The following is a 112,044-nucleotide window of genomic DNA, read 5'->3' on the forward strand; positions in this document are numbered from 1 at the left end:
GCGCCGCCGGACGGGCGCGGCGCAGGATGACGTTGACACGGGCGACAAGTTCGCGCGGGCTGAACGGTTTGGTGACATAGTCGTCGCCACCCATTTCGAGCCCGAGGATGCGGTCGATCTCCTCGTCGCGCGCGGACAGGAACAACACCGGTACGTCTGATGTGTGACGCAGCCGCCGGCAGACCTCCAGCCCGTCCATCTCCGGCATGCCGATGTCGAGCACGACAAGGTCGGGTGTGCTTCGTTCGATTGCCTGCAGGGCGGCGGCGCCATCGGAGACGGCAGCCGTTTTCATGCCGGCCTTTTCCAGCGCGAAGCAGATCACTTCGCGGATATGCGGGTCGTCGTCGGCGACGAGGATGTGATGCGGCATGGATTAGCGATCCGGCACGGGTTCTGCGACGCTGGGAACAATAGGCCGCCTGTTGTCGAGATAGCGAAGCAGGCGCCAGTCGCGGAAGCTCCAGCTTCGCCAGTTTTCCTGCAGGCCGCGATACCAGCCTTCATCGACACCGCGCAACCTTGCCAGTTCGGCGACGGCACCGGCATTGGCCGTCCCGCGCTGACGATCGAAGAAGCGATCGAGCGCCGGAAACGCGTCCGGCCCGAGCGAGCGGAGATACCAGGCGTCGAGCGGGATGCCCTGGCCGCTCATTTCGAGGGAATGGTCGACATTGTAGGTGGCGATCATGGCTGCGAAGTTGATGAAACAGCAGACATAAAGCGTCAGGGATAACGTCAGAAGATTGGCGGAGAGCAGCCATTCACTGGATTTTCCGAGCGCGATACGGGCGATGATCAGCGCAAGGCCGGCCGCCACCAGTCCCATCCAGACGAAAGTGGCGACGCGCCAGTAGGTCAGCGCATAGATGCCGACATAGAGGTCGAGCCGCAGGATCGACGAGACGACCAGCATGATGTTCTGCGCCACCCAGGCATAGACCAGCCGACGGATGAGCGGGTCGGCCGATGTTTCGCTGCCAGGCCTCAGCGCCGCAAGGACAAAACCGGCGGCCAGCAGCGCGGTGGCGATCAAGAGATAGGCGCCGCGATGCGCGTAGGCGGCGTAGCTCAAACCATCGGGAAGCGCGACCCCGCCCCACAGATAGGTGGCGTCGAGCCCGCTCTGCAGCGCAAACAGAATGTTGAAGACGATCAACGCGCGCAGGATGGCGGCCTTGCCGAAGACGATGTCCTCGACGGCGTGCCTGTCGGCCGCTGGCTGGGCATCGGCAGGATGGTGATTTGGCCTGGCGATGCGGCGCTGAAAGCGCGGCAGGCGTGGCCGCAGAAAGGCCCAGACGCCGGCAAGCACGAATAGCCAGAAGGCAATCCGCGTCAGCTGGATCAGGTCGAGCAGCTTGAAGACGTCGATCAACGACAGCCAGTATTCGATGACCGGATTGGCAGTGCCGAACAAAGCGACGAAGACCGCGCCCAGCGTCAGCGGCATTACCCAGACCGCGATTGCCGCCAGCCTTATGCGATGTCCGCCGAACCGCCGCGCCGCTCTTCGCCATTGGAGAAAATCGCCGAGGAACCGGACCGGTGCCGCCAGTCCGAACAGCACGATCTGGCCGGCAATTCGCGCCATGCCGTGCCACGGGCGGCCGCGCAGCGAAAGCGCGAAGGCCACCAGCGCGCCAAGGGCGACCGAGACGGACAAGGGACTGACAGTCTCGGCGAGCGGCAACAGCGCGACAAGCAAGGTGGCCGACTTGAGCCACACCTTGCCGTCGTTGAAGGCGGCGGGATGCACGGCAACCATCGCGGCGGCAATCAGGATGGCGAACAGCGGAACCGTGATGCCGGCGGGCTGGCCGTAGAACAGGAAATCGGCGACCGCGACCAGCAGCACGGCGACGCCGAAGCGGCTGCGATAGCTTGGCGCGGCGCGGAAGAGAGAGGTCATGGCCTGATCTTCCTGATGGCGTCCCATCGCCATGGCGGCGGACTCTTGCGGACAAATGGGATGGGAGTTGCAGCGGGGTTGGCGCGTTGCGGGTCGATCAGCCACCAGCCTTCGCTGCGCAGCCGGTAAGGCAGACGGGGTTTTGCTTGCTTGTGCATGCTGCCTGTCTCGCAGGCCTGCAGGAAAGCGATGCGGCGGATCGGAGGAGGTTTTCCGCAGGCGCGTGCAGTTTTCGTGCAGGGCTGGCGGCTTGCCTCGCCCGACCACACACGGCATAGATCTGACATGACCGAAACCTACCGACCGCGCCGCTCCGTGCTCTATGTCCCGGCCTCCAACGACAAGGCGCTGGCCAAGATCGCGCAGCTTGCCTGCGACGCCGTCATCATCGACCTCGAGGACGCCGTCGCCCCCGCCGACAAGATCGCCGCGCGCGAAAAACTGGCCGGCATTTTCGCCAACCGCCCTGATGCCAATGGCCGGCGCCGCGAGATGGTGGTACGCGTCAATGCGCTGTCCAGCGAATGGGGCACTGACGATCTTGCGGCCGTGGCCAAGGCGGAGCCGGACGGCATCCTGCTGCCGAAGGTCCACACGCCGCGTGACGTGCTCGAAGTCGGCGATGTGCTGGACGATAATTCTGCCCCGGACAGCGTGAAACTATGGGCGATGATCGAGACGCCCAAGGCCATGCTCAACATCGGCGCCATCGCCGAACTCGGCCGCGACCCCGCCTCGCGCCTGGATTGTTTCATCGCCGGAACGAATGACCTGATCAAGGATACCGGCGTGCTGGCGACGCCGGATCGCGCCTATCTGCTGCCATGGCTGATGCAGATGCTGCTGGCGGCACGCGCCGGCGGGATCGACATGCTCGATGGGGTGTTCAACGAGTTCCGCGACCCGGATGCGTTCGCGCGTGAGTGCACGCAGGCCGCCGCCATGGGCTTCGACGGCAAGACGCTGATCCATCCATCGCAGGTCGAGGCGGCCAACCGTGCCTTCGCTCCGTCGGCGCAGGCGCTGGCCGAGGCGCGCGCGGTGAAGGATGCCTTCGCGCTTGCGCAAAACAGTGGCAAGGGGGTCATCGCGCTGAATGGCAGGATGGTCGAGCGGTTGCACTTGGCGCAGGCCGAAAAACTTCTGGCGAAAGCGGCCGCCATCGGCGCATGATATTCGCCGATTTGGAGATACACGACAGGAATTGGACGATGAAACTCTACCGCTTTCTCACCGCCCCGGACGACGCCAGCTTTTGCCATAAGGTGACGGCGGCGCTGAACAAGGGCTGGCACCTGTTCGGCTCGCCGACCTACGCCTACGACAAGAAGACCAAGACCATGCGCTGCGGCCAGGCCGTGGTGAAGGATGTCGATGGCCAGGAATACGGGCCGGATACGAAGCTCAGCGACTGGTAGCCGCTGGCAAGGAGAGCATCAGGCGGCCTCGACAATATCAAGACGCACGGTAAGTCCGGCCAGCGCGGCAAGATTGATCAACGTGTCCAGACTGAAATTCGTGATCCTGCCCCGCAGGAGGTCGCTAAGGCGTGGCTGGGTAATCCCAAGCCGGTTGGCTGCTTCGGCCTGGGTAACGTCCCAACTCCGCACCCGCTGTTCGATAGCGATCAGCAAGTTGGAGCGCATGGTCATGTTGGCGGACTCGGCCGGAGTCTCCTCCAGTGCGTCCCACACGTTTTCAAAACTCTGACGGTCCATCGTCCTTACCTCCACTAGATTTGTCTGAACCGGGATGCGGCAAGATCCAAGTTTCGTTTCACTGTCTGTTGCGTCTTCTTCTGGAAGGCGTGCAGCACATAGACAGCGTCGCCTATGCTCGCGACGTAAAGCACCCGGAACGCGCCGGTGGCGTCGCGGACGCGGATTCCCGCACACCTGGGCCGACCGTCGTCATCGGCTTCCAGTCGCTTGGCTCTAGTCCGAGCTGCACCTTATGCAGCTGAACGCCCGTTTCCTTGCGTGCCGCCTCTGGAAAATCCCGGAGCTGGGCAAGAGAATCTCCGAGAAACTCTAAGCGCTTTGTTACTGGCATTGGTGGATTTATATCAAAACTTGTATAATTGCGCAAGGCGGTGATCCGGCCAATCGATGACCATAGCGGCGGCTCACCGACCATGCTGAGACCAACATGGTTAGGGATATCGACTGAGAAGGGAAGCGCGGTAACCTCTCTCTTCGTCATCTAGGGCGAAGCAAGAAGCGAAGCGGCATAGAGCAGGAAGACGAAGGTACGGGCTATTCAGCCGCCTCTTCGATCTTCTCCATATCTTCGTCCGACAGGCCGAAATGGTGGCCGATCTCGTGGACCAGTACGTGGGTGACGATGTCGCCCAGCGTTTCCTCGTTTTCGGCCCAGTAGTCGAGCATGGCGCGGCGGTAGAGCGTGATGCGGTTCGGGCCTTCGCCTGTCTGCGGGTTCCAGCGTTCGGCGATACCGCGCCCCTCGAACAGGCCGAGCAGGTCGAACGGGGTTTCCAGCGACAGGTCGTCCATGATCTCGTCGGTCGGGAATTCGGCGATCTGGATGACGATCTCGCCGGTCAGCTTGCGAAAATCCTCCGGCAGGTGGGCGTAGGCCTCCAGGGCAAGGAACTCCAATTCCTCCATCGAGGGCGCAAGTTCACCATGCCAGGTGCGGGTCTTATAGATGCGGGCCATGCTTTGTCCTTTGATCCCGGCATATAGGCGTTCGCGCTGGTCGAGGCAAATGACGCCTGTACGTCGGTGTCGCGCAGGAAGAGGAATAAATTCCTTGATGACTCTGCTTGACTCTTCCGATCCCCTCTGGAATCTATAGGAACATAACAGGAACAATTGTGAGTGAAAGCTGACCGTCATGGCGATGACCGCCGTGGCGCGGGAGACTGTTTTTGCCCTGCGCCGCCAGATCGCGAAGATCGAGGGAACACTGCCCGAGCGCCTGCAGGCGCCGGCTGGCGCGCCCCTTGATGCTGACACCGGCAGCGATCTGACGATCGTCCGGCGCGGGCTTGCCGCGGCCTTGCCGGATGCTTTCCTGCCCATCGGCATCGAGCGGCTCGATGCCGCGCTCAGCGGCGGCCTGCCGAAAGCCGCCCTGACCGAAATCCATGGCCTGGAAACCCGCGATGCGGGCGCCGTCGCCGGTTTCGCCCTGTCGATCGTCAGCCTGATCCTCAACCAGGCGCAGGGGCTGCCCATCCTGTGGATCGGGACATCGGAAATTTTCCATGAGGCCGGCTTTCCCTTTGCCAGGGGGCTGCATGCCTCGTTCGGCATCGAGCCCCAGCAATTGCTGTTTTCCGAGGCGCCCAGGCTTGTCGATGCGCTGTGGATCGCCGAGGAGGCGGCCCGCATGACCGCGCTTGCAGCCGTCATCCTGGAGATCCGCGGCAATCCGCAGCGGCTGGACCTGACCGCGACACGCCGCCTGCATGCGCGGGCGCAAGGTGCCGGCCGGCCGGTGTTCCTGCTGCGACAAGCGGCCGAGCCCGAACCGACGGCGGCGCCTGTTCGTCTGATTGTCGCTTCGGCGCCGGCCGTGCCGCGCGAAACAGTCGCCGGGCCGCTCGCCGGCTCGATCGGCCACCCGGCCTTCACCATCAGCATCGGCAAGAGCCGCACGGCCCTGCCTGGACAATTCACACTGGAGTGGAACCCCGATGAACGCAGATTCGATGAAAGAAGGGGCGAGGAAAGAAGCAGGGCAAGCAACGAATGGGCAGAGAATCCTGTCCCTGTGGTTTCCCTATCTCGCGACCGAAAGGATCCTGCGGCAGCGTCTGGGGAAATCCTGGCGTTCCCGGCCGCCGGATCATCCGCAGCCATCTCATCCACCGCTCGTGATCAGCCATCGCCAGGGCAACGCGCAGCGCATCGCGGCCCTCGACGCGCGGGCTGAGGCGCTGCACCTGAAGCGCGACATGGGGATTGCCGATGCGCGCGCCATGCATCCGTCGATCGACATCGTCGAAGCCGATCCGGAGGCCGACCGGCGCCTGCTCGAGGGCCTTGCCGACTGGTGCGACCGCTACACGCCGCTGGTGGCGCTGGACGGCATTGACGGCCTGTTCCTCGACGTCACCGGCTGCACCCATCTGTTCGGCGGCGAACGCGCCATGCTGGACGAAATCCTGTCGCGCTTCTTCCAGCAGGGTTTCGACGTCCGCGCCGGGCTTGCCGGCACGCCCGGGGCGGCCTGGGCGGCGGCCCGCTTTTGCGGCGACCGCATCGTTCCATCAGGCGAGGAGGAAGCCCTGCTCGCGCCCTTGCCGCTGGCCGCCCTTCGCATAGCGCCGGAAACCCGTACCAGCCTGGAAAGTGTGGGGCTGCGCACGGCGGGTGCCGTCATGGCGGCACCGCGCGCGCCGCTCGCCCGCCGCTTCGGCGCTTTGCTGCTCCAGCGCCTCGACCAGGCGCTTGGCCGTCTCGACGAGGCGATCTCACCGCGTCTTCCCGTCGCGCCGCTTTCGGTCGAGCGTCATCTCGCCGAGCCCGTCACGCTGACGGAGGAGATAGAGCGGCTGGTGGGCATGCTGGCGACGACCTTGAAGACCGACCTCGAACGCCGTGGCGAAGGCGCAAGGAGCCTGGCGCTGCTGCTTTTTCGCGTCGACGGCGCCGTCAGCCGCATCGCGCTCGGCACCTCGCGGCCGATGCGCGAACCCTTGCTGATCCGGAAATTGTTCCATGAAAGGCTGGCGGCACTCGAGCAGCATATCGATGCCGGCTTTGGCTTCGACCTGGTGCGCCTCTCGGTGCTGGCCGTCGCCGCTTTCGACATGCAGCAGGCCGATCTGACCGGCGAAGCGGCCGATGACGGCGCCGGCATCGCCCTGTTCGCCGACCGTATCCGCGCCCGCCTCGGCGAGGGCGCGGTTCTTCAGCCGGTTCCCGTGGAAAGCCACCTGCCGGAACGCGCCGTCGCCGTCATTCCCTTCACCGAAGCCCCGCGCCGGACCACACCACCCAAGAAGCCGGACAGGATGCAGGCGCCGATGACCATCTTCCCGCCGGAACGACCGATCCGGCTGTTCCGTTCGCCCGAGCCCATCGAAGTGCCGGCCACCGAAATGCCGGAGGGACCGCCGCTGCATTTTCGTTGGCGCCGCGCGCTTTACCGTGTGACGCGCGCCGAAGGGCCGGAGCGCATCGCCGCCGAATGGTGGCGCGAGGCGCCGGGCGATGCGGCGGCGTCGACACGTGATTATTTCCGCATCGAGGATGCCGGTGGCCGCCGCTACTGGCTCTACCGGCAAGGCCTTTACGGCGGCGTCTCGCAAACCCCGCCGCGCTGGTTCATGCATGGGGTCTTCGCATGAACGCGCTGACCGTCATTCCTTATGCCGAGTTCGGCATCCAGTCGAATTTCTCCTTCCTGCGCGGCGCCTCCAAGCCCGAGGAGCTGGTGGTCGCGGCCAAGCTCATGGGCTTCTCCGCGATCGGGCTCGCCGACCGCAACAGCGTCGCCGGCGTGGTGCGCGCCTGGCAGCAGGCCAAGGTGGAAAAGCTTGCCTACCATCCCGGCTGCCGGCTGGTTTTTGGCGACGGCACGCCGGACATTCTCGCCTATCCCAGGGACCGTGCGGGCTGGGGCCATCTGTGCCGCATGCTCACCCAGGCCAATCTGCGTGACGAGACCGAAAAGGGCGCCACCCTGCTCCGGCGCGACGACCTGCTCGAATGGGGGGACCGGATGTCGCTGGCGGTCCTGCCCGATCTGGCGGCCGGCGCGCAAGACAGTCTGGCTTTGCTCCGTGAACTCAGGGATCGCTTCGGCAGGATCCTGCGGCTCGGCGTCTCACCCTGTTATGCCGGCCATGATCGCTTCCGGATCGAGCAGGCGGCGGCGTTCGCCGAGAGCACCGGCATCCCGCTGATGGCGACCAACGATGTGCTCTACCACACGGCCGAACGGCGCCCGCTGCAGGACGTCCTGACCGCGATCCGCCTCAATGTTCCGGTCGCCGAGGTGGGGCTGGAACTGACCGCCAATGCCGAACGCCATCTGAAGCCGCCGCTGGAAATGGCGCGCCTGTTCCGCCGGTATCCGCAAGCGCTGGCGGAGACGCTGCGGTTTGCGCGAGAGCTGACCTTCTCGCTCGGCGATCTTCAGTACAATTATCCCGACGAGCCGACGGAATCGGGTCTCGGGCCGCAGGCGGAGCTGGAGCGACTGGCTCGGGAAGGTGCGGCCCGGCGCTTTCCCGGCGGTATCCCCGCCAGCGTGATAAAACGAATCCAGGAAGAGCTCGCCCTGATCGAGCGGCTGAATTACGCCCGTTATTTCCTGACCGTCCATGACATCATCAAATTCGCCCGAGGCGAAGGCATTCTCTGCCAGGGCCGCGGCTCCGCGGCCAATTCGATCATCTGCTTCTGCATTGGCATTACCGAGGTCGGGCCGGACAAGATCGACACGCTCTTCGAGCGTTTCATTTCCGAGGAACGCAACGAGCCACCAGATATCGACGTCGACTTCGAGCATGAACGGCGCGAAGAGGTGATGCAGTACATCTATACGAAATACAGCTCCAAACGCACGGCACTCGCCGCCGCCGTCATCAGCTATCGCGGCCGTTCGGCGCTGCGCGAAGTGTCGAAAGCGATGGGCCTTTCGGAGGATGTCAGGGCGTCTCTCTCCGGCTCGATCTGGGGTTGGTCGACCTCGGAACTCGGCGAGAAGGAAGCCAGGGCCGGCGGCCTCGACCGCAGGGATCCGGTGTCACGGCATGTGATGGAACGCGCCAACGAGATCATGGGCTTTCCCCGCCACCTCTCCCAGCATGTCGGCGGCTTCGTCATCACCAGGGACCGGCTCGACGAGATCGTCCCCATCGTCAAGACGGCGATGGACGAGCGCAAGATGGTCGAATGGGACAAGGACGATCTCGATTCGGTGAAAATCCTCAAGGTGGATATCCTGGCGCTCGGCATGCTGACCTGCCTGCAGCGCGCTTTCACTTTGCTCGAGACCCATTACGGCGTGAGAGACGATTATGGCATGCCATTGACCCTGGATACGATCGCCAAGGAGGATTCCCGTGTCTACGACATGATCTGCCGTGCCGATACGCTCGGCGTCTTCCAGATCGAATCGCGTGCTCAGATGTCGATGCTACCGCGTCTCAAGCCGCGCGAATTCTACGACCTCGTCATCGAGGTGGCGATCGTACGGCCGGGCCCGATCCAGGGCGACATGGTGCACCCCTATCTGCGCCGGCGGCAAGGCAAGGAAAAACCCGAATATCCCAAGGCGGAGCTGAAAGAGATTCTCGGCAAGACGCTGGGCGTGCCGCTGTTCCAGGAGCAGGCGATGAAGATCGCCATCGTCGCCGGCGGCTTCAAACCGGGCAAGGCCGATGAACTGCGCCGTGCCATGGCCACCTTCAAGCGCACCGGCACGATCGGCAATTATCGCCAGCAGATGATCGACGGCATGACAGGACGAGGCTACGAAAAGGACTTCGCCGAGCGCTGTTTCAAGCAGATCGAGGGCTTTGGCGAGTATGGCTTTCCCGAAAGCCACGCCGCCTCCTTCGCCCTGCTCGTCTATGCCTCCTGCTGGTTCAAGACCTTCTACCCGGACGTGTTCTGCGCCGCGATCCTGAATTCGCAGCCGATGGGCTTCTATCAGCCGGCGCAGCTGGTGCGTGACGCCCGCGACCATGGCGTCGACATCCGCGAGGTCGACGTCAATTTCTCCGTCTGGGACTGCACTTTGGAAAAGGCGCTTTTCGACCCGGCCCGCATCCTGCCGCGTCATGCCGAAATGCGCGGTGTCATCGAGACTCAGCATGCGGTGCGGCTCGGCTTCCGGCAGATCAAGGGACTTTCCAAGGAACGCATGGAGGTTTTCGTCGAGCGGCGCGGCGCCGGCTACTCGACGGTCCGGGATGTCTGGCTGCGCTCCGGCCTCAATGTCGACGAGATCGAGAAATTGGCGCAGGCCGACGCCTTTCGTTCCATCGGCCTCGACCGCCGCGCGGCACTATGGGAGGTCCGCGCGCTTGACGGCAAGAGTGCCGCCGAGAAGCTGCCGCTGTTCGACCAGCCGGCGCTCAGCCTGCGCGAGCTGGAGCCCGAGACGAAGCTGCCGAAAATGCCGCTCGGCGAGCATGTCATCCATGACTACCGCTCGCTCGGCCTGTCGCTGAAGGCGCATCCGGTCGCCTTCCTGCGCGAGCGGCTCGACCGCGCCGGCATCACTCCCAATGCCAGCCTGCCTTCCGTGCGCGACGGCAGGCGGGTCTCCGTTGCCGGGCTGGTGCTGGTGCGCCAGCGCCCCGGCAAGGGCAACGCGATCTTTCTCACGCTGGAAGACGACAAGGCCGTCGCCAACGTCATCTTCTGGGAAAGGACCTTCACCCGTTTCCGGCCCATCGTCATGGGTGCCCGGTTTGTGAAGGTCACCGGAAAACTGCAGTCGGAATCAGGTGTCGTCCATATCGTCGCCGAGAAGATCGAGGACCTGACGCCCTGGCTGACCGTGCTGCTGGAGAAGGTCGGTGCGGCCGCACTGCCGGCCGCCGATCCTTCGGACCGCTCCGGCCAACCCGCAATTCGGCCCGCGATGCTGAAAGACGAACGGGATCTCGCAACGCTGTCGGAAGAGGCGGAGAGGGTCATGCCCAAAGGGCGTAATTTTCAGTAGGCCCGACCACCTTCGTCATCCACGGGCGAGCAGGAGCGAAGCTCCGTCGCGGCGACCCGAGGACGACAAACGTGATGGGTTGCTCAGCCGTAGATCTGCTTGTGGATCTGGTAGAGCATTTCCGAACGGTCGGCGCGCATGTCGGCCAGATCGCGGCTGGAGAAGCTGTCGATTTCGGCGATGAGGCGATTGTAGTGCTTGCGCTTGGCGATGCTGGTGCGAGCGCGGGTCACGAGGTCGTTGAAGATCATAGCAAGGTTCCTTCTGTGCCGCATTCGGCGCGGCCGTTTCTTCCTCCCTTGATCGGTACGGATCATGACATAGGAATGGTGCGTTGCAAAAAGAAGATGTTGCAATGCACCATTGCAGCCAGCGCATAGCCGGTTAATGGCTTCCTAAGCTCCCGCACGACGCGCGGCCCGGGCCGGCAGGCGAGCCGCCTCCCATTTTGTCTTACAAATTAGCGTTACCCCGTCTTGCCAGATCGATTGCGGGCTGGCTTGATCCAATGTCACCTGATGCCTGGAGGAAACATGGCGGCCGCAGATTATTATGAAGTTCTCGATCCGCGTTTCGGGCGCCTGTTCAACGGCAACGCGCAGGTGGAGAAGCTGTTCACCGGCTGCCGGTGGGCGGAAGGGCCGGCCTGGTTCGCCGCCGGCCGCTATGTCGTCTGGTCGGACATTCCGAACAACCGCATGATGCGCTACGACGAGACGGACGGCAGCGTCAGTGTCTTCCGTCAGCCCTCCGGCAATTCCAACGGCAACACCGTCGACCGGCAAGGCCGGCTGGTCACCTGCGAGCATTCGGGCCGGCGTGTCAGCCGCACCGAGCATGACGGCTCGATCACCACCATCGCCGCCAAATGGAAGGGCAAGCCGCTGAACTCGCCCAACGACGCGGTGGTGAAGTCCGACGGCTCGATCTGGTTCACCGATCCGACCTACGGCATCGACACCGACTATGAGGGCGACAAAGCCGAGAGTGAAATCGGCGCCTGCCATGTCTACCGGGTCGATCCCGACACGGGCGATATCGAGGCTGTCATCACCGACATGGTCAGGCCGAACGGCCTTGCCTTCTCGCTCGACGAAAGCCTGCTCTATGTCGTCGACACCGGCCGCACGCATGGCGCCGAGAACCCGGCGCATATGCGGGTGTTCAACGTCGGCAAGCACGGCAAGAAGGTTTCCGGAGGCAAGGTGTTCGCCGACTGCACGGCCGGACTGTTCGACGGCTTCCGGCTCGATGCCGATGGGCGCATCTGGACGAGTGCCGCCGACGGCATCCATTGCTACGATCCCGACGGCACGCTGATCGGCAAGGTCAAGGTGCCGGAGGTGACCGCCAATTGCGTTTTCGGCGGCGCCAAGCTGAACTGTCTCTACATCGCAGGCACCACCTCGCTTTATTCGGTGCGGCTGATGGTGAATGGGGCCAAGACCTATTGAGCCTGCTGGAAACGCTTCTCTGGCGTCCCTTATTGGCCGTTTTGCGGGTAGCCACAGCGCCCGCTTCGCCGCGGCTTCCGGAGCCACCATCCTGCGGTTCGCCGGAGCGGAGTTCGAAGCCGCCTGTCGGCGGTATCAGACACAATTCAAGGGGAGGGCGTCATGCCATTCGTCAACATCCGCATCGTCAAGGAAGTGATCGCCGCCGATCCGGCCGGCAAGAAGGCTGACATCGCCAGGAAAGTCACGGCGGCCATCATGGACGCCACCGGGCTTAGCAACGACGATGTCTGGGTGGTCTTCGAGGAAGTCAACGCCCGCGACTGGTATGTCGGCAAGACCGACGTGGAGACGTTGAGAGGCAAGAAATAATCCCAAGGCGCGATGAGCGCCGTAAATCCTGGGCTCTGCTCAGGAAGGTGAAGGTGCGGCGGCCGTATCCGCGCCTGCCGTGCGTCCGCCGACCGTACCTTCACCCGGCCGGCGCTTCGCCCAGCTCTCCAGCCAGTCGCGGCTTTGCATCTCGATCAGCCGCGATGCGGTTCGCTCGAATTCGAACACCTCGACGCCGCGCTTGGCCACATAAAGCGCGTGCGGTGGCGCCTCGGCGCTCACCACCAGCCGCGTATGATGGTCGTAAAGCGTGTCGATCAACAGGATGAAGCGTTTGGCCTCGTTGCGCTTGCCTTCGCCCAGTACCGGCACACGGTCGATGAAAACAGTCGAAAACCGCCCGGCGATCGCCAGGTAATCGCGCGCGCCGAGCGGCTTTTCGCAGAGGTCGGCGAAGGTGAAACGCGCAGCGTCACCAGCGGCGGCCGGCACCACCACCTTGCGTCCCTTCAGCGTCAGCGAGGTCTCGGCCGTCGGCGCACCGCGCGTCATCGACTGCCAGGCCTCGTCGAGCGCCTGGTCGGCCGCCGCATCGGCCGGTGTGACATAGACCGGCGTGCGTGCGAGCTTTTCCAGCCGGTAATCCTTGTCGCTGTCCAGCGACAGCACCTGCGCGTGGCGTTCCAGTATGGCGATGAACGGTAGGAAAAGCTGGCGGTTCAACCCGTCACGGTAAAGGTCTTGCGGCGCCACGTTCGAGGTGGCGACCAGCACGACCCCGTTGGCAAACAGTGCCGAGAACAGCCTGGACAGGATCATGGCGTCGGCGATGTCGGTGACCGAGAACTCGTCGAAACACAGCACCCAGGCCTGCTCGGCGAGCGCCTTGGCCACCGGCGGGATCGGATCGTCTTCCCTGACCGTGCCTTCCTTGCGCGCCTGCCGGTGTTTCTGGATACGGTCCTGCACATCGGCCATGAAGTCGTTGAAATGCACACGGCGCTTGCGCCTGACTGGCAGGAGCTCGAAGAACATGTCCATCAGCATGGTCTTGCCGCGGCCGACGCCGCCATGGATGTAGAGGCCCTTGACCGCTTCATGCGTCTCGCGCTTGCGCGCAAACAGCCAGCCCAGTGCACTGGACTTGTGCGCCAGCCGCTTGGCCGAGATCTCGACGGTCAGCCGGTCGAGCGCGGCGGCGATCGCTTCCTGCGCAGCATCGCGCTCGATCGCGCCTGATACCACCAGATGGTCGTAGCGCTGCCGGACGGTCGGATGGGTCTGAAGGCCGTCACGCAGATGCATCGATCACGTCATTGTTCAGAGCAGGATGCCCAGAGAAAGGGTGTGCCGAGATCGAGGTCACGCCGCCGGCATCACCTGAATATCGGCATCTCCTACCTCGTAAGCGAGATCGGTTGCCCGTTGGAAGTCTGGCCGTCGAATTTCGAGCCGCCCGACGAATAGAGCCGCGCCAGCGAACCGCCATTCTCGTCATAAAGCGTCAGCTGCTTGCCGGCGACGTTCCACGACTTGATGCCGTCGATCGGCGCCGGGCAATGCAGCGGCCCGGCGCGGAAACCGGCGCCGAACTTGGTCTGCGGCGTCGCCACCTTGCAGCTCTGGCCGGAGACGCTGACGTTCCAGACACCGGCGACGGCCGCCGCGCTGAGATCGGCGGCACCCGCGGGCGCCGCGCCGTCCGGCGGCAGCGAAGCAACCTGCGTGTTGGCCGGCGCGGTGGGGAACCGCGACGGGTCGGTGGTGCCGGGTGAGGCCGGCGGCGGCAGCTGGTTGGAACTCACCTGGCCGGCGGGGGCTGGCTGCAGCGGCGCCGGTTGCTGGTCGTCCATCGACGAGAAGCGTGAGGTTGAGCAGCCGCTCGCAACGAGTGCCGCCAGGGATACGGCCACCAGGCCGCCTTTCGAAAAATTCATTACAACCTCCGTCGGATCCGGCTGGGGGGAAACCGTCCGCGCAATCTCACCTCCACCAAGATGGAGAAGGTGGCGAAATTTCAACCCGATATGGTTAAAATAGGGTTTGTGGGATGAATTGTTGCAAATTTATCGCACTCACCCGGCGAGCGGCGCACTCGGCACGAACACATATCCGTCCGGTCCGACGATATAGCACTCGCGCAGACCATGCGGCTTGTCGATCGCGCCGGCCAGCACGATGTGGCCATGCTCCAGCGCCGCCGCCTCGATCGCGTCGGGCTCCGCGCCATAGAGACGCAGTTCGATGCCGGCACCGCGCGTCTCCGTACCCGCGATGGAGCCCGTCATGGGATTGTCGAGATACGAATGGTCCGCATGCAGCATGAACACCGATCCCAGAAGCTCGAGCGCGGCGAAATCCTCGTCGGCATAGACGATGCGGGCGCCAAGCACGTCACCGCAGAAGGCTTCCATCGCCGCCATGTCCGATACCAGCAGATTGACGCCGATGCCGCGCGGCAGCGAGCGGCCGAAATCCTCGGCCTTCATCCAGGGTGTCTTGGTCCGCTTCATCGCCATGGCGTCTTCCTCCTGATGCCGCGATCCTAGCCGAGACCGCCTTGCCGCCCTTGGCCTTCGGCCGGCAAACGCTTGCGCCAGCCGCGTCAGGGCTTATGTCTATGGCCAATTCCAGGAAAGGTGTGTGGCGATTTCCCCGGGAAAACGCGCAGCACTTTCCCCCTGGGAATTGCGTGAAAACAAAGAGTTCACCGAAACCCGCCGGAGCGCAGACCTTGGCCGCCAGAAAGAAAGCCGCCAACCGCTACTACAGCGGCCCGCCCAGCGACCATTTCGACGGCAGCCTGTTCTTCAATCCCGGCGGCCGGATGCCCGGCCCCTTCAAGGATCTGCTGAAATGGCAGTTCAGCGGCCAGCGCTCGAAATGGCCGGCTGCCAGCCCGAGCCCCTTTGCGCAGGCAAAGCCGGCGGCGGCGGTCGAAGGCGCCGATCTGGTCGTGACCATGGTCGGCCATTCGACCTTGCTGATCCAGACAGCCGGGCTGAACATCCTTACCGATCCGGTCTGGTCGGAGCGCACATCGCCGTTCTCCTTTGCCGGACCCAGGCGCGTCAATCCGCCGGGTATCGCCCTTGGCGATCTACCGGCGATCGACCTCGTGCTGGTCAGCCACAACCACTATGACCATCTCGACCTTGCCACGCTGAGGCAGTTGCAGGAGAAGCACGATCCGCTGGTGGTGACGCCGCTCGGCAACGATGCCATCATCGCCGCCGCGGTGCCCGGGACGCGGCTTTCCGCGCATGACTGGGGCGACAGGGTCGATGTCTCCGACGGCACCGCTATCCACGTCGAGCCCGCGCATCACTGGTCGGCGCGCGGGGCGCGCGACCGGCGCATGGCGCTGTGGGCCGGCTTCGTCATCGAGACGCCGGGCGGAAAAGTCTATTTCGCCGGTGATACCGGCTTCCACGGCGGCATCAACTACCGGCTGATGGCGGAGAGGCATGGCGGCTTCCGCTTCGCCATCCTGCCGATCGGCGCCTACGAGCCGCGCTGGTTCATGGCGCCGCAGCACCAGAACCCCGAGGAAGCGGTCCAGGGCATGTCGTTGTGCAACGCAGCCTTCGCCGCCGGCTGCCATTGGGGCACGTTCCAGCTCACCGACGAGCCGTTCGACGAACCGGTGCGGAAGCTGGCCGAGGCGCTGGACGGCCGAGGCATCCCACAGGAGCGCTTTCGCGCCTTGCGGCCCGGCGAGATCTGGGAAGTGCCCCGGATATGATCGCCTCGATGGCTGGAATGACCGTTTACGCTGCCATGGTTTTCGCTGATGGTCATCCGCGGACAGGATAGGGGAATCAGATGAAGTCAATCATGGCAGGTCTTTTGGCGCTGGCGGTCTCTGTGCCGGCGGCTTTCGCGGGCGAGATCAGCGATCGGGCGGCCGAGGCCGAGAAGCTGCTCCAGTCGGGTGATGGCGCCGGTGCGCTGGAGAAATTCAGCAGCGCCCAGGAAGCGCTCTGGCAAGCGATGCCGCTTGGCGTCCTGAACGTAAAGCAAGTCGACACGGCCTCCGGCTTCGGTATCTACAGCGAGCGCGCCAACCACATCTACAAGCCCGGCGAGAAAATCGTGCTGTACATGGAGCCGGTCGGCTATGGCTACGGCAAGGACGGCCTCGGCAACAGCATGATCGCGCTCTCTGTCGACATCACCGTCGTGTCCGCAGCCGGCGAAACGCTCGGCACAATGGAAAAAGTCGGCCGTGTTCAGATCGCCTCTCGCTCGCACAATCGCGAACTGTTCTTCAAACTCGACCTCTCCCTCGACGGCCTGCCGGCCGGCAAATACCGGTGCGACTTCGTCATGCATGACGAGAACTCGAGCAAGACGGCCCCCTTCAGCACGGATATCGAGATCGCCGGCTGAGGCGATGCCGGGAAAACCACCGATGTCCGATGGAGACGGCACCGGCGGGGACGAAATCCGCGTCGGGCGTAATGTCTTCATCAATCAGAACTGCACTTTCTACGACCTCGGCTGCCTCGACATCGCCGACGCTATCTCCCGGCCTCGGGAACCCAAGCACGACAGCCGCGTTTTTCAACCGGTTTCAATGTGTCCGGCTTGCGAGGCGTTCCCATGCTCAAATGGATCATCATTCTCCTGATCATCGCCGCCGCGGCGAGCCTGCTCGGCATGCCGGCGCTGGCGGGCGCGGCCGCCACTGGCGCGCGCATTCTCATCGGCATCGTGCTCATCATCTTCCTGTTGATCTTGCTTGGGGTCTTTGCGGTGACGTAAGTCCCGCACCTTCGCCGTGAAAGCGGCTGCGCACTGGTAATTCCTGCCCGTTTCCGCCATATAGCGCCGAACGGACATGGAAATTTCGGAGCAATGGCAGGCACGGCCCCTTTCGCCAAGATGAACGGCATCGGCAACGAGATCATCGTTGCCGACATGCGTGGCCGTGCGGATCGGGTGACGGCCGCGGCTGCCATCGCGCTCAACGCCGACGCGGCGACGCGGTTCGACCAGATCATGGCGATCCACGACGCCAGGACGCCGGGCACCGCCTATTTCGTCGACATCCTGAATTCCGACGGGTCGGGCGCGCAGGCCTGCGGCAACGGCATGCGCTGTGTCGTCCAGGCGCTGGCCGCCGAGACCGGCGAGAAGACCTTCACCTTCGAAACCGTGGCCGGGATCTTGAATGCCCGCGAACACGCGGACGGCTCGATCTCGGTCGACATGGGCACGCCGCGTTTCGGCTGGCGCGACATCCCCCTGGCCGAGGAGTTCCGTGACACCCGCATGATCGAATTGCAGGTCGGCCCCATCGACGCGCCGGTGCTGCATTCGCCTTCGGCCGTCTCGATGGGCAACCCGCACGCCATCTTCTGGGTCGACGCCGATGTCTGGACCTATGAACTCGACCGTTTCGGCCCGCTGCTCGAAAACCATCCGATCTTTCCCGAGCGCGCCAACATAACCATCGCGCAGGTGACCTCGCCCGACTCGATGATCATCCGCACCTGGGAGCGTGGCGCCGGGCTCACCAAGGCCTGCGGCTCCGCCTCGTGCGCGGCTGTCGTTGCCGCCGCGCGCACCAGGCGCACGGGCCGCAGCGTCAATCTTTTGACCCCCGGCGGCGGTACGCTGCATGTCGAGTGGCGCGAGGACGATCACGTCATCCTGACCGGCGCGGCCGAGTGGGAATTTTCCGGCAGCTTCGATCCGTCGACCGGACAATGGGCCCGCGACACCGAAAGCGCGGCGTGATGTCCGCCCTTGCCAAGGACGTCGACGTGGCGAAGGAGGCCGGCCGCATCGACGTGGTGACTTTCGGCTGCCGTCTCAACACCTATGAGTCCGAAGTGATGCGGCGCGAGGCCGAAAATGCCGGCCTCGGCGCGCTGGATGGCGGCGCCGTCATCTTCAACACCTGCGCCGTCACCGGCGAAGCGGTGCGCCAGGCCAGGCAGGCGATCCGCAAGGCGCGCCGCGACAACCCGGCCGCGCGCATCATCGTCACCGGCTGCGCCGCGCAGACCGAGCCCGAAAAATTCGCCGCCATGGACGAGGTCGATCTCGTGCTTGGCAATGAAGAGAAGCTGAAGGCCAATTCCTATCGCGCGCTGCCCGATTTTGGCGTCAACGACACCGAGAAGGCGCGCGTCAACGACATCTTTTCGGTGCGTGAGACCGCCGGCCACATGGTCGATGCCATCGAGGGCCGGGCCCGCGCGTTCGTGCAGGTGCAGAATGGCTGCGACCATCGCTGCACCTTCTGCATCATCCCCTATGGCCGCGGCAATTCGCGCTCGGTGCCGATGGGCGCCGTGGTCGAGCAGGTCAAGCGGCTAGCGGGCAACGGCTATGCCGAGATCGTGCTGACGGGTGTCGACATGACGTCTTTCGGCGCCGACCTGCCAGGCGCGCCGAAGCTCGGCAAGCTGGTGAAGACCATCCTGCGTCAGGTGCCCGATGTAAAGCGGCTCAGGCTGTCCTCCATCGATTCGATCGAGGCTGACGACGACTTGCTCGATGCGCTCGCCACAGAAGCCAGGCTGATGCCGCATCTGCATCTGTCGCTGCAGTCGGGCGACGACATGATCCTGAAGCGCATGAAGCGCCGCCATCTGCGCGATCAGTCGATCCGCTTTTGCGAGGATGTGCGCAAACTGCGGCCCGGCATTGTTTTCGGCGCCGACATTATCGCGGGTTTCCCGACCGAGACAGAAGCCATGTTCGAGAATTCGCTGGAGATCGTCGAGGAGTGCGGCCTGACCCATCTCCACGTCTTCCCGTTTTCGCCGCGCGAGGGCACACCCGCCGCGCGCATGCCGCAGGTCCGCCGCGAGTTGGTCAAGCAGCGCGCCGCCCGGCTGCGCGCCGCCGGCGAAGCGGCCTACCAGCGCCATCTGTCCTCGCTCGCCGGCAGCCGTCAGTCGGTCCTGATCGAGCGCGACGGCCTTGGCCGCACCGAAGGGTTCACGCTTGCCGCACTCGGCACTGGCGCGCCGGGAGAGATCGTCGAGGCTGGTATAACCGGCCACGACGGGATCAGGCTGATAGCCGCCCCCCTTGCCGCCCGCGCCGCCTGAGAACACAAAAGCATGGCTGGTTTTTTCAAGAAGATATTTTCGTTCGGCAAGAAGGAGGTGGTCGAGGAGCGCATCGACGAGACCGCCCCGCTGCCGCCGATCAAATGGGACCAGCTCGACGCGCTGAAGCCGGCGGCCGAGCAGGCCGTGCCGGAGTTTTTGAAGCGCGAGGAGCCTGTGACGGAAGCCGTGCCGGCGACCGTGTCTGCTCCGGTCGAGGCCGCGCCCGGGCCGCAGCCCGAGGAACCCACACCCGAGGAACCCACACCCGAACCTGCGCCGACCATTCCGCCCGCGCCGGAGCCGACGGTTCCGTCAGAACCGGAGCGGCAGCCGGAGCCTGCGCCGGAAGAGAAACCGGCACCCGCGCCCGAGACACCTGAACCGCCCGCGCCCGAAGAGGTCCCGCCGCCGCCGGTTGCTCCGGAGCCCACGCCCGAACCCCAGCCGCAGGAGATCCCGCCGGCGCCATCGGAGCCGGAGATCGTTCCCTCGCGTCCGGAGAGGCGACCGGAACCCGCGCCCGTCGAAGTGCCGACGCCGCCAGTCGAAGTGCCGGCCGAGATACCCGCACCGGTCGAGGTGCCGCCGGCGTCGCCGGCTGAAGTGCCTCCGTCGGCGGCCGCCGTCGAGCAGCCTTCAAGGGCCGGCGCTGCCCCTCATCCGCCTGCCGGCACCTCCCCGTATAGGGACGAGGCGAAGGAAGGGGCTTCAGCACCGTCCTTGCCCGGTTTGCGGGGAGAGCATGAAGGAAAGCGCGGACCTGCCGTCGAAGCGGCGCTCGAAGCGCCACCAGCTGAAATCGCCCCTCCCATTCGCCAACCTGCACCGGTCGAGACGCAGCCGGTCGTTGCCGAGGTCGCGCCCGAGCCTCAATCGGTCCCGCGGCCCACCCCGGAGCCAAGACCCGTTCCCGGCAAGGTGACGGTCGCCAGGAAGGTCGAGCAGAAGGCCGAGCCACAGAAGGCGCCGGAACCGGCGCCGAGGCAATCCTGGTTCCAGCGCATGCGGGACGGCCTAGCCCGGTCCTCGCGCGAACTGACCGGCAACATCGCCGGCGTCTTCACCAAGCGCAAGCTGGACGAGGAGACGCTGCAGGACCTGGAGGACGTGCTGATCCGCGCCGATCTGGGCGTCGAAACGGCGCTGCGCGTCACCGATTCACTGGCCTCCAGCCGCTACGGCAAGGATGTTTCCGATACCGAAGTGCGCGCCGTCATGGCGGCCGAGGTGGAGAAGGTGCTCGCGCCGGTCGCGAAACCACTCGAGCTTGACCTCTCGCACAAGCCGCATGTCATCCTGGTGGTCGGCGTCAACGGCACCGGCAAGACCACGACCATCGGCAAGCTAGCCGCCAAGCTGACCGATGGCGGCCTGTCGGTGATGCTGGCCGCCGGCGATACGTTCCGCGCCGCCGCGATCGAACAGCTGAAGATCTGGGGCGAACGAACGAAATCGCCCGTCATTGCCTCGAAGCTCGGCGCCGACGCCGCCGGTCTCGCCTACGATGCCTTCGAGCGGGCAAAGGAAGCCGGCTCCGACGTGCTGATCATCGACACCGCCGGCCGGCTGCAGAACAAGACCGAACTGATGGCGGAGTTGGAAAAGATCGTCCGCGTGCTGGGCAAGCTCGATCCCGAAGCGCCGCACACCGTGCTGCAGACGGTCGACGCCACGACCGGCCAGAACGCGCTCAACCAGGTCGAGATCTTCCGCAATATCGCCGGCGTCAACGGCCTGGTGATGACCAAGCTGGACGGCACGGCGCGGGGCGGTATTCTGGTGGCGATCGCGGCAAAACATAAATTGCCGGTCTATTTCATCGGCGTCGGCGAACAGGTCGACGACCTCGAACCGTTTTCCGCAAGCGAATTCGCCAGGGCGATCGCTGGAGTGGCTTGAACAAGGCACGATGCCGGAAGTGAGGCTTCCGGACTGGATCGTGCGTTAGAAGGAAACCATGAACCCACCCATTCTCGAACGCGATCCGTCCGACCCGCAGAAAGAGAAGAAGGAAGGCATCAATCCCGTGCTCAAGCTGGCGCTGGAGCTCGGGCCGCTGCTCGTCTTCTTCTTCGCCAATGCGCGCGGCGAGTGGCTGACTCAGAAATTGCCCGTGCTGGCTGAATTCGGCGGCCCGATCTTCGTCGCCACAGGCCTGTTCATGGCCGCGACCGCCATCGCGCTGATCGCCTCATGGCTGCTCACCCGCACCTTGCCGATCATGCCGATGGTGTCGGGGGTCGTCGTTTTCATCTTCGGCGCGCTGACGCTTTATCTGCAGGACGATATCTTCATCAAGATGAAGCCGACCATCGTCAACACGCTGTTCGGCGGCGTGCTGCTTGGCGGCCTGTATTTCGGCCGCTCGCTGCTCGGCTATGTCTTCGAGTCCGCATTCAAGCTCGATGCCGAAGGCTGGCGCAAGCTCACCTTCCGCTGGGGCCTGTTCTTCCTGTTCCTGGCCCTCGTCAACGAAGTCGTCTGGCGGAATTTTTCCACCGACGCCTGGGTTACGTTCAAGGTCTGGGGCATCATGCCGATCACGCTTCTTTTCACCTTCAGCCAGATGCCGCTGATCCTGCGCCACTCGCTGGACGACAAGGCCGGCGGCGAAGAGAAAGTCGGCAAATAAGGCTGTAAAGGGGAGAGCCATGGAATTCGTCACCACCCAGGACGAGCTGCGGACGATCTACAAGACGCCGCGCCCGACCGATGGCTCGATCCGCAAGGAATTGAAGGCGCTGGACGCCCATTGCCGCTCCTTCATCGGCAAGAGCCCATTCGTGCTGATCGGCTCGTCCGATGGCGAAGGCAATGCCGACGTGACCCCGAAAGGCGACAAGCCCGGCTTCGCCGCCATTCTCGACGAGAACACCATCGCCATCCCCGACCGGCCCGGCAACAACCGGCTGGATACGCTGGAAAACATCATCCGCAATCCCTCGGTCGGGCTGCTCTTCCTCATACCAGGCATGAACGAGACGCTGCGCGTCAATGGCGATGCCCGCATCACCGTCGATGCCACCTTGCGCGAGCGCCTTGCGGTCGACGGCAAGGAGCCGCAAAGCGTCATCGTGATCGTGGTCAAGGCCGCTTACATGCATTGCGCCAAGGCTTTCATGCGCTCCGATTTGTGGAAGCCCGACAGCTGGCATGATCGCGCCACGCTGCCGACGCTCGGCCAGATCCTGCGCGACCAGTTGGCACTGGCCGATTCGGCCGAGGCGACCGACCGCTGGCTCGACGGCGAGTACAAACAGACGATGTGGTAGGGTTGTCGGCCCCCGATTCGTCTGAACTGGTCCGCCTTGCTCAACCTCATTGCGATATCCGGCAGCCTGCGGGCGGCCTCCACCAATTCGGCCCTGGTCGCGGCACTGGCGCTGAACACGCCAGCGGGCTGTCGCGTCACCGTCTATGACGGGCTTGGCCGACTGCCGATCTTCAATCCCGACGACGAGGGCGAGCGGACGCCGCGCGAGGCCTCCGATCTGATCGAGGCCGTCACCGGCGCGGACGGTGTCATCGTCTCCTGTCCCGAATATGCCCATGGCGTGCCTGGCGGCCTTAAGAATGCGCTCGACTGGCTGGTCTCGCGTGACGCCGCCGTCGGCAAGCCGGCGATGCTGGCGCACGCCTCGCCACGCTCGCTCTACGCCCGCACGGCGCTGGCGGAGATCATGCGCACCATGTCGTTCGCGCTTTGCGAAGAAGCCATGCTCGAGGTTTCGCTCCTCGGCAAGAAGCCGGCGGAGGTTGAAAGTATCCTGCGAGAGCCGGCAAACGTGTGGGCAATTCGCGATGGCCTGTCAGCCTTCGCGGCCTTCATCCGCTCGCGCCAAATTTGAGCGGACTCGCGCCAAATTGAGCGGACGCCATCGTGTCGTCGTCCTGGAAGGACCGGAGGCGTTGGCCAATCGCTACAGCCGATAGACGTACATCACAAAGGTCTCCGCCTCGCCATGCGCCTCCTTGCGCCCCTCATAAAGTGCGCGGGCGGGCAGATTGTCCGGCTCGGTGCCGACCCAGGCCTCTTCGCAGCCATGCTCGCGGCCGAGCGCGAACATGGCGTCGAGCATTCTGCGCGCGATGCCCTGCTGCTGGAAGGCTGGCGAGACGCCGACCTCGTCGACGTAGAGTTCCGGCGCCTTGTCCGGATGGCGGTGCATGACCGCCGCGCATTGGCCGACGACAACGTCCTCAGCCAGGGCCACGATCATGAAATGGCCCGATTGCGCGAGATAGCTTGCCAGGCGATCGGGCCGCACCGGCTCGTCGAACACGTCGTCGGCAATCCGCATCACAAGGGCGTCATCTCCGGGATAAAGCCTTCTGATCTCAATCGGCATTGTGTAAATTCTCCCAAGTCGGCTTACAAATTTTGACGTTTACGTACATCCCGAAGACACTAACCGATTGAAAATGCAGGGGTCGAAATAATCGTTTGAATTTATTCCGCACCAGAGTTATTGGGTGCGGGAAATTCGCGGTTCCCCGCAGCAGTCCGGCCTCTTCCTCGACGCCGTGTTGGCGCGTCACAGACAAAGGGAAATCATCCTCACATGGCACGCAACAAGATAGCGCTTATCGGCTCTGGCATGATCGGCGGCACGCTCGCCCACATGATCGGCCTCAAGGATCTCGGCGACGTGGTCCTGTTCGATATCGCCGAGGGTATCCCGCAAGGCAAGGGGCTCGATATCGCGCAGTCGTCGCCGGTCGATGGTTTCGATTCCCGGCTGACCGGCGTCAACGACTATGCCGGCATCGAGGGCGCCGATGTCTGCATCGTCACCGCCGGCGTGCCGCGCAAACCGGGCATGAGCCGCGACGACCTGCTGGGCATCAACCTGAAGGTCATGGAGCAGGTCGGCGCAGGGCTGAAGAAGTACGCGCCGAAGGCCTTCGTCATCTGCATTACCAATCCGCTCGACGCCATGGTGTGGGCGCTGCAGAAGTTTTCGGGCTTGCCCAAGACCCATGTCGTCGGCATGGCCGGCGTGCTCGACAGCGCGCGCTTCCGCTACTTCCTGGCCGAGGAATTCAAGGTTTCGGTCGAGGACGTCACCGCCTTCGTGCTCGGCGGCCACGGCGATTCTATGGTGCCGATGATCCGCTATTCCACGGTGTCGGGCATTCCGCTTCCCGACCTGATCAAGATGGGCTGGACCTCCAAGGAAAAGCTCGACCAGATCGTGCAGCGCACCCGTGACGGCGGCGCCGAGATCGTCGGCCTCCTGAAGACCGGCTCGGCCTATTACGCGCCGGCGGCCTCGGCGATCCAGATGGCCGAATCCTATCTCAAGGACAAGAAGCGCGTGCTGCCTTGCGCGGCACACCTCTCCGGCCAGTATGGCGTCAAGGGTACCTATGTCGGCGTGCCCGTGGTGATCGGCGCCGGCGGTGTCGAGCGCGTCATCGAGATCGACCTTAACAAGGCCGAGCAGAAGATGTTCGAGGCATCGGTGGCGACCGTGCAGGGCCTGACCGAGGCCTGCGTCAAGATCGCGCCGCAGCTCGCCTCGAAATAACCCGCCCAAACGTCACCCCGGCAAAACGACCTGGAGATAGTTCCCGATGAACATCCATGAATATCAAGGCAAGGCGCTGCTGAAGAGCTTTGGCGCGCCGGTGGCCGAAGGCGTGCCGGTTTTCAAGGCAAGCGAGGCGGAAGCCGCTGCACAGGCGCTGCCCGGCCCACTCTATGTGGTGAAGAGCCAGATCCATGCCGGCGGCCGCGGCAAAGGCAAATTCAAGGAACTCGGCGCCGACGCCAAGGGCGGTGTGCGGCTGGCGAAGTCCGTCGCCGAGGTGGTCGCCAACGCCAACGAGATGCTCGGCCATACGCTGGTGACCAAGCAGACCGGCCCGGCCGGCAAGCAGGTCAACCGCCTCTATATCGAGGACGGCGCCGACATCGAGCGCGAGCTCTATCTCTCCATCCTGGTCGACCGCTCGGTCGGCCGCATCGCCTTTGTCGTCTCGACCGAGGGCGGCATGGACATCGAGGGCGTCGCGCACGACACGCCGGAAAAGATCATCACCGTCGCCATCGATCCGGAAAAGGGCGTTACGGCTGAGGACGTCAAGGCGCTCAACGATGCGCTGAAGCTCGACGGCGACGCGGCCAGGGACGGCGGCACGCTGTTCCCGATCCTCTACAAGGCCTTCGTCGAGAAGGACATGAGTCTGCTCGAGGTCAACCCGCTGATCGTCATGAAGGATGGGCATCTGCGCGTGCTCGACGCGAAGGTGTCGTTCGACAACAACGCGCTGTTTCGCCACCCAGATGTGCTCGAACTGCGCGACACGTCAGAAGAGGACGAGAAGGAGATCGAGGCGTCGAAATACGACCTCGCCTATGTCGCGCTCGATGGCAATATCGGCTGCATGGTCAACGGCGCCGGCCTTGCCATGGCGACGATGGACATCATCAAGCTCTACGGCGCCGAACCCGCCAACTTCCTCGATGTCGGCGGCGGCGCTTCCAAGGAGAAGGTGACGGCCGCGTTCAAGATCATCACCAGGGATCCGGCGGTCAAGGGCATCCTGATCAATATCTTCGGCGGCATCATGAAGTGCGACATCATCGCCGAGGGTGTGATTGCCGCGGTCAAGGAAGTCGGGCTCAAGGTGCCGCTGGTCGTGCGCCTGGAAGGCACCAATGCCGAGCTTGGCAAGAAGATCATCAACGACAGCGGCCTGAACGTCGTCTCGGCCGACGATCTCGACGACGCGGCCAAGAAGATCGTGGCGGCGGTGAAGGGCTGAGCCGGTGCCTCCACGCAAGATAAACCTGGTCGAGGCGGCGGATCGGACCATCACTGAGGTCTTCGATCCGCATATCGCCGGCGACGTGAATGACAGCCAGGCCAAGGTCGCCAAGTTCGGCGAGGTCTTCGACTGGCATGCGCATGACAATGAAGACGAAGCCTTCCTCGTGCTGCGCGGCAGGATCGCCATTGATTTTCGCGACGGGCCGATCGAGCTCGGCGAGGGCGACTTCATCGTCGTACCGCGCGGCGTCGAGCATCGGCCGCGTTCGCTGACATCAGAGCCGGTGGTGCTGATGTTCGAACCGGCGACGACACTCAACACCGGCAATGCCAAGAGCGATCTGACGGTCGCCGATCTGAAGCGGCTCTGACCGATGAACGCCTCGCCCTTCTCTTCGCTCTCGGCCGATCACCAGCTCCTGCAGGCTTTGGTCGGTGCTTGGCGCGGCGAGGAGGAGGTCGCGGATACGCAGTGGGCCGATGGCGGCATGGCGACGAGCGAAGTGACAGCGGAAGCGCAGTTCGGCGGTCTGTTCGTGGTGCAGCGCTATAAGCAGCGCCGCGATGGCACGGTCTCCTTCGGCGCGCACAATGTATTCGGCTTCGACCAGCAGAACAGCGTCGTCACCATGCACCAGTTCGATTCGATGGGCTTTGTGCCGTCCTCGCCCGCCACGGGCACATGGAACGGCAGCGAATTGGTACTGGAGCGATCGTCGCCGCGCGGCTTTGCGAGGGTGACGTATGTTTTCGACGATGCCGACACCTACCGCATGCGATTGCATTTCAAACCTGCCGGCAGCGATGGCTGGCAAGACATGGTGAGCGGCGTCTACCGGCGCGTCTCGCCTTCCTCGATCAACGGTTTTTAAAAAGGGCGGCCATGTCCATTCTCGTCGACAAGAATACCAAGGTGCTGGTGCAGGGCCTGACCGGCAAGACCGGTACGTTCCATACCGAGCAGGCGCTGGCCTATCACGGGACAAAGATGGTCGGCGGCATCCATCCCAAGAAGGGCGGCGAGACCTGGACAGGCTCGAAAGGCGAGAGCCTGCCGATCTTCGCCACTGTCGCCGAAGGCAAGGAAAAGACAGGCGCCAACGCCTCCGTCATCTACGTGCCGCCGGCGGGCGCCGCGGAAGCCGTCATCGAGGCGATCGAGGCGGAGATCCCGCTGATCGTCTGCATCACGGAAGGCATTCCGGTGATGGACATGATCAAGGTCAAGGCGCGGCTCGATCGCTCGGCCTCGCGGCTGATCGGACCGAACTGCCCGGGCGTGCTTACCCCCGACGAATGCAAGATCGGCATCATGCCCGGGAACATCTTCCGCAAGGGCTCGGTCGGCGTTGTTTCGCGCTCGGGAACACTTACCTATGAGGCTGTGTTCCAGACCACCAATGTCGGCCTCGGCCAGACCACTGCCGTCGGCATCGGCGGCGACCCCGTCAAGGGCACCGAGTTCATCGACATGCTCGAGATGTTCCTGGCCGATGATGAGACCAAGTCGATCATCATGATCGGCGAGATCGGCGGTTCGGCCGAGGAAGACGCCGCGCAGTTTCTCAAGGACGAAGCCAAGCGTGGTCGCAAGAAGCCGATGGCCGGCTTCATCGCCGGGCGCACGGCGCCGGCCGGACGCACCATGGGCCATGCGGGCGCGGTCATCTCCGGCGGCAAGGGCGGCGCGGAAGACAAGATCGCGGCGATGGAATCGGCCGGGATAAAAGTTTCGCCGTCGCCAGCGCGGCTGGGCACGACGCTGGTCGAGGCGATCAAGGGTTAAGCCAGTAGTGAGTAGCAGGTAGTCAGTAGTGAAGAAGGGAAGAACGGGTGAGTAGCAGCTGAGCGGAAAATTCCATTTTCCACTCACTACCGGCTACTCACTATTCCCTCGAAAGGAGACGGAGCCAGGCTCCGCTGAAACGACATGGCAAGACAAGATCAGGCCAACGACCAATTTTCGCTCACCTCTTTCCTCTATGGCGGCAATGCCGATTACATCGACGCGCTCTACGCGGCGTATGAGGACGATCCCGGCTCGGTCAATCCCGAGTGGCAGGAGTTCTTCGCCGGGCTGAAGGACGATGCCAGCGATGTGCGCAGGAACGCCAAGGGCGCTTCATGGGCGAAACCTTCCTGGCCGCTGCAGGCCAATGGCGAGCTGGTGTCGGCGCTGGACGGCAATTGGGGCATCGTCGAAAAGCACCTGGAAAAGAAGGTCAAGGACAAGGCCGTCACCAACGGTGTCGTGCTGTCTGACGCCGATGTGCACCAGGCGACACGCGATTCGGTGCGCGCCATCATGATGATCCGCGCCTTCCGCATGCGCGGCCATCTGCACGCCAATCTCGATCCGCTCGGCATCAACACGCTCGAGGATTACAACGAACTGTCGCCGGAAAATTACGGCTTCACCGAAGCCGACTACGACCGGCCGATCTTCCTCGACAATGTGCTGGGGCTCGAATTCGGCAGCATCCGGCAGATGCTGGAGATCCTCACCCGCACCTATTGTTCGACGCTCGGCGTCGAGTTCATGCATATTTCCGATCCCGAGGAAAAGGCCTGGATCCAGGCGCGCATCGAGGGCGCCGACAAGGAGATCTCGTTCACCGCCACCGGCAAGAAGGCGATCCTGCAGAAGCTGGTCGAGGCGGAAGGCTTCGAGCAGTTCATCGACGTCAAGTACAAGGGCACCAAGCGCTTCGGTCTCGACGGCGGTGAATCGCTGATCCCGGCGCTGGAGCAGATCGTCAAGCGCGGCGGCCAGCTCGGCATGAAGGAGATCGTGCTCGGCATGGCCCATCGCGGCCGCCTCAATGTGCTTTCCCAGGTGATGGCCAAGCCGCACCGCGCCATCTTCCACGAATTCAAGGGCGGCTCGGCGGCCCCCGACGAGGTCGAGGGCTCGGGCGACGTGAAGTACCATCTCGGTGCCTCTTCGGACCGCGAGTTCGACGGCAACAAGGTTCACCTTTCGCTGACGGCGAACCCTTCGCATCTGGAGATCGTCGATCCCGTGGTGATGGGCAAGGCGCGCGCCAAGCAGGATTCCCTGTTCGGCCGCGGCCGCGAGGAGATCGTGCCGCTGGAAGAGCGGGCCAAGGTGCTGCCGCTCTTGCTGCATGGCGACGCCGCCTTCGCCGGCCAGGGCGTGATCGCCGAGATCCTCGGCCTATCGGGCCTGCGTGGCCACCGCGTCGCCGGCACGCTGCACTTCATCATCAACAACCAGATCGGCTTCACCACCAATCCGCGCTTCTCGCGCTCATCGCCCTATCCGTCCGATGTCGCCAAGATGATCGAGGCACCGATCTTTCACGTCAATGGCGACGATCCGGAGGCTGTGGTGCACGCCACCAAGGTGGCGATCGAATTCCGCATGAAGTTCCACAAGCCGGTGGTCGTGGACATGTTCTGCTACCGCCGCTTCGGCCACAATGAGGGCGACGAACCGGCCTTCACGCAGCCGCTCATGTACAGCAACATTCGCGCCCACAAGACGACGGTGCAGATCTATGGCGATCGCCTGATCGCCGAAGGGCACATCACCCAGGCCGAGCTCGATCAGATGAAGGCCGACTGGCGCGCGCATCTGGAAGCCGAATGGGAAGTCGGCCAGCACTACAAGCCCAACAAGGCCGACTGGCTCGACGGCGCCTGGTCAGGCCTGCGCACGGCCGACAACCAGGACGAGACAAGGCGCGGCAAGACAGCGGTACCGGTCAAGACGCTGAAGGAAATCGGCAAGAAGCTGACCGAGGTGCCGAAGGGCTTCGAAGCGCACAAGACGATCATCCGCTTCCTCGAAAACCGGCGCCAGGCGATCGAGTCCGGCGAAGGCATCGACTGGTCGACCGCCGAGGCGCTGGCCTTCGGCGCGATCCTGCTCGACGGCAATCCGATCCGGCTGTCCGGACAGGATTCCGAGCGCGGCACCTTCTCGCAGCGCCATTCCGTGCTTTACGACCAGCGCGACGAGACCCGCTACATCCCGCTCAACAATCTGTCGGCGGCGCAGGCCGGTTACGAAGTCATCAACTCGATGCTGTCGGAAGAAGCGGTGCTGGGCTTCGAATATGGCTACAGCCTGGCCGAGCCGAAGGCGCTGACGCTGTGGGAGGCGCAGTTCGGCGACTTCGCCAACGGCGCCCAGGTGGTGTTCGACCAGTTCATCTCGTCGGGCGAACGCAAGTGGCTCAGAATGTCGGGCCTCGTCTGCCTGCTGCCGCATGGCTATGAAGGCCAGGGCCCGGAACATTCTTCCGCCCGGCTGGAGCGCTTCCTGCAGCTTTGCGCCGAAGACAATATGCAAGTCGCCAACTGCACGACGCCGGCCAACTACTTCCACATCTTGCGCCGGCAGCTGAAGCGCGACTTCCGCAAGCCGCTGATCCTGATGACGCCGAAGTCGCTGCTGCGCCACAAGCGGGCGGTGTCGACGCTGCCGGAAATCTCGGGCGAAAGCTCGTTTCACCGGCTGCTGTGGGACGACGCCCAGCTGTTGCCCAACCAGGCGATCAAGCTGACCAAGGATTCCAAGATCCGCCGCGTCGTGCTGTGCTCGGGCAAGGTCTATTACGACCTCTATGAGGAGCGCGAGAAGCGCGGCATCAACGACATCTACTTGCTGCGCGTCGAACAGCTCTATCCGTTCCCGGCCAAGGCGCTGATCACCGAGCTGTCACGCTTCCGCAACGCCGAGATGGTGTGGTGCCAGGAGGAGCCCAAGAACATGGGTGCCTGGTCGTTCATCGATCCGTATCTGGAATGGGTGCTGGCGCATATCGACGCCAAGCATCAGCGGGTGCGCTACACCGGCCGTCCGGCGGCCGCGTCGCCGGCGACCGGGCTGATGTCGAAGCATCTCGCCCAGCTCGCCGCCTTGCTCGAAGACGCGCTCGGCGAATAAGCAGAACAGAACCGAAAGAACGGACAGGCACAATGGCTACCGAAATCCGCGTTCCCACACTCGGCGAATCCGTCACCGAAGCGACCGTCGGCAAATGGTTCAAGAAGGTCGGCGATGCCATTGCCGCCGACGAACCGCTGGTCGAGCTCGAAACCGACAAGGTGACGATAGAGGTGCCCGCCGCCGCCGCCGGGACGCTCGGTGAAATCACGGTTGGGGAAGGCGAGACGGTCGGCGTCGGCGCCCTGCTCGGGTCGATTTCGGCCGGTGGCGCGGCTGCTCCCGCGACCAAGCCGCAAGCGGTCGCGCAGGCGTCCAGCCCCGACGCGGCATCCACCACCAAGCAGGCCGCGGCCGAGACCGCCAAGGTTGCCGGCGATGCCGGACCGGTCGAGCCGCGCACCATGCCGCCGGCGCCGGCGGCGGCAAAATTGATCGCCGAGAACAATCTGTCGGTCGACCAGCTCTCCGGCTCGGGCAAGCGCGGCCAAGTGCTGAAGGGCGACGTGCTGGATGCCATCTCCAAGGGTGCGCCGTCGCAGCCGGCCGAGACGCCAAAGGCAGCGCCGGCACCGATCGCGGTTCGGGCGCCGTCGTCGGGTGATGATGCATCGCGCGAGGAGCGCGTGCGCATGACCAAGCTGCGCCAGACCATCGCGCGCCGCCTGAAGGAGGCGCAGTCGACCGCCGCCATGCTGACCACCTTCAACGAAGTCGACATGTCGGCGGTGATGGCGCTCAGGACGAAGTACAAGGACGTTTTCGAGAAGAAGCACGGCGTGAAGCTCGGCTTCATGGGCTTCTTCACCAAGGCGGTCACCCACGCGCTGAAGGAAATCCCCTCGGTCAATGCCGAGATCGACGGCACCGACATCATCTTCAAGAACTATGCCCATATCGGTGTCGCGGTCGGCACCGAAAAGGGCCTCGTGGTTCCGGTCGTGCGCGATGCCGACCAGATGTCGATCGCCGAGATCGAGAAGGACATCGGCCGGCTGGGCATCGCCGCGCGCGACGGCAAGCTGTCGGTCGCCGACATGCAGGGCGGCACCTTCACCATCTCCAATGGTGGCGTCTACGGGTCGCTGATGTCGACGCCGATCCTCAATGCGCCGCAGTCGGGCATTCTGGGCATGCACAAGATCCAGGACCGGCCGGTCGTGGTCGGCGGCCAGATCGTGATCCGGCCGATGATGTATCTGGCGCTCAGCTACGATCACCGCATCGTCGACGGCAAGGAAGCCGTTACCTTCCTGGTGCGGGTCAAGGAAAGCCTGGAGGATCCGGAACGGCTGGTGCTCGATCTGTGAGGCGGTCGGATGGCGGCTTGCGGCAAAGAGCGGCCAATGATGGCGCGTTTGCTTGGAGCCACCAAACCGGTTGTGCTGATGATCGGTATCGTGATGGCTACCGCAGCCGCCCAAGCCGCCTGCCCGATCGAACTCGCCGTCTATGGGGATAGCCAGAGCGGCAGCGAGATCGATTTTACCCCGACCGGCACATCGGCTGTTGTCACCAATACGTTCCGGCTGATCCTCGACAACAATGTGGTGCTGAACGGCATCGTCATGTGGACCGCGGATGTTGCGCGGCCGAACGGCGCGCTAATGTATAAGTGCCCGGAAGGCGACGTGACCGGCGAGGAGCTCGCCGCCTGCACGCTGTGGAACGGCGTCATCTATACGTCCGACGACAAGGGCACTGTCGGGCTTTTGCCGGCCGAGGCCGTCGAGGCGCCGAAAACGCTGATCCTGCCCGATCTCGGGCCGGTGCTTAGGCAATCCCGAGCGTATGGCGGCGGAGGATTTTCGAAAGTGCCGTCGGATGTGTTCGCGATGAAAGGATGCCAGGAATGAGCGCGGCGCAAAAAGTGCTGCTGGTCACCGGCGGCAGCCGCGGCATCGGCGCCGCCATCTGCCGGCTGGGGTTGGAGGCGGGCTATCGCGTCGCGGTCAATTACGCCTCCAACAAGGCCGCCGCCGATGCGCTGGTCGCCGAAATCAAGGACGGCGGCGGCGAAGCCGTTGCCGTCAGGGGCGATGTCGGCAAGGAAACCGATATCGTGGCCATGTTCGGCGCCGTCGACCGCGCCTTTGGCCGGCTCGACGCCTTCGTCAACAATGCCGGCATCGTCGACGTCAAGGCGCGCGTCGACGAGATGGATGTCGCGCGGCTGGAACGCATGATGCGCATCAATGTCGTCGGCTCGTTCCTGTGCGCCCGCGAGGCGGTGAAGCGCATGTCGACGCGGCATGGCGGGTCGGGCGGTGCGATCGTCAACATCTCGTCGGCGGCGGCGACGCTGGGCTCGCCGGGCGAATATGTCGACTATGCCGCCTCCAAGGGCGCCATCGACACCTTCACCATCGGGCTTGCCCGCGAGGTGGCGCTGGAAGGCATCCGTGTCAATGCGGTGCGGCCGGGCATCATCGACACCGACATCCACGCCTCCGGAGGCCAGCCGGACCGGATAGAACGGTTCCGCGATCTGCTGCCGATGAAAAGGGCGGGCACGGCGGATGAAGTCGCCGGTGCGGTCCTCTATCTTTTATCCGATGCCGCGTCCTATACGACGGGCGCGATCCTGAATGTCAGCGGCGGCCGCTGAACCCCAAGCAAAAGGGAAACAAACATGGCTTATGACGTGGTTATCATCGGCTCGGGACCCGGCGGCTATGTCTGCGCCATCAAGGCGGCACAGCTTGGGCTGAAGGTCGCGGTGGTCGAGAAGAACGCGACCTTCGGCGGCACCTGCCTCAACATCGGCTGCATCCCGTCCAAGGCGCTGCTTTATGCCTCGGAAATGTTCGCCGAGGCCGGCCATTCCTTCGACACGCTCGGCGTCGAAATTCCGGCACCCAGGCTGAACCTGAAGAAAATGATGGCGCACAAGGACGCGACGGTGTCGTCCAACGTCAATGGCGTCGCCTTCCTGTTCAAGAAGAACAAGATCGATGCCTTCCGCGGCACCGGCAAGGTGGTTGCCGCAGGCAAGGTCTCGGTGACCGGCGAGGATGGCAAGGTCGACGAGATCGAGACCAAGAACATCGTCATCGCCACCGGGTCCGACGTCGCCGGCATTCCCGGCGTCAAGGTCGACTTCGACGAAAAGATCATCGTGTCCTCGACCGGCGCGCTGTCGCTGGAGAAGGCGCCTGGCCATTTGGTGGTGGTGGGCGGCGGTGTCATCGGCCTCGAACTCGGCTCGGTCTGGGCACGGCTTGGCGCCAAGGTCACTGTGGTCGAGTTCCTCGACACCATTTTGGGCGGCATGGACGGCGAGGTGTCGAAACAGTTCCAGCGGCTGCTCTCCAAGCAGGGCTTCGAATTCAAGCTCGGCGCCAAGGTGACCGGCGTCGCCACGGCCAAGAAGGGCGCGACCGTTACCTTCGAGCCGGTCAAGGGGGGTGCTGCCGAAACCATTGAGGCCGATGCCGTGCTGATCTCGACGGGACGCCGCGCCTTTTCGGACAGCCTCGGGCTGAAGGAAGCCGGCGTCGAGGTCGACGAGCGCGGCCGGGTCAAGACCGACGGGCATCTCAGGACCAATGTTCCCGGGATCTACGCCATCGGCGACGTCATCGCCGGTCCGATGCTGGCGCACAAGGCCGAGGACGAGGGCGTGGCGGTGGCCGAGACCATCGCCGGCCAGGCCGGCCATGTGAACTATGACGTCATTCCGAGCGTCGTCTACACCAGTCCGGAGATCGCCTCGGTCGGCAGGACCGAGGAAGAGCTGAAGAAGGCCGGCATCGACTACAAGGTCGGCAAATTCCCCTTCACGGCCAACGGCCGCGCGCGCGCCATGCTGCATACCGACGGTTTCGTGAAGATCCTGGCCGACAAGCAGAGCGACCGCGTGCTCGGCGTCCATATCGTCGGCTTCGGCGCCGGCGAGATGATCCATGAGGCGGCGGTACTGATGGAGTTCGGCGGCTCGTCGGAAGATCTGGCCCGCACCTGCCACGCCCATCCGACGATGTCGGAAGCGGTGAAGGAAGCGGCGCTGGCCACCTTCTTCAAGCCGATCCACATCTAAGGGTGCCCAACGCTTCGTCGTCCTATGGCGGAGCAAGGAGCGAAGCGACGCGGCGTAGACCGGCCGAGGTCGCGGCATGGATCCTCGGGTCAAGCCCGAGGATGACGAACGGGCGGATTGGCTTGGCGCCAAGGCCCCCAACGGTCATCACCCAAAACAAAACGGCCCGCCTTTCAGCAGGCCGTTCGTCTTGATATCGAGCCCCTTACTGGGCCGGCGCTGGTGCCGGGGCGGGCGCTGGTGCGGGCGCTGGCGCTGGTGCTGGTGCAGGAGCCGGGGCGGGCGCAGGAGCAGGTTCGGCTGGCTTGGCCGGTTCGGCGGGCTTCATCGGTTCAGCCGGTGCGGGCGCCGGAGCCGGTGTGCTGGCCGCTGGCGGCTCGGCGGGTGCCGGGTGCTCGCCACCACTTCTTCCGAAAACATAATACGCGACAATCGCCAGGATAACGACGACCAGTGCAATCAGCCAGGGGCTGCCGCCACCGCCGCTCGGCCGAGGGGCATTGGTGGTCGAATTGTACGGATCGTTTGGGTTTGGTGTGTTCGCCATAAATGTGTCCTCCGGGAAAATGAAAAAGGTCAATCAACATCCATCAACGCGCAACCGTTGAATGGGTTTCACGCTAGCGGAGGAAAACGCCGTAAACGCGGCGTTTGCGTGCCTCCGCTGCCATCCGACTCAATTGACGGCGGTGACAGTATAGCCGGCTTTGCGGAAATCCTCGACCAGTCCCTCTGGACCGGGAAGGTGCAGCGCGCCGACCGCCATGAAGGCGTTGCCCTTGGCCAGGATCGGCCCGGCATGATCGACCATTACCTTGTTGCGGCTGGTGATCATGGTTTCCTCGAAGGCGGCGTAGCCCGCGGGGTCGTCCTGCTCCTCGGGCATGGCGGCGCGGAACAGCGGCCAGAACATCCCGGTGTCGCCACGCTGGTAAAGCACGATCATGGTTTCGTTGATATCGTTGACCTTGTCGCCCAGCTTCAGCGTGTCGACCAGACCTTTCATGTGAAAGGCGAGCGGCAGCGAGGCCATGGCGCGCAGCTGGCTCTCGGCCGTTTCCAACCCTTCCACCGGCTTGCCGGCCGCCTTGGCGCTCTCGGCCAGCTTGACGTCGAGCACCGGCGCGCCGCCGGACTGGCGGGCGAGTTCGCAAGCCGGAAGCGCCATCATGGCCGACAGCATCCACGGCTTCATTTTTGCGACCGTCGCCGGCGGGATGCCGCGCGCATCGAGCGCGGCGTTCATGGCCGCCGCTTCGTCCGGCGACAGCAGTGACGAAAGCGTCGTGGAGTCGGTGAACATCATCAGGTCCGGCTCCTTCAGCATCGCCGCCATCATCTTCTGCTTGTCGAGCACGTCGGTGGTCTCGATGATGAGGGTGCCGGCAGCATCGAAGGCCTTCTGCGCATAGGCCGGCAGCGTGGTGACGCGCGGATCGGTCATGTGCATGGTGCCGAACAGGTAGGATGGCTGTTCGCCCGGTTTTTCCAGCTTCCACAGCAGTCCCTTGCCGTTCAGCGTGGCAGCCGCCTCGGCCTCGATTTTGCCGTAGGTGGCGGGGTTGTTCTTCTGCAAGGCCGACAGCATGTCGGCGCCGGTACAGGTCGGGATTTCCGCGTGCGCCCTGCCGGCGGCGAACAGCAGGACAGCAAGGAAGGATAGGAAAAACAGCACGTTGAGCGCGACAAGCAGTTTCAGCGAGACGGAAGCCGCACGGTCGGCGATGGCAATGACACGTTTCATGGTCCCATTCCTAGGACTGAAAAGCGGCAAAACCGTTAATCGGGGTTATGAAATTATCCTAACCGCCCATTCTTCGTCATCCACGGGCGGAGCAAGGAGCATAACGACGCGGCGCAGACCCCTGGAGCTGCTCCGCAGCCCAAGGGATCCATGCCGCGACTTCAGAGCACCGCCCACGGTGCAGAATTCAGCTCCGCTGCATTCCACGGCTGATGTCACGGCATGGATCCCAGGGTCTCCGCGACGGAGCTTCGCTCCTGCTTCGCCCTAGGATGACGAAGTTGGGAAGGCTTCGGCCAATCGCGAATGTTTATAATGGGCCACCGATACTGCATGGCTTTACCGACGTTCATGCCCTGGGATGGGCCGATTCGTAGATTTCCAGCAGCCTTGCGGTGTCGACGCCGGTGTAAATCTGCGTCGTCGACAGGCTGGCGTGGCCCAGGAGTTCCTGGATGGTGCGCAGATCGCCGCCTCGGCCGAGCAGATGGGTGGCGAAGGAATGGCGCAAGGCATGTGGAGTCGCCGTGTCCGGCAGGTTCAGCGCCGAACGCAGCTTCGCCATGTCACGCTGGATAATGGCCGGGTTGAGCGGGCCACCGCGCGCGCCGCGAAACAGCAGACCCTTCGGATCGAGGTGATAGGGGCAGAGCCGGCGGTATTCGGCGATCGCCCTGAGCGCCACCGGCAACACCGGTACCAGCCGTGTCTTGCCGCCCTTGCCGGTGACGCGCAGCACGGTGTCGGCTTCCGACGCCAGATCAGCGGCATTGAGGCCAAGCGCTTCCGAAATGCGCAGGCCCGAGCCGTAAAGCAGCGTCAGCACGGCGGCGTTGCGGGCGGCGATCCAGGGTTCTTCCGCCAGTTGGCCTTCCACCGATACGACATGTTTGGCATCGCTCGCCGTCAAAGGTTTGGGCAGGGATTTGGGTTGTCGCGGCGCGCGCAAGGCCGCGGCACCCGCCGCATTGGCGAGGCCGCGCCACTCGAGGAACCGCAGCAGCGAGCGGATGCCGGCCAGGCCACGGCCAAGCGTGCGTGCGCCGGCGCCGGCATTGCGGCGGGCGGCGAGGAAGCCGCGCAGGTCGGCCGGGCGCAGATCGGCGATATCGGAAATGCCGGGTGGTCCGCCGATATGGCCGGTGAGGAAATGCAGGAACTGGCGTGAATCGCGCTCATAGGCTTCCACTGTCTCGGGTGACAGGCGACGTTCACGCGCGAGCATCTTCAGCCAGCTTTCGCGCGCGGCCTGGAGATCGGCCTTTGCCGGTATGAGGAATTCCTGCATCGGGTCTGTTCCGGTTCGCCGTCATTTTCCGGCAGCCGGGTTAGGAAGCGGTGAAGAGCCCGTTGTTGAAATGACGGCGAGGCGGCGCTAGAGCAGGGACAAAGGATTTTCGCCCATGAGCAAGCCGCAGAACCCCGTCCAGATGGCCGTAATCGGCGCCGCGCACGGCATCAAGGGCGAACTCAGGGTGAAAACCTTCACCGGCGAGCCAATGGCGCTGGCGGATTATGGGCCGCTCTACGCCAGGGATGGACGAGCCTTCCAGATAACCGACATAAGGCCCGCCAACACCGTTGTCGTGGTGCGCTTCAAGGGCGTCAGCGACCGCAATGCGGCCGAGGCGCTCGCCGGCACGGAGCTGTTCGTCGACCGTTCGATGCTGCCCGATGATGGCGAGGAGGACGAATTCTACCATGCCGACCTGATCGGGCTGGAAATCCGGGATGATACCGGCGCCGCCATCGGCAAGGTCGTCGCGGTGCACAATTTCGGGGGCGGCGACATCCTCGATGTGACGCTCGCCGGGCGCAAGGGCGTGCTGATCCCGTTCACGCAAGCCGCCGTGCCTGCCGTGTCGATCGCCGAGGGCTTTGTCCGCGTCGATCCGGTGGCGGCTGGACTGGTCGAGGACGAGGACGCGGACGCGCCGCGCGAGGAGGATTTCGACCCGAAGGGCCGGCCGCGCGGACCGCGCGACGCCGGAGGCAACCGGTGAGTTTTGCCGCGTCGGTGCTGACGCTCTATCCCGAGATGTTTCCGGGCGCGCTTGGCCTGTCGCTGGCCGGGCGGGCACTGGAGGCGGGGACATGGTCTCTGGAGGCGATACAGATACGCGACTTCGCCACCGACCGGCATCGCACCGTCGACGACACGCCGGCCGGCGGCGGCGCCGGCATGGTGATGCGTGCCGATGTCCTGGCGAAGGCAATCGACCATGCTTCGCCGCCGGGCGATGAGCGTCCAAGGCTGCTGATGAGCCCTCGCGGAAGACCGCTGACGCAGACGCGCGTGCGGGAGCTCGCCGCCGGGCCGGGTGCCGTCATCGTGTGCGGCCGCTTCGAAGGCGTCGACCAGCGGGTGATCGATGCACGGGGACTAGAGGAAGTCTCGATCGGCGATTTCATCCTGTCCGGCGGCGAGCCGGCGGCCCTAGTGCTGCTCGACGCCGTGGTGCGGCTGTTGCCCGGGGTGATGGGCAATGCGGTCTCCGGGGAAGAAGAGAGTTTCGAAAACGGCCTGCTCGAACATCCGCACTACACGCGACCGCAGGAATTCGAGGGCCGGGAGATTCCCGAAGTGCTGATCTCCGGCAATCACAAGAAGATCGCCGCCTGGCGCCGCGCGCAGTCGGAGACGCTGACGAAAGAGCGGCGACCCGATCTGTTCGGCGATCAGCCTTTGCCGAAATAGTAAAAAGCCAGAAACAGGCCGACGGCGATGACGAAGCCGCGCACCACGTTCTGCGGTACGCGCTTGGCGATCCAGACACCGGCATAGCCGCCGAGCGCCCCGCCTGGGATCATGACGATCGCCTCCGGCCAGGCGACGACGCCGCCCGAGACGAAGACGACGATGGCGACAGCCGCGATGACCACGGCCAGCATGTTCTTCAGCGCGTTCAGGCGGTGGTAGTCGCCGGCTTGAGTCAGGCCGAGGGTGGCCAGCATCATCACGCCCATGCCGGCGCCGAAGAAGCCGCCATAGATGGCGGTGACGAATTGCGCCAGGGAGCCGGCGAGTGAGCCGACAGCCGCTTCGTGTCCGGGTTTCGGCGCCGGCTTCAGCCAGGGCCCGGCGGCAAACAGTGCCGTCGCGCCCAAAAGCAGCCACGGCACCAGGACGCGAAAGGACGGATTGTCGAGCGCCAGCAGGATCAGGGCGCCGGCTAGCGCGCCGACGGCCGAGATCAGGCAGAGCAGCAGCGCGCCGCGCCAGAAGTGCCTGATGTCGGCCCAGTAAGCGAGGGTCGAGGTGATGTAGCCGGGGAACTGCGTCACCGAGGAGGTGGCGTTGGCCACGATCGGGGGGACGCCGACCAGTGTCATGGCGCCGAAGGTGATGAAGGTGCCGCCGCCGGCAACCGCGTTGGCGGCGCCTGACAGAAAGCCCGCCAGGAAGAGCAGGATGGCGTCGAAAACAGACATGGATGGCCGCCGTGAAGAAGTGTGCTATTCTGGCTTAGGAAGCTTGGTGGACAGACGCAACCCGGCACGGCAGGATTAAGATGGTGCCATGCCGGGAGCCATGCCGGCAAAAAATGCATGGGCAAGGCGTGACAAAGCGCCGAAATAGCTGTATGTGCCCGCCCGTACCGGCAAGAACAAATCTGCCGGACCCGTCAACAATGACGGTGTAGTCGCCCCTGCCCGATGTCTGGGAGACAAATGTCTTGGAGACAAAGGACATAGCCGAGCGGTCAATGGAACTGCAAGGCGAGCGTAGGGCGCTCTGACTGTCGGAAGAACAAGAAGTGGATTTTTAGATGGATCTCATCCGTCAGCTCGAGGCCGAACAGGCCGCCAAGATCGAAGCCAAGCGCAAGCTTCCCGAATTCCAGCCCGGCGACACCGTGCGCGTCCAGGTCCGCGTGACCGAAGGCACCCGCACCCGCGTCCAGGCTTATGAGGGCGTCGTCATCGCCCGCGCCGGTTCCGGCTTCCAGGAAAATTTCACCGTCCGCAAGATCTCCTACGGCGAAGGCGTCGAGCGCGTGTTCCCCGTCTACTCGCCGATGGTCGAAGGCGTCGAGATCGTGCGCCGCGGCAAGGTGCGTCGCGCCAAGCTCTATTACCTGCGCGATCGTCGCGGCAAGTCGGCCCGTATTTCGGAAAACACCGGCGTGCGCGCCCGCAAGCTCAATGATGAGGAGCGCGACGCGCTGAACGCCGAGAAGGCGCGCATCGAGGCCGAGAAGGTCGCAGCCGCCCAGGCGCTGGCCGCCGAGACGGCCGCCAAGGAAGCCGCCGAGAAGAAGGCAGCCGCCGAGGCTGAAGCAGCAGCCAAGGCTGCCGCCGAAGCGACCCCGGCCGAATAAGAGTTTGACGAAGGAATTTGAAAAAGGCGGCTTCGGCCGCCTTTTTTTCGTTTCACCGAACTGTGAACGGGTTCAGCCTCGGAGATCGGGATCGGCAATTGACGTCCAATCGTTTTGTGTACTAACTAATCGTGCACAATCTAATTGGAGAATGGAAGATGGCACTCTACATCACGCAGGCCCACGTGACGGGCGGTCGCGCCGGCCATGGCGAAACCAGCGATGGCCTGCTCAAGGTCGATCTGGCAATGCCCAAGGAGCTCGGCGGACCAGGTGGCGCGACCAATCCCGAACAGCTTTTCGCCATCGGCTATGCCGCCTGCTTCGAAAGCGCGATCCGCTTCGTGGCGCGCAAGCAGAAGCTGCCGCTCGAGGATGCAGCGGTAGCGGCCACCGTCAGCCTGCTCCCCAATGGCGAAGGCTTCAAGCTCGGCGTCGCGTTGGCAGCGGAGACGAAAGGCCTTGATCAGGCGGCGGCTGAAGCGCTTGTATCGGCGGCGCATCAGATTTGCCCCTATTCGAATGCCATCAGGGGCAATGTCGAGGTGGCGCTTTCGGTAAAGGTGGCATGACGACAAAAGTCGAAACGAAAGCCAGAGAAGCCCCGGCGGAGGCCGCCCGGGCGCACCCGGTGCCACGGCTCGATCAACAGCTCTGTTTCGCGCTCTATTCGGCGAGCGGATTGATGACCAAGCTTTACCGACCGTTGCTCGATCCGCTCGGCCTGACCTATCCGCAATATCTGGTGATGCTGGCGCTGTGGGAACGCGCGCCGAGCACGGTGGGCGACCTTGGCGAAGCGCTCGGCCTGGATTCAGCGACGCTGACCCCGCTGCTCAAGCGAATGGAAGCGGGCGGCCTCGTCACCCGCCGGCGCGATGCCGACGACGAGCGCCGGGTGCTGGTCGAGCCGACGGCCAAGGGCCAGGCGCTGCGCGCGAACATGAAGGATGTGCAGGCGGCGCTCGATTGCGGCATGCCGCTGGAGCGGGCTGAGCTCAAAACCCTTCACGGCACGCTCACCCGCCTTGTCGCGGGATTGCGCGAAGCCGCGACCGAGCAAGATTGATCGAGGCAAGGACTGTCCTCAAAAACCGCCTCCCGGACGCACTGGAATCCACGTTAACGCGCAAGGTCGCGGTGGACCCGTCTTGCAAGGCGCTTGCGGAAAGCTAAAGTCGGCGCCGGATTTCTCTGCCGCGCAAGCATCGCGCGGCCAATCATTTCGGGGAGTGTGTCATGACCAAATCGAAATTGCTGCTGGCCGGCCTGTTGGCCCTGGTCCTGGCGCCCGTTGCCGCCTTCGCGCAGGCGCTGCCCGATCTCGGCGGCAGACAAGTGGTGGTGGTGACTGAAAACGCCTATCCGCCGCTGCAGTTCATCGACGCCAAGACGGGAAAACAGATCGGCTGGGAATATGACGCGATGAACGAGATCGCCAAGCGGCTCAATTTCAAGGTCGAGTACCAGAACACCTCCTGGGATGCGATGATCCAGGCGGTTTCCGACAACCAGTACAACATCGGCATGACCGGCATCACCATCAAGGACGACCGCAAGCAGAAGGTGGATTTCTCCGACCCCTATATGCGCTCGGAACAGTTCATGCTGGTGCGCGGCGATGAAAGCCGCTTCACCGACGCCAAGACCTTCGGCGCCTTCAAGGACGGACTGATCGGCGCACAGGCCGGCACCACGCCTTTCTACACCGCCGTCTACAGTGTGCTCGACGGCAATGAGCAGAACCCGCGCATCAAACTGTTCGAGACGTTTGGCGCCACCGTCCAGGCACTGAAGTCCGGCGACGTCGATGTCGTGCTGACCGACGGCACCGCCGGCAAGGGTTATGTCGATGCTTCGGAGGGCAAGCTGAAGCTGATCGGCGGCCCGCTCGGCACCGAGGATTTCGGCTTCATCTTCCCCAAGGGCTCCGACCTCGTGAAGCCGGTCAACGCCGCGATCGCAGCGCTGAAGGCGGATGGCACCTTCGATGCGCTGAACAAGAAGTGGTTCCTTGATTACAAGATGGGGCAGTGAGCCAATCTTGTTGAGGGCGTGGTCTGATGGGCAGGGATTTGCGTTGGCGCGTCCCTCTCGCAGTTCTTGCGTCGCCGACCTCTGCTAATGGCAGCCCCCACCATTTCCAAACCCGACTTCCCCTGGTGGCTCGCCGTTGCCGGTGTCCTTGCGCTGGCGGCCGCCCTCGCCATCGCCGCCAGCGATCTCTATGCGCAGGTCTTCGCCACTGTCGCCAAGGGCATCGGCATCACCATCTTCGTCACCGTGATCGCCTTTGTCCTGGCGTCGGTGATCGGCCTCGGCATCGCTTTGATGGGACTGTCGGGTTCGGCCTGGCTGCGGCAGATCGCGCGCTTCTATGTCGAGATCATTCGCGGCGTGCCGATCCTGGTGCTGCTGTTCTGGATAGCCTTTGCCGGCGCGCCGGCCTTCGTCGCGGCCTGGAACGGGCTGACCGCGCCATTGCAGAATGCCGGCGTCCTCGGCGAATTGCTGGTGCGTGACGTGTCGTTGCTGTGGCGTGCCATCATGGCGCTGACCATCGGCTATTCGGCCTTCATCTCCGAGGTTTTTCGCGCCGGCATCCAGTCGGTCGAGAAAGGACAGATCGAGGCAGCGAAGGCTTTGGGGCTGAGCCGTGCGCAGCGCTTCCGGCTGGTCGTGTTCCCACAGGCGATCCGCACCATCCTGCCGCCGCTCGGCAATGATTTCGTCGCCCTGGTCAAGGATTCCTCGCTGGTCTCGGTGCTCGGCGTCGCCGACATCACGCAGATGGGCAAAGTGTATGCCGCCGGCTCGTTCCGCTTCTTCGAGACCTATTCGATAACAGCCTATATCTATCTCATCCTCACCGTCGGCCTGTCGCTGGCGCTCAGGGCGCTGGAGCGGCGTTTGCGCCGCCAGCACGAGGAATAGTTTTTGGGCCGGGACAGCGTTACGCTCGGCTGCTTGCCGGAGGAGGAGCTGCCCGTGAACATCGACAAGGCCAATGCGGCGCTGGATTCGGTCTATACGGCCGATACGCCCGAAACGCTGGCGCGGGCCTATGCCGCATGGGCCGCGACCTATGATGACGAAACCGCCTCGCTCGGGTATCTCCTGCCGTTCCTGATCACCGCCTGGGTGACCCGCCACGTGCCTGTGGGAGAAGGGCCGCTGCTCGACGCCGGCTGCGGCACGGGCCTGTCGGGACCGTCGCTGAAGGCGCTCGGCTACAGCGACATTGCCGGACTCGACCTATCGGACGACATGCTCAAGATCGCCGGCAGCCGCAACGCCTACAGCGAGCTGAAGCAGGCAATGCTGGGCGGCCCGCTGCCATGGCCGGACGGGCATTTCCGCGCCTTCTTCTCCACCGGTGTGTTCACCATCAGCCACGCGCCGGCCGCCGGCCTGCACGAACTGGTGCGGATCACGAAAAAGGGCGGCCACGCCATCTTCACGGTGCGCGACCAGGTGTTTGAGAGTGGCGGTTTTCAGGCTGTGTTCGATGAGTTGGAACAGGCAGCGAAATGGCGGGCGGTTGAGGCAAGCCCGTGGTTTCGCTGTTACGCCATCGCTGAGCCCGACGCGCTGGTGAAGACTTTTGTGTTCGAGGTGATGTAAGCCGAGGGAAGAAGTGCTGGGGACACGCCGCAATTGCCGAAAAGCCAAAACATTGCTATCTAGCCCGCCATGGAAAAGCTTTTCAGCGATCCGGCCTACAAGGGGTTCGTGCTGCAGGACAGAAAACGCCTGCCGTCGCGCTTTTCCGCGCGCGTGTCCGGCGCCCTGACCAGCCGACTTCCCTGATCCCTGCCGGCCGGCCGCGGGCTTGCGGCATCAGCTCTTTCCCATTCTCATATCGACGGATTTACGCACATGAGCGCACCGCGCACCCTCTACGACAAGATTTTCGACGACCATGTCGTCGACCGCCAGGACGACGGCACCTGCCTGCTCTACATCGACCGCCACCTCGTCCATGAGGTGACCAGCCCGCAGGCCTTCGAAGGCCTGCGCATGAGCGGCCGGAAAGTCCGTCACCCGGAAAAGACGCTGGCCGTGGTCGACCACAACGTCTCGACCTCGCCCGAGCGCAAGTTCGGCATCAAGAACGAGGAAAGCCGCATCCAGGTCGAAGCGCTGGCCAGGAACGCCAGGGATTTCGGCGTCGAATATTATTCCGAGAACGATATCCGCCAGGGCATCGTTCACATCATCGGCCCCGAGCAGGGCTTTACCTTGCCCGGCATGACCATCGTCTGCGGCGACAGCCACACCTCCACCCATGGTGCTTTCGGCGCGCTGGCGCACGGCATAGGCACCTCCGAAGTCGAGCATGTGCTGGCGACGCAAACGCTGATCCAGCGCAAGGCCAAGAACATGCTGGTGCGCGTCGACGGCCAGCTGCCGGAAGGGGTCACCGCCAAGGACATCATCCTTGCCATCATCGGCGAGATCGGCACCGCCGGCGGCACCGGCTATGTCATCGAATATGCCGGCGAGGCGATCCGTGCGCTGTCGATGGAAGGCCGCATGACGATCTGCAACATGTCGATCGAGGGCGGCGCGCGCGCCGGCCTGATCGCGGCCGACGAGACCACCTTCGCCTATGTCAAGGACAAGCCGCGCGCGCCGAAGGGCGCTGCCTGGGACGCGGCACTCGAATACTGGAAGACGCTGCGGACCGACGAAGGCGCGCATTTCGACAAGGTGATCGTGCTCGACGCGGCCAAGCTGCCGCCGATCGTCTCCTGGGGCTCCTCGCCCGAGGATGTCGTCTCCGTGCAGGGCATCGTGCCGAACCCGGAAGACATCACCGACGAGAACAAGCGCACCTCCAAGCTGCGCGCGCTCGACTATATGGGCCTGACGCCGGGGACGAAGATCACCGACATCACGCTCGACCGCGTCTTCATCGGCTCCTGCACCAACGGCCGTATCGAGGATCTGCGCGCCGTTGCCAAGGTGGTCGAGGGCAAGACAGTCAGCCCGCATGTCGATGCCATGATCGTGCCGGGCTCCGGCCTGGTCAAGGAGCAGGCCGAAGCCGAGGGGCTGGACAAGATCTTCCGCGCCGCCGGGTTCGACTGGCGCGAGCCGGGCTGTTCGATGTGCCTGGCCATGAACGACGACCGGCTGAAGCCGCATGAGCGCTGCGCCTCGACCTCGAACCGCAATTTCGAAGGCCGCCAGGGCTTCAAGGGCCGCACCCACCTGGTGTCGCCGGCCATGGCGGCGGCGGCGGCGATTGCCGGCCACTTCGTCGACATTCGCGACTGGAAATAAACCACGCGGGAGTTGACCCGAGCCTTTGCGGGGCTCGGGTCAAGCCTTCCTGTCGCGCCGGATGAGTTCGTGGAATTCCTCGCGGCGCCCAGGTTCGTCCGCCGCGACCACGAGCGCCAGCTGCTCCTCGTCGAAGAGCTTGAACCACTCGTCCCATTCGACAAGCTCATAGCCGCCGGCGTTGACGGGCCGTTCCGGCTGGTCCTGGTCCTGATAGGCGTGCTGGCCGAACACCAGCCTTAGCATGGGCTGCGTCCCAGCCTCTGGCGATATGTCGACGATCGCGGGAAAGCCGGCACGCCCGGCAGCCCATGAACGGATTGCATCGTGGTCGGTCAATGTGATCGTGTCGGCCATGGCCTGCTCCTGGATTGTGAATTCAGGAACGCTTCCGACAGCACCGGGTTCCCGCAAACATACGGCGCCGACAGCCCAGGCTTAACGGCTTGTTTGGGCTTGCCCTCTAAGGTCTTCCGTGACGTCAGCAGAGGGGAAGTCACGGTCCTTTGGACACCGGCCTGTTCATAGCGTTGCTCAATCCGACGATCGCGCTGGCGCTCGGCGCGGCCTTCCTCATGCTGTGGTTCCATCAGCGCCATCGCCCCTATCTGGCGGTGCTGGCGCTCAGCTACTGCGTCTCGGCGCCCGGCTTCCTGTTCCAGTATTTCACCTTGCCCATCGGCGTGACGCTGACCAAGCTGGTGTCGAACATCTGCTTCACCATCGCCGCCTGCTGCCTGTCCGGCGCCATCATCGCCCGCTACGGCCGGAAGGTGCCCGGTGTGGGGATCGCCGTGCTGGCGGGCGGCGGCCTTGCGGCATTCGCGTGGTTTCTGTTCGTCACCCCGGATCTCACCTGGCGCATCCTGTCGATGAATTTCGGTTTCGGAGGCGTCAGCCTGCTCGTCGCCGCCGAACTGCGCCCGGTGCGCAACAACGGCCCGACAGAAAAGATCCTGTTCGTGCTGTCGCTGCTGTCCAGCGTCAATTTCTTCGTGCGCACCCTGGTGGTCGTCATCGCGCACGGGCCCTTCGCCGGCTATGACGGCTTCTACGGCTCGTCCTACTGGACGACGGCGCTGCTGTCGCACGCGCTGCTGTCGCTGCTGATCGCGCTTTGCCTCTTCACCGCCGCCGCGCTCGACGTGATGAAGGCGCTGAAGACGGAAACCCACACCGATCCGCTTTCGGGGCTGCTCAACCGCCGAGGGTTCGAGGAGCGCGCCGCCACGCTGCTGCAGCGTTGCGCCATGGCCAAATTCCCGGTGGCGCTGGTGCTGGCCGACCTCGACCATTTCAAGGCGCTCAACGATATGCACGGGCATGCCGCCGGCGACCGCGTGATCGCGGATTTCGCCGGGAAGCTGCGCTCGGCCACGGGAGCACGAGGTGCCGCGGGGCGTATCGGCGGCGAGGAATTCGCCGTGCTTTTGCCGCTGACCGATCTCGCCGCGGCGCGGCTGTTCGCCGAGGCGGTGCGCACACTCTATTCGGCCGGCGGCGTCGACGGGCTTCCCGCCGGCACCAAGGTCACCGCCAGCTTCGGCGTGGCGGCCCGCAGCGGCGAGGAGACGCTGGAACCGTTGATGCGACGGGCCGACGAGGCGCTTTACAAGGCCAAGAAAAACGGTCGCGACAGCGTGCGCCTCTCCTACGAGCGACCGGAGACGGTGTTCGTGCCTGAGCCGCTCAGGGCCAGCTGACCGCCGCGTCCGCGCTTCGCGTTAACGTCTTTTTCGCCCGTCGGTGTTTAGCTGTCGGAGGGGTTTGAGGATAGATGAGCGGCGCCAACTTCATCCTGTTGATCAATCTGGCGGTTGCCGGCCTGCTGGCGGCATCCTTCATGGCTGTCTCGTTCCATGATGCCGGCCGCGCGCCGGCGCGCTGGATGGCGTCAGCTTATGTCCTGGGCGTGGTCTATTCGGCGATCGAATTCAGCATTCCGGCCTTCAACGATGCACGGCTTCCTGTGGTTACCGCCTTTGCCGTTTTCCTCGGCGCCACCATTGCCTTCAACGGCGGACTTGCCCGCAAATATGGCGTGGCGCCGCCATGGACGCCGATGCTGTTCTTCCTGGCCGCAACCACCATCGCGGTCTATTTCGTGCAGGATCTGCCGCGCCAGTCGCTCACCCGCATCATGGCCTACCAGCTTCCCTACGCCGCCATGCAGTTCGTTGGCCTTGGCATCGTCTGGGCGTCTAGGCAAAGCCGCGGTCGCCTCGATCTGATCCTGATGGCGGTGCTGGCGGCCAGCGGCTTGCAGTTTGCCTCAAAGCCGTTCATCGCGCATGCGCTCGGCGGCTGGGGCGCCAATCCGCAGGCCTATCTGCAAAGCAGCTACGCGCTGGTGTCGCAATCGCTGGGCACTGTCTTTGCCCTGGCACTGGCGCTGTTGACGCTGGGCATTCTCGTTCGCGATGTGCTTGCCGAAGTGACGTCGAAGTCGGAGGTGGACACGCTGTCGGGCCTGCTCAACCGTGGCGGCTTCACGCGTCATGCGGAGCTGGCCGTACACGACGCCACGCGCCTGGGCGTGCCGGTGGCGATGGTCATTGCCGATCTCGATCATTTCAAGTCCGTCAACGACAGCTTCGGCCATGCGTCCGGCGACCGGGTGATCGAGGCCTTTGCCGGCCTGCTGCGAGAAGCGGCCGAGGACCATCACGTGGTTGGCCGCATCGGCGGCGAGGAGTTCGCCGTTATCCTGACAGGCGCCAACCTTGCAGCCGCCCGGCTGTTCGCGGAAGGCACCCGCCACGCGTTCGGCGCATTGCCCATCAGCGGGTTGCCGGCCGACAGCCGCTGCACGTCGAGCTTCGGCATTGCCGAGCTCCACGTGAGCGAGGGGTTTTCCGACCTGATGCGGCGCGCGGATGAAGCGCTCTACCTGGCAAAGAATGCCGGGCGCGACTGCGTGCGTGTCTCCACCGGGCCAGCCGATGGGCTGGCCGTGTTCAAAATCGGCCAGGCCCGCATCAACGGCAGGGGCTAAGCTCCGGCATTTCGCCGTCGGACAGGCCGTACATATAGGAGCGGCCCTTGACGAACACCGGCGGGCGATAGCAGTCGCCTTCACCCGATATATCGTCGGATTCGTTCTGGTAGATCACCTTGGGCTGGCCGGCGCTGGTGTAGTCGGACAATTGCCTGGCCAGCTTGCCTTCGCCGACGATGATGCGCTTGTAGCCGGCTGCGCTGTCGATGACGAGATTGCCGAACGAATCGGCGTAGACGCGGTCATGATGGCGCAAGCCGGCTTCGGCCGGCGCGGCCACCGTGACGGCAAGCGCTGCCAGCGTGAGGGCCGCGAGGCTTGTCCGCACTGATTTGGCGAGCACTGATTTGGCGAGCACTGATTTAGCCCGCACTGATCTAGAACGCATGTCGCTCTCCCTTTGTCGGCGCGAGAGAGATCGCGCCCCGATCTGGTCCGAATCGGAAATTAACCCTTTCTTAACCTTTGTTAAGGGGAGGAGCGGCCCGACGGCCGTTTCTTAATGAACATGGTTAATTTCGCGGTCGCCGCCGATGTCCCCAAGGATCGACATGGCCGGTCTAATCCGGGGTGAACTTGATCTTGGCGCGCCGCGTGGCTAGCGTGCCCGGCCATGAGGGGGCAGCACATGATGTTTGACCGAACGCTTCGGATGTCGTTCGCTATTCCGCTGCTTCTCGCGGCCGGCGCCTGTGTGCCGGAGGACGGCGCGCCCAAGGCCGCCAACACAGCGACACCCGTGGTGGCGCCTGCTGCTCCCGTCCAGCAACAGTCCGCGCGACCGGCGACCAAGATCACCACCGACCTCACCGCCCCACGCCTCACCACAGGCACGGCCACCTACAGATGCGGCAATGGCGGCATGATCACCATTCAGAATCTCGGCACGTCGCTGCGCGTGGTCGGCCAGGAAGGCGCCACCGAGGAGTTCGCGGCGTCACCGGCAAACCAGAGCAGCCGCTACCAGGGGGTCACGCATGACGCAATCGTGATCGACGGACGCGAGGCGCTGGTGATGAAGAAGGGCTCGACGCCGCAGACCTGCACCCGGTGAGCCAAATCTCGACACGGCCGCGCCCCTGGCGAGACATGCTGCACTGCAGCGATATCGAGCCGGCTTCGGCTGTTCGCCCGCTAATCGATTGAAGCCGTATCCGGGCTTTTAGTCAGACTAAATTACGTTTTCGGAACGGTTTTCTGGCTTTGACGCGGTGCAAAAAGAGCATTAGAAACCGGCTGTCCGAAGTCGCAACCGGAAGCGGCATTGCCGCATTTCCACCTGAGGCGGCAGACGCCGAACTGGGGCAGCCATGAGCAAATCACCAGCCACCCAAGCCAGACGCGAAAGGCCGCTTTCGCCGCACCTGAGCGTGTACCGGCCGCCGATCACCATGACGATGTCGATCATCCATCGCATCACCGGGGGCGCGCTTTACTTCGGCACGCTGCTGGTTGCCGTCTGGCTGATGGCGGCGGCATCCTCGCAGCCGGCTTTCGATTGGGTGAACTGGGCCTTCGGCACCTGGCTCGGGCGGCTGATCCTGTTCGGCTATAGCTGGGCGCTGATGCATCACATGCTGGGCGGTGTCCGCCATCTGATCTGGGACACCGGCGCCGGGCTTGAAAAACACACAGCCTCGAAGATCGCCTGGGCGACGCTTGCCGGCTCGGTTCTGCTCACGCTGCTGATCTGGGTCGCCGGCACCATGGCGCGGGGAGCTTTGTGATGAGTGCGAAGAACACCGACATGCGCACCCCGCTGGCCAGGGTGCGCGGCCTGGGCTCTGCCCGCGAAGGCACCGGGCATTTCTGGCGCCAGCGATTGACGGCGATCGCCAACATCCCGCTGATCCTGTTTTTCACCGGGTTCCTGATCGCGCTCAACGGCGCCGGCTATGCACAGGTGCGGGCTGCGCTCGCCAACCCGTTCGTGGCGCTGGTGATGGCCCTGGTGCTCATCTCGCCGCTCTATCATATGCGGATCGGCATGCAGGTGATCATCGAGGACTATGTGCATGGCGAAGGCATGAAGCTGACGCTGATCGCCCTCAACACATTCTTCACCATAGCAGTCGGCGTCGCTTCGCTGTTCGCCCTGCTGAAACTGGCATTCGGAGGCTGAAGTCTTGGCCCAGGACACGAAATCAGCCAACGCGGCAGGCTACACCTTTGTCGATCACAAGTTCGACGTGGTCGTCGTCGGCGCCGGCGGCGCCGGGCTGCGCGCCACGCTTGGCATGGCCGAACAGGGCCTGCGCACCGCCTGCATCACCAAGGTGTTCCCGACCCGCTCGCACACGGTTGCCGCGCAAGGCGGCATCGCCGCGTCGCTGTCCAACATGGGCCCGGATTCCTGGCAGTGGCACATGTACGACACCGTCAAGGGCTCGGACTGGCTGGGCGATGTCGACGCCATGGAATATCTGGTGCGCGAAGCCCCGGCGGCCGTTTACGAACTCGAACATTACGGCGTGCCGTTCTCGCGCACCGAAGAGGGCAAGATCTACCAGCGGCCGTTCGGCGGCCACATGATGAACTATGGCGACGGGCCGCCGGTGCAGCGCACCTGTGCGGCCGCCGACCGCACCGGCCATGCCATCCTGCACACGCTCTACGGCCAGTCGCTGAAGAACAACGCGCAGTTCTTCATCGAGTATTTCGCGCTCGATCTGATCATGGAACCGGACGGCACCTGCACCGGCGTCGTGGCGTGGAATCTGGACGACGGCACCATCCACCGCTTCTCGGCCAAGATGGTGGTGCTGGCGACCGGCGGCTATGGGCGCGCCTATTTTTCGGCGACCTCGGCACACACCTGCACCGGCGACGGTGGCGGCATGGCGGCGCGGGCGGGGTTCCCGTTGCAGGACATGGAGTTCGTGCAGTTTCACCCGACCGGTATCTATGGCGCCGGCTGCCTGATTACCGAGGGCGCGCGCGGCGAGGGCGGCTATCTCGTCAACTCCGAGGGCGAACGCTTCATGGAGCGCTACGCACCGTCGGCCAAGGACCTCGCCTCGCGCGATGTCGTCTCGCGCTGCATGACGCTGGAAATTCGCGAAGGCCGCGGCGTCGGCAAGGCCAAGGACCACATCTTCCTGCACCTCGATCATCTCGATCCGGCGGTCTTGCACGAAAGGCTTCCAGGCATTTCGGAGTCGGCGAAAATCTTCGCCGGCGTCGACCTGACCAAGGAGCCAATCCCGGTGCTGCCGACGGTGCACTACAATATGGGCGGCGTGCCGACCAATTATTGGGGCGAGGTGCTCAATCCAACCGCGGACAACCCCGACCGGGTCTCGCCCGGCCTGATGGCGGTCGGCGAGGCCGGTTGCGCTTCCGTGCACGGCGCCAACCGGCTTGGCTCGAACTCGCTGATTGACCTGGTGGTGTTCGGCCGCGCCGCGGCGATCCGCGCCGGCCAGGTCATCGACCGCAAGGCGGCGATCCCGTCGCCCAACCAGGCTTCGGTCGACAAGATCATGGATCGCTTCGACCGGCTCCGCCACGCCAACGGCTCGACGCCGACGGCTGTCCTTCGTGAAAAGATGCAAAAGGCGATGCAGGAAGATGCCGCCGTGTTCCGCACGCAGGAATCGCTCGAAAACGGCTGCAAGCGTATTTCGGAAATCTGGACCGAGCTCAAGGATGTCAAAGTCTTCGACCGCTCGATGATCTGGAACTCGGACCTGGTCGAGACTCTGGAACTGGAAAACCTGATGGCCAACGCCATCACCACCGTCTACGGCGCCGAGGCGCGCAAGGAGAGCCGAGGCGCGCATGCTCGGGAAGATTTTTCCGCCCGCGACGACGCCAACTGGCGCAAGCATACGCTCGCCCATCTCAGCGAGGACGGCGCGGTGACGCTGACCTATAGGCCGGTGCACACCGAGCCGCTTTTGGCCGAAAAGGACGGCGGCATCAGTCTGGCCAAGATAGCGCCGAAGGCCAGGGTGTACTGAGGATGGCGACGGCGGCGGGATATTCCGGTACGTCCCTTCCGGTCAAGCTCGGCCTGAAGGATGGGATGATTGCCGCCTTCATCGCCCTGCCGCCGGAACTCGCGGACCTCGCCGAGGCCGTCGATTTCGCCGAGGCCGACCGGCTGGCCGAATGGTCCGACATTTCGGGCGTGGTGCTGAAATACGACGCCGTCCACGCCTTCGCCAGACGGCGCGCCGAGATCGAGGATCGCCTCGGCGCACTCGAGGCGGCGATCAAGCGCGACGGCATGGTCTGGGTCTCCTGGCCAAAGAAGGCCTCGAAAGTGGCCACCGACGTCACCGAGGGCGTTGTCCGTGCTGAAGCGCTCAAGCTCGACCTTGTCGACGTCAAGGTCGCCGCCGTGAACGAAATTTGGTCCGGGCTGAAGCTCGTCATCCGAAAGGACCTGAGGTAATGGTCGAACTCACGCTCCCAAAGAACTCGAAGGTCCAGCAGGGCAAGACCTGGCCGAAGCCGGAGGGTGCCACCAATCTCAGGGAATACCGCATCTATCGCTGGTCGCCGGACGACGACGAGAACCCGCGCATGGACACCTACTTCGTCGATATGGACGATTGCGGGCCGATGGTGCTCGACGCGCTGCTGTGGATCAAGAACAAGATCGACCCGACGCTGACCTTGCGCCGCTCCTGCCGCGAAGGCATTTGCGGTTCCTGCGCCATGAACATCGGCGGCTCGAACACGCTCGCCTGCACCAAGGGCTGCGAAGACATATCGGGGGCGATCAAGATCTATCCGCTTCCGCATATGCCCGTGATCAAGGACCTGGTGCCCGATCTTACCAATTTCTACGCCCAGCACGCCTCCATCGAGCCATGGCTGAAGACGGTGTCGCCAACGCCGGCCAAGGAATGGCTGCAGAGCCATGAGGACCGCGAAAAGCTCGACGGGCTTTACGAGTGCATATTGTGCGCCTGCTGCTCGACCTCGTGCCCGAGCTACTGGTGGAACGGCGACCGCTATCTCGGCCCGGCGACGCTGCTGCAGGCCTATCGCTGGCTGATCGACAGCCGCGACGAGGCCAAGGGGGAACGGCTCGACAATCTCGAAGACCCGTTCCGGCTCTATCGCTGCCACACCATCATGAACTGCGCGCAGACCTGCCCGAAGGGGCTCAATCCCGCGAAGGCGATCGCCGAGATCAAGAAGATGATGGTGGAGAGAAGGGTTTAGGTTCGGCGATCGCCTCATCGGTTATGATCGTTCGCGCGCCCTCTGATGTTCAACGATGCGCATGCCGCCGCCAACCAGAAGCCGGCGCGTGAGCCGGTGATGGCGCTGTCGACTTTGCACAAGCCGGCCGGCTGATCGAGAATCGGTACTCGCCTGAAATACGCGGCGGCCATCCTCACCAACAATGCGCTGAGATCAAGGATCCCCTCAGCGTCGTCGAAGCGGCTACCAGGCGCCACGGCATGGCCTGGATATGTGACGCGCCCATCATTGCTATCATGCACGCTGCTCGCCCAAAGCCGAGGCGATTATTGGGGTGACTTACATTAGAGGCGCCTTATTAGCAAACTGTCATCTATACACTATGACGCGGCATTATCTTAGTATAGCGTTAAGCGGTTCTCGATAGATACTTCGGAAGTCGTCGCTCGAGTACAGAGTATGAGTGGATTTCCTGCGGTTCGTTACTGGCCAATAGGACCGTTGGTTAGCGCCGCGACGGTGGGATCGCTCACCTGGCTCACCTCGCTGGTCTATTTTCAGGAGAAGAGGCTGATCCTGGTCGTCGGCCTAGTGGCTTTGATCGCGCTTGTCTTGCTGGATCGCCTCCAGGGGGCAAGGACGGATCAGCCAGGAAGCGGGTGGTTCAGAGCCTATTTATCGCTCGTTCCGTGCTTTTTCTTCCTTGTCTATGTCTACCTCGAAAATGTTTTCGGTTATTTCGATTGGGCCGCGATGTTCATGCATGTCGACGCTGGAGTTCTCACCCCCAGTGTCGTTCTTGAGTATTTGATGAATACTGGAAGCACGATCCTGATCATTGCCGCCGGTCTTTTCGGTCTTGGCGCACTGAAGGCGCGCGGCACGCTGACAAGAGGATTGGACGTTGCCTTGATGGCATTCTTCCTGGCGGCAAACCCGATGCTGACACGTCCGATCGCGGCAGCGATCCATCCCAACCCGCTGCATGATTTCCTGTCCAAGCAGTTCGTCGATGTCACTTCTTTGACAAAGCCGGCTGAAACAGCGTCGGCGACCGCCGCGCCAAAGAACCTCATTCATATTTTCATTGAGAGCGCCGAGCGCACCTACATGAACGAGGCGGAGTTCGGCGACGTCATGGGTCCGCTGCTCGAATTCGACAGGCGTGGCGTTTCGGCGACCAACATGGTGCAACTTGCCTATACCAACAACTCCATCTCAGGGATGGTCGCTGCGAACTGTGGAACGCCGCTGCTGATATCGTTCTTCACGACGCGCCAGTACCTGGAGGAGAATTCGCAATTCCTGCCAGGACTGACCTGCCTGGGCGACGTTCTGAAGGCGCGGGGCTATCAGCAGAACTTTATTACCGGTTGGCCGCTCAACTTCACCGGTCAGGGCACATTCTATTCCACCCATGGCTACTCATCGCTTTTTGGGGGATCCGAAGTGGTGGCCGCCATCGCGGGGCGCGGCAACGCTTTTGGCGCCGACGACGCCGAAGTTCTGGATATGAGCTTCGGCGTCTTGCGCCGAGTGCAGCGGGACGGCAAACCGTTCTCGCTCACGATCGCCGTCAGCGGCGGGCATGCGATGGACGGCTACCTGACCGACAAATGCATCGGCAAGACGGGACTTCCTCCGCAGACCCCCAACATTCTCCATGCCGTGAAATGCACGAACATGCTCATCGCGGACTTCATTCACAAAGCCGAAGCCGCGGGTCTGATGAGGAACACTGTCCTGGCCTTGCAAAGCGACCACCTCAGCGCGCCGAGCACGGTAACGGATCGCTTGAACAATTATGAACGCCGCAACTTCTTCTCGCTGTCGGGCGATGGCATTCCTTCCAAAACCTATACCGGGCTTGCGGGCACGATTGACATATTTCCCACCATTCTTGACGCGCTGGGGGTGCCGCTCTCGAATGACCAGGCTGCCCTTGGCGTTTCGCTGCTTGGGGATCGACCGACGCTGAGCCGGGCACTTGGACAGGACCAGTTCGATGACGCTATCTATGCCGAGGATGTGCTCGTCAGGTCATTCTGGCAGTTGAAACCGACACGGACCGCCGTGGCGTCCGAGGCTGAGTCGCGTTAATGCGCGCCTGCGTTTGTTCGCCGCTAGATAGCGCCTACCTGGCCGAGGCCTCAACCCGATCAAGGCGATCGCCGAGACAAGAGTTCTGCTCTGTCGCGCTTCTCGGATGTCTGTCAAAATCATGCTGTCCAAGAATCGGTAGAAAATAACCAATCCAATGAGCGAAGACCTTCCCATCCTCTCTCCCGCCGAAGCCCGCGTGCTCGGCTGCTTGATCGAGAAGAAGGAGCTGACGCCGGACGTCTATCCGCTGACGCTCAACGCGGCACTTGCCGCGGCCAACCAGAAGACGGCGCGCGAGCCTGTCATGACGCTGGAACAGACGGAGGTGCACAGGGCGTTGAAGCTGCTGGAGCAGAAAGGACTGGTCCGGCAGATGTTCGGTTCGCGCGTCGAGCGCTACGAGCATCAGATGGCGCAGCGTTTCTCGCTGACCACGCCGCAGACCGCGTTGCTCGGTCTGCTCTTGCTGCGCGGACCGCAGACGGCACACGAACTCCTGGCGCGAGCTGAGCGCATGGCGCGGTTTTCATCGATCGAAGACCTGCGCGGCGAACTCGACATGCTGATCGGCCGCCGGCCGCCATTGGTCCAGGAAATCCCACGCGGGCCGGGCCAGCGCGAGGACCGCTACGTGCATCTGCTCGCCGGTCCAGTGGATGTTGCCGCTCTCTCGGCTCAGCGCAGTGCGCCGGCCGCGCCTGCCTCCGATCTGGAAGCGAGGTTGGAGGCGCTGGAGCAGGAAGTCGCGGCCCTTCGCGCCCGGCTTGATGCGCTGGGGGGTTGAGGCCACCAATCCGAGACGTCGGCGGGACGGCGCCCCCCTCTGTTCTGCCGGGCATCTCCCCACGAGGGGAACATTGGATGCTGCGACCGCTTTCGCCAATCTCCGATGCAGAAACGCCGGCCCTGGAGCCGGCGTTTGTCACTTCAGGCCAAGCCCTTCAGCCAAGCCTGGCGTCGAGCGAAACCTTGATCGCGCCGAGCGCTTGAGAGACCGGGCATTCGGCCTTGGCCTTCTCGGCCAATTCCTTGAACTTCGCCGCATCGATGCCGGGCACCTTGCCGACCAGGGTGATGGCGCTGCCGGTGATGCCGGTGCCGGGAACCAGCGTGACCACGGCCTTGGCGTCGAGTTCTTGCGCCGGCGTGCCGTTTTCGGCGAGGAAATGCGACAGCTGCATGGCGTAGCAGCCGGCATGGGCGGCCGCGATCAGTTCTTCCGGATTGGTGCCGGATTTGCCGCTTTCGTCCTCGAAGCGCGCCTTGAACGAATAGGGCGTACCCTTCAGGGTCCCGCTCTGCGTGTCGAGCGTGCCCTTGCCGTCTTTCAAATTGCCTTTCCAGACGGCGTTTGCGGTGCGGTCCATGAAGTCCTCCTGGGTTGTCGTGAACTTGTCCTGGGTGAGCCAGCGTCCGGCCAACTATAGCGCGGACGTCGGCGAAGACCACTGCGCTGTTTGGACCACGGCACGATGACGGCCCTTTCCGCCGAAAAAATACCCACGCAAAAATGTCGGCTTCCATCCGGGCCGGCCGTCCTGCGGGAGGCCACGGGATTTGTGGCCCGATGGAGGTTGACATGGACAATCTGTTTTTCGCGCTGTGGAAGAGGCCAGGCCGCGGGCCTGGGCGACAGGAGGACTTCTGGCTGGACCCGCCGGCGTCCGGCCTCGGCAGGCTGCTGGCGGCGCTTGCCATCATCACGGTCGCGGCATGCCTTCTCGACCATGCGGCAACGGCCGCGGGCAAGGCTGACATGGCTGTCGCCGCAGCCTATGGTTTTTCAAAAGAAGGGAGCTCGAAATGAAATATGTCTGCCTGGTCTATGGTGAGGAAAAAGAGCTCCATGCCATGACCGCCGAGGGTGCCGCCAAGCTCGATGCCGACTCGCTGGCCTATGACCGGTCATTGGATCAACAAGGCAAGCTGATCATCGCGCAGGCACTGCAATCGGTGAAGACGTCGAAGACCGTACGGCGGCGCAAGGGCAAGCAGCTGATCACCGACGGCCCGTTCGCGGAAACGAAGGAGCAGTTGCTCGGTTTCGTCATGATCGAAGCGAAGGATCTCGACGAGGCGCTGGACATCGCCGGCGAGATTCCGCTGGCCGAAATCGGTACGATCGAAGTGCGCGCGATCTACAACGTGCCGGGGTCATAATTCCCTGTCATGCGTTGCGCTCCCTTATAAACCTGGGCGTTCGGTTGAGCGAAGGTCCTGCCTTGCCGGGACTCAATTCTTGCGTGTTGAAGCAAGCCACGAGTTCTCCTATCGTCGCCCAAGACTTTGGGGGATTTGGACATGCCTTTCCTGATTGCTGTCCTTGGCGTGCTCGGAGCGGCGGCATTGTGGTGGTACCGGATGAAGGCGATGAACGACGCCGCGCGCGAGGTCGCCGAAGTCGTCGGGCGCGTTCAAGGCAACATCCGGCGCAAGAAGCTGCGCAAGCAGGCCGCGCTTTCGCCGCTGACGGCGATCGATGATCCGGTGGTGGCGGCAGCGACGCTGATCACCGCGATCGTTTCGGAAGATGGCCCTGTTCTGCCGCGGCGCGAGGCCGTCATTCGCGAGGTGATTTCGCAGATCGCAGCCGGGCCGAAGAAGACCGACGAGGCGGTTGTCTATGCCAAGTGGGCCGCGACCCAGATAGACGACACTACCATCGTCATCGACAAGCTGGCGCCCTTCCTGCGCGAACGCCTCGACCCGAACGAACGGGACGATCTGCTGCAAATGCTGAACCGGGTGGCTCAGGGCGGAGAGCAGAGCCTGAAGATACCCGACCAGCGCATGCTGCGGCTGCGCCAGAAGCTTGGTTTTGAAGTGAACTGAGATCGCCAGCCTCGGCGATTGGCGCGAAACTCCCGCTGCATTCTCATCCCCATGGCGGAGCAAGGAGCGAAGCGACGCGGCGCAGCCCACAGGCCGCGACGTCAAGTCAGCGAGACGATCAAATCGCCTCGCCCTTCAGCAGGCGCGGCGTGCCCGCGGATAGTCCCGATGCCTGGCGGATGAAGAACTCCTTCAGCCGCGGCATACGCTCGACGAGACCGAGGCCGATGTCGCGGACGGTGCGCAGCGGGGTGATGTCGTTGGAAAACAGCCGGTTCAGCACATCGGTCGTGATGCCCATCTGCACCGTGTCGAAACGGCGCCATTGCTGATAGCGTTCCAGCACGTCGAGCGCGCCGATGTCCTGGCCGAGCCGGTCGGCCTCGACGATCACCTCGGCAAGGGCGGCCACATCCTTGAAGCCGAGATTGAGCCCCTGGCCGGCGATCGGATGGATGCCGTGGGCGGCATCGCCGGCAAGCGCGATGCGCGGTGCCACGAAGGCGCGCGCGATGGTGAGACCAAGCGGCCAGGCGCGCGGCTTGTCGGCGACGCGGATTTCTCCAAGTTTCAGCCCAAAACGTTGTTCAAGTTCGTGTTCGAAGACGAGATCGTCGCCTTCGACGAGCGTTTTCGCATCTTCCGCCCGTTCGACCCAGACGATCGAAGAGCGGTTGGTGCCGTCCTCGTCGGGTATCAGCGGCAGCGTGGCGAACGGGCCGGCGGGCAGGAAATGCTCTTCGGCGCGGCCATTGTGCGGGCGTTCATGCGCCACGGTGCAGACGATGCCCGATTGGCCATAGTCCCACTTCACCGTCTTGATGCCAGCCATGTCACGCAGCTTCGAATTGACGCCGTCGGCGGCGACCAGCAGCCGCGCCGCCAACGTGGCGCCGTCCGCCAGATGCACTGACATGCCGGCTCCATTGGTCTCAAAACCTTGCACCGCCACGCCTTCGATGATGTCGATGCCGAGCTGTTCGGCTTTGGCCCGCAAGGCGCCGTTCAACGCCCTGTTGGCGACCATATGCGCGAAAGGCTCACCCGGCGCCACCTCGCCGCCGAAGGTCAGGAAGACCGGGCGCACCGGATCGGCGCTGCGTGAATCGGTGATGATCATCTCAGTGATCGCCTGCGCCTTCGGCGCGATCTCGGCCCAGACGCCGAGCTGGTCGAGCATGCGGCAGGCCGCCGCGGCGATGGCGGAAGCGCGGCCATCCCTTTGCCAGGAACCGGCGGGCGCCGCGTCGACCAGCGCCACGGCGAGGCCCGGGCGAGCCTGTTTCAGCGAGACCGCGGCGGCCAGGCCGACATAGCCGGCACCCGCGACGAGAACATCGATCCCGGATCTGGCCTTGGCGTCCGCCTTGCGTTCCATTGTCTTGGCTCCTTGCGCGGCTACGGGGCTTGCGCCCTTGACGGCTCGTTCTTCCTGTCGGAAACCGCCATAGCAATTTTGCGGCGAGGTCACAAAACATGACGGCGGCGATCGACGAGCTTCTGCGCATTCTCGACCTCGAGAAGCTGGAACACAATCTGTATCGTGGTCGCAGCCCCCAGGTGGAGTGGCAGCGCGTGTTCGGCGGCCAGACCATCGCGCAGGCGCTGGTGGCGGCGCAGCGAACGGTGGAGCCCGACCGTTTCGTGCATTCGCTGCATGGCTATTTCATGCGCCCGGGCGACATCAAGGTGCCGATCATCTACGAGGTCGATCGCATCCGCGACGGCGGTTCCTTCACCACGCGGAGGGTGCTGGCAATCCAGCACGGACAGGCGATCTTTTCGCTGGAAGCCTCGTTCCAGGTCGACGAGAAGGGGCTCGAGCACCAGTTCGCGCTACCTGACGACGTGCCGCCGCCGGAAGGGCTGAAGACGCAGCGCCAGCTGCTCGAAACGGCCGACCGGGTACCGGAGGCGGTTCGCCGTTTCTGGGCGCGCGAGCGGCCGCTGGAGTTGCGGCCGGTCAACCTCCAGCACTATGAAAGCCGCGACAAGCTGCCGCCCCGGCAGAACGTCTGGATCCGCCTTGCCGGGCCGGTTCCCGACGACCGCGCGCTGCAGTCGGTGCTGCTCGCCTACCTCTCCGATATGACGCTGCTCGACACCTCGACCTTCGCCCATGGGCGCGGCCTGTTCGATCCCGACATCCAGGCCGCCAGCCTCGACCATTCGATGTGGTTCCATCGGCCGCATTCGCTCGACGGCTGGCTGCTTTATGCGCAGGACAGCCCCTCGAGTTCGGGATCGCGCGGTTTCAGCCGCGGCACGCTCTATGCCCGTGACGGCACGCTGATCGCCTCGATGGCACAGGAAGGGTTGATCCGGCTCAAGCGTTGAGCATTCGCGAGTCTTGTTTGAGCAAGATTCTTTGCGAAAGCCGATTCCATTTTTCCTGATCATGCTCAAAGCCGGCAAATTAGGCAATTTCACAAAATTGCTTAAATTTTGAGCATGCGGCGTGCCGCACATGCATACAGCAATTGGCGGCGGGCGCTCCATTCCCTTTGTTTCCAATAGGTTAACGCCCTGCTTCGGCACTTGGCACGGAGCTTGAATCCTTGGGGGCACTCTCCGGCTCTTTGGGATCGGTGAAGTCGTGCAAACGCGGGGCACCGCAACAGCAAAGGGTGAACCTATGAAAATCGTGATGGCAATCATCAAGCCGTTCAAGCTGGACGAGGTACGCGAAGCGCTTACCGCCGTCGGCATCCAGGGCCTGACCGTCACCGAAGTCAAAGGCTACGGGCGTCAGAAGGGGCATACGGAAATCTATCGGGGGGCGGAATACGCGGTCTCTTTCCTGCCGAAGATCAAGATCGAGGTCGCGGTCGCGGCCGACATGGTCGACAAGGCCGTCGAAGCCATCACCGCCGCGGCCAAGACCGGCCAGATCGGCGACGGCAAGATCTTCGTTTTCGGCATCGACCAGGCGGTGCGCATCCGCACCGGCGAAACAGACAGCGACGCGCTCTGAGCGGCGAACACGTATTCCAATGGAGAGTTCAATGAATATTCCTTCCACCTTGAAGACGACGGGACGAGCGGCCCTTCTGGGCACGCTCGCTCTCGCAGCGCTGGGCAGCGTCGCCGCCTTCGCGCAGGAAGCCGCACCCGCTGCCGCTGCCGCGGCACCTGCCGCCGCACCCACCCCGGTGCTCGATACCGGCAACACCGCCTGGATGCTGACCTCCACGGCGCTGGTGCTGATGATGACCATCCCGGGCCTGGCGCTGTTCTACGGCGGCATGGTGCGCAAGAAGAACGTGCTCGCCACCGTCATGCAGAGCTTCGCCATCACCTGCCTGGTGACGGTGCTATGGTTCATGTTCGGCTATTCGCTGGCCTTTTCCGACGGCGGCGGCATGAATGCCTATCTCGGAGGCACCTCGAAATTCTTCCACCACGGCATCACCACCGCCAGCCTGTGGCTGCCGGGTGTGGCCAACATCCCTGAATTCGTCTTCTCGATGTTTCAGATGACCTTCGCCATCATCACGCCGGCGCTGATTGCCGGCGCCTTCGCCGAACGCTTCAAGTTCTCGGCACTGCTGATCTTCATGGCACTGTGGCTGCTGATCGTCTATGTGCCGATCGCGCATTGGGTCTGGGGTGGCGGCTTCCTCGGTACGGCTGGCGTGCTCGACTTCGCCGGCGGCACGGTCGTTCACATCAATGCCGGTGTCGCGGGCCTCGTCTGTGCACTGGTTCTCGGCAAGCGCGAAGGCTATGGCACCACCAACATGGCGCCGCACAACCTCGTCTATTCGGTCATCGGCGCATCGCTGCTGTGGGTCGGCTGGTTCGGCTTCAACGCCGGTTCGGAACTGGCGGCCGACGGCCTTGCCGGTGCCGCCATGCTCAACACCCAGGTTGCCACCGCCGCCGCGGCACTGGCCTGGATGTTCGCCGAATGGATCATCGCCAAGAAGCCTTCCGTGCTCGGCATCATCTCGGGCGCAGTCGCGGGCCTCGTCGCGGTGACGCCGGCTTCCGGTTTCGTCAACCCGACCGGCGCCTTCATCGTCGGCATCGTCGCCGGCGTCGTCTGCTACCTCTCGGCGGTCAAGGTGAAGCACATGTTCGGCTATGACGACTCGCTCGATGCCTTCGGCGTGCATGGCGTCGGCGGCGTGGTCGGCGCCCTGCTGACCGGCGTGCTTGCCGACCCGGCGATCAACAGCCTCTCGTCGGGCGCTTCTCTCGGCAAGCAGATCTACGGTGTCGCCGTCACCATTGTCTGGACGGCGGTTGCCACCTTCGTCATCCTTTACGTCGTCAAGGCGCTGGTCGGCCTGCGTCCGACGACCCAGGAAGAAGTCGAAGGCCTCGACATCTCCCAGCATGGCGAAGTGGTGCCGTAAGGCATCCTTGCCAACGGGCCGGCGGAACCCTCCTCCCGCCGGCCCCATGTTTGCCGCGCAATTCCGGAGGGAAAACCGCGAATCCCTTCTGCTGGAATTGCTTTGAAAGCATCCCGTCGTGATGCTCCCGCAAGGAGGTCACGCCTTGAGGCCCGGATCGCTCCGGGCCTCTTTTTTTGCAAATTCGTTCTCGCTTCGTCCGAGTCCACGCAATCACGTTCGCGTGAAGAAGCTTTTCGAGGAAACATCGACCGCTCTGTCGCCGAACTCAGGAGGCGATCGTCGTTCTGACGCTCGTGATTTTGAAACAGGGAAGGAATTTTCTCATGAACCTCAAGAATATCTGCCTCGGGGCACTCGCACTTTCCATGGTCAGCGGCTTTGCATTTGCCGGCGCACTGGACGAGCCGGACAACATGGCGCCGTTCTTCACCGATTCCAGCATGAAGACCATGAAGCCAATGGAGGAATTCAAGGCAGCTTTCATGGCCATGCCGAAGGAGAAGCAGGACGCCATGATGAAGGAATGCCAGGACGCTGCGATGAGCAAGCCGCACGCCGAGTTCTGCGCCAATGTGAAGATGCTCGGCGGCGCCAGCAAGTAGCACGCTGCCCAGCCCAACGAATGGATGGCGGGCCAGGGCGCCCGCCATTTTTCTTATGGTGCGGTCACTGGTAGATGTCGGTGCCAAAAGGACGGCCCCCACGGTCTTATAGTTAATGCGCCCTTAACCTTCCCACGCCTAGTCTGGCATCCGAATCTGCCGGAGTGCGTCATGCGCTGCGGCCAGGCAATCACTGACGGGGAAGAGCATGCGTTCAGGGGCTTCAGCACCGCTCGCGCTGACCGATACGGGGCACGGCATCCAGGCATTCGCGCGGCGCCAGGTCGGCCGTCTGGTCGGCACCGGCCTGTTCGCGTTCACGGCCTTCGCCGTCGCCAGCCTCGCGACCTGGAACGTCGCCGATCCAAGCTTCTCGCATGCCACCGCCAACATCGTCACCAACGCCATGGGCTATGCCGGCGCGGTGTTCTCGGACCTCGCCATGCAGTTCTTCGGCCTTGCCGCGGTCGCCGCGCTGGTTCCGGCAGTGATCTGGGGATACCTCCTGTTTTCGGCGCGCGGCGTCGACCGGCTGCCCAGGCGCGGGCTGTTCTGGTTCGGTTTCGCGCTGCTCGCCGCCGCCATCGCCGGCTGCATCGTTCCGCCCAAGACCTGGCCGCTGCCCACCGGTCTCGGCGGCGTCTTCGGCGACATGGTGCTAAAGATCCCCGGTGTCCTCATCGGCGGCTATCCAACCGGGCTGGTGGCCAGCGTGCTCGCCATAGTGCTGGCTGCGCCCGCGCTCTGGCTGTTCGCCCATGGCGCGGCGCTGCTCGGGCGCAAGAACGGCTTCGCCGTGATGGAAGAACCGGCCGCCGCGGACCCGCGCGAGGACGAGCTTCTGTTCGACAATGACGAGGACGAGGGCGACGAGGGCATACTGGCGCTCGGCGCAATCACCCATTGGTGGCTTTCTTTCCGCGCGTGGATGCATCGCCGCGCGGTGCGCCGCAGGCAGGAGCGCGACGAGTTCGAACCGGAGATGGAGCCGCGCGCCAGCGCCTGGCGCCGCGCCGCCGAACGCGTCGAGTCGGCCGAGTACGCCGAGCAGCGCATGAGCCATGACGGCCGCGCCCGTGTCGAACCGGAATTCTTCGCCGCCATGGTCAACGACCGCAGCGTCTCCGTCGACCCGGACGACGACGATGTCTTCAGCCGCGACGACGCGGATATGGATTTCGATGACGAGTCCGTCGCGCAGCGGCGTGCTCCCACGGCCAAGGTCCAGCAGTTCCGTTCCGATGCCGCCACCCGGGTGGAGGCGCCGGCGGCGCGACCCGTGCCGGGCGCCCGCGTCCAGCGCGAGGCGCAAACCTCGCTGATCGGCTCCGACACGTTCGAAATGCCGTCGCTGCATTTCCTGTCCGAACCGAAGAATGTCGCGCGCGACCCAAGTCTTTCCAAGGACGCGCTGGAACAGAACGCGCGCCTGCTCGAAGGCGTGCTGGAGGATTTCGGCGTCAAGGGCGAGATCATTGCCGTTCGCCCGGGTCCGGTCGTCACCCTTTACGAACTCGAACCCGCACCGGGCATCAAGTCGTCGCGCGTCATCGGCCTTTCCGACGACATCGCCCGTTCGATGAGCGCGATCGCCTGCCGCGTCGCCGTGGTGCCGGGCCGCAACGCCATCGGCATCGAACTGCCCAACGCCAAGCGCGAAACGGTTTACCTCCGCGAGATCATGGCCAGCCGCGACTTCGAGACGACCAAGGCCAAGCTGGCGCTGGCGCTGGGCAAGACCATCAATGGCGAAGCCGTCATCGTCGACATCGCCAAGATGCCGCACGTGCTGGTCGCCGGCACCACCGGTTCGGGCAAGTCGGTCGCCATCAACACCATGATCCTGTCGCTGCTCTACCGTCTCACCCCGCAGGAGTGCCGGCTGATCATGATCGATCCGAAAATGCTCGAACTCTCCGTCTATGACGGCATTCCACATCTGCTGACGCCCGTGGTCACCGACCCGAAGAAGGCGGTGGTGGCGCTGAAATGGACCGTGCGCGAGATGGAGGACCGCTACCGCAAGATGTCCAAGGTCGGCGTGCGCAACATCGACGGCTTCAACGCACGCGTGCAGCAGGCCGAGAAGAAGGGCGAAAAGATCTCGCGCACTGTGCAGACCGGCTTCGACCGCCAGACAGGCGAGGCGATCTACGAGACCGAGGATCTCGATCTCGAGCCGATGCCCTATATCGTCGTCATCATCGACGAAATGGCCGACCTGATGATGGTCGCCGGCAAGGACATCGAAGGCGCGGTGCAGCGCCTGGCGCAAATGGCGCGCGCCGCCGGCATCCACGTCATCATGGCCACGCAACGTCCCTCGGTCGACGTCATCACCGGCACCATCAAGGCCAACTTCCCGACCCGCATCTCCTTCCAGGTGACGTCCAAGATCGACAGCCGCACCATTTTGGGCGAGCAGGGCGCCGAGCAGCTGCTCGGCATGGGCGACATGCTCTACATGGCCGGCGGCGGCCGCATCCAGCGCGTGCACGGGCCGTTCGTCTCCGACGACGAGGTCGAGAAGATCGTCGGGCACCTGAAGCTGCAGGGCGTGCCGGAATATCTCGACGCCATCACCGAGGACGACGGCGAGGACGACGACGAGCCGTCCGGCAAGGCCGGTTCGGGCGGCGGTGGCGGTGGCAATTTCGAGGATTCCGACGATCCTTATGATCAGGCGGTTTCGGTGGTGCTGCGCGACGGCAAGGCCTCGACCAGCTACATCCAGCGGCGTCTGGGCATCGGCTATAACAGAGCCGCCTCGATTATCGAGAAGATGGAAAAGGAAGGCATTGTCGGCCCGGCCAACCATGCCGGAAAACGCGAAATCTTGGTGCCGACAGAAGACGACAAGTTCTGATAGCGCAGAGTTCGCGGCAACTTTGAACCTTCTGGCGCGTTCCCGACTGAGCAGCGATCGCCTCGCCAAACTTCAGCCCAACTGGGGGTTCACGACAGCGACCAAATCAGGAACCGGACGAGAGTGACCGATATGAAAAACGATCTTTCAGCGCTCAGCAATTTTGCCCCGACACGCCGCCAGTTGCTTGGCCTCGGCCTGGTCTTCGCGGGTGCCGCCGCCCTTAACGTGGTGCCCGGATTCGAGTTGCTGGCCTCGGCGCAGGCGGCCGTGCCCGCGGCGGCACAGAAGATCGCCGACCATTTCTCGGCGGTCAAATCGATGAGTGGCGAATTCGTCCAGTTCGGCCCCAAGGGCGAGCAGACCGGCGGAAAATTCTTCCTGGAACGGCCGGGCAAGATCCGCTTCAACTATGACGGGTCTTCGAATTTCCGGGTGATTTCCGACGGCAGATCGGTTGCCATACTCAACAAGAAACTGAACACGTCGGACCTTTATCCGCTGTCGAAGACGCCGCTGAAACTGCTGCTCGACGACCGCATCGACCTCTCCGGCAACCGCGTCAAGAGCGTCAAGGAAGAAGACGACCTCACCACCATCCAGCTTTCCGACAAGTCGGTTTTCGGCAATGCGCGGATCACCATGATGTTCGACCCGAAAACCTATGATTTGCGGCAGTGGACGATCACCGACGCGCAGGGCAAGGACACGACGGTGATGATCTTCAACACCAAGGAAGGCGTCAGCTTCGCGCCCGATACCTTTGCCATCGACTATACGGCCAATCGCGAGCTGAACACCAAGACGCGGTAGGCCCGCCATAGAGCCAGGCCCGTTAGCGGAGCGGGCTGGCTTGTTTTTGCGGCGCGCGGCTGGCAGTAGAATGGCGATCTCTTGCCGGACCCCTCCGCATGCCCTTTTCGATCGCCACCTGGAATATCAACTCCGTGCGCCTGCGCATGCCGATCGTCGAACGCCTGCTCGATGAGTACGCGCCCGATGTGCTCTGCCTGCAGGAAACCAAGGTCCCGGACGAGCTCTTTCCCGAAAAAGCCTTTCGCAAGGTCGGCTATCCCTACATCGCGTTCCATGGCCAGAAGGGCTATCATGGCGTGGCGACGGTGGCGCGGCGGCCGATCGAGGTAGTCGAAAAGCGGCGCTTCTGCGACATCGAGGACAGCCGCCACCTGTCGGTGACGGTACAGGCCGGCGGCAAGACCATCCTGGTGCACAATTTCTACGTGCCCGCGGGTGGCGACGAGCCGGATCCCGAGATCAACAGGAAGTTCAGGCACAAGCTCGATTTCGTCGCCGAGATGAACGCCATCCGGGCCGAGCATGGCGAGGTATCGGCGTCGGTGCTGGTCGGGGACCTCAATATCGCGCCGCTGGAGCATGATGTCTGGTCGCACAAGCAATTGCTCAACGTGGTCAGCCACACGCCGGTCGAGACCGAAAACTTCGAGGCGATGCGGCGCGCCGGCGGCTGGGTCGACCTGATGCGGCACAACGTGCCACCGGAACAGAAGCTCTATACCTGGTGGAGTTATCGCGCGCAGGATTGGGAGGCGTCCAATCGCGGCCGGCGGCTCGACCATGTCTGGTCGTCACCAAACCTGGTGCCCAGTTTTGCCGGCTATGAGATCCTTAGAGCCGCCCGTGGCTGGGACCGGCCGTCGGACCATGTGCCAGTGATTGCCCGGTTCGCCCTGGATTAAGTTTATGATATTCAGGTGAAGCCGGCCTGCAAACGGCGGCTTCCTGCGCTTCCCAGTTCTACTACGTCGCAGTAGAACTGTGCTCACGTACTTTAGTACGCTTCTCGGAGTCCGCCGTTTTCGCCTCGGCCTGACCTGAATCTCGACACCTGCGGCGTCAAATGCCAGGTCAACCCGAAAATCGTGGCGCCAATTCCTCGATGCGGCGGATCATGTCGTGGAATTCCTCGGAGATGCGCTGATGCAGCTTCACCGCCAATTCCGGGTATTCCTCCAGTATGCGCCGGAACATCTTGCGGCTCAGCCTTATCACTTCCGAGTCGATTTCGGCCGAGGCGCTGGTCAGCCGGTTGGTATCGGCGATCAGCGCCAGCTCGCTAAGCATCGTGCCTGGGCCGACCTTGCCGATCGGGATGCGCTCGCCATCCTGCTCGCGATAGAGCACGATGCGCCCGCTGACCACGACATAGGCCGAGTCGGCCACGTCGTCCTCGCGATAAAGCTTGTGGTCGGCCTGCACCAAAGTGGTCTCGGCACCGAAGGCGAGCAGGCGCAACTGTTCCTGCGTGAAGCCCTCGAAAAGCCTCACGGCGGACAGGATGCGGATGTCGTCATCCAGCGCCATCTAGCTGTGTCCCCGAACGGTCAGTCCAATCCCTCCTCTGCGGTACGATCCCAGAATCCCCCTCCAACAGGATCGTACCCGAAAGCGGCCCCGCCCGAACCGCTCATTTGAATGGTGAAATGTTTAAGGAACCAGCTTGTAGCCGCCGCTTTCTGTCACAAGAATTTCAGCATTGGAAGGATCGCGCTCGATCTTCTGGCGCAGACGGTAGACATGGGTTTCCAGGGTATGCGTGGTGACGCCGGAATTGTATCCCCACACTTCCTCCAGCAGCACGTCGCGGGTCACCACCTTCTGGTCGGCGCGATAGAGATACTTGATGATCGAGGCTTCCTTTTCCGTCAGCCGCACCTTGCCGCCGCGCTGGTCGATGAGCAGTTTCTGGCTGGGCTTGAAGGTGTAGGGGCCGACCGAGAAGGTCGCGTCCTCGCTCTGCTCATGCTGGCGCAGTTGCGCCCGGATACGGGCAAGCAGCACCGCGAAGCGGAACGGCTTGGTCACATAGTCGTTGGCGCCGGCCTCGAGACCCAGAATCGTGTCCGAATCGGTATCGTGGCCGGTCAGCATGATGATGGGCGCCTTGTAGCCGCCCTTGCGCAGGATCTTCACCGCCTCCCGGCCGTCCATGTCGGGCAGACCGACATCCATGATGAGCAGGTCGATGAGCCCGCCGCGCGCAGCGGTGACGCCTTTTGCCGCAGTCGCTTCCTGCAGCACATCGAATTCCTCGTAGAGGGACAGTTGCTCGACCAGTGTGCCGCGCAGGTCGTCATCGTCATCGACGATCAGGATGGTACGTGAGGTCATGGATCAATCCGTTGTTTTGAAAAGTGAATTCAGTTGACCGCTGCGTATTTATGCGGAAGCTGGCCGGCACAATAGCCGATCACAGTGATTTGTTCCGTGGCACGATCATACAAGAAAAAACGCGATCGCAATGCAGCCGGCGCAATTTTGGCAAAAGGGCTGCGCGTGCTGACCGTGCGGGCTCGCCCCGGCCATCCAAGCCAGGGCCTGCTGCAGGCCGGCAAAACGGTGTTTGCGTGCGCGCTGGGGCGTGGCGGCATCTCGGCCGGCAAGCGCGAAGGCGACGGTGCCACGCCGCTCGCTTCGATGCGCATACTGACGGGCTATTTCCGGGGAGATCAGTTTGCCGCCGGGCGCAGAACGCGGCTGGCGATGGCGTCGATCGGGCCGGACCTCGGCTGGTGCGAAGTGCCTGACGACCGCAACTATAACAGGCCGGTCAAGATTCCCTACGGCGCCAGCCACGAACGCATGCGGCGCGACGACCGGCTCTATGACGCCTGCCTGGTGCTCGACTGGAACATCGCGCCGCGCCGGCGCGGGCGCGGCAGCGCCATCTTCTTCCATCTGGCGCGTCCCGGCTTCACGCCGACGGAAGGTTGCGTGGCGGTGACCGCGCGCACGATGGCGCGGCTTTTGCCGCTGCTGTCGGACCGGACAGTGGTAAGGGTGGTGAGATAGGGGAATAGGGAATAGGGAATAGGGAATAGGGAATAGGGAATAGGGAATAGGGAATAGGGAAGTCTTCAGCGGCAGCAGACACGCTCAAGCTGCATCATCCTACTCCCCTGCTCGCTTATCCCTTCCTGTTCCGCTGCCAGCCGATGTCGAGAAGGCCCAACCGGCCTGTCTCGCGGTCCATGGCCCGGGCGATGTCCCTGCGGCCGGCCCCGATATCGCGCAACTGGCGATCGGAGAGGTCCTCGACGTTCTGGTGAGGAAGGTTGACGGCGACCTTGGCCTGCCGCAGCCAGGTACGGGCAGCCGACAGCCAGTCTGGCCGGGCGATGTATGCAGGGCGAAGAGCGATGTGAGACATGAGGTGATCCGTATTCCCCGGAGATCAAATCCGGTTTGATGGTGTCTTTGATGCTGCAATCATGCCGTATTGAAAAACCAACGGGAAACGAGTAGTTCTTGTCTGATCATCAAGTTTTATTTGAGGATTAAGGCTCCATGAGCCGCTTCGATCAGGCCGCACGCTGATGGCAGCGCTCTTGCCGGGAACGCGGGCGCTCAGGACGCTGGAGGCGGCGGCCCGGCACCTCAATTTCACCCGCGCCGCCGACGAGCTCGGCCTGACGCCTGCCGCCGTCAGCCACCAGATCAAGGAAATCGAGGATCAGCTCGGCATCGTGCTGTTCACCCGCACCAGCCGCACCATCCGGCTGACGGAGGCGGGCACGGTGCTTTACGAGGCGGCGACCGACACGCTCGACCTGCTTGGCCGCGCCGTGATGCGGGCGCGCAAGATGGCGCGCGGCACCGAATTCCTGAAGGTGACGCTGGACGCGCAGTTCGCGGCGAAATGGCTGATGCGGCGCGTCGAGAATTTCCGCCAGCAGCGGCCGGGCATCGAACTCAGGTTCGACATCGCCTATGGCTTGCGCGATTTCGATCTCGACGACGTCGATGTCGGCATCCGCTTCGGCGCCGGCAAATATCCGGGGCTCAGCGCACACCGCCTGTTCGACAACATCATCATTCCGGTGTGCAGTCCGGGCCTCCTGACATCGGGGCCGCCCCTGCGCGAGCCGCGCGACTTGTTCAACCACACGCTTGCCCATATCGAATGGGCCCGCCAGGGCGTGACATGGCCGAACTGGCGCATGTGGATGGCGGCGGCCGGCATCAACGATTTCGACGACAGCCGCACCGTGGTCTTCGGCACATCGACGGATGCGGTGCAGGCAGCGCTCGACGGCAATGCCGTCGCGCTCGCCGATTTCGCCATGGTGGCAAACGACCTGTCCGAGGGCCGGCTGGTGCGGCCCTTTGAGCTCAGCATCAGGGTTGCGCCGGAATACGCTTATTTCCTGGTTTATCCCCAGGCCATGGCCGACGATCCCCGCATTGTCGCCTTCCGCGAATGGATCCTAGAGGAAGTTTCCAGGACGCGGACAGCGGACAAGGTGTAGTCCCTCAGGACCGGGCGTTGTGGCCGAAGATCATGCGTCGGTATTTCTTCACGTTCCATTTCAGCTTCTTGTAGAGCAGCGGCTGCATCTTGCCGGCGACGGAAGTCTGGAACGCGCCGTTTTCGCTGCCTTGCTCGACGATTGGCCGCTCGAACCACAGCATCTCAACGCCCAGCTTTTCGTCCATCTGTTCGATCTGGTGGTCGATCACGGTGTAGATCTTGTGTTGATCGATCCAGGCACAACGGGCTTCGGCGACCGAACGGGTGATGAGATAGGAATCCGCGCACCTGGCATGCAGTGCCGGGTAGAGCCTCTGGCCCCTGCGCAATTTCCAGCTCGGCGTGTAGTAGTTGCTGCCGTTGCCGAAATAGATGACGGCCTTGCGCATCGGGCTGCCGAGTTCGGCCAGCCCTTGCCGGAATTTGGCGACGAAGTCGCGCGCGAGGAAGACGTCATCCTCGAAGACCAGGCAATAGGGCAGGTCGGTTTCGAGGAAGTCGCGCCAGATGCCGACATGCTTCAGCGCCAGCGAGACCTGCGCCGGGTGGACAAAATCGGGAGCGACCAATTCAGCACGGATTTCCGGGGTGATATCCGCCCTGTCCCAGTCGGTGTAGAAGGTGACCGGCACGCCGCGCCGGTCGAACTCGCGCACGATGTGCCGGCGCCGGTCGTCGTAGCCCTGCTTGACGTGACAGATCCTGGTGAACACCAGGTCGCGGGGAAATCCGGACTTATCCGCCATCGTCAACGCACCGTCAGCTTGCAGCGGCGCCGAACCAGCCGATCACCGCGCCGATGATCAACAGCACGCCAAGCCAGTGACCGCCGTCAATGACAGTCAGGTCCCAGCCGAAATTCTCGTAGCGATGGTTGACCGACAGCGTCGTGGCGACAAAACCCAGCCAAAGCACGAAACCGAAGATCAGTCCGGCCAGCCAGGTCGGCTCACCACCCGTCATCGCGCCGACGACCAGGGCCATGATGTAGGCCATCAGCAGTTCGGCGATGAAGGAGATGACGAAGGGCAGAGGCGATTTCTTCATCGTCGCGGGATCGAGCCTGGCGGCCTTCAGCCAGGGCTTGCTCAACGCCATGTACCAGGCGGCGCCGAACAGCCAGGCCACGACGGCGGCGGCGATCACCGCCAGCCAATTCACCGCTGAAAAATCCATGCGTTCCCCTCCTGTGCGGTTTTATGGAAACGCCTGTTCGGCGATGGCGTCAAGCAGTCGCCATACCGTGGTGCGTTTGACTTCGGCATCCTCCAGCGCCCTTGTCACCGGCACCTGATAGACGGCAAGCGGCTCCAGCCCCGATCGCGGCAGATAGGACCGGCCGGGATCGCCGACCAGAATGTCGGCGCCACGCCGTTTGAGCGTCGAAAACCACGGCATCAGCCGGTCGGCGAAGGGTTTGTCGTAGAAGACGTCGCCTGCCAGGACCACGTCCCAGCCCGCATCGGTGCCCACACAGTCCGTGCCGAGGAACGCGATGCCGACGCCGTTGGCCTCGCTGTTGAGGCGGATCGCGGTGGCGCAGAACGGGTCGATGTCGGCGGCGGTTACCTCGGCAGCGCCCGCCTTGACGGCGGCGATGGCGACGAGTCCGGAGCCCGAAGCGAAATCGAGCACGCGCTTGCCTCGGACCATATCGGGATTGTCGATGACATAGCGGGCGAGGCCCTGGCCGCCCGCCCAGGCAAACGCCCAAAAGGGCGGCGGCAGGCCGATCTCGACAAGTTCGTCCTCTGTTCGCTGCCAGAGATCATGCGCTTCGTCGGCGAGGTGAAGGCGAATTTCTGGCACATGCGGCGGCGCCATCAGCGCCGTGTTGTCGAGAATGAATTGCTTGGCGCTATCGGGTGTAAGTGCCGTCACGGCGCAGGCATCAGGCCGCCCATGCGGCAGACTTCCTTCCATTCGGCCGGGGTCACCGGCTGCACGGAAAGCCGTCCGAGCCGCACCAGCGCCATCTCGGCCAGTTTCGGATTGGCTTTGACTTCTTCCAGCGTCGGCGGGTTCGGCATGTCCCTGACGGCGCGGATGTCGACACACTCCCAGCGCGGATCATCCGACGTGGTGTCGGGATGGGCCAGCGCGCAGACCTCGGCAATGCCGACCACGTTCAGGCCGTCGTTGGAATGGTAGAAGAAGCCGAGATCGCCGACCTGCATGGCCTTCATGTTGTTGCGGGCGGCGTAGTTGCGCACGCCGTCCCATTGGGTGCCGGCCTTGCCCTTGGCCTTCAACGCCTCGAAGGAGAAAACCGAGGGTTCGGATTTGAACAGCCAGTAGTTCATTTTCTCTCCTCCTTGCGGCCCAGTCGCGGGCGCCGCGAATTAACTAGCCGCCGGCTTGTTGAACGTCCAGTTCCACTGGCGGATTTCGACGCTTTGGAACAGGCCGGCCTTGGCGTAGGGGTCGGCGGCCGACAGAGCCTGCGCGCTGGGCAGATCGGGGGCCTCGACCACCACGAGGCTGCCATTGGGCTTGCCGTCGGCGTCGAGGAACGGACCGGCAAAGGCCAATTTCTTGTCGCCGTTCAGCCCTTCGAGAAAGGCGACATGCTCGGGCCGCGTGTCGAGGCGCACCTGCAGGCCTCCGGGCTTGTCCTTGCAGATCAGAGCAAACAGCATGGTCTTTCTCCTGGGTGGTTGGATCAGAGTGTGGGATCAATCGTTGGTTTCGGTCTTCAGCGGCCGGGTCATCAGCGCCGTCACGGCCTGCCCGATGGTGATGGTGCCATCCAGTATGGCGGCGACCGCGGCGATGATCGGCGCATCGATTTCGCGCTCGGCGGCGATGCGGGCGGCGATCGCCGCGGTCGGCACGCCCTCGGCCAGCGGCAATCCGGAAAGTGCCTTGCCCTGTCCGAGCGCCAGCCCATAGGCGAAATTGCGCGACTGCGCCGACGAGCAGGTAAGCAGCAGGTCGCCAAGCCCGGAAAGCCCCATCAGGGTCTCGGGCCTGGCGCCGAAGGCGGCACCGATGCGGCGCAGTTCGACAAAGCCGCGCGTCACCATGGCCGCCTGTGCGCTGGCGCCGAGCCCGGCCCCGGTGACAGCGCCGGCGGCGATGGCGAAGACGTTCTTCAAGGCGCCGCCGATCTCGACGCCGATCAAGTCGTCGCTCGAATAGCAGCGCAGGTTTTCAGCCGAAAATCGGGCGGCAAGGTTGGCGGCAAGCGCCTCGTCGCCGGCGGCCACCACCACCGCCGTCGGCAGGCCGCGGGCGACATCGCTGGCAAAGCTCGGCCCTGACAGCGCTGCGACCGGGTTTGGCGGCAAGATTTCCGCAGCGATTGCCGACAGCAAGGCGCCGGTGTCGCGCTCGATGCCCTTGGCGCAGAGCACGAGCGGAATGCCGGCCGGCATATGATCCCTGGCGGCGGCCAGCGTGGCCCGCAACGCCTGAGCCGGCGTCACCGTCAGCACGCAATCGGCCCCAGTGAGGGCTGCCTCCATGTCGCTCGTCGCCTTGATGCCGGGCGCGATGGCGATGCCCGGGAGATAGCGTGGGTTCTCGCCCCGGCCGATCGCAGCCACGGTTTCAGGGTCACGCGCGAACAGCCGCACCGTATGGCCGGCGCGCAGCATGGCCAGCGCCAGCGCCGTGCCCCAGGCGCCGCCGCCGAGCACGGCGACATGCCAGCCGCTTTTGCCCGGACCCCCACCCTTCATGGCTCGATCGGTCATGCCTTGGCTCCGCGACGGCCGGAGCCGACCATTGGCGCCGAGACGCTGTCCAGCGGCCAGCGCGAGCGCGGCACGAAATCGAAGCCGTTCTCCTGCGCCATGCCTTCTCGCAGGCGTTCGATACCGGCCCAGGCAATCATCGCCGCGTTGTCGGTGCAAAGCTTCAGTGGTGGCGCGACGAAGCTGAAACCGGCGTCAGTGCAAAGCCGCTCCAGCGTTGTCTTGACCGTGCGGTTGGCGGCGACGCCGCCGGCGACGACCAGCGCCGGGTTTTTCGTGCCAGGGAATGTTTCGCGAAAGCGTTCCAGCGCGCGAGAAACACGGTCGGCGAGCGCATCGGCGACGGCCGCCTGGAACGAGGCGCAGATGTCGGCGACATCCTGGTCGCTCAAGGGCTCGATCGCTGTCGCCGCCTGACGCACCGCGGTCTTCAGGCCGGAGAAGGAGAAATCGGGCTGCGCCGAGCCTTTCATCGGCCGCGGGAAGGCAAAACGCGAGGCATTGCCCGACAGCGCTGCCTTCTCGACATTGGGACCGCCGGGATAGGGCAGACCGAGCATCTTGGCGGTCTTGTCGAAGGCTTCGCCGAGCGCGTCATCGATGGTGGTGGCCCAGCGCTGGTAGTCGCCAACGCCGCGCACGGCCAGAATCTGCGTATGGCCGCCGGATACCAGCAGCAAGAGATAGGGGAATTCGAGCCCGTCGGTCAGTCGCGCCGTCAAGGCGTGGCCTTCGAGGTGATTGACGGCGATCAGCGGCTTGCCGGCCGCCGCGGCGATCGCCTTGGCCGTCATCAACCCGACGATCAGTCCGCCGACGAGGCCTGGTCCGGCGGTCGCGGCGATCGCATCGAGATCGGCCAGCGCCACGCCCGCATCGGCGAGCGCGGCCTCGATAATGCCGTCCAGCGCCTCGACGTGGGCGCGCGCGGCGATCTCCGGCACGACGCCGCCGAACGCGGCATGTTCCTCGATCTGGGAGAGCACGATGTTGGACATGATTTTCGGCGCGGCATCGCCCTCCAGCGCCACGACGCTGGCGGCGGTCTCATCGCAACTCGTCTCAATGCCCAGAACGCGGATCAATTCGTCGCTCTCTCCAGAGATTGTATGTCAGGGCGTTCCTCGTTAGGAGAGTGCCCGGAAACGCAAAGCCAGCCGGGGGTTATCACGGACCGCGCGCCATGCAAACAATCTTGAAAATCGGAACACGCGGCAGCCCGCTGGCATTGGCGCAGGCGCATGAAACACAGGCGCGGCTGATGGCCGCGCACGGCATGCCGGCGGAGGCGTTCGAGGTCGTCGTCATCTCGACCAGCGGCGACCGCATCCAGGACCGGCCGCTGTCGGAGGCTGGCGGCAAAGGCCTGTTCACCAAGGAAATCGAGGAAGCCCTGCTCGCCGGCGCGATCGACATCGCCGTGCACTCGTCAAAGGACATGCCGACGCAATTGCCGCCCGGCCTGGAACTCTCCGCCTTCCTGCCGCGTGAGGATGCGCGCGATGCCTTTGTGGGCAGGGCGGCGAAGACGATCGCGGAACTGCCGCAAGGGGCGAAAGTCGGCTCCTCGTCGCTGCGGCGGCAGGCGTTAATCCGCCGCATGCGGCCGGACCTCGACGTGGTGATGTTCCGCGGCAATGTGCAGACGCGGCTGCGCAAGCTGGACGAAGGGGTCGCGAGCGGCACCATCCTTGCCTATGCCGGCCTGAAGCGGCTGGGCCTGGAAGATGTTGCCACCGATTTGATGCCGCTGGACAGCTTCCCGCCGGCACCAGGCCAGGGTGCGATCGGCATCGAGACACGGATCGGCGACCGCGATGTCGAGAAGATGCTGGTGGCGATCCACGATGTGGCGACCGGGCAGGCACTCGCCTGCGAGCGCGCTTTCCTGGCGGCGCTCGATGGCTCCTGCCGCACGCCTATCGCCGGCTATGCCGCGATCGAGGCCGGAAAGCTCTCTTTCGCCGGGCTGATCATCTCGCCCGACGGCACGCAGTCGCACGCGGTCGAGCTACAAGGGCTGGCACAGGACGCCGCCCGCATCGGTGATGAAGCGGCGTGGACGGCGCGTGCCAAGGCCGGCGAAAAGTTCTTCCACGGCTGGCTCTGAAGATGCTCCGCGTGCTGGTCACCAGACCGGAGCCGGGTGCGTCGCGCACCGCGCGAAAGCTGGAGGAGATGGGTTTTGAGCCTCTTCTTCTGCCCTTGACGGAGACGATGGCGTTGCCGGTCGATGCCAAGGCGATTCCGGAAGACGTGGCAGTCGTCGCCATCACCAGCGCTAATGCGGTGCGCCACGCCCCCAGAGATCTGATTGCGGTGCTGTCCAATCTGCCTTGTCATGCTGTCGGCAGGAGGACCGCGGAGGCCGCGCGCAAAGCCGGCTTTCTCTCGGTCAACGAGGGGCCCGGCGATGCCGAGGCGCTGGCCGACGGCATGGCAATCGCGTTTTCCGGCAAAACAATCGTCTATCTCTGCGGGCGCGTGCGATTTCCCGCCTTCGAGCAGAAGCTGGAAGCAGCTCACGCCCAGGTCCATGCCGTCGAGACTTATGACACGCTTGCGGTGAGCTATTCGGACGAAGCGATCCTTCCTCTGATATCCGGTCAATCCGTCGATGCGGTGCTGCTCTATTCGGCCATGGCCGCTGCCGAAATGCAGACACTGGCCAGGCGACTTACCTTGCAGCAGGCCTTTGAAAAGACCCGTTTTTTTGCTCTTTCCGCGCGCATTGCCGCCGCTTTCGGCGACGGCACCGGCAAAGCAATGCACGTTGCCGCGCGGCCCGACGAGGAGGCGCTGCTGGCACTTTTGCGGGCACGGCCCTGACCCGCGTCATCACACCGCCCCTTTTCACCGCTTGGTGATGTGCTAGACCCTTTCTGAACCATCACGCGCCGCCAGGCGTTGAGACGAAGCGAATTTGCGGAGCCCCTGCATGGTCAAGACGCCGAAGATGCGACACTCGAAAGGCCGCCGCGAGCCGGTGACCATCGATCTCGATCCGGGCGCCGTCTCACGCATCGTCGACGAGGATGCCGCCAAGAATACCGCCCAGACCGATGAGGCGAAGGCCGAGGAAGCGGCGAACGCCTCGCGGCCAGAGCCGCCGGACGAGCCGGTACATGCCGATCAGGCGGATCTCGAACCTTGGGAGCATGGCGATGCAGCCGCCGGGCAGCCTGGCACCCACGCGCCATCGCAAGCCGAGGCCAAATCCACTGAGCCGGAAATGCTTTATCCCGGTTCGGATACACCCCCCAACCGCGCCAAGGCTTCCGACTACAATTTCGAGGATGCAACCGCCAAAACCGCGGAGACCAAGGCGGCTTCCGGTAAAACCGACGCAAGGAGCGAACCGATGGTCACGCAGCCGAAGCGGGGCGGCCTCAACGGCATCGCCGCCGGCGTCATCGGTGGTGTCATCGCCCTGGTCGGGGCCGGTGGCCTGCAATTTGCCGGCCTGCTCGGTGCGCCGGGTGCCGCTCCCGGTGTCTCGCTCGACGGCGTCAATGGCGAGATCGCCTCGTTGAAAAGCGAAATCGCGGATATGAGGGAAGCCGGCGGCAGCGGCGGTGCATCGGCCAAGGTCGACGGCCTGTCGTCGGCGCTGGATCAGGTCAAGAGCGATGTCGCGGCGCTGAAATCGGCGGTCGAACAGGGGGGCGCGGGCGACAATGCCGGGCTTGCCGCGATGGGCGACAAAGTCAAGCAGATCGAAACCACGGTGGCGGCCCTCGGCAAAGCCGGCAGCGCGGCGCCTGTCGATCTCGGCCCGCTCAACGAAAAGCTGGCGGGTCTCGATGCGCTGGTGAAGTCGACGGGCGAGGCGGCGAAGGCACAGGAAGGCCGTCTCTCCGCGCTGGAGCAGTCGGTGTCGCAGCTTTCCGGCAAGGTCGATGCGCAGGCGTCCCAGCCAAAGATCGCACTCGCCATCGCTGCCTCGGCGCTGAAGGCGGCGCTCGATCGCGGCGCGCCGTTTTCAGCCGAACTCGATACGCTGGCCGCGATTTCGCCTGATGCGCCCGAACTCGCGACCTTGCGGCCCTATGCGGAAAAGGGCGTGCCGACCCGTACCGAGATCGCCTCGCGGATGGACGCCGCCGCCAATGCCATGGTCGCCGCCGCCACGCCGGTCGATCAGAATGCCGGCTTCCTTCAGAACCTGATGTCGAGCGCTGAATCGCTGGTCAAGGTCCGGCCGATCGGTGCCGTCGAAGGCCCCGGCGCACCGGAAACCGTGGCGCGCATGGAGGCTGCGGTCACGCAGGGCGACTATGCCAAGGCACTCAGCGAATATGACACGCTGCCGGAAGCCGCGAAGGCAGCGGGCGCCGACTTTGCCGGCAAACTGAAGGCGCGCATCGAGGTCGAAACCCAGGTCGACGCGCTGATCTCCGGCGCGATGAAGGCATGAGGGCAACACGATGATCCGCCTGCTCGCCTTCCTCATCGTCGTCTTCGCGCTCGGGCTGGGCTTTGCCTGGCTGGCCGATCGGCCGGGTGACATGGTCGTCACCTTCAACGGCTATCAGTACCAGGTGAGCCTGATGGTGGCGGCGGTTGCCGTCGTCGCTGTCGTCGCCGCGGTGATGATTGTCTGGTGGCTCATCAAGTCGCTGTGGAACAGTCCCTACACCATCTCCCGCTATTTTCGCGTGCGCCGCCGCGACCGTGGCTATCAGGCGCTGTCGACCGGCATGATCGCCGCCGGCGCCGGCGACGGGGCGCTGGCCCGCAAGAAGACCAAGGAAGCGGCCAAGCTGATCCGCTCCGACCAGGAGCCGCTGATCCATCTGCTCGAGGCACAGGCATCGCTGCTCGAAGGCGACCATGAAGGCGCGCGCCAAAAATTCGAGAGCATGCTCGACGATCCCGAAATGCGGCTGCTTGGCCTGCGTGGGCTTTACCTGGAAGCCGAACGCCTGGGCGACCGCAACGCCGCCCGGCACTATGCCGGCCGTGCCGCCGCAGTAGCGCCGCAACTGGCCTGGGCGGCCGAATCGACGCTGGAGGAACTGACCGCGCGCGGCGACTGGGATGGCGCGCTGAAACTGGTCGACGCGCAAAAGTCGACGCGGCAGATCGAGCGTGACGCCGCCAACCGCCGCCGCGCCGTGCTGTTGACCGCCAAGGCGCAGTCGCTCGCCGACAGCGATCCCGCGGCTGCCAGAACAGCGGCGATCGAGGCCAACAGATTGCAGCCGGATTTTGCCCCCGCCGCCGTTGCCGCCGCCGCGGCGCTGTTCAAGCAGAACGACGTGCGCAAGGGTTCGAAGATCCTCGAAGCAGCGTGGAAGGCCGACCCGCATCCCGAGATTGCCGAGCTCTACACCCATGCAAGGCCGGGTGACGCCGTGCTCGATCGGCTCAACCGGGCAAAGAAGCTGCAGGAGATGAAGAAGAACCACGCTGAATCGTCAATGACGGTGGCGCGTGCCGCGCTCGACGCGCAGGATTTTTCAACCGCCCGCCGCGAGGCAGAGGCCGCGATCCGGATGGACCGACGCGAGGGCGCCTATCTGCTGCTCGCCGACATTGAGGAGGCCGAGACCGGCGACCAGGGCAAGGTGCGGCAGCTGCTGTCCAAGGCGGTGCGAGCCCCGCGCGATCCGGCCTGGGTCGCCGACGGCGTCATCTCCGAGCGCTGGGCGCCGGTCTCGCCGGTCACCGGCCGGCTCGACGCCTTCGAGTGGCGCGCGCCGATGGAGCGGCTTGGCCGTCTGATCGACAGCCACGATGAGCCGGACGCCCCGGCAGTGGCCATCGAGGCGCCGGGCAGGCCGGAAAGGCCGGTCGAGGTGATCGATCACGCCGCACCGGGCGACGAGGCGACGCGCAAGGACGCCGAAAGCCGCGAGGATCATGTCACACCGGTCACGGCCGCCGCCTTTGCCGCGGTGCCAGCCGACGCCGAGGCGGTCGAGCCGGCGGAAGAACTGGCGCGGCTGCCGGACGATCCAGGCGTCGATCCGGACGACGAGGCGGAAAAGTCGACACGCCGGTTCCGGCTGTTTTGATTTGGGCAGGCCGTTGGGCCGTTTGGGAATGAATTGATGTTCGAGCGCGTTCTGTCGTTTCTCAGGGATTTGCCGGCTGGCTCCGGCAGCCATGCCAGCACGGACGATCCGCGCGTCGCGGCCTCGGCGCTGCTCTATCACGTGATGAATGCCGACGGCGTGCGCCAGGATGTCGAATGGGAGCGGTTCAAGGCGGTGCTGGCGCAAAGCTATTCGATCAGCGGCGCCGAACTCGAAGCACTCGCCGCCGCCGGCGAGCGGGCCGACAACGAGGCAATCGACCTCTACGCCTTCACCAGCGTGCTCAAGCGCCACCTCGACGCGGAGGGGCGCAAGGCGTTCATCGGCCTGATGTGGGAGATCGTTTATGCCGATGGCGAGCTGCATGAGCTGGAGGACAACACGGTGTGGCGTGTCGCCGAGCTGATCGGCGTCGAACGCCACGACCGCGTCGAGGCGCGCCGCAAGGCGGCGGCGCACGCTCCGGGCGCCACTGGAACATCCTCGGACGAATAGGATTTTCGCCGTCCATGCCGCGCCAGACGAGGTCGAAACCAAAAGTCCTGATCGTGCTGCATCAGGAGAATTCGAGCCCCGGGCGCGTCGGCCACATGCTGCTCGAAGAGGGCTTCGATCTCGACATCCGCCGCCCGCCGCTCGGCGACGCCTTGCCGGAAACGCTGGATGGCCACGCCGGCACAGTCGTCTTCGGCGGTCCGATGAGCGCCAATGACGAGGACGAGTTCGTTCGTCGCGAGACCAACTGGCTGCAGATTCCACTCAGGGAGAACCGGCCACTGCTCGGCATCTGTCTTGGGGCGCAGATGCTGGCCAATCATCTCGGCGGCAAGGTCGAGGGCCATGGCGAAGGGCTGGTCGAGATCGGCTGGTATCCCCTGAAAGCGACCGAGGCCGGCAAGAAACTGATGCACTGGCCAGAGATGGTCTACCAGTTCCATCGTGAAGGCTTTTCGCTGCCGAGCGACGCGACGCTGCTGGCCACGAACGAGACCTATCCCAACCAGGCCTTCCGCTATGGCGATAATGCCTGGGGCATCCAGTTCCACGGCGAACTGACCCGAGTGATGATGCAGCGCTGGGTGGTGCGCGGCGCCCACCGCTTCGAGCTGCCCGGTGCGCAGCCCGGCCGCGACCATCTCGGCGGCCGGCTGATCTGGGACATGCATTTGAAGCGCTGGCTCGACGAGTTTTTGCGCACGATTTTTGGCGAGCCTGTGGCGCGGTAGTGCCGGGCCGGTGCTCTGAACCGCCGACGCCTAAAAACTAGTCCGAAAACGTTACGCTCACGCCGCGCTGCCGAAAATAAGCCTGCATCAACTTGCGGCCCGAGCGGTTGCTCTGCGCCAATTTGGCAGGATCGAACACCGCCTGTTTTATCCCCTCTCGCGCCAGCGCTGCCTTGAGCGTCGCGATATGGGCGTCGATGTCGGCATTGTCCGCCCTGAGCGACGCGTAGATATTTTCGGTCGCTTCGGCCACGGTCGGTTCGCTCACTTGTGTTGTCCTTTGGTTGGTTCGGCGGCGGCTTAGCATAGATTCGCTGCCCCGTCAGTTTCGTCCTTTGAGGTGCCTCACCTTGCGCAGCGCCGGGAACAGATAGGCCCACAGGCCGGCAACCGCGACGGCGCCGATGCCGCCGATGACCACCGCCGGAACCGTGCCGATCAGCGCCGCCATGGTGCCGGCGCGAAATTCGCCGACCTCGTTGGAGGCACCGACGAAGACCTGGTTGACGGCGTTGACGCGGCCGCGCACCTCGTCGGGCGTCCACAGCTGGATCAGCGTCTCCCTGATGTAGACACTGAACATGTCGGTGGCTCCGAGCAGGGCAAGTGCCACAATCGAGAGCCAGGTGAGCGTCGACAGGCCGAACAGCACAGTGCAGGCGCCGAACGCCGCCACGAAGCTCAGCATGATCTTGCCGGCACGGTCGCGGATCGGATGGCCCGCAAGCCAGACGGCGACGCAGATGGCGCCGATCCCAGGCGCCGAACGCAGCAGGCCGAGGCCCCAGGGGCCAAGTTGGAGGATGTCACGCGCATAGACCGGCAGCAGCGCCGAGGCGCCGGACAGAAGCACGGCGAAGAGGTCGAGCGAGATGGCGCCAAGCACGATCTTCTCGCTCCAGATGTAGCGGAAGCCGGCAAACAGCGTCTCCATTGTCGGCTTGTCGGTGGCGGTCTGTTGCGCGGGCTTGGGAATGGTGAAGATCAGCAACGCGGCGGCGAGCATCAGGACTGCGGCCGTCGCATAGGCCACTTCCGCCGACACGCCATAGAGCAAGCCGCCGGCGACCGGGCCGACAATCGTCGCGGTCTGCCAGGCGGAGGAGTTCCAGGCGATGGCATTGGCGAAATCGCGCTGCGGCACGAGATTGGCGAACAGGGAGGACGAAGCCGGCCCGTAGAAGGCGCGGGCAATGCCGAACATGACCAGCACGGCGAAGATCGGGAGCGGGGTTGTAAGGCCGCGCAGGGTCAAAAACAGCAGAGCCAGCGCGCAGGCGCCTTCGACCAAGGTCGCCAAGGTCATGATGAGCCGGCGGCCGAAACGGTCGGCGACGACACCTGTAACCAGCACCAGAAGCAGCGACGGCAGGAACTGGACGATGCCGACAATGCCAAGATCGAACGGATCGCGCGTCAGATCATAGACCTGCCAGCCGACGGCCACCGAAACGATCATGGTCGCGAAAGTGGTGAGAAAGCGCGCCGTCCAGTAGCTGAGGAAGGCTCTGTGCCGGAAAGCGGCATAGCGCTGCTCCGGCAAGGTTTGTTCTGGTATCATGAAGTGAGGCCCCGTTGCGGTGGGCATCGGCTCGCGGGGCACTTCCCGAATGGGCGCTGTTCGACCAATGGAACTTGGTAAAGTTCGGGGCGGATATGCTTTAAAATCAGATCCGGATCAAGGGACTTTCGATCCGCACCACCGATAGCACGCGGAAGTTACTGCCGCAGCGCAGCTGAAATCGCGTCCAGCCCGCCTTTCAACTCGGCCTCCCTCGGCCAGCCGAAGCCGACGCGGAAGAAGCGCTTTTCCATTTCGAACCAGTGGCCGGGCCCGACATAGGTGCCGTGATCTTCCAGCAGCCTGACATAGAAGCGATCGAGGTCGAAGCCGGGTTCGACATCGAGGCGCGGGAAACCGACGACACCGCCTTCGGGCCGCACCCAGTCGACCAGCGGCTCGCGGTCGATCCAGGCCTGGACGATGTCCCGGCGCCTGGCCATTTCGGGCTGCAGCTTTGCCAGGAAAGCGTCCCGGCCTTCCAGCATGCCGCGCGCTATGCCTTCGTCGATGACGCTGCCGCAGATGCCGATCTGCTCCTTGGCGGCCAGAAATGTCTCCTGAAGGGCCGCATCCCTGGTGATCAGCCAGCCGATGCGGATGCCGGGAATGCCGAAGGCTTTCGACAGCGACGAGACGCTGATGGCTTTTTTGCTCAGCGAGGCCGCCAAAGGCAGGCGCCTGCCATAGGAGAGATCGCGATAGGTTTCGTCGACCAGCAGATAGCAGCCGCTGGTCTCGGCGAGCGCGACCAGCGCGTCCAATTCGGCACGGCTCATCATGGTGCCGGTCGGATTGTGCGGGCAAGTAACGCTGATCAGCTTCGTGTTCGGCCGCATCGCGGCCCTGACGCGCTCGACGTCGATGGCGAAGCCTTCGTCGAAGGCGAGGTCGACAAAGCTGATGGCGCAGCCGATCGCCCGCGGCGTTTCGATGTTGGTGGCGTAGTTGGGCCTGATGACGACGAGGTGATCGCTGGCGGAGAGCAGCGAGGTGGAGATGATGAACAACGCGCCGGCCGCACCGGCCGTGACCAGCACATCGTCGGGCGCGATGCCGGCATCCTGCGCGGCGATCAGCGCGCGCAATTCCTTGTCGCCGCGATGCTCGCCATAGAAGAGGGTCAGATCAGGCAGCGAGAGGCCGATGTCGGAGAGTTTCTGATCGGCGATCGAACTTTCGGAGAGGTTGTAACGGATGCGGTCGTAACCGTACTCCTCCGGCGCTTCTCTCTCGATCACCATCCTGGTGTAATTCATGGCTTCCCCCAGATCGTCTTGTCCCAGGGTATCCAAGCCACAAAAGCACGAAGCCTGCCAAGGCGAATTCGCCGGCAGGCTTCTATTCCAGTCGTCCTAACAATTGGCTCAGCGTCCAAATCGCCTCAGGCCGAGACTTTGGCCTTTCGGCCCTTGCCTTTGACGGCGGCGACCACGGCGGCCTTGCGGCCGAGGCCGATCGACTTCGCCAGTTCGGAGCGCGAAGCCGCGTAGTTGGGGGCAACCATCGGATAGTCGGAAGGCAGGCCCCATTTGGCGCGATAGGCGTCCGGCGTCAGGCCGAAATGCACGCCGAGATGACGCTTCAGCGATTTGAATTTCTTGCCGTCCTCGAGGCAGATGATGAAATCCGGCGTCACCGACTTCTTCGGGTTGACGGCCGGGACCAGCGGTGCCGCCACCGGGGCGACCGGCTGGCCGAGCCCGCTGATCGAGGCGCTGACGCTGGCGATCAGCTCGGGAAGGCCGGACGCAGGCAGGCGATTCTTCTCGACATAGGCCGATACGATATGGGCCGTCAGCTCGAGAAGGTCGAGTGTCTTGCTGGCGTGGCTGTTTTCGTCGGTCAATCTATTTCCTCCATCCATGGCGCATAACCTCGAAAATGGGGCCGTTTTCAAAAAGGATGATGCGCAAAATTAAAGTGGGTCGTCTTCGTGTGTCGCGCGCGACGCGATATAGTGGGGCTGACTTCCTAGTCGGCAAATCTGCACAATGCAATCTATCGCCGGGACATAACACGGCATTTTGAACAACTATACTAAGTTGTAACAATATCAGACGATCAGGGCCTTGTCGCGCCACAGACGAAATCCGCCTTCAAAGGCGCGTGTGTTGTCACCGCGCCTGGAGTCGGGGGGCAATTCGTCCAGCTTGTCGACATTGCCGCCGCCGATGACGACATAGTCTGGCTGCAGGGCGGCGCGCAGCCGGTTGACGACGTCGAAGACATGACCGCGCCACTTCTTCTTGCCGCGCTTTACGAGGCCACGTTCACCGACATAGTCCTCGAAACTCTGGCCTTTTCTGTAGGGAAGGTGGGCGAGTTCCATCGGCTGGCCGACATTGTCGAGGACCATCGCGGCACCGAGGCCGGTTCCGAGGCCGAGGAACAGCATGCGCCCGCCCTCATAGCTGCCGAGGGCCTGCATCAGCGCGTCATTGACCACCTTGACCGGCTTGCCGAACTCAGCGGTGAAATCGAAGCCGGCCCAGCCCTTGCCGAGATTCATGGGATCGAGCACCGGCTTGTTTTGACGCACGGGGCCCGGATAGCCCATCGAAATGACGTCATAGGACAGGCCGTCGGCGAGCTTCTTCACCTTGTCGATCATCTGCCTTGGCGTCAGGTCAGGCCCGGAATCGGTGCGGCGCTCGGTGCCACCGTCGCTGGTCAGGATCTTGACGTGCGACCCGCCAATATCGATCGAAAGGACTACCTGCCCGGTGTCCGACGCAGCCTTCTTAACCACCTTGGCCATCTCGTCCCCTCCACTCATGCGACCGGGTCGATCCAGCCGTTGGGCGGCCCGAAGCCGGCCATGGCGTCCGCTGGCCCCCACGTCCTCGGTTCGTAAAGATGCGGCGGCGTGGTGTCGCCGAGCACCGGACCGACGATGCGCCAGGCGAGTTCGGCGGCGTCCTGGCGGGTGAAGAGCTGGCCGTTGCCGTTCATGGCGTCGCCGATCAGCCGTTCATAGGGCGGCATGTCGCCCTTGGAATCGTCGAGCGCGGTGAGTTCCACCTGCTCGCCGATCATGTCGTCGCCCGGCGCCTTGCGCTGGGCGCCGATGGCGATCATCACCTGCGGGTCGATGCGGAAGCGGACGTAGTTCTGGTCGGCGGGCTTGATCGGGTCGAAGACGTCGAGCGGCGGCCGTTTCAGCCGCACCACCACCTCGGTGACATGCACCGGCATGTTCTTGCCGGCGCGGATGAAGAACGGCACGTCCTGCCAGCGCCAGGTGTCGACGAAAAAGCGTACCGCCGCGAAGGTCTCGACCGGCGAGTTCGGCGCCACGCCGGGCTCGGCGAGATAGCCGGTGAACTGGCCGCGCACGACATCGTCTTTCGTCAATGTCCGGATGGCGCGCAACACCTGCACCTTCTCGTCGATCAGGTCGTCGGCGGAGCGGCCGACCGGCGGCTCCATGGCCAGGAGCAGCAGGATGTTGAGCAGATGGTTCTCGATGACGTCGCGGATGGCGCCAACATCGTCATAGAACCGCCCGCGCCCCTCGACGCCGAAATCCTCCGCCATGGTGATCTGCACGCTCTCGACGTAATTGCGGTTCCAGATCGGCTCCAGCAGGGAGTTGGCGAAGCGGAAATAGAGCAGGTTCTGGATCGCCTCCTTGCCGAGATAGTGGTCGATGCGGAAGATCGACTGTTCGTCGAACACCAGGTGCAGCACTCGGTTCAGCCAGCGCGCCGACTGCAGATCGTGGCCGAACGGCTTTTCGACCATCAGCCGCGCGCCGTGCGCGGTGCCGGATTGCTCCAGCCCTTGCACGACGGTCTCGAACATGGACGGCGGCACCGCCATGTAATGCAGCGGCCGCTGGGCGCTGCCGAGTGCCGTCTTCAGCTTCTCGAAGGTTGTGGGATCGCGATAGTCGCCGCTGACATAGCGCAGCAGCGACGCGAACTTGGCGAAGACCGTCTCATCGACGGCGCCCAGGGCATGGACGATGCCGTCGCGGGCGCGGTCCTGCAACTGCTTCAAATCCCAGGCGTCGAAGGCGACGCCGATCACCGGTTCGGTGAGCGTGCCCTTGGCGACCATCTGGTAAAGCGCTGGAAATATCTTCTTGTGGGCGAGGTCGCCGGTCGCTCCGAAGAGCACCAGCGTATCGGACCGTTCCTGGCTCATGCGTGCGTCTCCCCTGTCGCCGTCACTTGCCGCCCTTCGGCTTTTCGATGTGCCCGCCAAAGGCATAGCGCATGGCGGACAACAGCTTGTCGGCGAATTCGGATTCGCCTTGCGAGGAGAAGCGGTCGAACAGGGCCGACGACAGCACCGGTGCCGGCACGCCGGTGTCGACCGCCGCCTTCAGCGTCCAGCGGCCCTCGCCGGAATCCGAGACCCGGCCGCCGAATTGCGCCAGACCCGGATCGCTCTTCAGCGCGCCGGCGGTGAGATCGAGCAGCCAGGAGCCGATGACGCTGCCATGCCGCCACACCTCGGCCACCTGCGGAAGGTCGATGTCGAACTGGTAGTATTGCGGGTTTTCTAGCGGGCTTGTCTCGGCGTCCGCCGTCCGCTGCCGTTTGCCGGCATTGGCCGACTTCAGGATGTTCATGCCTTCGGCATAGGCGGCCATGACGCCGTATTCGATGCCGTTGTGCACCATCTTGACGAAATGGCCGGCGCCGCTCGGTCCGCAATGCAGGTAGCCATAGGGCGCGGTGCCGGCGGTCTTGTCCGGGGTTGGCGCGCCGGCATCAGCGCCAGGCGCCAGCGTGGCAAAGACCGAATCGAGGTGCTGCACGGCCACGTCGGGACCCCCGATCATCAGGCAGTAGCCGCGCTCCAGCCCCCAGACGCCGCCACTGGTGCCGACATCGACAAGATGCATGCCCTTGGTGGCCAGTTTCGCGGCCTGGTCGACGGCGTCGTGATAATACGAATTGCCGCCGTCGATGACGATGTCGCCAGGCTCCATCAGCGCCGCGACCTGATCGATGATCCTGCCGGTGATCGCCGCCGGCAGCATCAGCCAGACACAGCGCGGCTTGGCCAGCTTGCCGACGAATTCCTCCAGGGATGCCGCCCCCAAGGCGCCGTCGCTCACAAGCGCCGCGACGCTGGCCGGGTTGATGTCATAGACGACGCATTCGTGGCCGTCGCGCATCAGCCGCCGCACCATGTTGGCGCCCATCCGGCCCAGTCCCATCATTCCGATCTGCATGGTTTCGTCCCTGTTTCCTAGAGATTTTCTGGGGTTGTCGAGGAAGGATCTACTGGCTGTCCTGCGCGCCTGACATGACGGAGAAGTCGACATTCTCCCAATCGCCGGTTCCGGGCCAGAAAAAAGTGAAGATCAGCGTGCTTCCGTTGGGGAGGCTGGCCGTGGGCAGATCGACAAGATGAAGGCCGAAAGCGTTTTCCGCTGTCCGGCTGTCGTGGGCGGTTGCCCAATTGTCCGTGCTCCAGTGGATGGTGGCCGCCGTCAGCAGCTCGACGCGCAATGTCTTGCCCTCGGGCAGTGCGCGGATCTTGTTGTTGAAGCGCCATGCCCTGAACGACGATACGGTCTTGTCCTGGATGTAGCGCTTCACGCCTTGCGGCGGCATATCGAAGACGGCGCCGTCGCGTAGCGAGCGCAGCAGCTTGATGTGTTCGGAATGCGCCCAGACCAGTGGCATGGCGCTCCCCGATGGCTTGCCATGCAGAAGCTCGCGTTCAGGAATATCGGCGCCGTCCCACACCTGTTCGGGCAGCAGGCCGCCAGGCCCGGCCGACCGCTCCAGCGCATCGAGCAAGCTGGCCGCCTTGTCCTTGCGCCCGGCGGCCAGCTCGTAATGCGCCCTTTCGCCGGCCAGCAGGGGCCACGGCCGGCCCTGGCCGGTGCCGTCGAAGGGCGTGCCATCCTCGTGCTCGCCATAGCCGTCGCTGTTATAGCGGTACCAGAGCGGCCCTTGCGGCAGTTCGCAGCGCAGCTGCGCGTCGATGATCTTGACGGTGTCGACGATGCGCGGATCGTCGGCGGCTCTCAGGCCAAAGCGCACCAGGGCCAGCGCGTCAGGGCTGACGATTTCCTCGGCCGGTCGGTCGGTGTCGCCTGGTGGCCGGTTCTTGATCGGGACATAGCCGTCCTTCGGCGAGCCGGCTTCGGGGTCGTCTGGCGGCGCAATGCGGACGTAATAGCCGCCGACGCCGACGGCCTTGCAGATGGCGGTGCCGCTGACATAGCTCCAGCGCTCGACCTGGTCGTTCCAGCAGTCGGCTGTTTCGCGCAGGTAGGCCGCCTCCGCCGCTTTGCCGCAGGCATCGAGCAGGTCGGCGCCGGCAAGCAGTGCCGCGATCTCGACGGCCATCGTGAACGGGCTGTAGCCGGCGTCTTCTTCCCAGCGGTCCTCGCCAGTGACCGGACCATTGCGCACGACATAGGAGGCGGCGCGCTCGATCATCGGCAGGAAGGCCTTCAGCCTGGCACGCGGCAAGTGGCCAGCGCGATGCAGGGCATCCACCAGCAGCAAGGGAAAGGCGCATTCGTCCATCTGGATGCCGGGCCAATAGGCGGAGCCGTCGAGCCAGGCGTTCTGCGGCCAATGGCCGTCCGGCTGCTGGATGGAGCGGAGATATTCCAGGATCCGCAGTGCCGAGGCGGCATCGCCGGCGGCGAGAAAGCCGCCCGCTGTTTCGACCAGGTCGCGTGGCCAGACAAGATGATAGCCGCCGAGATCATCGTCGCCCTTGTTGAATCCCCATGGGATCGACAGGCTGGCCACCGCCGCGCCGGGCATTGCCGACGACCGGTGGGTGGCCAGCACCGCGGTGGAGACGCGGTAGCTGTTCACTCCGGGGACCGCGTGGCGGTCCAGTGGCAGCAGCCCCGCCTGCCATTCGCGCCATTGTTCGACGTAGGATTTCGCCGCCGGTTCAAAACCCCGCTTCAGGCTGGCGAAGGCGTTTTCGGCGGCTTCGTCCGGTGTCGTCCCAAAACCCAGCGCCAGCATGGTTTTTGTGTTGGCGGCGGTGAAGCCGATCTCGCCGGTCAGCGCGACATTGCCGTCCTCGGCACGCCGGCAAGCCGTATCGAGCTTGCCGGCGCTGTTGAGTTGCTGCCAGCCGTCGGAGAAGCCGACATAGCCGGCCGAGCAATCCCGCCAGGGCAGGGACGAGGCCAGCGCCAGGCAGGTGCCGCGCCCCGAGGCAAACAGGACGGGTTTTCCCTGGTACTCGCCGATCCAGGCGGTGTTGCCCATGCCGGCATTGACCAGATGCGGCGCCAGAAGCGCGTAGACGCGGTAGTCGGCCGCGGAGCCCTTGAGCGGACTGAAGGTGATTTCCTGCAGCAAGGTCGGTCGCGCCGGATCGGCCACGATGCGCTTCTCGATCCGGTAGGCGCCGTCGTCGGCTGTATTGACCAGCCTGTAGGCGGGCACGCCGTCCTCGAACGGCTCTATGCCGTGCGAGGCATCGCGCTTCTCCTCGGAGAAATAGCCATCCATGCCGGTGACGATCAGGCCGAGGTCGCGCGTGCAGGCGCTGTCGACGCGCGGATAGTACACCTCGTTCAGGATGCCGTGGCTGGTGGTGAACCAGACGCGGCTGGACGGCGAAAGCGCCGAGCCGACTCCGCTCTTGGCGCTTGAGGTCCAGCGCGCGGGAATTCCCGGCGCGCCCGGCGGCACAATCGGCGTCACTGCCATGCTTGTTCGCTCTCCTGGCCCGCATGCCTAGCCATCAAACGAAGCCATTTCAATCAGCGCACCGCAAGTTGATCGGCGGCGCACATCGGATTGCAGTTGACAGCCCGCCGGCCTTCTGCACTTTTGTCTGACAATAGATAAAAAACAGGATCGCAATCGCGAAATTCGTCGACAATCAAACTGATCAGCAACTCTCGGGAGGAGTATCACATGAAGAAACTATTGGTTCTCAGCACGCTTGCGGCGGTGCTCGCGGCCGGTACGGCTTTTGCCGACACCAGCGGCAAGAAGATCGCGTTCTCCAACAATTATGCCGGCAATTCGTGGCGGCAGGCGATGCTCGACAGCTATGGCATCGTCACCAAGAAGGCCGTCGACGACAAGATCGTCGGCGCGGCTGATGTCTTCACCACTGCCGACAAGGAGGTGCCGACCCAGGCCGCCCAGGTGCAGAACCTGATCCTGCAGGGCTATGACGCCATCGTCATCAACGCCGCCTCGCCGGATGCGCTCAACGGTGCCATCAAGCAGGCCTGCGATGCCGGCATCACCGTCGTCTCCTTCGACGGCACCGTCACCGAGCCCTGCGCCTACCGCGTCGTCGTCGACTTCAAGGACATGGGCAAGCAGGAAGTCGAGCAGATGGCCAAGTTCCAGCCCAAGGGCGGCAATCTGCTTGAAATCCGGGGGCTTGCCGGCACCTCGATCGATGATGCCATCCATGCAGGCATCCTCGAAGGCGTGGCCGCGCATCCCGAATTCAAGATCGTCGGTTCTGTCACCGGCGACTGGGACCAGACCACGGCTCAGAAGGCGGTGGCGACCATCCTGCCGTCGCTGCCCGACGTCGTCGGCATCGTCGACCAGGGCGGTGACGGCTATGGCGCCGCGCAAGCCTTCGCCGCCGCCGGCAAGCCGCGCCCGACCATCATCATGGGCAACCGGCAAGATGAATTGAAGTGGTGGAAGGAACAGAAGGACAAGGACGGCTACCAGACCTGGTCGGCTTCGATCGCGCCGGGCGTATCGACGCTCGCCTTCTGGGTGGCGCAGCAGGTGCTCGATGGCCGCAAGGACATTCCGCACGATCTGCTGGTGCCGTATCTGGCCTTCACCCAGGACGATTTCGAGGCGGCCCTGCCCAAGATCAAGGAGGGCGGTGTCGCCACCCACGAATACACGCAGGAAGATGCCATCGCGGCGATCAAAGCCAATATCAAGTGAAAGTCGCAGACGCGTTGCCGCGGGCATCACCGAGCGGATATCGTTGAGCATGGCTGCAGGCGACACGGACATCATCAGACCGGACGGCGCCGAAAACCAATTCGGCGCCGCCAGTGTTGACATCGTAAGACTTGACGGTGCCGAAAAGCATTTCGGCGCCGTCAGGGCGCTGGGCGGGGTGGATTTCCATGTCGGGCCCGGCGAGTGCGTCGGCCTCGTCGGCCATAACGGCGCCGGCAAGTCGACGCTGATGCACATGGTGGCCGGGACCTCGACGCCCGACAGCGGCACGATCACCGTGCATGGCGGCATCGAGGACAACTACTCGGTGTCGCGGGCGCAGCAGCGCGGCATACGCTGCGTGTTCCAGGAACTGTCGCTGTGCCCCAATCTCAGCGTCGCCGAAAACACGCGTATCAACCATGCGTCGCTTTCCGGCTTCGGCTGGCGGCGCAAGGCGGCAGAGCTGATCGCCGCCAAGCTGGACGAAATCTTTCCGGACCATGGCATCTCGGCCTGGGACATTGTCGGCGATCTGTCGATCGGCCGGCGCCAGATGGTCGAGGTGGCGCGTGCCTTCACCGTGACGCACGACCGGCTCGACCTGGTCATCCTCGACGAACCGACCTCGTCGCTCGACGCGCACACATCGGGCCAGTTGCTGGCCTTCGTGCGCCGCTTCGTCGCTGGTGGCAAAAGCTGCATCCTGATCTCGCACGTGCTGGGCGAGGTGCTGCGGAACGCCGACCGGATCGTGGTGATGCGCGACGGCAAGGTGGTGGCGTCGGACGCGGCTGGTGCCTTTGATCGCGACCGGCTGGTAGCCGTGATGGGCGGAGCCGAGGCGCGTGCGAAGACCGCCGCGCAGGCCGCCGCCGCCAAGACAGGCGCCAATCCGCTGCGCGTGCGGGCGCGGCCGGCCGGACAGGCGGATGGCAAGGACCTCGTCGCGCGCGCGGGCGAGATCATCGGCCTTGCCGGGCTGGCCGGTCACGGACAGACCGACTTGCTGCTGCGCATCTTTGATGCCGCCGCACGCGCCAAGACCGGCATCGAGGTGACGGCGCCGGTGGCCCTGGTGGCAGGCGACCGCCAGTCCGATAGCATTTTCCCGCAATGGTCGATTGCCGAAAACATCGGCATCCGCTCGCTGGCGCGCTTGCGCAACGGGCTGTTGATTTCACCCCAGCGTGAGGCCGAATTGGCCGCGTTCTGGCAGAAGAAGATCGGCATCCGCACGCCTGACATGAACAACAATATTTTCTCGCTGTCGGGCGGCAACCAGCAGAAAGCGCTGTTCGCCAGGGCGCTCGGCTCCGATGCCCAGATCGTGCTGATGGACGACCCGATGCGCGGCGTCGACATCGGTACCAAGCTGGAGGTCTACGATCTCGTGCGCGAGGAGGCGGGCCGCGGACGCACCTTCCTCTGGTACACGACCGAAACCGAAGAGCTCGACAATTGCGACCACATCTATGTCTTCAAGAACGGCCGCATCGTCGCCAATCTGACGCGCGACGAGCTGACCGAAGAGAAGATCATCCAGTCCTCCTTCGGCGATGCGGCCTGAGATGACGGCGACGCCAATCGACAATGGCTTCAAGGGATCGGCGGCACGCAACGCGGCGGCGCGGGCGCGGCTGTTGCGCGGCCTGCTGCCCGCGCTATCGCTGGCGCTGGTGTTGCTCGCGATCGCCTGGCTCAATCCGCGCGCCATCAGCTATTTCGGCTTCAGCCTGATGTTGAACCTGGCGATTCCGATCGCGCTGGCGACGATCGCGCAGATGTTCGTCATCGCCGGCAACGAGCTTGATCTCTCGATCGGCACCTTTGTCGGTTTTGTCGGTTGCGTCACCGCGACCTGGCTTAAGGATGCGCCGCTCATCGGCATCCTCATTCTCGCCGGATCGATCGGCATTTATGCGCTGCTCGGCGCGCTGATCCATCTGCGCAACCTGCCCTCAATCGTGGTGACGCTCGGCATGAGCTTCGTCTGGCAGGGCCTCGCCATTCTCGTCCTGCCAAAACCGGGCGGCAAGGCGCCGGACTGGCTGCTGGCGATCATGTCGTTCAAGCCGCCTTTCATTCCGTTTCCGATCATCGCCGCGCTGCTGATCGCGGCGGTCGTGCATTTCGGCCTGATGCGTACCTCCTACGGGGTGATCCTGCGCGGCTCGGGCGGCAATCCGGCGGCGCTCAAGCGCGCCGGCTGGTCGCTGCTCAAGACCAAGATCGTGCTGTTTGCGCTGGCCGGCCTGTTCGGCGTGCTGTCGGGCATGGCGCTGATCGGCATCACCACCTCGGCTGACGCCAATATCGGCAATGGTTACACGCTGCTGGCCATCGCCGGCGTCATCCTCGGCGGCGGCGAGTTCGTCGGCGGCCGGGTCTCGCCGATCGGCGCAGTCATCGGCGCGCTGACGCTGGCGCTGGCCGCCTCGCCGCTCCTCACCTTCATGCACATTCCGCCCGACTGGCAGGTGGCCGCCAACGGCGCCATCCTGATCATCGTGCTTGCGGCGCGGGTGCTGATCAGCCGCAGGGAAAGGTGAGCGATGGCTTCGCTGAAAACCCTGCTCACAAAACCCTGGATCTGGTCGTTTGTCGGTGCGCTGCTGGTGTGGTTGGCGACGATCGCCTTCACCGGGGGCTATGGCGGCGGCGGCATGGTCACGGCGGCATTGTCGCTTGCCGTGTTCACCGTCATCGTCGGCGTCGGCCAGATGTTCGTCATTACGCTTGGACCTGGCAATGTCGACCTGTCGCTGCCGGCCAATATCGGCCTCGCCAGCGCGGTCGCCATGAAGGTGATGGGCGGCAGCGATGCCATGATCCTGGTCGGATTGCTGGCGGCGCTCGCCTGTGGCGCCGCGATCGGGACCATCAACTATCTCTTGATCTGGGCGCTGCGCATTCCGCCGATCATCGCCACGCTGTCGGCGAGCTTCATCATCCAGTCGGTCGACATCAGCTATGGGCGCGGACTGCAGATCAAGCCGCCGCCTGGCTTCGCCGATTTCACCAACTGGCAGGTGCTGGGCGTGCCCGTGCTGGCGATCCTCACTGTGCTGTTCACCATCGGTGCGGCCATCGCCTTGCAGCGCATGATCTATGGCCGCTCGGTGCTGGCGATCGGCCAGAACATCCGCGCCGCCTGGCTCGCCGGCGTCAATGTCGGGCGGATCCGTTTTCTCACCTATACGCTGTCGGGCGCGCTCGGCGGCATCGATGGCGCGCTGCTCGCCGGTTATTTCCGCGGCGCCAATGTCGACATCGGCAACGAATACCTGCTCGCTTCGATCGCCGTGGTCGTCATCGGCGGCACGTCGGTGGCGGGCGGCAAGGCGAATGTGCCGGGCGTCTGGGGCGCGGCGCTGTTCCTGGTGCTGCTGCTCACCATGCTCAACACATTCGGCGTCAGCGCCGGGGTGCGTCTCCTGCTGACCGGGCTTATCATCGTAGGGGTGATTACGGCTGCGGGCGGCGAGAAGGCGGTGCGCTGACCGCAACGTCTCCGGCGCGACCGCAGCCTATCCGCCAACCATTGGACCAGCCGGTTCCCATTCGCGGCGTGGCCTTGTAAACCGGTCCCCGATCTCAGTCGGTCTTGGGAGGCCCCCACTTGTCCAGTTCTGTCAGCGTCGCGAACGAGGGTGGCGTCGCCATCGTCACCATCGACAATCCGCCGGTAAACGCGCTGAGTTTCCACGTCCGCGAACCGCTGATGCAGGCTCTGGTCGCTTTGCGCGATGACGCATCGGTCGCGGCCATCGTCATCGCTTGCGCCGGCCGGACCTTCGTTGCCGGCGCCGACATCACCGAATTCGGCAAGCCGATGCAGCAGCCGGAATTGCGCGCCATCGTGGCTGTGCTGGAAGCCATCGCCAGGCCAACGGTCGCCGCCATCCACGGTACCGCGCTCGGCGGCGGGCTGGAATTGGCGCTCGGCTGCCATTTCCGCGTTGCCGATCAAGGCGCCAGGCTCGGCCTGCCCGAGGTGAAGCTCGGCATCCTGCCCGGTGGCGGCGGCACGGTGCGGCTGCCACGCTTGGTTGGCGCAGCCAAGGCATTGAAGATGATCGTTTCCGGTACACCGATCGGTGCCGATGAGGCTTACGGCGCCGGCCTGGTGGATGCCGTTTTCGAAGGCGATCTGACCACCCACGCCGTGAATTTCGCCCGCGAAATGGCCCGCAAGGGCGGTCCGTTCCCGCCGGTGCGCGACCGCGACGACGTCCTGAAGGAGACCGACCTTGCCGCCTTCGATGCGGAGGCCGCGGATCTTGCCCGCAAAGCGCGTGGCCTCGAAGCGCCAATCGCCTGTGCGCGGGCGGTGCGCAATGCCGTCACGCTGCCCTTCGACGAGGCGCTGGCGGAGGAGCGGGCGCTGTTCGTCAAGCTTGTCGCCAGCGACCAGTCGCGCGCCCAACGGCACCTGTTTTTCGCCGAACGCGAGGCGGCCAAGCTTCCCGGCAAGGACGTCGTCAAGCGCAGGATCGCCCGCGTCGGCGTCATCGGCGCCGGCACGATGGGCGGCGGCATTGCCATGGCCTTCGCCAATGGCGGCTTTCCCGTCACCTTGCTGGAAACCAGCCAGGAGGCGCTGCGGCGCGGGTTGGCGACGATCGAGAAGAATTACACCGTCTCGGTTGCACGCGGCTCCTTGAGCGAGGATGCCAAGCGGCAGCGGCTCGCCCAGTTCAAAGGCACGATCGATCATGCCGATCTCGCCGATTGCGACCTGATCGTCGAGGCAGCGTTCGAGGACATGGCGGTCAAGAAAGAAATCTTCGGGAAGCTCGACGCGGTGGCGAGGCCGGGCGCCATCCTCGCCACCAACACCTCTTATCTCGACATCGACGAAATCGCCGCCTCGACCTCGCGGCCGCAGGATGTGCTCGGCCTGCATTTCTTCTCGCCGGCCAACGTCATGAAACTGCTGGAGATCGTGCGCGCCGAAAAAACGGCGCCCGATGCGCTGGCGACCGTGATTGACCTTGCGCGCCGGATCGGCAAGGTGGCTGTCGTCGTCGGCGTCTGTCACGGCTTCGTCGGCAACCGTATGCTGGCCGTGCGCGGCTCGGAATCCGAGGCGCTGCTGCTCGAAGGCGCGACCCCCAGCCAGATCGACAAGGCGTTCACCGATTTCGGCTGGCCGATGGGTCCGTTCCAGATGGGCGACCTTGCCGGCCTCGACATCGGCTGGCGAAACCGCAAGGCGCGGGGCCTGACGGCCGTCATCGCCGACACGCTGTGCGAACAGGGGCGCTTCGGCCAGAAAACCGGCCGTGGCTTCTATCTCTACGAGAACGGTTCGCGCACGCCGGTGCCCGATCCCGAGGTCGAGGCGCTGATCCGCGACAAGGCGGCGGAAAAGGGCATCGTGCCGCGCACGATAGACGCCGACGAAATCATCGAGCGCACACTCTATCCCCTGGTCAACGAAGGCGCGAAGATTTTGGAGGAGGGAATCGCGGCCCGTGCGTCCGACATCGATGTCGTCTGGGTCAATGGCTATGGCTTTCCCATCGGCAAGGGCGGCCCGATGTTCTGGGCCGGCCTCGAAGGCGCGGCCAGGATCGTCGGGCGACTCAGGTATTGGCATGAGCGGACGGGCAAGGATGTTTTCAAACCGGCGCCCTTGCTCGAGCGGATGGCCAAAACCGACTCGTGGGAAGCCTGACCCGGGGTAGTCAGCGGCCTGCGGGAATCACCGGATCCGCGCGTCGATGATCTCGACGAAGCGGGCGAAAAGGCCGGCCTGCGACTTGATGTTGAGCTTGCGGTAGATGTTGCGGCGATGGACCTTCACGGTTCCCGGCACGATGCGCATGGCCCTGGCGATCGATTCCGTCGAATGGCCCTGCAGCACCAGGTCGACGACGTGTTTTTCGCGCGGCGTCAGCGACAGGCTTTTCCAGATATGGGCGCGGTCGAACTCGTTGACCTCGGTGATTTCCTCGTCCTGCTTCGTCTCGGCCGGTTCGTCGGCGGGAAGAGTTGGCCAGCGCAGCCTGGTGAAGCTGATCACCGTCGGCGCCATGTCGCGCAGCAGCCTGGCATCGGCGGTGCCGAACGGACCGGAAGCGCTGAGCCGCATCAGCGACAGCACCAGCGCGTCCTTGCCCGGCAGCGGCACGAAGAAGCCGACTTCCTCGGCCAGCCTGGTCTGGCTGTAATAGGAGCGAAAATATTCGCTGGCGTAGAAGCGATCAGGAGCCAGTTCGCGCATGCGCCAGAACCCTTCCTTGCGCTCGACCGCCGCGTGATGGAAGGGGTCGAGCAGATAGGGGCCTTCCTGATAGAGCGCGACGAAGACGTGGCTTTCGGCCGGCGTGAAGGTCTCGAACAGCAGTGGCGGGCGCGCGGCACCCCGATAGCCGAAGATCACGCAATGGTCGAAGCCGACATGCTGCCGCAGCCAATCGACCATCGCTTGGCCGAAGAGATCGCCGCTCGTCTCCCGCGTCGCCGCGACAAGCGTCGCGAGCCGGCTGTATTCGTCGCTGCGGGAAGCGCTCAATCCAGTACCCCCTTAAACGGGAAAATAGATCAGATATACCACCTGCGAGGTATATACTAGCTGCCATTAGCTCTGGTAGCGTCTTGAAATCGCATCGTCCTGGAGCCCGCAGCCTTGACCGCAGTGCCCGACATCGAATTTCGCGGCGTCGCCAAGCGCTATGGCGCGGTGACCGCGGTCAGCGGCATCGACCTTGCCGTGCCGCCCTCCGCCTTCGTTGCGCTGCTTGGACCGTCCGGCTGCGGCAAGACCACCTGCCTGCGCATGATCGGCGGGTTCGAACAGCCGAGCGAAGGCCAGGTGTTCATCCGTGGCCAGGACATGGCCGGCACGCCGCCCTACCGACGGCCTGTCAACATGGTGTTCCAGCAATACGCGCTGTTTCCGCATCTCGATGTCGAAGCCAACGTTTCCTACGGGCTGCGCCAGGCAAGGCCACGGCTGTCGTCGCGCGATATCGGCCGGCGGGCTGGCGAAGCGCTCGAAATGGTGCGGCTCGCCGGCTATGGCGGCCGCAAGATCCACGAACTGTCCGGCGGCCAGCAGCAGCGTGTCGCGCTGGCGCGTGCATTGGTCAACAAGCCGGCGGTGCTGCTGCTCGACGAACCGCTTGCGGCGCTGGACAAGAAGCTGCGCACCGACATGCAGATCGAGCTGCAGAACCTGCAGCGCGAGATCGGCATCACCTTCGTGCTGGTGACCCACGACCAGGAGGAAGCGCTGTCGATGAGCGATTTCGTCTGCGTCATGAATGGCGGGCGCATCGTCCAGCTCGGCCAGCCGAGCGAGATCTATGACGAGCCGGCCGACCTGTTCGTCGCCGATTTCGTCGGCAAGACCAATCTGTTGAGCGGCACCGTCGCCGGGCACACGGGCGACCTGGTGGACGTGGCGCTGGCGGACGGCACTGTGGTCGCGGCGCGCAAGCGAACCGCGCTTCGACAAGGCGAGACCGTCTCGGTCAGTCTGCGTCCCGAATCACTCAGCCTTGGCGCTCCCGAAAGCGGTCCGCTCAAAGGCATCGTCCGTAACCGGATATTCCTCGGCTCGACCGCGGAATACGCGATCGAAGTGCAGGGCATCGGCACTTTGCTCGCCAAGGCTGATCACCTGATCGGCCAAGGCAATCTCTTCAAGCCGGGTGAACCCGTCGCCATCGGCTATGCCATGGGAACGCCGCTGGCGTTTCCGGAAACCAAGAACAACGGGACCAACCAGAGGGTAAACAAACATGTCGAAATCATATCGTGACGGACTGCCGATAAGCCCCGAGAATTTCGTCGACCAGCTGATGCGCCTGAAGCGCGGCTCGATCGGCCGCCGCGACTTCCTTGGCCTCACCGGCCTTGGCATCGCAACGGCGGTGATGGCGCGCGAGATCGGCATCATGCCGACCCCTGCCTTCGCCGCCGAAAGCCTTGGCGACCGCATGTCGATCGCCACCTGGCCGAATTACCATGACCCGCAGACCTTCGAGAACTTCAAGAAGGACACCGGCGTCGCCGTCGAGGTCAACGTGTTCGGCTCCAATGAGGAGATGCTGGCCAAGCTGCAGGCCGGCGCCTCGGGCTGGAGCCTGTTCGTGCCGACCAATTATACGATCTCGACCTACAAGAAGCTCGGCATCATCGAGCCGCTGGAGATGGCGAAGCTGCCGAATTTCGACGGCACCCAGGAAGATCCGCGCTTCACCTCCGAGGGCACGATCGACAAGGTGATCTACGCCGTGCCGAAGAACTGGGGCACCACGGGCTTTGCAGTGAACACCAAGAAGCTGACCAAGCCGATGACGAGCTGGAAGGAGTTCTGGGATACCGCCATGGCCGAGGGCGATGGCCGCACCATGGTGCACGACTACCAGCTCACCACCATCGGCAACGCGCTGAAATATTACGGCTATTCGTTCAATTCGCTGAAGCAGGACGAGCTCGCCAAGGCAGAGGAACTGCTGCTGAAGGTCAAGCCGCATCTGTTCGCCGTCTCGTCCGATTACCAGCCGGGTATGCGTGCGGGCGACGCGTGGATGACGATGTGCTGGACCAATGACGGTGCGCAGCTGCATCGCGACATTCCCGAGATCGCCTACGTGCTGGGCAAGGAAGGCGGCGAGATCTGGACCGATTTTTATGCCATCCCGAAGGACGCGCCGAACAAGCCCGCCGGTTACGCGCTGCTCAACTATCTGATGAACCCGCAGGTCGCGGTGAAGGAGCACCTCGCCAACGGCGCGCCTTCGACGGATGCGCGCGTCAACAAGCTGCTGCCCAAGGAAGTGCTCGACAATCCGATCCTCTATCCGGCGGCGGAGCTGTTGACGCCGCTCGAATTCGGCGCGGCGGCAACGCTGACCGACCCGGGCCGTGCCGAACTGATGGCGCGCTTCAAATCGGCTTGAGACTGGCCTGGATAAAGACAATCGACCGGCGGGCCCATGCTCGCCGGCACCGGGGCGGTTTCGATGCACGGCAACAGATTTCGGCGTAATTTCCTGACCGCCTTGCTGCTCGCGCCGGCGACGGCATGGCTGGTGGTCTTCCTGGTGCTGCCATTCATCGCCATCGCCGTGTTCAGCGTCGGCGAGCGGGCGCCCGAGGGCGGCTACCAGGCAGCCTTCACGCTGGCGCAGTATGCCAATCTCCCGGCACGGGCGACCGCGTTCTGGAACACGATGGTGCTGGCGCCAGTGGGCGCGCTCGCCTGCCTGCTCGTCGCCTATCCCGTCGCTTATTACCTCGCCCTGCGGGCGCCGCAGCGCTGGCGGCTGATCCTGCTCGCGCTGGTCGTCATTCCGTTCTGGACCAGCCTTTTGATGCGGACCTATGCCTGGATGTACATTCTGGGTGGACGCGGCATCCCGGCGCTGCTCGCCTTTGCCGGCATCGAGGATGTCAGGTTGATCAACACGCCGGGCGCGGTCCTGCTCGGCATCGTCTACGGCTATCTGCCGCTGATGATCCTGCCGATCTATGTCAGCCTCGAACGGCTCGACCGAAGGCTGCTGGAGGCCTCCGCCGATCTCGGCGCGAGGCCGTTGTCGACCTTTCTCGGCGTGACCCTGAAGCTGTCGCTGCCGGGCGTGATGACCGGCTTCTCGCTGGTCATGATCCTGCTGCTCGGCGAATACCTGATCCCGACGCTGCTTGGCGGCGGCAAGGTGTTCTTCATCGGCAACGCGCTGGTCGACCTCTTCCTGCAGTCGCGCAACTGGCCGTTCGGGTCGGCCATCGCGATCACGCTGGTGCTGGTCTCGGTGGTGGTGCTGATTGTCGCCAACCGCATTTCGAACCGCGTTGCGGGCGCTCGCCGGGTGGACCTCATCTGATGCGCGCCTTCGTCATTGCCGTCTTTGCGTTCCTCTATCTGCCGATCGTGCTGGTCGTGCTGTTTTCCTTCAACGCCGGCCACCACGCCAGCGAGTTCACCGGTTTCTCGGTGCAGTGGTATGGCAAGGCCCTGTCCAACCCGTTCCTGGTCGAGGCGCTGAAGAACAGCCTGTTCATCGCCAGCACCAGCGCCCTGCTGGCGGCGGTGTTCGGCACCGCGGCGGCGCTTGGCCTGGCGCGTGTCGGCGCCAGAACCCGCGCCGTCTTCGACGGGCTGCTTGGCGCGGCGATCGTCGTTCCGGGCGTCGTCATCGGCATCTCGACGCTGGTCGCGCTCGTTCAGCTGTTCGCGGTCGTCAATCCGTTCCTCGCCTCGGTCTGGCCGGGCGACCAGCCGCCGCGCCTGTCGCTCGGCTACGGCTCGATCATCGCCGCGCATGGCCTGTTCTCGATGGCGCTGGTGACGATGATCGTCGGCACGCGGCTCGGCAGCCTCGATCGTAATCTGGTCGAGGCCTCCAGCGATCTATACGCCACGCCGTTGACGACCTTCCGCTCGATCGTCCTGCCGCAGATCATGCCGGCGGTGGTCGCCGGTTTCCTGCTCGCTTTCACCTTCTCCTTCGACGACTTCATCGTCGCCTTCTTCGTCGCCGGCGCGCAGACGACGCTGCCGATCTATGTCTTTGCCTCTATCCGGCGCGGCGTAACGCCGGAGATCAACGCCATCGCGACGATCGTGCTCGTCGCCTCCGTCCTGCTCGTGGTGCTTGCCCAATGGCAACTGCGCCAGCGCAAGCCGTCAAACTGAAAGCCGCTCCATGATCCTCAAAGACCGCATCGCCGTGGTGACAGGCGCCGGCTCCGGCATCGGACGTGCCGGCGCCATGATCATGGCCAGGGAAGGCGCGGTGGTCGTCATCGCCGACAGGGACGGGACCGCCGGCGAGGCAACGGCCGCGGATATCCGGGCGGCGGGCGGCCGGGCCGAGGCGATCGCGACCGACGTCTCGAACGACAATGCGATCGACCAACTCATCGTCGGCACGCTCGACAGACATCAGCGCATCGACATCCTGCATAATCATGCCGGCATCCAGGTCGGCGGCACGCTGACCGAGGTCGAGACCGCCGGCATGGACGCATCCTGGCGGGTCAATGTGCGGGCGCAATTCCTCGCGGCGAGGATCGTCATGCCGTCGATGATCGCGCAAGGCGGTGGCGTCATCCTCAACACGGCTTCGAATTCGGGTGTGTTCTACGACCGCGAGATGATCGCCTATGCGACGTCGAAACATGCCGTGGTGGCGATGACCAGGCAGATGTCGCTCGACTATGCCCGGCACAATGTGCGCGTCAACGCGCTTTGCCCGGGCTGGGTCGACACCCCATTCAATGAGCCGTTCATCGCCCAGATGGGCGGACGCGAGGCGATCGAAACCTATGTCCGCACCAAGATCCCGATGGGGCGCTGGGCGGTGGCCGAAGAGATCGCCGAGGCGATCCTGTTCCTCGTCTCGGACCGTTCATCCTTCATGACCGGGCAAGCGCTGGTGATCGATGGCGGCGAGAGCATCGGCTGACGCTGCTTTCATCGATCGACCTTTCCCAGTTCAGCCCCGCTTTTTCTGTCGTTTCGCGGGATGCCGGACGGCACAAGACCATGGTCTGGCGGGTATGGGACTTCAGTGCCAAGCCAGGTAAAGCTGTGTATTTCCTTATCTTTTCAAGGGGTTGTTGATCCGACGCAGCGCGCGCTCTCGGATTGAGACCGCATTTGTCTAAAGTTTACCGGGTATGATTAGCGATTTCTCATACGCAGGTGGTTCAGCGGTGGGCGAGTGCGGCGATTCCCGAGGAGATTAGCATGACAAACCGGAAAACACTGTTCGCGGCCGTGGCCGCATTGGCGCTTCTGGCGTCTCCGGCGCTCGCCGGCAATGGGCATGGCAATGGCGGCGGCAATGCTGGAGGCAATGGCGGCGGCAACGGCAATGGCGGCGGCAATGGCGGCACCCATGGGAATGGCAACGGCAACAGCGGTGCTTCGCACGGCAAGTCGTCGGCACCGGGACGGGCAGCCAAGACGGACACCGACACAACGGCCGACGCCACGGTCGATACGAACACAAAGGTCTCGTCCGTGCCCAAGGAGAAGAATATCCACGCCAAGCTTGGCCGGCTGAACTCGCTGCAGCGCAACGTCAACGCCTATATGAACTCCAAGAGCAAGAAGTTCGCCGCCGTTCAGGCATTCGTGACGCAGTCGGCGAAAGCCAAGAACGCGCAGACCGCGGCTGCGGCGGCCGCTGCCACAGCTGCCGCGGCCCAGGCTCAACTGGATACGCTGAATTCGCAGTTGAGCGCACTGACGTCGCTGTCTCAGGCCGAAATCGACGCCATGACAGCCGAACAGCAGGCGGCCCTGCCCGGCCAGATATCGGCGCTGCAGGCTGACATCACTGCCCAGCAGGCGGTGGTCGACGCCGACAATACTGCGGCCGATGAGGCTGCGGCCGCGGCTGCGGCGGCAGCGGTCGGCACCGATGATGCATCGCTCGATGCGGCGCTGACCGACATGGCCAACAAGCCGGTCGACGCCGAGGTCACGGCCTGGGCCCAAGGTGTTCTTGCCGGCAAGATCGACCAGACGGCGGCCAAGCTTCAGGCGGGAACGACGCCGTAGCGGTTCGTCGCTGAAAAGGCCCGTAGTCACCAGAGGAGATGCCGCTGGGCTTGGCCTGGCGGCATCGTTTTCCTCCTGGAGCCGTTCCCGCTCAACGACAACGCAGAACCGCTTCTCGCTTCGACCTGATTGTCGGCGAAAAAAGCCGAGCGCGGCTTGTCGACTGGCTGGTGGCCAACAAGACCGGTGGTGAGCGCATCAGGGCGGGCCTGCCGAGAGGCTTGAAATGCGGCGACAAGACCGGGACCGGCGAGCGCGGCAGTACCAATGATGCCGCCGTCATCTGGCCGGCCTCGGGCCATCCGGTTCTGATGTCGATCTATCTGACCGGCACCGAGCAGAGCCTGAACGGCGCGGCTCTGCCGCGCCGCCGGTTTCACACACATCCAGCCGTTCCGGGTCATGCATCAACGTCTTCCGGCTGAAGCAATCGTTGCGCGAGCACCTCAATACACTCGACCATCTCGACAACCGGCGATATGAAATGGGTGCCGATCTGTTCGCATCCCCTGCGCCTCTCCCGCAGCCAGGGACCGCAGGCGGCCAGGCAAGGAGCCGCACTGTTCGGCGTGATCAGCCGGCCGGATTGAAGAGGATGAATTGACGCGTAAAGCCAGCCCGACCATCGCGCTGTTTTCCAAGGCGGGCTCTGGCGCCGCGCTGAACTGCATTGGCATCGCACAGGCCTTGCCCGCCCGGGGCGCCCAGCCTTCATCCACCACGGCGGCAATAAAAGCTTTTGCGAGGCGCTGCGCTTCGGCGTGCCGTCGCTGATCATGCTCTATTGCTGGGACGACAATGCGCAACGCGCCGGAGAGACCGGCGATCATATCGGCCGCGACGGCTGGACCGAAGGGGGATTGAAGAGAGCCATTCTCGGCCTGCTGGCCGATGACGCCACGCCCGCCCGCCTCAGGGACAATTCAGCCGAGATGGCGCTGAAATCCGGAACGGACGTGGCCGCGCAAGCCATTCTCTCCCCGATACGGACATGAACGAAATGCTTGATAAGAACACGAATACCGCAATCAACGACCCCAAGGCCTGGCTCACGCAGCACGGCATCACCGAGGTCGAGTGCCTGGTGCCCGACATGAACGGCGTGTTGCGCGGCAAGGCGCTGCCGACCGCCAAACTCCTCAAGGCGCTGGAAGACCGCGCGCTCTACCTGCCGAGCAGCGCCTTCCTGGTCAGCATCGACGGTCGCTATTCCGGCTCTATCGACGAGGGTTTTGCTTATTCGGACCCCGACATGCGCATGGTGCCCGATGTCTCGACGCTGTGCCTGGCGCCGGGGGCGGGGGCGGGCAAGGCCTATGTCTTCGCCGACGCCTTCCACATGGACGGCAGGCCATGGATGGCCTCGCCACGCCATGTGCTGCGCGCCGTGCTCGATCTCTATCGCAAGCGCGGCTGGGGCGCGGTGGTGGCGCCGGAACTTGAATTCTATCTGACCGCACCGAATCCCGATCCGGACAAGCCCCTCACCGCCCCGGTCGGCGCCAATGGCCGCGCCGAGGGTGTGCAGCATCCCTATGACATGGCCGCGCTGGAAGAATTCGAGCCGGTGATCCGGCGCATCTACGACTATTCAGCGGCGGCCGGTCTGCCGCTCGACACGCTGATCCATGAATCGGGTACGGCGCAGCTGGAAATCAATCTGCTGCATGGTGACGCCCTGCCGCTGGCCGACCAGGTGCTTTTGTTCAAGCGGTTTACGCGCCAGGCCGCGCAGCAATGCGGCATGCATGCGACCTTCATGGCCAAGCCGATCGCGGCCCAGGCCGGCAGCTCGATGCATCTGCACATGTCGGTCGTCGACGAGGCCGGCAATGCGCTTTTCGCCAGCGGCGACGATGCCGACACCGGGATGTTCGGCCACTTCATCGGCGGCTTGCAGAAATACGTTCCGGAAATCATGCCGCTGTTCGCGCCAAACGTGAACTCTTTCCGCCGCATAAGGCCCAACCACAGCGCACCCGCCAATATCGAGTGGTCGCATGACAACCGCTCCTGCGGCCTGCGCGTGCCGGCGGGGGGACGCGCCGCGCGGCGGGTGGAGAACCGGCTGCCTGGGGCGGATTGCAATCCCTATCTGGCGATCGCCGGGTCGCTGCTTGCCGGCTATCTCGGCGTCGAGCAGAAATTGGCGCGCTCGGCCGAGGCGTCGGGCAATGCCTACAAGGTCAGGAGCACGCTGCCTAAGACCATGGAGGAGGCGCTGGATCGTTTCGAGGCTTGTGCCCCGGTGCGAGAGCTGTTGGGCGAGGATTTCTTCCAGACCTATTTGCGCGTCAAGAGCGTCGAACTCGACCTGTTCCAAAGCGTGGTGACGAGCTGGGAACGCGACCACCTCTTGCTGAAAGTGTGATCATGGCATCTTCAACGGGTTTCAATTCCGGTCTCGACATCGGCAAATCCTACTACGTCGCCACCGCCAATCCGGCGCCGGACCATCCAGCGCTCGTCGGCGATGCCGAAACCGACTTGGTCGTCGTCGGCGGCGGCTGCACCGGGCTGTCGGCCGCCCTTCACGCCGCCGAACGCGGGCTGAAGGTGGTGCTGCTCGAAGGCGGCAAGATCGGCTGGGGCGCATCGGGCCGAAATGGCGGCCAGATGATCCCCGGCCTGCGCAAGGGCGCCAAGGGTCTGGTCAAGCTCTACGGAGCCGAGCGGGCCAAGGTGCTGTTCGACCTCGCTTTCGAGGCGCGCGGCCTGGTGCTCGACATCATCGAACGCAATGCCATCGAGTGCGATCTCAGGCTGACCGGCCATCTGGTCGGCGCGGTCAACGGATCCGACCTCGAGGATCTGGAAGAAGAGGCCAAGTGCCTCGAGAGCGTGATGAAATTCCGCGATGTCGAGATACTCTCGGCGGCGGCGGCTCGGGCCAAGGTCGACACGCCTTATCATGGCGCCATGTATGAGCCGCTCGGCGGCCACATGCATCCGCTCAACTACACGCTTGGGCTTGCCCGCGCGGCTGTCGCGGCCGGCGTGGTCATCCACGAAAACTCGCTGGCCGTGAAGCTGGAGCGCGAACCCTCGATCCGGGTCTCGACGGCAAAGGGATCGGTGCGGGCCAGACATGTCGTGCTGGCGGGCGACGCGCTGCTCAACGGGCTGGAGCCGCGCGTCAACAGTCGCATCATGCCGGTCGGTAACTACATTGTCGCCACCGAGCCGCTGGAGGGCGCGCGCAACGTCATCCCGGCCAATGTCGCGGTGTCCGACACACGCTTCGTCGTCAACTATTACCGGATGTCCGCCGATGGACGCCTGCTGTTCGGCGGCGGCGAGCGCTACACGCCGTCACCGCCGGCCGACATTGCCGGCTTCGTGCGGCCGCACATGGAGAGCACCTTTCCGCAACTCAAGGGCTGCCGCATCGACCATGCCTGGGGCGGGCTGGTGTCGGTAACGACGTCGCGGCTGCCGCATGTCGGGCACTATGGCGAGGTCTATTTCGCGCACGGCTATTCAGGCAAGGGCGTCATCCTGTCGACGCTCTCGGGCAAGCTTTTGGCCGAGGCGATCACCGGCGATGCCTCACGGCTCGACCTGTTCTCGACGCTGACACCAATGCCGTTCCCGGGCGGCACGGCGCTGCGCGGGCCGCTCTATGTGCTGGGCATGCTGTGGTACGCGATGCGGGACCGGATCAAGCATTGAGGGCGCTATTTAGACGCTGGCGGGCCAACGCCAGGGAAGCCTAACAGGCCTCTATCAGACGACAAAGAAATCCTCGACACGCTGTCTGGCCTCAAGCAGCGCAGGCAAGATCTCCCGCTCCATATCCGCGACGGAAAACCGTGCCGACTGGGTCGAGACATTGATCGCCGCGACCGTGCGCCCAGCGCGGTCGCGGATCGGCACGGCGATGGAGCGCAGGCCGAGTTCCAGCTCTTCGTCGACGATGGCGAAGCCATCCATTCTGGCTTTGGCAATGGCCTTTGCCAGCAACGGTCTTTCAACAATTGTCTTCGGCGTCCGCCGCTCGACCGTTGCCTTACGGAAGAAGGCGTCCAATTCCGCCGGTGTCAGCCCCGCCAGCAGCATCCGCCCCATCGAGGTGCAATAAGCGGGTAGCCTGGTGCCGACATCGAGCGATACGCTCAGGATCCGCCGGCCGGGAATGCGGGCGACATAGACGACATCTTGGCCCGACAGGATCGCTGCAGAGCAGGCCTCGTTCAGTTGCGCGGCGACCGCGCGCATGATCGGCGCGGCGAAGCTCCACAGCGAGGCGCCGCCGAGCCAGGTGCGGGCAACGGTCAGCAGGCGCGGGGACAGGGAGAATAGACGCCCGGATTGCGTCGCATAGCCGGTAGCGGTGAGCGTCAGCAGGAATCGCCGGGCGCCGGCACGGGTCAGGCCGGCTTGTTCGGCCATTTCGGTCAGGGTCATGCCGGAGGGATGGCGGGCCAATATCTCCATCACGCCGAGTCCGCGCTCGAGCGAGCCGACATGGTCACGGGAAACGGTCTCGTCGTCCATCTCATCTCTCGGTCCGGGCGATCTCGCCACGATTGACACCCCGGCTCAACGGAGTTTAGAAAGTATCGCATTCAATACATATGTTCGCAATGCGAACTTTTTCGGACTGGGAGCCGCCGCGATGGTCAAGTTCCTGCCACTGAAACACGCCGTGGCCGAGAACCTGGGCAATGGCGACACGGTCGCCTTTGAAGGCTTCACCCATCTGATCCCGACAGCCGCCGCGCATGAGGCGATCCGCCAGCGGTTTCGCGACCTGACCCTGATCCGCATGACGCCGGACCTGATCTACGACCAGATGATCGGCATGGGCATGGCCAAGAAGATCGTCTTCTCCTATCTCGGCAATCCCGGCGTCGGCCTTTTGCGGCGCGCCCGTGACGCCATCGAGAACGGTTTCCCCCGCTCGATCGCGGTGGAGGAACACAGCCATGCCGGCATGGCCAATGCGTATGAGGCGGGTGCGGCCGGCCTGCCCTGCGCGGTGTTCCGCGGCTATCACGGCACGGGGCTGGCTGATGTCAATCCGAACATCAAAGCGGTGACCTGTCCGTTCACCGGCGAGATGCTGGCGGCCGTGCCTTCCATCCGGCCCGATGTCACTTTCATCCATGCGCAGAAAGCCGACCGGAAAGGCAATGTGCTGGTCGAAGGCATCATCGGCGTCCAGAAGGAGGCGGTATTGGCGGCGAGGCGCGCGGTGGTGACGGTGGAGGAGGTGGTCGACAATTTTGACGATCTTCACCCCAATCTGACCGTGCTGCCGCGCTGGACGATCGCGGCGATCTCGGTCGTGCCCGGCGGTTCGCACCCCTCCTATGCCCATGGCTATTATGCGCGCGACAATGCCGCCTATCTCGAATGGGACGAGGTCGCGGCCGAC

The 112,044-nt window shown here is 64.1% G+C and carries 115 protein-coding genes and 1 pseudogene (2 of these 116 running past the window's edge); 79 read left to right on the plus strand and 37 right to left on the minus strand.

Annotated elements, in window-relative coordinates; genetic code table 11:
- Both MESAU_RS05080 and MESAU_RS05085 read right to left on the minus strand, forming a co-directional pair.
- On the minus strand, positions 1-373 hold the 5' portion of the coding sequence (locus MESAU_RS05080; RefSeq protein ID WP_015314984.1) for a response regulator transcription factor. The gene continues 320 nt to the left of window position 1, outside the view; only the first 373 of its 693 coding nucleotides appear in the window; it begins with the start codon at positions 371-373; its stop codon lies off the left edge, out of view.
- Positions 374-376: 3 nt separating this feature from the next.
- Positions 377-1,912 carry a DUF4153 domain-containing protein gene (locus tag MESAU_RS05085; RefSeq protein ID WP_015314985.1) on the minus strand — a complete coding sequence of 512 codons (1,536 nt, stop codon included), beginning with the start codon at positions 1,910-1,912 and terminating at the stop codon, positions 377-379.
- Positions 1,913-2,197: 285 nt separating this feature from the next.
- On the opposite strand from MESAU_RS05085, the gene MESAU_RS05090 reads away from it, so the two are divergent.
- Positions 2,198-3,085 (plus strand): HpcH/HpaI aldolase/citrate lyase family protein, encoded by an 888-nt coding sequence (locus MESAU_RS05090; protein ID WP_041163287.1) that lies wholly within the window; start codon positions 2,198-2,200, stop codon positions 3,083-3,085.
- Positions 3,086-3,123: 38 nt separating this feature from the next.
- Entirely contained in the window at positions 3,124-3,330 is a 207-nt protein-coding gene (locus MESAU_RS05095) for a DUF1737 domain-containing protein (protein ID WP_015314987.1), read from the plus strand.
- Between the two features lie 18 nt (positions 3,331-3,348).
- Here MESAU_RS05095 and MESAU_RS05100 read toward each other — a convergent pair whose 3' ends face one another.
- From MESAU_RS05100 to MESAU_RS05110, 3 genes and pseudogenes are all read right to left on the minus strand, one after another.
- On the minus strand, positions 3,349-3,630 hold the full coding sequence (locus tag MESAU_RS05100) for a helix-turn-helix domain-containing protein (protein WP_015314988.1): 282 nt from the start codon (positions 3,628-3,630) through the stop codon (positions 3,349-3,351).
- A gap of 14 nt (positions 3,631-3,644) precedes the next feature.
- A pseudogene (locus MESAU_RS05105) lies at positions 3,645-3,964 on the minus strand (type II toxin-antitoxin system RelE/ParE family toxin).
- A gap of 203 nt (positions 3,965-4,167) precedes the next feature.
- A complete protein-coding gene (locus tag MESAU_RS05110; RefSeq protein WP_015314989.1) occupies positions 4,168-4,590 on the minus strand; it encodes a metallopeptidase family protein in 423 nt (140 codons plus the stop codon).
- 178 nt (positions 4,591-4,768) lie between these two features.
- Between MESAU_RS05110 and MESAU_RS05115 the strand changes: the two genes are divergently transcribed.
- From MESAU_RS05115 to MESAU_RS05125, 3 genes are read left to right on the plus strand one after another with little or no spacing between them, the layout of a single operon-like run.
- Positions 4,769-5,812 carry an ImuA family protein gene (locus MESAU_RS05115; RefSeq protein WP_015314990.1) on the plus strand — a complete coding sequence of 348 codons (1,044 nt, stop codon included), beginning with the start codon at positions 4,769-4,771 and terminating at the stop codon, positions 5,810-5,812.
- Positions 5,754-7,232, plus strand: coding sequence for a DUF6504 family protein (locus tag MESAU_RS05120; RefSeq protein ID WP_015314991.1), 1,479 nt, complete (start codon positions 5,754-5,756; stop codon positions 7,230-7,232). The genes MESAU_RS05115 and MESAU_RS05120 overlap by 59 nt, the downstream gene beginning before the upstream one ends.
- Entirely contained in the window at positions 7,229-10,564 is a 3,336-nt protein-coding gene (locus MESAU_RS05125; RefSeq protein ID WP_015314992.1) for an error-prone DNA polymerase, read from the plus strand. The genes MESAU_RS05120 and MESAU_RS05125 overlap by 4 nt, the downstream gene beginning before the upstream one ends.
- Before the next feature lie 83 nt (positions 10,565-10,647).
- On the opposite strand, the gene MESAU_RS29870 is transcribed toward MESAU_RS05125, so the two are convergent.
- Positions 10,648-10,815 (minus strand): hypothetical protein, encoded by a 168-nt coding sequence (locus MESAU_RS29870; RefSeq protein WP_015314993.1) that lies wholly within the window; start codon positions 10,813-10,815, stop codon positions 10,648-10,650.
- 282 nt (positions 10,816-11,097) lie between these two features.
- Between MESAU_RS29870 and MESAU_RS05130 the strand changes: the two genes are divergently transcribed.
- Together MESAU_RS05130 and MESAU_RS05135 are read left to right on the plus strand one after the other, a co-directional pair.
- The gene (locus tag MESAU_RS05130) at positions 11,098-12,018 is read left to right on the plus strand and encodes an SMP-30/gluconolactonase/LRE family protein (RefSeq protein WP_015314994.1); all 921 of its coding nucleotides are present in this window, start codon (positions 11,098-11,100) and stop codon (positions 12,016-12,018) included.
- Positions 12,019-12,180: 162 nt separating this feature from the next.
- Positions 12,181-12,390: a tautomerase family protein gene (locus tag MESAU_RS05135; RefSeq protein ID WP_015314995.1), complete on the plus strand. Its 210-nt coding sequence runs from the start codon at positions 12,181-12,183 to the stop codon at positions 12,388-12,390.
- A 39-nt stretch (positions 12,391-12,429) separates the two neighbouring features.
- On the opposite strand, the gene zapE is transcribed toward MESAU_RS05135, so the two are convergent.
- From zapE to MESAU_RS05150, 3 genes are all read right to left on the minus strand, one after another.
- Complete coding sequence (gene zapE, locus MESAU_RS05140) at positions 12,430-13,656, minus strand: cell division protein ZapE (RefSeq protein ID WP_015314996.1); 1,227 nt, start codon at positions 13,654-13,656, stop codon at positions 12,430-12,432.
- 92 nt (positions 13,657-13,748) lie between these two features.
- The gene (locus MESAU_RS05145; protein WP_015314997.1) at positions 13,749-14,288 is read right to left on the minus strand and encodes a protease inhibitor Inh/omp19 family protein; all 540 of its coding nucleotides are present in this window, start codon (positions 14,286-14,288) and stop codon (positions 13,749-13,751) included.
- Between the two features lie 138 nt (positions 14,289-14,426).
- Positions 14,427-14,870: a VOC family protein gene (locus tag MESAU_RS05150; RefSeq protein ID WP_015314998.1), complete on the minus strand. Its 444-nt coding sequence runs from the start codon at positions 14,868-14,870 to the stop codon at positions 14,427-14,429.
- A 215-nt stretch (positions 14,871-15,085) separates the two neighbouring features.
- Between MESAU_RS05150 and MESAU_RS05155 the strand changes: the two genes are divergently transcribed.
- From MESAU_RS05155 to MESAU_RS05195, 9 genes are all read left to right on the plus strand, one after another.
- On the plus strand, positions 15,086-16,096 hold the full coding sequence (locus tag MESAU_RS05155; protein WP_015314999.1) for an MBL fold metallo-hydrolase: 1,011 nt from the start codon (positions 15,086-15,088) through the stop codon (positions 16,094-16,096).
- Positions 16,097-16,176: 80 nt separating this feature from the next.
- A complete protein-coding gene (locus MESAU_RS05160; protein WP_015315000.1) occupies positions 16,177-16,743 on the plus strand; it encodes a hypothetical protein in 567 nt (188 codons plus the stop codon).
- 213 nt (positions 16,744-16,956) lie between these two features.
- Positions 16,957-17,118, plus strand: a complete 162-nt coding sequence (locus MESAU_RS29880; protein WP_015315001.1) for a DUF1328 family protein — start codon at positions 16,957-16,959, stop codon at positions 17,116-17,118.
- A 93-nt stretch (positions 17,119-17,211) separates the two neighbouring features.
- Positions 17,212-18,096 carry a diaminopimelate epimerase gene (gene dapF, locus MESAU_RS05170; RefSeq protein WP_015315002.1) on the plus strand — a complete coding sequence of 295 codons (885 nt, stop codon included), beginning with the start codon at positions 17,212-17,214 and terminating at the stop codon, positions 18,094-18,096.
- Positions 18,096-19,421, plus strand: coding sequence for a tRNA (N(6)-L-threonylcarbamoyladenosine(37)-C(2))-methylthiotransferase MtaB (gene mtaB, locus MESAU_RS05175; RefSeq protein ID WP_015315003.1), 1,326 nt, complete (start codon positions 18,096-18,098; stop codon positions 19,419-19,421). Before dapF ends, mtaB begins: the two co-directional genes overlap by 1 nt.
- 456 nt (positions 19,422-19,877) lie before the next feature.
- Complete coding sequence (gene ftsY / locus MESAU_RS05180) at positions 19,878-21,323, plus strand: signal recognition particle-docking protein FtsY (RefSeq protein ID WP_425339442.1); 1,446 nt, start codon at positions 19,878-19,880, stop codon at positions 21,321-21,323.
- A 58-nt stretch (positions 21,324-21,381) separates the two neighbouring features.
- Positions 21,382-22,056, plus strand: coding sequence for a septation protein A (locus tag MESAU_RS05185; protein ID WP_015315005.1), 675 nt, complete (start codon positions 21,382-21,384; stop codon positions 22,054-22,056).
- Between the two features lie 19 nt (positions 22,057-22,075).
- Positions 22,076-22,696 carry a pyridoxamine 5'-phosphate oxidase family protein gene (locus MESAU_RS05190; RefSeq protein ID WP_015315006.1) on the plus strand — a complete coding sequence of 207 codons (621 nt, stop codon included), beginning with the start codon at positions 22,076-22,078 and terminating at the stop codon, positions 22,694-22,696.
- 36 nt (positions 22,697-22,732) lie between these two features.
- Positions 22,733-23,272 (plus strand): NADPH-dependent FMN reductase, encoded by a 540-nt coding sequence (locus tag MESAU_RS05195; protein ID WP_015315007.1) that lies wholly within the window; start codon positions 22,733-22,735, stop codon positions 23,270-23,272.
- A 72-nt stretch (positions 23,273-23,344) separates the two neighbouring features.
- On the opposite strand, the gene MESAU_RS05200 is transcribed toward MESAU_RS05195, so the two are convergent.
- Positions 23,345-23,773: a GNAT family N-acetyltransferase gene (locus MESAU_RS05200; protein ID WP_015315008.1), complete on the minus strand. Its 429-nt coding sequence runs from the start codon at positions 23,771-23,773 to the stop codon at positions 23,345-23,347.
- A gap of 213 nt (positions 23,774-23,986) precedes the next feature.
- On the opposite strand from MESAU_RS05200, the gene mdh reads away from it, so the two are divergent.
- From mdh to lpdA, 10 genes are all read left to right on the plus strand, one after another.
- Positions 23,987-24,955 carry a malate dehydrogenase gene (mdh, locus tag MESAU_RS05205; RefSeq protein WP_015315009.1) on the plus strand — a complete coding sequence of 323 codons (969 nt, stop codon included), beginning with the start codon at positions 23,987-23,989 and terminating at the stop codon, positions 24,953-24,955.
- A gap of 46 nt (positions 24,956-25,001) precedes the next feature.
- Entirely contained in the window at positions 25,002-26,195 is a 1,194-nt protein-coding gene (gene sucC / locus MESAU_RS05210; RefSeq protein ID WP_015315010.1) for an ADP-forming succinate--CoA ligase subunit beta, read from the plus strand.
- 4 nt (positions 26,196-26,199) lie between these two features.
- On the plus strand, positions 26,200-26,571 hold the full coding sequence (locus tag MESAU_RS05215; RefSeq protein ID WP_015315011.1) for a cupin domain-containing protein: 372 nt from the start codon (positions 26,200-26,202) through the stop codon (positions 26,569-26,571).
- A 3-nt stretch (positions 26,572-26,574) separates the two neighbouring features.
- Entirely contained in the window at positions 26,575-27,072 is a 498-nt protein-coding gene (locus MESAU_RS05220) for a DUF1579 family protein (RefSeq protein WP_015315012.1), read from the plus strand.
- Positions 27,073-27,083: 11 nt separating this feature from the next.
- Positions 27,084-27,986: a succinate--CoA ligase subunit alpha gene (gene sucD, locus MESAU_RS05225; RefSeq protein ID WP_015315013.1), complete on the plus strand. Its 903-nt coding sequence runs from the start codon at positions 27,084-27,086 to the stop codon at positions 27,984-27,986.
- A gap of 144 nt (positions 27,987-28,130) precedes the next feature.
- A complete protein-coding gene (locus MESAU_RS05230) occupies positions 28,131-31,115 on the plus strand; it encodes a 2-oxoglutarate dehydrogenase E1 component (RefSeq protein WP_015315014.1) in 2,985 nt (994 codons plus the stop codon).
- Positions 31,116-31,147: 32 nt separating this feature from the next.
- A complete protein-coding gene (gene odhB / locus MESAU_RS05235; RefSeq protein ID WP_015315015.1) occupies positions 31,148-32,425 on the plus strand; it encodes a 2-oxoglutarate dehydrogenase complex dihydrolipoyllysine-residue succinyltransferase in 1,278 nt (425 codons plus the stop codon).
- Between the two features lie 78 nt (positions 32,426-32,503).
- On the plus strand, positions 32,504-32,971 hold the full coding sequence (locus MESAU_RS05240; protein WP_174361982.1) for a hypothetical protein: 468 nt from the start codon (positions 32,504-32,506) through the stop codon (positions 32,969-32,971).
- Positions 32,968-33,723 (plus strand): SDR family oxidoreductase, encoded by a 756-nt coding sequence (locus tag MESAU_RS05245; protein ID WP_015315017.1) that lies wholly within the window; start codon positions 32,968-32,970, stop codon positions 33,721-33,723. The genes MESAU_RS05240 and MESAU_RS05245 overlap by 4 nt, the downstream gene beginning before the upstream one ends.
- 24 nt (positions 33,724-33,747) lie before the next feature.
- Positions 33,748-35,154, plus strand: coding sequence for a dihydrolipoyl dehydrogenase (gene lpdA, locus MESAU_RS05250; protein WP_015315018.1), 1,407 nt, complete (start codon positions 33,748-33,750; stop codon positions 35,152-35,154).
- 676 nt (positions 35,155-35,830) lie between these two features.
- Here lpdA and MESAU_RS05255 read toward each other — a convergent pair.
- Positions 35,831-36,898, minus strand: a complete 1,068-nt coding sequence (locus tag MESAU_RS05255; protein WP_015315019.1) for a TraB/GumN family protein — start codon at positions 36,896-36,898, stop codon at positions 35,831-35,833.
- Between the two features lie 349 nt (positions 36,899-37,247).
- Positions 37,248-38,186: a tyrosine recombinase XerC gene (locus MESAU_RS05260; RefSeq protein WP_015315020.1), complete on the minus strand. Its 939-nt coding sequence runs from the start codon at positions 38,184-38,186 to the stop codon at positions 37,248-37,250.
- Positions 38,187-38,301: 115 nt separating this feature from the next.
- Between MESAU_RS05260 and rimM the strand changes: the two genes are divergently transcribed.
- Together rimM and trmD are read left to right on the plus strand one after the other, a co-directional pair.
- The gene (rimM, locus tag MESAU_RS05265; RefSeq protein WP_015315021.1) at positions 38,302-38,901 is read left to right on the plus strand and encodes a ribosome maturation factor RimM; all 600 of its coding nucleotides are present in this window, start codon (positions 38,302-38,304) and stop codon (positions 38,899-38,901) included.
- The gene (trmD, locus tag MESAU_RS05270; protein WP_015315022.1) at positions 38,898-39,596 is read left to right on the plus strand and encodes a tRNA (guanosine(37)-N1)-methyltransferase TrmD; all 699 of its coding nucleotides are present in this window, start codon (positions 38,898-38,900) and stop codon (positions 39,594-39,596) included. The genes rimM and trmD overlap by 4 nt, the downstream gene beginning before the upstream one ends.
- On the opposite strand, the gene MESAU_RS05275 is transcribed toward trmD, so the two are convergent.
- Positions 39,578-40,330, minus strand: coding sequence for a sulfite exporter TauE/SafE family protein (locus tag MESAU_RS05275; RefSeq protein WP_015315023.1), 753 nt, complete (start codon positions 40,328-40,330; stop codon positions 39,578-39,580). The two genes, trmD and MESAU_RS05275, sit on opposite strands and share 19 nt — an antisense overlap.
- Before the next feature lie 338 nt (positions 40,331-40,668).
- Here MESAU_RS05275 and rplS point away from each other — a divergent pair, with 338 nt between their 5' ends.
- From rplS to leuC, 7 genes are all read left to right on the plus strand, one after another.
- A complete protein-coding gene (gene rplS, locus MESAU_RS05280) occupies positions 40,669-41,220 on the plus strand; it encodes a 50S ribosomal protein L19 (protein ID WP_013892267.1) in 552 nt (183 codons plus the stop codon).
- A gap of 158 nt (positions 41,221-41,378) precedes the next feature.
- Entirely contained in the window at positions 41,379-41,792 is a 414-nt protein-coding gene (locus tag MESAU_RS05285) for an organic hydroperoxide resistance protein (protein WP_015315024.1), read from the plus strand.
- Positions 41,789-42,289 carry a MarR family winged helix-turn-helix transcriptional regulator gene (locus MESAU_RS05290; protein WP_015315025.1) on the plus strand — a complete coding sequence of 167 codons (501 nt, stop codon included), beginning with the start codon at positions 41,789-41,791 and terminating at the stop codon, positions 42,287-42,289. Before MESAU_RS05285 ends, MESAU_RS05290 begins: the two co-directional genes overlap by 4 nt.
- A 170-nt stretch (positions 42,290-42,459) precedes the next feature.
- The gene (locus MESAU_RS05295; protein WP_015315026.1) at positions 42,460-43,257 is read left to right on the plus strand and encodes a transporter substrate-binding domain-containing protein; all 798 of its coding nucleotides are present in this window, start codon (positions 42,460-42,462) and stop codon (positions 43,255-43,257) included.
- Between the two features lie 87 nt (positions 43,258-43,344).
- A complete protein-coding gene (locus MESAU_RS05300; RefSeq protein WP_015315027.1) occupies positions 43,345-44,154 on the plus strand; it encodes an amino acid ABC transporter permease in 810 nt (269 codons plus the stop codon).
- 54 nt (positions 44,155-44,208) lie between these two features.
- Positions 44,209-44,844 carry a class I SAM-dependent DNA methyltransferase gene (locus tag MESAU_RS05305; protein WP_041163636.1) on the plus strand — a complete coding sequence of 212 codons (636 nt, stop codon included), beginning with the start codon at positions 44,209-44,211 and terminating at the stop codon, positions 44,842-44,844.
- A gap of 255 nt (positions 44,845-45,099) precedes the next feature.
- Entirely contained in the window at positions 45,100-46,509 is a 1,410-nt protein-coding gene (gene leuC, locus MESAU_RS05310; RefSeq protein WP_015315030.1) for a 3-isopropylmalate dehydratase large subunit, read from the plus strand.
- 39 nt (positions 46,510-46,548) lie between these two features.
- Here the strand turns inward: leuC and MESAU_RS05315 are convergent, their stop codons facing one another.
- Positions 46,549-46,866 (minus strand): hypothetical protein, encoded by a 318-nt coding sequence (locus tag MESAU_RS05315; protein WP_015315031.1) that lies wholly within the window; start codon positions 46,864-46,866, stop codon positions 46,549-46,551.
- Between the two features lie 149 nt (positions 46,867-47,015).
- Between MESAU_RS05315 and MESAU_RS05320 the strand changes: the two genes are divergently transcribed.
- A complete protein-coding gene (locus MESAU_RS05320; RefSeq protein WP_015315032.1) occupies positions 47,016-48,212 on the plus strand; it encodes a GGDEF domain-containing protein in 1,197 nt (398 codons plus the stop codon).
- Positions 48,213-48,286: 74 nt separating this feature from the next.
- Positions 48,287-49,504 (plus strand): GGDEF domain-containing protein, encoded by a 1,218-nt coding sequence (locus MESAU_RS05325; protein WP_015315033.1) that lies wholly within the window; start codon positions 48,287-48,289, stop codon positions 49,502-49,504.
- Here MESAU_RS05325 and MESAU_RS05330 read toward each other — a convergent pair.
- On the minus strand, positions 49,488-49,895 hold the full coding sequence (locus MESAU_RS05330; RefSeq protein ID WP_015315034.1) for a hypothetical protein: 408 nt from the start codon (positions 49,893-49,895) through the stop codon (positions 49,488-49,490). The genes MESAU_RS05325 and MESAU_RS05330 overlap by 17 nt on opposite strands.
- 240 nt (positions 49,896-50,135) lie before the next feature.
- Between MESAU_RS05330 and MESAU_RS05335 the strand changes: the two genes are divergently transcribed.
- The 8 genes from MESAU_RS05335 to MESAU_RS05370 all read left to right on the plus strand — a co-directional run bounded on the left by MESAU_RS05335 (position 50,136) and on the right by MESAU_RS05370 (position 57,554).
- Positions 50,136-50,561 carry a hypothetical protein gene (locus MESAU_RS05335; protein WP_015315035.1) on the plus strand — a complete coding sequence of 142 codons (426 nt, stop codon included), beginning with the start codon at positions 50,136-50,138 and terminating at the stop codon, positions 50,559-50,561.
- Positions 50,562-50,817: 256 nt separating this feature from the next.
- Entirely contained in the window at positions 50,818-51,234 is a 417-nt protein-coding gene (sdhC, locus tag MESAU_RS05340) for a succinate dehydrogenase, cytochrome b556 subunit (RefSeq protein WP_015315036.1), read from the plus strand.
- A complete protein-coding gene (sdhD, locus tag MESAU_RS05345; RefSeq protein ID WP_015315037.1) occupies positions 51,234-51,629 on the plus strand; it encodes a succinate dehydrogenase, hydrophobic membrane anchor protein in 396 nt (131 codons plus the stop codon). Before sdhC ends, sdhD begins: the two co-directional genes overlap by 1 nt.
- A gap of 4 nt (positions 51,630-51,633) precedes the next feature.
- Entirely contained in the window at positions 51,634-53,469 is a 1,836-nt protein-coding gene (gene sdhA / locus MESAU_RS05350; protein WP_015315038.1) for a succinate dehydrogenase flavoprotein subunit, read from the plus strand.
- Between the two features lie 2 nt (positions 53,470-53,471).
- The gene (locus tag MESAU_RS05355) at positions 53,472-53,906 is read left to right on the plus strand and encodes a hypothetical protein (RefSeq protein WP_015315039.1); all 435 of its coding nucleotides are present in this window, start codon (positions 53,472-53,474) and stop codon (positions 53,904-53,906) included.
- On the plus strand, positions 53,906-54,685 hold the full coding sequence (locus MESAU_RS05360; protein ID WP_015315040.1) for a succinate dehydrogenase iron-sulfur subunit: 780 nt from the start codon (positions 53,906-53,908) through the stop codon (positions 54,683-54,685). The genes MESAU_RS05355 and MESAU_RS05360 overlap by 1 nt, the downstream gene beginning before the upstream one ends.
- Before the next feature lie 501 nt (positions 54,686-55,186).
- The gene (locus MESAU_RS05365; protein ID WP_245262945.1) at positions 55,187-56,767 is read left to right on the plus strand and encodes a sulfatase-like hydrolase/transferase; all 1,581 of its coding nucleotides are present in this window, start codon (positions 55,187-55,189) and stop codon (positions 56,765-56,767) included.
- A gap of 157 nt (positions 56,768-56,924) precedes the next feature.
- Positions 56,925-57,554 (plus strand): YceH family protein, encoded by a 630-nt coding sequence (locus MESAU_RS05370; RefSeq protein WP_015315042.1) that lies wholly within the window; start codon positions 56,925-56,927, stop codon positions 57,552-57,554.
- Between the two features lie 157 nt (positions 57,555-57,711).
- Here MESAU_RS05370 and MESAU_RS05375 read toward each other — a convergent pair whose 3' ends face one another.
- Positions 57,712-58,137: an OsmC family protein gene (locus tag MESAU_RS05375; protein WP_015315043.1), complete on the minus strand. Its 426-nt coding sequence runs from the start codon at positions 58,135-58,137 to the stop codon at positions 57,712-57,714.
- Between the two features lie 212 nt (positions 58,138-58,349).
- On the opposite strand from MESAU_RS05375, the gene MESAU_RS05380 reads away from it, so the two are divergent.
- The 3 genes from MESAU_RS05380 (at position 58,350) to MESAU_RS05390 (ending at position 59,602) form a co-directional block, all read left to right on the plus strand.
- The gene (locus MESAU_RS05380; protein WP_015315044.1) at positions 58,350-58,577 is read left to right on the plus strand and encodes a hypothetical protein; all 228 of its coding nucleotides are present in this window, start codon (positions 58,350-58,352) and stop codon (positions 58,575-58,577) included.
- Positions 58,574-58,930, plus strand: coding sequence for a YciI family protein (locus tag MESAU_RS05385; protein WP_015315045.1), 357 nt, complete (start codon positions 58,574-58,576; stop codon positions 58,928-58,930). Before MESAU_RS05380 ends, MESAU_RS05385 begins: the two co-directional genes overlap by 4 nt.
- A gap of 141 nt (positions 58,931-59,071) precedes the next feature.
- Positions 59,072-59,602 (plus strand): hypothetical protein, encoded by a 531-nt coding sequence (locus MESAU_RS05390; protein ID WP_015315046.1) that lies wholly within the window; start codon positions 59,072-59,074, stop codon positions 59,600-59,602.
- A 118-nt stretch (positions 59,603-59,720) separates the two neighbouring features.
- On the opposite strand, the gene MESAU_RS05395 is transcribed toward MESAU_RS05390, so the two are convergent.
- Positions 59,721-60,980: a ubiquinone biosynthesis hydroxylase gene (locus tag MESAU_RS05395; RefSeq protein WP_015315047.1), complete on the minus strand. Its 1,260-nt coding sequence runs from the start codon at positions 60,978-60,980 to the stop codon at positions 59,721-59,723.
- Positions 60,981-61,078: 98 nt separating this feature from the next.
- On the opposite strand from MESAU_RS05395, the gene tesB reads away from it, so the two are divergent.
- The 7 genes from tesB (at position 61,079) to MESAU_RS05430 (ending at position 69,152) form a co-directional block, all read left to right on the plus strand.
- Positions 61,079-61,939 carry an acyl-CoA thioesterase II gene (gene tesB / locus MESAU_RS05400; RefSeq protein ID WP_015315048.1) on the plus strand — a complete coding sequence of 287 codons (861 nt, stop codon included), beginning with the start codon at positions 61,079-61,081 and terminating at the stop codon, positions 61,937-61,939.
- A gap of 298 nt (positions 61,940-62,237) precedes the next feature.
- Complete coding sequence (locus MESAU_RS05405; RefSeq protein ID WP_015315049.1) at positions 62,238-62,576, plus strand: P-II family nitrogen regulator; 339 nt, start codon at positions 62,238-62,240, stop codon at positions 62,574-62,576.
- A 31-nt stretch (positions 62,577-62,607) separates the two neighbouring features.
- Positions 62,608-63,963: an ammonium transporter gene (locus MESAU_RS05410; RefSeq protein ID WP_015315050.1), complete on the plus strand. Its 1,356-nt coding sequence runs from the start codon at positions 62,608-62,610 to the stop codon at positions 63,961-63,963.
- Between the two features lie 326 nt (positions 63,964-64,289).
- A complete protein-coding gene (locus MESAU_RS05415) occupies positions 64,290-64,568 on the plus strand; it encodes a hypothetical protein (RefSeq protein WP_015315051.1) in 279 nt (92 codons plus the stop codon).
- A 208-nt stretch (positions 64,569-64,776) separates the two neighbouring features.
- Positions 64,777-67,434, plus strand: a complete 2,658-nt coding sequence (locus tag MESAU_RS05420; protein ID WP_015315052.1) for a DNA translocase FtsK — start codon at positions 64,777-64,779, stop codon at positions 67,432-67,434.
- Between the two features lie 132 nt (positions 67,435-67,566).
- Entirely contained in the window at positions 67,567-68,247 is a 681-nt protein-coding gene (locus tag MESAU_RS05425; RefSeq protein ID WP_015315053.1) for an outer-membrane lipoprotein carrier protein LolA, read from the plus strand.
- 98 nt (positions 68,248-68,345) lie between these two features.
- A complete protein-coding gene (locus MESAU_RS05430; RefSeq protein WP_015315054.1) occupies positions 68,346-69,152 on the plus strand; it encodes an exodeoxyribonuclease III in 807 nt (268 codons plus the stop codon).
- A 169-nt stretch (positions 69,153-69,321) separates the two neighbouring features.
- Here the strand turns inward: MESAU_RS05430 and MESAU_RS05435 are convergent, their stop codons facing one another.
- Entirely contained in the window at positions 69,322-69,777 is a 456-nt protein-coding gene (locus MESAU_RS05435) for a Crp/Fnr family transcriptional regulator (RefSeq protein ID WP_015315055.1), read from the minus strand.
- 123 nt (positions 69,778-69,900) lie between these two features.
- A complete protein-coding gene (locus MESAU_RS05440; RefSeq protein WP_015315056.1) occupies positions 69,901-70,584 on the minus strand; it encodes a response regulator transcription factor in 684 nt (227 codons plus the stop codon).
- 144 nt (positions 70,585-70,728) lie between these two features.
- On the opposite strand from MESAU_RS05440, the gene MESAU_RS05445 reads away from it, so the two are divergent.
- Positions 70,729-71,265, plus strand: a complete 537-nt coding sequence (locus tag MESAU_RS05445) for a L,D-transpeptidase family protein (RefSeq protein ID WP_174361983.1) — start codon at positions 70,729-70,731, stop codon at positions 71,263-71,265.
- A gap of 115 nt (positions 71,266-71,380) precedes the next feature.
- On the opposite strand, the gene MESAU_RS05450 is transcribed toward MESAU_RS05445, so the two are convergent.
- Positions 71,381-71,623 (minus strand): hypothetical protein, encoded by a 243-nt coding sequence (locus MESAU_RS05450; protein WP_015315058.1) that lies wholly within the window; start codon positions 71,621-71,623, stop codon positions 71,381-71,383.
- Positions 71,624-71,789: 166 nt separating this feature from the next.
- On the opposite strand from MESAU_RS05450, the gene gcvA reads away from it, so the two are divergent.
- Positions 71,790-72,722, plus strand: a complete 933-nt coding sequence (gcvA, locus tag MESAU_RS05455) for a transcriptional regulator GcvA (RefSeq protein WP_015315059.1) — start codon at positions 71,790-71,792, stop codon at positions 72,720-72,722.
- 4 nt (positions 72,723-72,726) lie between these two features.
- Here the strand turns inward: gcvA and MESAU_RS05460 are convergent, their stop codons facing one another.
- The 7 genes from MESAU_RS05460 to tsaD are packed head-to-tail and all read right to left on the minus strand — an operon-like array spanning position 72,727 to position 77,504.
- The gene (locus MESAU_RS05460; RefSeq protein WP_015315060.1) at positions 72,727-73,470 is read right to left on the minus strand and encodes a glycosyltransferase family 25 protein; all 744 of its coding nucleotides are present in this window, start codon (positions 73,468-73,470) and stop codon (positions 72,727-72,729) included.
- Between the two features lie 13 nt (positions 73,471-73,483).
- Positions 73,484-73,900 carry a DUF1761 domain-containing protein gene (locus MESAU_RS05465; RefSeq protein WP_015315061.1) on the minus strand — a complete coding sequence of 139 codons (417 nt, stop codon included), beginning with the start codon at positions 73,898-73,900 and terminating at the stop codon, positions 73,484-73,486.
- Positions 73,901-73,921: 21 nt separating this feature from the next.
- Entirely contained in the window at positions 73,922-74,647 is a 726-nt protein-coding gene (locus tag MESAU_RS05470; RefSeq protein WP_174361965.1) for a class I SAM-dependent methyltransferase, read from the minus strand.
- Entirely contained in the window at positions 74,602-75,027 is a 426-nt protein-coding gene (locus MESAU_RS05475; RefSeq protein ID WP_015315063.1) for an EVE domain-containing protein, read from the minus strand. Before MESAU_RS05475 ends, MESAU_RS05470 begins: the two co-directional genes overlap by 46 nt.
- A gap of 39 nt (positions 75,028-75,066) precedes the next feature.
- On the minus strand, positions 75,067-75,363 hold the full coding sequence (locus MESAU_RS05480; RefSeq protein WP_015315064.1) for a YciI-like protein: 297 nt from the start codon (positions 75,361-75,363) through the stop codon (positions 75,067-75,069).
- Between the two features lie 36 nt (positions 75,364-75,399).
- Positions 75,400-76,422 carry an NAD(P)H-dependent glycerol-3-phosphate dehydrogenase gene (locus MESAU_RS05485; RefSeq protein ID WP_015315065.1) on the minus strand — a complete coding sequence of 341 codons (1,023 nt, stop codon included), beginning with the start codon at positions 76,420-76,422 and terminating at the stop codon, positions 75,400-75,402.
- On the minus strand, positions 76,419-77,504 hold the full coding sequence (tsaD, locus tag MESAU_RS05490) for a tRNA (adenosine(37)-N6)-threonylcarbamoyltransferase complex transferase subunit TsaD (RefSeq protein ID WP_174361985.1): 1,086 nt from the start codon (positions 77,502-77,504) through the stop codon (positions 76,419-76,421). Before tsaD ends, MESAU_RS05485 begins: the two co-directional genes overlap by 4 nt.
- A 101-nt stretch (positions 77,505-77,605) precedes the next feature.
- Here tsaD and hemC point away from each other — a divergent pair, with 101 nt between their 5' ends.
- The 6 genes from hemC to MESAU_RS05520 all read left to right on the plus strand — a co-directional run bounded on the left by hemC (position 77,606) and on the right by MESAU_RS05520 (position 83,689).
- The gene (gene hemC, locus MESAU_RS05495; protein WP_015315067.1) at positions 77,606-78,532 is read left to right on the plus strand and encodes a hydroxymethylbilane synthase; all 927 of its coding nucleotides are present in this window, start codon (positions 77,606-77,608) and stop codon (positions 78,530-78,532) included.
- Positions 78,533-78,534: 2 nt separating this feature from the next.
- Complete coding sequence (locus MESAU_RS05500; RefSeq protein WP_015315068.1) at positions 78,535-79,251, plus strand: uroporphyrinogen-III synthase; 717 nt, start codon at positions 78,535-78,537, stop codon at positions 79,249-79,251.
- A gap of 109 nt (positions 79,252-79,360) precedes the next feature.
- A complete protein-coding gene (locus MESAU_RS05505) occupies positions 79,361-80,839 on the plus strand; it encodes a COG4223 family protein (protein ID WP_015315069.1) in 1,479 nt (492 codons plus the stop codon).
- A gap of 10 nt (positions 80,840-80,849) precedes the next feature.
- Complete coding sequence (locus tag MESAU_RS05510) at positions 80,850-82,442, plus strand: heme biosynthesis protein HemY (RefSeq protein WP_015315070.1); 1,593 nt, start codon at positions 80,850-80,852, stop codon at positions 82,440-82,442.
- A 36-nt stretch (positions 82,443-82,478) separates the two neighbouring features.
- Positions 82,479-82,958: a tellurite resistance TerB family protein gene (locus tag MESAU_RS05515; RefSeq protein ID WP_015315071.1), complete on the plus strand. Its 480-nt coding sequence runs from the start codon at positions 82,479-82,481 to the stop codon at positions 82,956-82,958.
- A gap of 14 nt (positions 82,959-82,972) precedes the next feature.
- Positions 82,973-83,689, plus strand: coding sequence for a glutamine amidotransferase (locus MESAU_RS05520; RefSeq protein ID WP_015315072.1), 717 nt, complete (start codon positions 82,973-82,975; stop codon positions 83,687-83,689).
- A gap of 37 nt (positions 83,690-83,726) precedes the next feature.
- On the opposite strand, the gene MESAU_RS05525 is transcribed toward MESAU_RS05520, so the two are convergent.
- From MESAU_RS05525 to MESAU_RS05560, 8 genes are all read right to left on the minus strand, one after another.
- Positions 83,727-83,996: a hypothetical protein gene (locus MESAU_RS05525; RefSeq protein WP_051041236.1), complete on the minus strand. Its 270-nt coding sequence runs from the start codon at positions 83,994-83,996 to the stop codon at positions 83,727-83,729.
- Positions 83,997-84,011: 15 nt separating this feature from the next.
- Entirely contained in the window at positions 84,012-85,250 is a 1,239-nt protein-coding gene (locus MESAU_RS05530) for an MFS transporter (RefSeq protein ID WP_015315074.1), read from the minus strand.
- A gap of 158 nt (positions 85,251-85,408) precedes the next feature.
- Complete coding sequence (locus MESAU_RS05535; protein WP_015315075.1) at positions 85,409-86,509, minus strand: aminotransferase class I/II-fold pyridoxal phosphate-dependent enzyme; 1,101 nt, start codon at positions 86,507-86,509, stop codon at positions 85,409-85,411.
- Positions 86,510-86,634: 125 nt separating this feature from the next.
- Positions 86,635-87,117, minus strand: a complete 483-nt coding sequence (locus MESAU_RS05540; protein WP_015315076.1) for a Ros/MucR family transcriptional regulator — start codon at positions 87,115-87,117, stop codon at positions 86,635-86,637.
- 189 nt (positions 87,118-87,306) lie between these two features.
- Positions 87,307-88,011, minus strand: coding sequence for an ROK family protein (locus tag MESAU_RS05545; RefSeq protein WP_015315077.1), 705 nt, complete (start codon positions 88,009-88,011; stop codon positions 87,307-87,309).
- A gap of 14 nt (positions 88,012-88,025) precedes the next feature.
- Positions 88,026-89,402 carry a glucose-6-phosphate dehydrogenase gene (gene zwf, locus MESAU_RS05550; RefSeq protein WP_015315078.1) on the minus strand — a complete coding sequence of 459 codons (1,377 nt, stop codon included), beginning with the start codon at positions 89,400-89,402 and terminating at the stop codon, positions 88,026-88,028.
- A 22-nt stretch (positions 89,403-89,424) separates the two neighbouring features.
- Positions 89,425-90,441 (minus strand): phosphogluconate dehydrogenase (NAD(+)-dependent, decarboxylating), encoded by a 1,017-nt coding sequence (gene gnd / locus MESAU_RS05555; RefSeq protein ID WP_015315079.1) that lies wholly within the window; start codon positions 90,439-90,441, stop codon positions 89,425-89,427.
- 49 nt (positions 90,442-90,490) lie between these two features.
- Complete coding sequence (locus tag MESAU_RS05560; RefSeq protein WP_015315080.1) at positions 90,491-92,908, minus strand: glucan 1,4-alpha-glucosidase; 2,418 nt, start codon at positions 92,906-92,908, stop codon at positions 90,491-90,493.
- 210 nt (positions 92,909-93,118) lie between these two features.
- On the opposite strand from MESAU_RS05560, the gene MESAU_RS05565 reads away from it, so the two are divergent.
- The 5 genes from MESAU_RS05565 (at position 93,119) to MESAU_RS05585 (ending at position 99,815) form a co-directional block, all read left to right on the plus strand.
- Positions 93,119-94,132, plus strand: coding sequence for an ABC transporter substrate-binding protein (locus MESAU_RS05565; RefSeq protein WP_015315081.1), 1,014 nt, complete (start codon positions 93,119-93,121; stop codon positions 94,130-94,132).
- A gap of 49 nt (positions 94,133-94,181) precedes the next feature.
- On the plus strand, positions 94,182-95,702 hold the full coding sequence (locus tag MESAU_RS05570; RefSeq protein ID WP_015315082.1) for a sugar ABC transporter ATP-binding protein: 1,521 nt from the start codon (positions 94,182-94,184) through the stop codon (positions 95,700-95,702).
- A 1-nt stretch (position 95,703) separates the two neighbouring features.
- Complete coding sequence (locus MESAU_RS05575; protein ID WP_015315083.1) at positions 95,704-96,684, plus strand: ABC transporter permease; 981 nt, start codon at positions 95,704-95,706, stop codon at positions 96,682-96,684.
- 3 nt (positions 96,685-96,687) lie between these two features.
- A complete protein-coding gene (locus tag MESAU_RS05580) occupies positions 96,688-97,635 on the plus strand; it encodes an ABC transporter permease (protein ID WP_015315084.1) in 948 nt (315 codons plus the stop codon).
- A gap of 119 nt (positions 97,636-97,754) precedes the next feature.
- Positions 97,755-99,815: a 3-hydroxyacyl-CoA dehydrogenase NAD-binding domain-containing protein gene (locus MESAU_RS05585; RefSeq protein WP_015315085.1), complete on the plus strand. Its 2,061-nt coding sequence runs from the start codon at positions 97,755-97,757 to the stop codon at positions 99,813-99,815.
- Between the two features lie 27 nt (positions 99,816-99,842).
- Here MESAU_RS05585 and MESAU_RS05590 read toward each other — a convergent pair whose 3' ends face one another.
- Entirely contained in the window at positions 99,843-100,655 is an 813-nt protein-coding gene (locus tag MESAU_RS05590; RefSeq protein WP_015315086.1) for a helix-turn-helix transcriptional regulator, read from the minus strand.
- Between the two features lie 114 nt (positions 100,656-100,769).
- Between MESAU_RS05590 and MESAU_RS05595 the strand changes: the two genes are divergently transcribed.
- From MESAU_RS05595 to MESAU_RS05640, 10 genes are all read left to right on the plus strand, one after another.
- A complete protein-coding gene (locus tag MESAU_RS05595; protein WP_015315087.1) occupies positions 100,770-101,906 on the plus strand; it encodes an ABC transporter ATP-binding protein in 1,137 nt (378 codons plus the stop codon).
- Positions 101,887-103,050 carry an ABC transporter substrate-binding protein gene (locus tag MESAU_RS05600; protein WP_015315088.1) on the plus strand — a complete coding sequence of 388 codons (1,164 nt, stop codon included), beginning with the start codon at positions 101,887-101,889 and terminating at the stop codon, positions 103,048-103,050. The genes MESAU_RS05595 and MESAU_RS05600 overlap by 20 nt, the downstream gene beginning before the upstream one ends.
- A gap of 63 nt (positions 103,051-103,113) precedes the next feature.
- The gene (locus tag MESAU_RS05605) at positions 103,114-103,977 is read left to right on the plus strand and encodes an ABC transporter permease (RefSeq protein ID WP_041163641.1); all 864 of its coding nucleotides are present in this window, start codon (positions 103,114-103,116) and stop codon (positions 103,975-103,977) included.
- Positions 103,977-104,789 carry an ABC transporter permease gene (locus MESAU_RS05610; RefSeq protein ID WP_015315090.1) on the plus strand — a complete coding sequence of 271 codons (813 nt, stop codon included), beginning with the start codon at positions 103,977-103,979 and terminating at the stop codon, positions 104,787-104,789. Before MESAU_RS05605 ends, MESAU_RS05610 begins: the two co-directional genes overlap by 1 nt.
- A 10-nt stretch (positions 104,790-104,799) precedes the next feature.
- A complete protein-coding gene (locus MESAU_RS05615) occupies positions 104,800-105,561 on the plus strand; it encodes an SDR family NAD(P)-dependent oxidoreductase (protein WP_015315091.1) in 762 nt (253 codons plus the stop codon).
- Between the two features lie 284 nt (positions 105,562-105,845).
- Complete coding sequence (locus MESAU_RS05620; protein ID WP_015315092.1) at positions 105,846-106,664, plus strand: hypothetical protein; 819 nt, start codon at positions 105,846-105,848, stop codon at positions 106,662-106,664.
- A gap of 38 nt (positions 106,665-106,702) precedes the next feature.
- On the plus strand, positions 106,703-107,089 hold the full coding sequence (locus MESAU_RS05625; RefSeq protein WP_041163290.1) for a serine hydrolase: 387 nt from the start codon (positions 106,703-106,705) through the stop codon (positions 107,087-107,089).
- 336 nt (positions 107,090-107,425) lie between these two features.
- Positions 107,426-107,659: a hypothetical protein gene (locus tag MESAU_RS05630; protein WP_041163291.1), complete on the plus strand. Its 234-nt coding sequence runs from the start codon at positions 107,426-107,428 to the stop codon at positions 107,657-107,659.
- Positions 107,660-107,664: 5 nt separating this feature from the next.
- Complete coding sequence (locus tag MESAU_RS05635; protein ID WP_015315093.1) at positions 107,665-109,035, plus strand: glutamine synthetase family protein; 1,371 nt, start codon at positions 107,665-107,667, stop codon at positions 109,033-109,035.
- A gap of 2 nt (positions 109,036-109,037) precedes the next feature.
- Positions 109,038-110,336, plus strand: a complete 1,299-nt coding sequence (locus tag MESAU_RS05640; protein WP_015315094.1) for an NAD(P)/FAD-dependent oxidoreductase — start codon at positions 109,038-109,040, stop codon at positions 110,334-110,336.
- Between the two features lie 54 nt (positions 110,337-110,390).
- Here MESAU_RS05640 and MESAU_RS05645 read toward each other — a convergent pair whose 3' ends face one another.
- Entirely contained in the window at positions 110,391-111,161 is a 771-nt protein-coding gene (locus MESAU_RS05645; protein ID WP_015315095.1) for an IclR family transcriptional regulator domain-containing protein, read from the minus strand.
- A 121-nt stretch (positions 111,162-111,282) separates the two neighbouring features.
- On the opposite strand from MESAU_RS05645, the gene MESAU_RS05650 reads away from it, so the two are divergent.
- A protein-coding gene (locus tag MESAU_RS05650; protein ID WP_015315096.1) for a CoA transferase subunit A crosses the window boundary here: on the plus strand, positions 111,283-112,044 show its 5' portion. Its footprint extends 96 nt past the window's final position; only the first 762 of its 858 coding nucleotides appear in the window; it begins with the start codon at positions 111,283-111,285; its stop codon lies beyond the right edge, outside the window.

The sequence above is a fragment of the Mesorhizobium australicum WSM2073 genome, from assembly GCF_000230995.2.
Classification (GTDB): domain Bacteria; phylum Pseudomonadota; class Alphaproteobacteria; order Rhizobiales; family Rhizobiaceae; genus Mesorhizobium; species Mesorhizobium australicum.

Bases quoted from the DNA above. Each gene is read 5' to 3' on its own strand.
- MESAU_RS05085 (WP_015314985.1), bottom strand. From the start codon at position 1,912: ATGACCTCTCTCTTCCGCGCCGCGCCAAGCTATCGCAGCCGCTTCGGC.
- MESAU_RS05090 (WP_041163287.1), top strand. From the start codon at position 2,198: ATGACCGAAACCTACCGACCGCGCCGCTCCGTGCTCTATGTCCCGGCC.
- MESAU_RS05095 (WP_015314987.1), top strand. From the start codon at position 3,124: ATGAAACTCTACCGCTTTCTCACCGCCCCGGACGACGCCAGCTTTTGC.
- MESAU_RS05100 (WP_015314988.1), bottom strand. From the start codon at position 3,630: ATGGACCGTCAGAGTTTTGAAAACGTGTGGGACGCACTGGAGGAGACT.
- MESAU_RS05110 (WP_015314989.1), bottom strand. From the start codon at position 4,590: ATGGCCCGCATCTATAAGACCCGCACCTGGCATGGTGAACTTGCGCCC.
- MESAU_RS05115 (WP_015314990.1), top strand. From the start codon at position 4,769: ATGGCGATGACCGCCGTGGCGCGGGAGACTGTTTTTGCCCTGCGCCGC.
- MESAU_RS05125 (WP_015314992.1), top strand. From the start codon at position 7,229: ATGAACGCGCTGACCGTCATTCCTTATGCCGAGTTCGGCATCCAGTCG.
- MESAU_RS29870 (WP_015314993.1), bottom strand. From the start codon at position 10,815: ATGATCTTCAACGACCTCGTGACCCGCGCTCGCACCAGCATCGCCAAG.
- MESAU_RS05130 (WP_015314994.1), top strand. From the start codon at position 11,098: ATGGCGGCCGCAGATTATTATGAAGTTCTCGATCCGCGTTTCGGGCGC.
- MESAU_RS05135 (WP_015314995.1), top strand. From the start codon at position 12,181: ATGCCATTCGTCAACATCCGCATCGTCAAGGAAGTGATCGCCGCCGAT.
- zapE (WP_015314996.1), bottom strand. From the start codon at position 13,656: ATGCATCTGCGTGACGGCCTTCAGACCCATCCGACCGTCCGGCAGCGC.
- MESAU_RS05145 (WP_015314997.1), bottom strand. From the start codon at position 14,288: ATGAATTTTTCGAAAGGCGGCCTGGTGGCCGTATCCCTGGCGGCACTC.
- MESAU_RS05150 (WP_015314998.1), bottom strand. From the start codon at position 14,870: ATGGCGATGAAGCGGACCAAGACACCCTGGATGAAGGCCGAGGATTTC.
- MESAU_RS05160 (WP_015315000.1), top strand. From the start codon at position 16,177: ATGAAGTCAATCATGGCAGGTCTTTTGGCGCTGGCGGTCTCTGTGCCG.
- MESAU_RS29880 (WP_015315001.1), top strand. From the start codon at position 16,957: ATGCTCAAATGGATCATCATTCTCCTGATCATCGCCGCCGCGGCGAGC.
- dapF (WP_015315002.1), top strand. From the start codon at position 17,212: ATGGCAGGCACGGCCCCTTTCGCCAAGATGAACGGCATCGGCAACGAG.
- mtaB (WP_015315003.1), top strand. From the start codon at position 18,096: ATGTCCGCCCTTGCCAAGGACGTCGACGTGGCGAAGGAGGCCGGCCGC.
- MESAU_RS05185 (WP_015315005.1), top strand. From the start codon at position 21,382: ATGAACCCACCCATTCTCGAACGCGATCCGTCCGACCCGCAGAAAGAG.
- MESAU_RS05190 (WP_015315006.1), top strand. From the start codon at position 22,076: ATGGAATTCGTCACCACCCAGGACGAGCTGCGGACGATCTACAAGACG.
- MESAU_RS05200 (WP_015315008.1), bottom strand. From the start codon at position 23,773: ATGCCGATTGAGATCAGAAGGCTTTATCCCGGAGATGACGCCCTTGTG.
- mdh (WP_015315009.1), top strand. From the start codon at position 23,987: ATGGCACGCAACAAGATAGCGCTTATCGGCTCTGGCATGATCGGCGGC.
- sucC (WP_015315010.1), top strand. From the start codon at position 25,002: ATGAACATCCATGAATATCAAGGCAAGGCGCTGCTGAAGAGCTTTGGC.
- MESAU_RS05220 (WP_015315012.1), top strand. From the start codon at position 26,575: ATGAACGCCTCGCCCTTCTCTTCGCTCTCGGCCGATCACCAGCTCCTG.
- sucD (WP_015315013.1), top strand. From the start codon at position 27,084: ATGTCCATTCTCGTCGACAAGAATACCAAGGTGCTGGTGCAGGGCCTG.
- MESAU_RS05230 (WP_015315014.1), top strand. From the start codon at position 28,131: ATGGCAAGACAAGATCAGGCCAACGACCAATTTTCGCTCACCTCTTTC.
- odhB (WP_015315015.1), top strand. From the start codon at position 31,148: ATGGCTACCGAAATCCGCGTTCCCACACTCGGCGAATCCGTCACCGAA.
- MESAU_RS05240 (WP_174361982.1), top strand. From the start codon at position 32,504: ATGATCGGTATCGTGATGGCTACCGCAGCCGCCCAAGCCGCCTGCCCG.
- MESAU_RS05245 (WP_015315017.1), top strand. From the start codon at position 32,968: ATGAGCGCGGCGCAAAAAGTGCTGCTGGTCACCGGCGGCAGCCGCGGC.
- lpdA (WP_015315018.1), top strand. From the start codon at position 33,748: ATGGCTTATGACGTGGTTATCATCGGCTCGGGACCCGGCGGCTATGTC.
- MESAU_RS05255 (WP_015315019.1), bottom strand. From the start codon at position 36,898: ATGAAACGTGTCATTGCCATCGCCGACCGTGCGGCTTCCGTCTCGCTG.
- MESAU_RS05260 (WP_015315020.1), bottom strand. From the start codon at position 38,186: ATGCAGGAATTCCTCATACCGGCAAAGGCCGATCTCCAGGCCGCGCGC.
- rimM (WP_015315021.1), top strand. From the start codon at position 38,302: ATGAGCAAGCCGCAGAACCCCGTCCAGATGGCCGTAATCGGCGCCGCG.
- MESAU_RS05275 (WP_015315023.1), bottom strand. From the start codon at position 40,330: ATGTCTGTTTTCGACGCCATCCTGCTCTTCCTGGCGGGCTTTCTGTCA.
- rplS (WP_013892267.1), top strand. From the start codon at position 40,669: ATGGATCTCATCCGTCAGCTCGAGGCCGAACAGGCCGCCAAGATCGAA.
- MESAU_RS05285 (WP_015315024.1), top strand. From the start codon at position 41,379: ATGGCACTCTACATCACGCAGGCCCACGTGACGGGCGGTCGCGCCGGC.
- MESAU_RS05290 (WP_015315025.1), top strand. From the start codon at position 41,789: ATGACGACAAAAGTCGAAACGAAAGCCAGAGAAGCCCCGGCGGAGGCC.
- MESAU_RS05295 (WP_015315026.1), top strand. From the start codon at position 42,460: ATGACCAAATCGAAATTGCTGCTGGCCGGCCTGTTGGCCCTGGTCCTG.
- MESAU_RS05300 (WP_015315027.1), top strand. From the start codon at position 43,345: ATGGCAGCCCCCACCATTTCCAAACCCGACTTCCCCTGGTGGCTCGCC.
- leuC (WP_015315030.1), top strand. From the start codon at position 45,100: ATGAGCGCACCGCGCACCCTCTACGACAAGATTTTCGACGACCATGTC.
- MESAU_RS05315 (WP_015315031.1), bottom strand. From the start codon at position 46,866: ATGGCCGACACGATCACATTGACCGACCACGATGCAATCCGTTCATGG.
- MESAU_RS05325 (WP_015315033.1), top strand. From the start codon at position 48,287: ATGAGCGGCGCCAACTTCATCCTGTTGATCAATCTGGCGGTTGCCGGC.
- MESAU_RS05330 (WP_015315034.1), bottom strand. From the start codon at position 49,895: ATGCGTTCTAGATCAGTGCGGGCTAAATCAGTGCTCGCCAAATCAGTG.
- MESAU_RS05335 (WP_015315035.1), top strand. From the start codon at position 50,136: ATGATGTTTGACCGAACGCTTCGGATGTCGTTCGCTATTCCGCTGCTT.
- sdhC (WP_015315036.1), top strand. From the start codon at position 50,818: ATGAGCAAATCACCAGCCACCCAAGCCAGACGCGAAAGGCCGCTTTCG.
- sdhD (WP_015315037.1), top strand. From the start codon at position 51,234: ATGAGTGCGAAGAACACCGACATGCGCACCCCGCTGGCCAGGGTGCGC.
- MESAU_RS05355 (WP_015315039.1), top strand. From the start codon at position 53,472: ATGGCGACGGCGGCGGGATATTCCGGTACGTCCCTTCCGGTCAAGCTC.
- MESAU_RS05360 (WP_015315040.1), top strand. From the start codon at position 53,906: ATGGTCGAACTCACGCTCCCAAAGAACTCGAAGGTCCAGCAGGGCAAG.
- MESAU_RS05370 (WP_015315042.1), top strand. From the start codon at position 56,925: ATGAGCGAAGACCTTCCCATCCTCTCTCCCGCCGAAGCCCGCGTGCTC.
- MESAU_RS05375 (WP_015315043.1), bottom strand. From the start codon at position 58,137: ATGGACCGCACCGCAAACGCCGTCTGGAAAGGCAATTTGAAAGACGGC.
- MESAU_RS05380 (WP_015315044.1), top strand. From the start codon at position 58,350: ATGGACAATCTGTTTTTCGCGCTGTGGAAGAGGCCAGGCCGCGGGCCT.
- MESAU_RS05385 (WP_015315045.1), top strand. From the start codon at position 58,574: ATGAAATATGTCTGCCTGGTCTATGGTGAGGAAAAAGAGCTCCATGCC.
- MESAU_RS05390 (WP_015315046.1), top strand. From the start codon at position 59,072: ATGCCTTTCCTGATTGCTGTCCTTGGCGTGCTCGGAGCGGCGGCATTG.
- MESAU_RS05395 (WP_015315047.1), bottom strand. From the start codon at position 60,980: ATGGAACGCAAGGCGGACGCCAAGGCCAGATCCGGGATCGATGTTCTC.
- tesB (WP_015315048.1), top strand. From the start codon at position 61,079: ATGACGGCGGCGATCGACGAGCTTCTGCGCATTCTCGACCTCGAGAAG.
- MESAU_RS05405 (WP_015315049.1), top strand. From the start codon at position 62,238: ATGAAAATCGTGATGGCAATCATCAAGCCGTTCAAGCTGGACGAGGTA.
- MESAU_RS05410 (WP_015315050.1), top strand. From the start codon at position 62,608: ATGAATATTCCTTCCACCTTGAAGACGACGGGACGAGCGGCCCTTCTG.
- MESAU_RS05415 (WP_015315051.1), top strand. From the start codon at position 64,290: ATGAACCTCAAGAATATCTGCCTCGGGGCACTCGCACTTTCCATGGTC.
- MESAU_RS05420 (WP_015315052.1), top strand. From the start codon at position 64,777: ATGCGTTCAGGGGCTTCAGCACCGCTCGCGCTGACCGATACGGGGCAC.
- MESAU_RS05425 (WP_015315053.1), top strand. From the start codon at position 67,567: ATGAAAAACGATCTTTCAGCGCTCAGCAATTTTGCCCCGACACGCCGC.
- MESAU_RS05430 (WP_015315054.1), top strand. From the start codon at position 68,346: ATGCCCTTTTCGATCGCCACCTGGAATATCAACTCCGTGCGCCTGCGC.
- MESAU_RS05435 (WP_015315055.1), bottom strand. From the start codon at position 69,777: ATGGCGCTGGATGACGACATCCGCATCCTGTCCGCCGTGAGGCTTTTC.
- MESAU_RS05440 (WP_015315056.1), bottom strand. From the start codon at position 70,584: ATGACCTCACGTACCATCCTGATCGTCGATGACGATGACGACCTGCGC.
- MESAU_RS05450 (WP_015315058.1), bottom strand. From the start codon at position 71,623: ATGTCTCACATCGCTCTTCGCCCTGCATACATCGCCCGGCCAGACTGG.
- gcvA (WP_015315059.1), top strand. From the start codon at position 71,790: ATGGCAGCGCTCTTGCCGGGAACGCGGGCGCTCAGGACGCTGGAGGCG.
- MESAU_RS05460 (WP_015315060.1), bottom strand. From the start codon at position 73,470: ATGGCGGATAAGTCCGGATTTCCCCGCGACCTGGTGTTCACCAGGATC.
- MESAU_RS05465 (WP_015315061.1), bottom strand. From the start codon at position 73,900: ATGGATTTTTCAGCGGTGAATTGGCTGGCGGTGATCGCCGCCGCCGTC.
- MESAU_RS05470 (WP_174361965.1), bottom strand. From the start codon at position 74,647: ATGGAAGGAAGTCTGCCGCATGGGCGGCCTGATGCCTGCGCCGTGACG.
- MESAU_RS05475 (WP_015315063.1), bottom strand. From the start codon at position 75,027: ATGAACTACTGGCTGTTCAAATCCGAACCCTCGGTTTTCTCCTTCGAG.
- MESAU_RS05480 (WP_015315064.1), bottom strand. From the start codon at position 75,363: ATGCTGTTTGCTCTGATCTGCAAGGACAAGCCCGGAGGCCTGCAGGTG.
- MESAU_RS05485 (WP_015315065.1), bottom strand. From the start codon at position 76,422: ATGACCGATCGAGCCATGAAGGGTGGGGGTCCGGGCAAAAGCGGCTGG.
- hemC (WP_015315067.1), top strand. From the start codon at position 77,606: ATGCAAACAATCTTGAAAATCGGAACACGCGGCAGCCCGCTGGCATTG.
- MESAU_RS05500 (WP_015315068.1), top strand. From the start codon at position 78,535: ATGCTCCGCGTGCTGGTCACCAGACCGGAGCCGGGTGCGTCGCGCACC.
- MESAU_RS05505 (WP_015315069.1), top strand. From the start codon at position 79,361: ATGGTCAAGACGCCGAAGATGCGACACTCGAAAGGCCGCCGCGAGCCG.
- MESAU_RS05510 (WP_015315070.1), top strand. From the start codon at position 80,850: ATGATCCGCCTGCTCGCCTTCCTCATCGTCGTCTTCGCGCTCGGGCTG.
- MESAU_RS05515 (WP_015315071.1), top strand. From the start codon at position 82,479: ATGTTCGAGCGCGTTCTGTCGTTTCTCAGGGATTTGCCGGCTGGCTCC.
- MESAU_RS05520 (WP_015315072.1), top strand. From the start codon at position 82,973: ATGCCGCGCCAGACGAGGTCGAAACCAAAAGTCCTGATCGTGCTGCAT.
- MESAU_RS05525 (WP_051041236.1), bottom strand. From the start codon at position 83,996: ATGCTAAGCCGCCGCCGAACCAACCAAAGGACAACACAAGTGAGCGAA.
- MESAU_RS05530 (WP_015315074.1), bottom strand. From the start codon at position 85,250: ATGATACCAGAACAAACCTTGCCGGAGCAGCGCTATGCCGCTTTCCGG.
- MESAU_RS05535 (WP_015315075.1), bottom strand. From the start codon at position 86,509: ATGAATTACACCAGGATGGTGATCGAGAGAGAAGCGCCGGAGGAGTAC.
- MESAU_RS05540 (WP_015315076.1), bottom strand. From the start codon at position 87,117: ATGGATGGAGGAAATAGATTGACCGACGAAAACAGCCACGCCAGCAAG.
- MESAU_RS05545 (WP_015315077.1), bottom strand. From the start codon at position 88,011: ATGGCCAAGGTGGTTAAGAAGGCTGCGTCGGACACCGGGCAGGTAGTC.
- zwf (WP_015315078.1), bottom strand. From the start codon at position 89,402: ATGAGCCAGGAACGGTCCGATACGCTGGTGCTCTTCGGAGCGACCGGC.
- gnd (WP_015315079.1), bottom strand. From the start codon at position 90,441: ATGCAGATCGGAATGATGGGACTGGGCCGGATGGGCGCCAACATGGTG.
- MESAU_RS05560 (WP_015315080.1), bottom strand. From the start codon at position 92,908: ATGGCAGTGACGCCGATTGTGCCGCCGGGCGCGCCGGGAATTCCCGCG.
- MESAU_RS05565 (WP_015315081.1), top strand. From the start codon at position 93,119: ATGAAGAAACTATTGGTTCTCAGCACGCTTGCGGCGGTGCTCGCGGCC.
- MESAU_RS05570 (WP_015315082.1), top strand. From the start codon at position 94,182: ATGGCTGCAGGCGACACGGACATCATCAGACCGGACGGCGCCGAAAAC.
- MESAU_RS05575 (WP_015315083.1), top strand. From the start codon at position 95,704: ATGACGGCGACGCCAATCGACAATGGCTTCAAGGGATCGGCGGCACGC.
- MESAU_RS05580 (WP_015315084.1), top strand. From the start codon at position 96,688: ATGGCTTCGCTGAAAACCCTGCTCACAAAACCCTGGATCTGGTCGTTT.
- MESAU_RS05600 (WP_015315088.1), top strand. From the start codon at position 101,887: ATGTCGAAATCATATCGTGACGGACTGCCGATAAGCCCCGAGAATTTC.
- MESAU_RS05605 (WP_041163641.1), top strand. From the start codon at position 103,114: ATGCACGGCAACAGATTTCGGCGTAATTTCCTGACCGCCTTGCTGCTC.
- MESAU_RS05610 (WP_015315090.1), top strand. From the start codon at position 103,977: ATGCGCGCCTTCGTCATTGCCGTCTTTGCGTTCCTCTATCTGCCGATC.
- MESAU_RS05615 (WP_015315091.1), top strand. From the start codon at position 104,800: ATGATCCTCAAAGACCGCATCGCCGTGGTGACAGGCGCCGGCTCCGGC.
- MESAU_RS05620 (WP_015315092.1), top strand. From the start codon at position 105,846: ATGACAAACCGGAAAACACTGTTCGCGGCCGTGGCCGCATTGGCGCTT.
- MESAU_RS05625 (WP_041163290.1), top strand. From the start codon at position 106,703: ATGCCGCTGGGCTTGGCCTGGCGGCATCGTTTTCCTCCTGGAGCCGTT.
- MESAU_RS05635 (WP_015315093.1), top strand. From the start codon at position 107,665: ATGCTTGATAAGAACACGAATACCGCAATCAACGACCCCAAGGCCTGG.
- MESAU_RS05640 (WP_015315094.1), top strand. From the start codon at position 109,038: ATGGCATCTTCAACGGGTTTCAATTCCGGTCTCGACATCGGCAAATCC.
- MESAU_RS05645 (WP_015315095.1), bottom strand. From the start codon at position 111,161: ATGGACGACGAGACCGTTTCCCGTGACCATGTCGGCTCGCTCGAGCGC.